Raw genomic sequence first — 104534 nt, forward strand, 5'->3', positions numbered from 1 at the left:
TAATATCCCCCAAAGTAAACAAAATCCACATTCTCTTTTTTCAATTTTGCGACTAAAGCAGAGAAGTCTTTGTCACCCGCTGTTACCCCTTCAAACATCACTTCTTTAACGCCGGCTTTATTGAGGCTTTCACGTACAGAGCGTGCTAAACCTTCCCCATATTGTTGTTTGTCGTGAACAACAGCAATACGGGTTGGTTTGATATCTTCCATAATAAATTTAGCGGCTGTTGGTCCTTGGTCTGAATCCAAACCTGTTGTACGCAACACCATCTGGTAACCACGCGTGGTTAAATCCGCATTGGTTGCTGCCGGGGTGATCATAATGACGCCTTCATCTTCATAAATATCGGATGCAGGCTGTGTTGAAGAGGAACATAAATGCCCAATAACATGGCGGATACCATCGTTAATGACTTTGTTTGCTACCGCAACCGCTTGTTTTGGGTCGCAAGCATCATCATATTCGACTGCCACTAATGTGTTTCCATTAATGCCACCTTTAGCATTAATATCTGCAATCGCTTGGCGCGCACCTGTAAATTCCATATCACCATATTGAGCCACAGGCCCCGACATCGCGCCAACAACCGCTATTTTAATTTCCTTTGCCCATCCCGCTGAACTGAATGCCATCGCAATACAGCCCGCTAATAATGCTTTATTCATATTCTTCATTTTATCGTCCCCGTCTTCATGGTTCTGAGTGTTTGTGTTTGATTTGTAGTAGATTATTATGGTTGACAGGTACAATGCCTGATATTTCAAAATACAGCGAATAAGGCTATATATTTCATAACATTAAACAAGATAATTATGCTAAATAGCAAATGGATATGGCAGGTTTTTACATTAGAAGCAGAATAAAAAACTGATGTGTTAAAGTAGGTTTTTTGTAAATACTAGTGTTATATTCGGGTTAAATTTAAATTAATCCGAGTGAAATTCGGAAAATTCAGTATCACCAAATTTTTCTCTCTAAAATCAAAAAATCGGTTGTAGATCACTCTGGCAGGATGAGTGACTGCAACTCTTACAGGGAAACAAACAAAATATCATGAGACTCACTATTATCCCGCTGGTCAATCCTACTGAGCAACAATATCTGGACTTACATAAAATCTGGCCTGACCAGAGCCCTTTTGAGCTAGCCAAAATGTGTAAAGCAGGTGAGCAATTTTATGCAGCTCGCTTTAATGACCGCCTTCTTGGCGCAGCAAAAATTACTGTGGATCATAACACCGCCACTTTGCAGGATTTTTGCGTACGAGAGGTCACTCGCCGACGAGGTGTAGGCTCATATTTATTAGAAGAAATTTGCCAAGCAATCCCTGATATTTCACTATGGAAATTTGACATTAGTGGGGTTGCCCTGCAAGAAAAAGAAGCAATGCAGCTCTTCTTGTCAGCAAATGGCTTTAATGCCACCGCACAACCTGATATATGGGAAAAACAGCATGAAGTTAAATAAAATTCACCATGTTGCTATTATCGCATCCAATTTTGACGTCAGTAAGGATTTTTATTGCCGTATTTTGGGCTTAAATTTACTTGAAGAACATTACCGTCCAGCAAATAATTCGTGGAAAGCAGACTTAGCTTTTGGTGAGCATTACCAAATTGAGTTATTCAGTTTTGTTAATCCTCCAGCGAGACTAAGTTACCCCGAAGCCACAGGGCTACGTCATTTAGCCTTCGGTGTCGATGATTTAGATAAATGGGTCGCTTATTTAACTGAACAAGGTGTGGCTTGTGAAGCAATACGGGTTGACCCCTACACGCAAAAGCGTTTTACATTTTTCACAGATCCAGATGGCTTACCACTAGAGTTATACAGTGATTAATTGAACAATCAAAAATGTAAAAATAGAAATGATTATCTGCATTTATCCACCTCTTAACAGGCAATAAATGCAGATAATTTTAGTGAGCAACGAATTGGCCAGTAATAAATTACATTTCGCTATCTTCGTCTTCTTCCATCGCCAAACGTAACTTCTTCATGGCGTTCTTTTCAAGCTGACGAACGCGTTCTGCAGAAACGCCGTATTTATCAGCAAGTTCTTGCAACGTTGTTTTGTTGTCATCGTCTAACCAACGAGCTCGGATGATATCCTGACTGCGCTCGTCCAAAGAGTCTAGTGCATCTGCTAAGCGATCAGTTGCATGGCTTTCCCAATTATCATCTTCAATTGAGCCGGCAAAGTCTGATGCTTTGTCTTGTAAGTATAAGACTGGGGCTACTGGACCACCAAAATCACTGCTGTCATCGTCATCTGACATATCAAATGCCATATCTTGTGCAGCCATACGTGATTCCATTTCACGCACATCTTTAGTACTTACCCCTAACTCTTGGGCAACCATATCGACTTCGTCCTGGTTAAACCAACCAAGACGTTTTTTATTCTTTCTTAAATTAAAGAATAACTTACGCTGCGATTTTGTCGTCGCGACTTTCACAATACGCCAGTTACGTAAAACGTATTCATGAATTTCAGCTTTGATCCAGTGAACCGCAAAGGAAACAAGGCGAACGCCAACTTCAGGATTGAAACGACGCACCGCTTTCATCAGGCCGATATTACCTTCCTGAATTAAATCAGCTTGCGGTAAACCATACCCTGCATAACTACGAGCAACATGAATAACAAAGCGCAAATGCGATAAGATCAGTTGCTTTGCAGCATCCAGATCACCATGGTAATGCAGCCGTTCAGCAAGTTCCTTTTCTTCCTCAGCGGTAAGCATCGGGTAAGAGTTAGCCGCCCGAACGTAGGCTTCAATACTCCCCTGTGGAACAAGAGCTAATGATTGCATGTCTTTGGTCATTCAGATCCTCAATAAAATAATAGAAAACAGATTAGTTTGTATTGATAACCGCATTGGTTAACCATGAGGCAAACACTTCTAGTCTACCAGTTTAACCGCGTTAAATAAATTATATACAAAATTTGTTAACAGTAGGTCAATGTAGGACAAAACAATTCAGACTAAGTTCATTTTTAACGCAAATTTGCAATGGAATCAAAGAGTCATGATATAATTAAATCATGACTCTTTAATAAAAATGACGAGAAAACAACTCGTTACTCAGGTGTAAAGTGTCGTAAATGTTGAAGTGTTGCCAACCATGCTGCTATCCAACCAACCATAGCGGATAACAATAGAATCAATAAAGACTCTTCCCATAACAACCCTTCAATCTGAAATTGTGTACCAAACACACTGGCTACTTTTGCAACACCGTCTGCTAACTGCCAAACAAGTAAAAAGGTCATAATCAAGGAAATAATGGCACCTAATGCGCCCAAGACAAGGCCACCATTTAAAAATGGCCTCATGATAAACCCATCGGTAGCACCAATTAACTTCATCACATTAATTGTATCACGGCGAGCAAAAATATTGAGCCGTACGCTATTTCCTATCACAAGGAACAGCGACACAATCATTAAAATCCCAATGACAGAAGCAACTTTCCCCACCAAACCTGTTAGTGCGGCTAACCGTGCAAACCAGCTATCATCCATGCGAACTTCTTCAATGCCATCGACTTGGCTAACCCTATCACGCAGTGTTGTTAATACATCAGAACCTTCAAAATCAATTTTAGGCGTAATTATAGCTACTGCAGGCAGTGGGTTCTCCTCTAGCATGTCGAGCGCAGTACTAAAACCAGACCAACTGCGAAACTCACTCATAGCTTGGTCACGTGAAAGATAATTCACATGGTCAACCCCATCAAGCGCTTGCAACTGCGTTACCACATTTTGCCCACCTTGTTCATCAAGAGACTTATCCAAATAAACAGTGAGTTGTGGTGTTGGGTACCATTGCTCCGCGGCTTGCGAAACATTTTTCCACACAATATAGCAAAGGCTCGGTAACGTGAGTGAAATAGCAATAACCATGATAGTCAAAAAGGTGGCTAAAGGCTGTCTAAGCATATCAGCGAGCGCATTCAACCACGAATAACGCCACTGCTCTTTCCAACCGCCTTTTAATGCTTTACTTTTCGATTGCTTGGCTCGTTCCGGCTTACTTTTTCGGACATTCTTAGCCATGTTGACCTCCAAGCATACGGCCTTCACTTAATGTAAGAACACGGTAGTTACGGCGCTCAATCAATGCAATATCATGGGTTGCCATTAAAACGGTCACCCCTACACGGTTGAACTCTTCGAATAAACGCATTATCCCTTCTGACAATTCACCATCAAGGTTACCTGTTGGTTCATCCGCTAATAACATCGTTGGCTTATTTACCACCGCTCGGGCAATACCGACACGCTGTTGCTCCCCACCAGATAACTGAATAGGAAAGTTTTTAGCTTTGTCCAATAACCCGACTTTATCTAATGCCGCAGAAACTCGGCGACGAATGTCTTCGGTACTGGCACCAGAAATGATTAGCGGCATTGCGACATTATCATATACCGTTCGATCAAAAAGCAGGTGGTGATCCTGAAAAATCATCCCGATCTGCCGACGCAGAAACGGGATCTCTCGATTTTTCAAGCGGCTGATATCATGACCATTGAATAAAATATGACCCGCACTTGGGCGTTCAATACCACAAATCAGTTTAAGTAATGTACTTTTACCTGCGCCTGAATGGCCTGTTAGAAATGCCATTTCTCCAGGTTGAAGATGAAAATCAACCCCTTGGAGTGCTTGGCGGCCACCGCGATAAGCTTTACTAACGTGTTCAAAGCGAATCATCGAAAATTATTCCTCTCGGGCAAATAGAGCCTCGATAAAGTCATCTGCTTTAAATGGACGTAAATCTTCAATACCCTCACCAATACCAATATAACGAATTGGAATACCAAATTGGTCGGCAATAGAGAAAATTACGCCACCTTTTGCTGTGCCATCGAGTTTAGTCAATGTGATACCTGTTAGACCGACCGCATCATCAAAAAGTTTTGCCTGACTTACCGCATTTTGTCCAGTACTTGCATCTAGCGTTAACATAATTTCATGGGGAGCATTTTCATCGAGTTTTTTCATTACCCGAACAATTTTTTTCAACTCTTCCATCAAGTGCGATTTATTTTGTAAACGTCCAGCGGTATCTGCAATTAAAACATCAACCCCTTTCGCTTGTGCTGATTGAATTGCATCAAAAATAACAGATGCAGGGTCTGCACCAGTATGTTGGGCTACCACAGGGATCTTATTACGCTCACCCCATACTTGAAGTTGCTCAACGGCTGCTGCACGGAAAGTGTCCCCCGCGGCTAACATGACGCTTTTTCCTTCCGACTGATATTGACGTGCTAATTTACCAATTGTAGTCGTTTTCCCGACCCCATTAACACCAACCATAAGAATAACATAGGTTTTTTTATCTTCAATCACGAGTGGTTTATCCACTTTCGCTAAAATATCAGACATTTCCTCACGCAATTTGCCATATAACGCTTCTGCATCCTTGAGTTCTTTACGGCTTGCATGTGCCGTTAAGTTATCAATGATTTTACGAGTGGTATCAACCCCGACATCGGCAATCAATAGCTGTTCTTCTAGCTCTTCAAATAAGTCATCATCAATTTTTTTACCTGAAAACAGCCCAAAAAAACCTGAACCTAAATTCTGGCGAGTTTTTAATAACCCTTTCTTTAGCCTAGCAAAGAAACCTTCTTTTTTAGGTTTTTCTTGCTCTGTTGGTGAATTATTTTTTTCTTCTTCTAAACGTAAGCGCTCAGCTTCAGCTTCTTCCTCTGCAATTCTCGCTTCTTCTGCTGCTTGGTGCTCACGTTCCGCTTGTTCTTCGGCTAAACGGGCTTCTTCGGCTGCTTGACGTTCGCGTTCGGCTTGTTCTTCCGCTAAACGTGCTGCTTCTGCTGCTTGGCGCTCGCATTCGGCCTGTTCTTCGGCTAAGCGTGCCGCTTCTGCTGCTTGGCGCTCGCGTTCAGCCTGTTCTTCGGCTAAGCGTGCCGCTTCTGCTGCTTGGCGTTCGAGTTCTGCTTGTTCTTCGGCTAAACGTGCCGCTTCTGCTGCTTGGCGTTCACGTTCCGCTTGTTCTTCGGCTAAACGTGCGACTTCTGCTGCTTGGCGCTCACGTTCCGCGTGTTCTTCGGCTGCTTGAATGACAGCTAACTCCGCCTGACGGCGTTGCTCTTCGGCCTCCTCTGCCGCTTGAATCGCAGCTAGCTCAAGTTGACGCTGACGTTCCATTTCTTCTTCAGCAAGACGCATTGCTTCCGCTTCTTGGCGTTCACGCTCAGCTTTTTCTTCCGCTAGTTTTTTCTCTTGGGCTTCCTGACGCGCTTGTTCCGCTTGCTCTTGGGCGGCTTGGAGTTCTGCTAGTTTCGCTTCCCGCTCACGTTCTGCTTGCTCTGTTGCTGCCTCAATCTCAGCTTGCTGTGCTTCATACTGTCGCTCCGCTTCGTCTTCAGCGGCTTTAATCGCGGCTTGCTCTGCTTGATGTTGGCGTTCTACTTCGGCTGTTGCGGCATCAACTGCAGCCTCATGGGTTGATTGGTTTTCGACGTCGTTAACTACATCATTCTGTTGAACTTCTTGTTGCTGGGTTTCTTCTTCATTTTTACGCCCAAACCCTAACCATGAAAAAAAACCTTTTTTCTTGTCTTTAGCCATTTGCCACTACACTCCTCGCGGTAAAAATATGGCACTCGATAATCAAATCGCAATAAAATTATATGCAGTCTACCATTTCATCGCTCAGCAACACATATCTGAAAGAAAAATCCTGCCAATTTAATCTGAATTTTCGTGTTAAAACTGTGAAAATGAAGCACTATAATTGAAATACGGCCAATCAGAGATAACAACACTGCAACTTATCGCCTGACAGGTATACAATAGTAACAATCAAATTTAAGTACATAAACCCGTTAAGCAACAATAAACATTATGGCAAAAAAACCACAATCTCCCTCTTTAGGGCAAATTCGTATTATCGGTGGGAAATGGCGCGGAAGAAAGCTGCCAGTTCGTGATAGTGAGGGCTTACGCCCAACCACAGACAGAATTAAAGAAACGTTATTTAACTGGTTGATGCCAATTATTCGGGATGCGCGTTGCTTAGATTGCTTCGCAGGCAGTGGTTCTCTGGGCTTTGAAGCACTTTCTCGTTTTGCAGAAACGGTCACCTTTATTGAGCTCGATAAACAAAACGCACAATTGCTGGCTGAAAATAAAACTCGCTTACAAGCCGATAACGCAACCATAGAGAATCACAATAGCCTAAATTTTTTAAGCCAAACCGGTACACCTTTTGATGTCGTTTTCATTGACCCACCATTTCGCAAAGGGCTGCTCAATGAAACCATTCAATTGTTAGAAAAAAACCAATGGTTAGCTGAAGAAAGCTGGATATACGTTGAGTCAGAAGCGGAGTCACCACTTACTGACATCCCAGCTAATTGGCAACTTCATCGCGAAAAAATAGCAGGGCAAGTCGCATATCGCCTTTTTATTCGAACTTCACTTTAGGGACAAAAACATGTTTATCAATATTGGACGCCTGCTCATGATTTGCGTTTGGGGCTTTATGGTCTTTAATCTCGTCCACCCATTCCCTAAACCATTGAAATATTTTATGGATATTGCAATGGTTTTTATGATTTTCATGCACGCACTACAAACTATTTTCCTAAAAGCAACGCTGCCAAAAGGAGAGAAAATCTCTGGTTTAGTTCAATTACGCATTTTCTTTTTTGGCGTATTCGAAATGCTAGCCATGCAGAAAAAAAATAAAGCCGATTTAGAAGAAGCAAAGAAAAAACAATCAGGTGAATAACTTATTCTACGCTGGCTCAAAACAAATAAACCGAGTACCTTGCATAATGAGCTTGCCTTCATGGCCAAGCTCAACGCCTTGATACTGTTCTTCCGTTACAATAGTTTTAATAATTTCGCCGCTTGATAGCGTTTTAAAGTGAATCTCATAGCGAAAAGTTTCAGGTGAAACAACATCCCGCTCTCGAGAACGCATGTTAGGATAAGGGTAGTCTTTTTTGCTATCAACCTTTACTAAGTAGCTTACAGGCAAAGCGTTATCATTAAGTTCATTTTGCTTGCGTTGGTCAAAAAAACGCTTAGTGGCGAGCACCGCAATGATCGCTAAAACGATAATCAGTAATATTGGCTTATTCATAATGTGTGCATTTTGCTTAAAAAGTCCGTCGTGATAGTTTATCTTATTTAACTAAACAGGACACGTTTCTAAGTTACCGGATCCCTGCCGTGTCATTCATTGAACATATAAGGATGTGTATATGATTAGTTGGCCATTCCTCGCTGTACTCTTTTCCGGTTGGTTATATGTCGATGCCGCCTATCGAGGACCCGGGTGGCAACGTTGGTTATTTCGCCCAATCACACTGCTACTTTTATTACTTTGGGGTTGGAGTTCCGACGACCTTAACCTGCAAAATTATCTTATTCTTGCGGGGCTGCTAGTTTCTCTCGTTGCAGATCTTTCTCGCATGCTTTCAAGTGAGCACTTACTAGCTTCCGTCGCGTTGATGTTCCTGAGTTATTTGATTTATACCATCAGCTTCGGAATGCAATTTAATTTCGGACTCTATCTACCTTGGCTTGCCGCACCTCTGATTGTCGCTGCCATTACTTTAGTTTTCATTTGGGGCAAGCTTGAAGGCCTACAAGCTATTGTTTTTGCATCATTAATAATGTGCATGATTATGGCATGGGTTGCTGGTGATCAATATTTTGGTCTCGGTCGTGAATACAATTTCTCAATCATGATTGGTGCATCACTGCTATTTCTTTCTAACTGTATTTGGCTAATTGCTCGATTCCGTATTCCCTTTAAAGCCTCAAAAGCCGTTGTTGCAGCACTATACTTCCTTGGGCAGTTTTTCATTGTGCGAGCGATTTACTTATAATCACACCTTTTAGTCATACCATGCCAATTGATAAAAAGTGCTATTTGAGAATTTTATCAATTGGCCGCCCTATTTTTGTTTGACTCTGGAGTAGACTCCAGAGTGTAAACTTATCCGCAATGATAGAACACATTGTTTGATAAGGGGGCGCTTATGCACTCACATTCCCATAAAGAAACACATAATCACACAAGTAGCTGCTGCTCTAGCAACAGTTGCTGTTCATCTACTGTAGCGGGCAATAGCCAAAAAGTTAGTGATGACTCACATACTCATGAACATGGCAGTGTGAAGAAACATCCTGACGACGATGAAGGCACTCACCGGCACAGTGGTGAATGTCATTCAACTCATGATCACGCCGCCAATGACCATTCTGGTCATGATCACAAACATGGCAATAGCTGCGGGTTAACTGCGGATATCAGCAATGAAGTTGAGCCTACCCAAGCGGCAGGCCAGCGCTTTAGCTGGATCATCCGTGGTATGGATTGCCCAAGCTGTGCAAACAAAATTGAAACTGCAGTTAGGCAAATAAGTGAAGTAAAACAAGCCAAAGTGTTATTTGCTACGGAAAAACTGGTGGTTGATGCTAACACCGATATTAGTGTAGCGGTTCGTTCTACCGTTGAAACTGCGGGTTATGAATTACTTGAAGTCGGTGGCAACAGTGCGGCAACTATCGCACCACCACAAAGCTTACTCAATGAAGCTAAGCCCGTTATTATATTAGCGATTTTAATGGCGATTAGTTGGGGAATTGAGTTTATCAATCCACAGTTGGGTAATATCGCCTTTATTTTAACCACTCTATTTGGGTTATACCCGATCGCACGTAAATCATTGCGCTTAATGCGAACGGGTTCCCCTTTTGCTATCGAAACTTTGATGTCCGTTGCCGCAATAGGCGCAATCTTTATTCAAGCAACAGAAGAAGCCGCGATGGTTATCTTACTGTTTATGTTAGGCGAAATGTTGGAATCCTATTCTGCCGGAAGGGCCCGACGAGGGGTTAGCGCCTTAATGGCACTGGTACCAGAAGACGCCATTTTAATCAAAGATGGGCAAAAAACAACGATTCCTGTTGCGCAATTACGACCAGGAGACATTATTGAGATTGCACCGGGTGGGCGTTTACCTACCGATGCGGTGTTAGTGTCAGGTTTTGCCAGCTTTGATGAAAGTGCGTTAACAGGTGAGTCCGTTCCTGTAGAGCGTAATGTCGGTGAAAAGGTGGCTGCAGGCTGCTTATCTGTTGATAGAGCCGTTCAAATGCAGGTGGTATCAGAGCAAGGTCAAAATGCGATTGACCGCATTTTACAGCTAATTGAGGAAGCGGAAGAACGCCGTGCGCCGATAGAACGTTTTATTGACAGCTTTAGCCGGGTTTATACCCCAATCATTATGCTTATTTCAGCACTAGTGATTATTATTCCACCAATATTCTTCAGTGCACCATGGGAGACTTGGATTTACCGAGGTTTAACACTGTTATTAATCGGTTGTCCTTGTGCATTAGTGATTTCAACCCCTGCGGCGATAACGTCTGCACTGGCAACAGCAACACGCCGAGGTGCATTAATTAAAGGCGGTGCGGCACTTGAACAACTGGGCACTATCACGACAATTGCTTTAGATAAAACAGGCACACTCACGGAAGGTAAACCTCATGTCACTGACCTTATTCCTGTAGAAGGCATGACCGAAAGTGAATTAGTCCAAATTACCGCCTCCGTTGAAGTGGGTTCACATCATCCTCTGGCAAAAGCGGTGGTGAATAAAGCAGAGGTGTTATCGTTAGGCATCGTTGAAGCACAAGATCGTAAAGCATTAGCTGGAAAAGGAGTTGAGGGTGTACTTGATGGTAAACGTATACTAGTGAGTGTGCCAAACCGCCTTGATATTCCACTCGATAGTGAATGGCAAAATAAGGTCGAAACATTAGAAGCTGAAGGGAAAACGGTTGTTGTCACACTCGAAAATGACCGCGTAATTGGTTTAACTGCACTGCAAGATACATTGCGCAGCGATGCAGTAGATACGATGAGCATGCTGAAAGCACTCAATGTGAATGCTGTAATGCTAACAGGCGATAACCCTCGTGCTGCAAGCGCTATCGCGGGCCAATTAGGCATGGAGTACCGCGCAGGGTTATTACCAGAAGATAAAGTGACAGCAGTTATGGCCCTTAATCGTAACCACAGCACAATGATGGTCGGTGATGGTATTAACGATGCTCCTGCAATGAAAGCGTCTAGTATCGGTGTTGCCATGGGTAGTGGTACTGATGTGGCATTAGAGACCGCCGATGCTGCATTAACCCATAACCGTTTGACTGGACTTGCAGAGATTATTGCATTATCTCGTGCGACTCGGAAAATTATTCGTGAAAATATAGCGATTGCCTTGGGGCTAAAAGCAATATTTCTGGTGACCAGTTTATTGGGAATTACAGGGCTTTGGGTCGCCGTACTTGCTGATTCAGGTGCAACAGCACTCGTCACTGCGAACGCTGTACGTTTACTACGAGTCAAGTTACCTCAAGTGAAAAAATAATTTATACCAATTGATTTAAACGCCACACTTAGTGGCGTTTTTATTTACAACCATTCCAATATTTTGTTGTATTACAATATGTTAAATACAACCTTAATTAGAGAATTAGGACTAACTTTTTCTCCATCAGTCTCAATCTTCGCTAAAATACGTTTTGTAAATAGATTATTTCGGCATGACGTTTAGCAGGTACTTGGCATGGTAACAAATCACAGTTCAACACCACATGATGCTGCATTTAAAGGGTTTATGTCTAAAATTGATAATGCACGTGATTTTTTTGATATCCATTTACCCGGCCATATTAAGCAATTATGTGATTTCAAAACATTAGCGATAACAAACTCTTCTTTCATTGATAACCAGCTACGCACTCGTCTTTCAGATGTTCTCTACACTGTCGAGACACAGCAAGGTGAAGGGTATATTTATATGTTAGTTGAGCACCAATCAACACCAGATAAACTAATGGGTTGGAGAATGATGCATTATGCATTCCTTGCCATGAACCAACATTTACAACAAGGTCATCGTGATCTACCGCTGGTTGTGCCTGTTTTATTTTATCATGGGAAGATAACGCCTTATCCATATGCTAAACCATGGACACACTGTTTCCCATGGCCAGAAATTGCATCAAACTTATATAGTCAGCCATTTCCGCTCGTTGATATTACTGTTATTGATGATAACGAACTCGTAAATCATCGCAAAGTTGCCGTCATGGAACTCGCAATGAAGCACAGAGACTTAAGAGATAACATAGAAAAAGTCACGCAGTTACTAGCTGAAGCGATGAATCAAAATTATCATCATAGTGATGACATCATCACTATTTTCAACTATTTATTTATTACTATGGATTCACCTCATTTTGAGACAGTGGTTAATCAACTTATATACCAATTAGAAAATAACCAAGAGGCTATTATGAACATCGCGCAACGATTAAAAAATCAAGGGTTACAAGAGGGAATTGATATTGGTGTAAATAGAGGCATTGATATTGGCGTAAATAGAGGCATTGATATTGGTGTAAATAGAGGCATTGATATTGGAGCAAACAAAAAACAACATGAAGTTGCACTTAAAGGTTTGCAACTTGGTACAAGTATTGAACTTATCTGCCAACTTACTGGGTTAAGCTATCAGGAAGTATTAAGCCTACAATAATATCCCTACCTCTTGGCAGGGATTAACATACAAAAAGAAATTAGCTAGTAACAACTAGCTCGATTTTTTACGCAACAAATAACGATATGGTGCGTTGTCAGCCTCTACTGCTAATAAATCATGCTCCATAAAGCGGCAAAAACCTGGGATATCACGTGTGGTTGCTGGGTCATCAGCAATAATTAACAACGTTTCACCATCGGCCATGTTACGAACCGTTTTACGCACTAACATCACAGGCTCAGGGCAACGCAGCCCTAGTGTATCAAGGGTTTTCGTTGGGTTAGCAAATAAATCAGACATTAAAAAACACTTCTAAAAGGGATCAATAGACTGATTATATAATAAAATATCCATTGATAAATGAACAGTTTTGCATTTGTTGCGCAACAAGAGTATGATGCGCTGCTCCCAAGTGTTGGGATGTATTTCATGGGTTCCCTCACCCCATTGTGACTAAAAAGGTACAATATGTTTGATTTTACTGCGCAGCAAAAAGCCACTGCGTTAATTTGGCTTTCGTTATTTCATATTTTAATCATTACTTCTAGTAACTACCTCGTGCAGTTGCCAATTAATATTTTTGGCTTCCATACCACTTGGGGTGCATTTACTTTTCCATTTATTTTCTTAGCTACTGATTTAACCGTTCGTATTTATGGCGCGCCGCTTGCACGCAGAATTATCACTGCAGTTATGCTGCCCGCATTACTGATTTCATACGTTATTTCAGCTTTATATTTCCAAGGTGAATGGCAAGGTTTTACCTCATTATCTGAATTTAACTTATTTGTAGCACGTATTGCCGCAGCGAGTTTTATGGCTTATGTACTGGGTCAAATATTAGATGTCAGTGTTTTCAATCGATTACGCCAAAATGCACGTTGGTATGTAGCACCTGCCTGTGCAATGTTCTTTGGTAACTTGATTGACACTATCGCCTTTTTCTTTATTGCTTTTTTCCGTAGTAGCGATTCATTTATGGCTGCAAATTGGGTAGAGATTGCTTTAGTTGACTATGTCTTTAAGCTACTTATTTGCATGCTATTTTTCTTGCCTGCTTATGGTGTGCTTTTGAACTTTATCTTGAAGTCTTTCTTTGCAAACTCAGATAAAAAACAGTTAGCCAATCAACACTAAAAACAAAAAAAGGAGATAGTTATATGCTATCTCCAAATAAGTTTAACTGAGCTAAAACAAAAAATAACAACCCTACAATTCGATAAGTAACAGATCACAAAGCTTTTGCTAGAAGTGAAATCGGGTGCTCACACTTCTTACTCGTCGACATCTCAATCTGCCACTTACAAGTTTCGCAGTCTGTAATCACCATATCCGCACCACTTTCTTCAATTTGACGGAACAGCCCTGCCCCTATTCCTTGAGAAACCTCATAGTTTTCTTTTTTGAAACCATAGGTTCCTGCGATACCACAACATTGTGAATCCAACACAATTAGCTCAACCCCTGGTACACGTTTAATTAACTCTAACGTATAGGAAGTCCACCCCATTTTTTCCATATGGCATGGTGTGTGATAAGCCACTTTTAAAGGCGTATGTTTCAGTTTGAGTTCACGCCCTTCTTCAAGTAAACGATAAATATAACGCGTTGCGAGCTCGATGTTATCCCTCATTGCAGAAGTATCAACATCAAGTACATGCGTATATTCATCACGGATGGTAAACGTACAGGTTGATGAAGTTGCAACAACAGGTACATGTTTTTCAAGGATAGTTTCTTGCAATGACTCTAAATTAACATTGGCTTGGCGCTTAGCCTGTTTCATAAAGCCATTGGCTATTAATGCCACACCACAACATTTTTCACGTTTAAGTAGCTGAACACCAATATTCATGCCGTTAAAGACTTTAATTAAGTCTTTACCTAATTGAGGGTGGTTATAATTCACATAACAGCCATGGAAGAACGCAACTTGCTCTTCAAATTTAGCTTGTTCAGCGGCTTGTTTTGCATACCAACGGCGGAAAGTCCCAAACGAATATTTAGGTAATTCACGGCGGTGGTCTATTTTCAATGCTTTATCAAGGATTTGACGTACAGGTTTTAACCCTGTAATAGTATTGACAACTGGTGCAAATGGCGTCGATAACGACCCCATTAAATCCGTATGGCTGAGAATAGCATCACGAATTTTAGGTTTCTGTTGGCTGTAAGTATTACGCGCACGAGCAATAATATCGCCAATCTTCACATCTGATGGACAAGCGACTTCGCAACGCTTGCAGTTAGTACAATATTTCAACGCTTCGTCATACAGCATCGGATCTTTTAAGCGTAAACGCTCACCGTCTGGCCCTGCTTGCTTAGGGCCAGGATACAGAGGATTAACCTTTGCAACAGGGCAATAAGTGGTACACACAGTGCATTTAATACAGCTTTCAAAGCTTGCATCTTGAATACTCATTGTGCCACCTCCACCTGCATAGTTTTATTCTTACTCAGTTCATTAATAATTTCATTAGCGGCATATAATGCGCTAATTATCGATACGCCCGCACCACAACCTTGAGTGAGAGGGTCAAAACCGCCTAAAACAGCGCCGGCTACATAAAGATTAGAAATGGCTTTCCCCTCTTTTTGTGCGCGTAGTTTTTCATCGGTTTTCACACCAAAAGCCATATAGGGCTGGGAAGCGAAAAACTCTTTGTTAGTCCATTTTGCACGTTCTGAAATTTCACACAGGTCCAATTGCATCAAAGGCTCATAGACACGGTCAAACTCTGCCACCAAACCATTATTAAAAAAGCTTCCCGTCGCCAGAACAAAATGCTTAGCTTTTAAAGAGATATCGCCATGATTACGAGTCTGGACAGATTCAATTCGGCCATCAACACAATTCACAGCGGTAACTTTATCACCAGGCATCACAATTCCACCTTGGCGACGGAACTGACGCAGTAACATTTCATGCAAACGAATCCCCAATAGCGAAGGAGGAAGAGTCGGTAGTAAAAATAATGGCTTACCTAAGCTCATTTGTAATTCATGTAAAGGTTCATCGCTATCGAGTCCGATACAGGCTGGCATAAAAATCGCCTCTGCATCTGTGACCAACGGAGAAATTTCAGCAACCATTTGTGCCATATTTTCTGGTCTATCAAGCCAACGAGCAACATTAACCGCTCTAAACTCACTCGGGTTTTCTCTTAATCGGTCTAATAATGGTAAATGCACATAATGCGATGTTGCTTGTAACCCCTCACGTTGTAGCTCATCAGCCACCATCTGAGGTTGAAAATCCAAGAAACCTTCGATACCAACCACAGCAATCTTGCTAACATCCATTTTATGGTGCAAACCGACAGTCGGAACAGACTCAGGACTAAGCCAAGTCATCCGTTTATGGCCCAGAGGTGTAATACGATAATGGTTTTCTTCACAAGAGCCTTTTAAATGAACTCCTGCTTGCTGCAATATTGACTGAGCCATATGCACTAGCTCAGTAACTTGCGTCTTTCCGATTAAACTATAAGGGTGTGCTGGCGCCTGTTCCTTTAGCGCATCAAGCATTTCTAGTGGTTTTTCAGCCACTTGTCCATTTGGTAAATGGGTTAATAAATCCAAGGAGCCTGATGAAAAATGTAATGCATTTTGCCCTGCACTAACAATTGCACAAGATAGACCAGACTGGGTCAAACGGATACCGCTCATTAATCCAGCTAAACCGCCGCCCATTACCACTACATCATATTTCATTGTCCGCCTCCTTCTGTGCATCCTTGCCAAGTGTCGCTTCATTCATGCCACATAACCCGTGATATACCCAGCTGGTAAATTCACTTTCACGCAATGCGTCACCCCAAGCAATTGGACGTACACCTTTCCAACGTTCATTAAGGAAGTGACTCAGTTGTTGCTCTGTTTCATGAGGCGTTGTGACATTAAAACGATTGAGTAACCCCGCAGCACGGCAAGCACATAATTCACCTTGGCAAGTTCCCATCCCCACACGAGTACGACGCCTTAAATCAAGTAAATTATTCACCGTTAATGAATTAACGGCATAGCGTACTTCACCAGCAGTAACGGCTTCACACTCACAAACTAAACTTTTATCGAGCCTATCCGTACTGAGAATTGCAGAAGCCCTGTCACCATGACGGTAAACCGCTGAGCCACGAATAGGGGCTGGTATAGAAACAACATTGCGTAAGGCTTCTTCTGCACTATGTTGCGAGCCCGGTAGTGGCGCTTCTGCTGTTGTACACTTGGCACTGTGGCCTAATTTTTCACAAACTTTATCAGTAGCCCACTCAGCCATCAGACGATATGTCATTAACTTACCACCAGTGATAGTGATAAACCCTTCTAAGCCATCGCGTTTAGCATGGTCTAACAGCACAATACCGCGGCTGACATTACGCCCTGATGGGTCATCATCACTGGCAACTAATGGCCGAACACCTGCATATGCACGTAAAATACGTGTTGTTGCAAGTGCTGGCGATAGCATTGAACCTTCACGAATAAGAATATCCACCTCTTCAGGGGTGACATACATATTATCAATTTGGTCATATTCAATATGAGTCGATGTGGTCCCAATCAGGGAAATCGTATCGCCGGGAACTAAAATATCGGCATCTGCAGGTTTGCGGCAACGGTTTATCACCATGTTGTTCAAGCGATGGCCTAAAATTAATAGCGCCCCTTTCGCAGGGAACATTTTAATTTTTAATTCGCCATACTCTGCGATTTTTTGCCCCCAGATCCCGCCTGCATTGACGACAATTTCCGCGTAAATATCATATTGCTTCTTGGCGTGGTGATCATAAACCGTCACGCCACGTACGGTGTCGCCATCACGAATCAAACCAATAACTTCATGATAAGTTAACACTTTCGCGCCATGCTCTCTGGCATCTAACATATTTGCCGCAGTCAAACGGAATGGGTCAACCGTGCCATCAGGAACACGAACCGCACCTATTAGATGTGGGTTAACAGAAGGTTCAAGGCGAATAGCCTCTTTGGGGTCAATTGCAGTCGCATCAATACCCGCAGCTTGGCAAGCCGTAATGAATTGTTGCTGATACTCTAAGCTGTCTTCAGGTAAAGTAATAAACAAACCATCAGTTCGCTCTATACAGTGATGCGCGATACGTTTTAAAATCTTGTTCTCTTCTATACATTCTCTGGCGGATTCACCATCTGTGACTGCATAACGCGCGCCACTATGAAGTAACCCATGGTTACGCCCTGTCGCGCCAGTCGCAATATCATGCCTTTCGAGTAAAACAGTTCTTAGACCTCGGCGAGCGCAGTCACGAGCGACTCCTGCACCTGTTGCGCCACCACCAATAATGATGACATCCGTCTCAGTCACAGATGAGCCATTCATGTCGCATTCCTCACATTAATAAACATTTCTATAATCGATAAGTATAGATTCTATTTTTATAATCTATTATTAAATATAGCCCAGAAACGCGATCAATGTTTGATAGGGAACAAAAACGAAAGCAATTGATGCATATTCAGTGTTCAAAAGAACAAAATCGTGATGAGAATCACAAAATAATTAACATTTCTAGTTCCATTCTATTCACAAATGTCATTTACTATGCAACTTCATAAACAAAATCAATAATTGTGCGTTGGATTACAGATAAATTGTTTTTTAACGACTACAATTTAGAGCAATTAAGAAAATAAAGACTCTTAAATTACTCGATTACTTTCGTTTTTGTTACTTCACCAATAATAAACACTCAATATTTCTCTGAAATAGAGAAATGGAAGTGTAAATAAAAATTAGCATGCCATCGGAGGCGTATATGTTAAGCATTTTTAAACCAGCACCTCATATAGAGAGGCTGCCAGCGGATAAGATAGATCCTGTCTATCGTAAGCTTCGCTGGCAGATCTTCATGGGTATTTTCTTTGGTTACGCAGCGTATTATCTAGTCCGAAAGAACTTTGCGTTAGCGATGCCATATCTTGTTGAACAAGGTTTCTCTAAAGGTGACCTTGGTTTTGCATTATCAGGGATCTCAATTGCTTACGGATTTTCTAAATTTATCATGGGGTCGTTTTCCGACCGTGCAAACCCGCGTTATTTCTTACCAGCAGGTTTGATTCTCGCCTCCGCAGTGATGTTAATTATGGGCTTCGTACCATGGGCAACATCAAGCATCATGGTAATGTTCGTATTACTGTTCCTTTGTGGTTGGTTCCAAGGTATGGGTTGGCCTCCTTGTGGGCGTACCATGGTTCACTGGTGGTCACAAAAAGAACGTGGCGGTATCGTTTCGGTTTGGAACTGTGCACACAACGTCGGTGGTGGTATCCCTCCATTACTGTTCATGTTAGGTATGGCATGGTTTAACGACTGGAAAGCTGCGCTGTATATGCCTGCATTGGCTGCTATCCTTGTTGCAATCATTGCATTTGCGTTAATGCGCGACACCCCGCAATCTTGTGGTCTTCCTCCAATTGAAGAGTACAAAAACGACTATCCAACTGACTATAAAGCATCAGATGAGCAAGAGTTAACTGCAAAAGAAATCTTCATGAAGTATGTTTTCCCTAACAAACTATTATGGATGATTGCGATTGCGAACGTGTTCGTTTACTTACTGCGTTATGGTGTTTTGGACTGGTCTCCAACTTACCTGCGTGAAGTTAAACACTTCGCAATGGACAAATCTTCATGGGCTTACTTCTTATATGAATACGCAGGTATCCCAGGTACGTTACTGTGTGGTTGGATGTCGGATAAAGTCTTCCGTGGTAACCGTGGAGCCACTGGTGTGTTCTTCATGGTTCTGGTAACCATTGCAACTATCGTGTTCTGGATGAACCCAGCTGGTAACCCAAATGTTGATATGGCATGTATGTTGATCATCGGTTTCCTAATCTATGGTCCTGTTATGTTGATTGGTTTGCACGCCCTTGAACTTGCACCGAAAAAAGCAGCAGGTACAGCCGCAGGATTCACAGGCTTGTTCGGCTACCTCGGTGGTTCTGTAGCAGCAAGTGCTATCGTTGGTTATACCGTAGACTACTTCGGTTGGGACGGTGGCTTCGCAGTCATGATCGGTGGTTCAGCACTGGCCGTTGTTCTACTGTTTATCGTGATGTTGAGCGAAAGCAAACATAAACGCGAATTAGCAAACTCACAATAAACATTCATCAAATGTTCATTGTTAATCGCTAGACTCGTGGGCTATATCAAAAAATGATGTAGCCCATTTTTTTACCCAAATAAAGTGCCAAGGAGATATAATCATGAGCTTTCCATTAAAAACATTGGTGGCTAGTATGGTTTTAGTGATGTCAGTGTCTGCTGTAGCTCAAGCTTCAAGTAAAGTTGTCATTGCACATCGTGGTGCAAGTGGTTACTTACCGGAACATACCCTACCTGCAAAAGCAATGGCTTACGCACAAGGTGCTGATTTTCTTGAGCAAGATTTAGTTATGACGAAAGATAACGAGCTCGTGGTCTTACATGACCATTATCTCGATCGCGTGACAGATGTTGCTGAACGTTTCCCTGACCGCGCTCGTAAAGATGGCCGTTACTATGCGATTGACTTTACCCTTGATGAAATCAAATCACTCAATTTTACAGAAGGATTTGATATTGTTGATGGTAAAAAAGTGCAAAGCTATCCGAACCGCTTCCCAATGGGCAAATCAGACTTCCGCGTTCATACTTTCCAAGAAGAGATTGAATTTGTTCAGGGATTAAACAAGTCAACGGGTAAGAATATTGGTATCTACCCAGAAATTAAAGCCCCTTGGTTCCACTTACAAGAAGGCAAAGATATCACCAAAAAAACACTCGAAGTCCTTAAAGAGTATGGCTATACCACCAAGGATTCCAACGTTTATCTACAGTCATTTGACCCTAATGACCTAAAACGTATCAAAAATACCTTGATGCCAGAAATGGGAATGGATCTTAAATTAATTCAATTGATTGCTTACACCGATTGGAATGAAACTCAAGAGCAAAAACCTGACGGAACTTGGGTTAATTACAATTATGATTGGATGATGAAACCCGGCGCCATGAAAGAAATTGCGACCTATGCAGATGGTATTGGCCCTGACTATCATATGCTAATTAGTGAAGAATCCACGCCAACTAATATCAAAGTGAATGGCATGGTTAAAGAAGCTCATGATAACAAAATGGCAGTTCATCCGTTCACTATCCGTGTTGATAAGCTGCCAAAATACGCCAAAGATGGGCAACAGCTTTATGATATTATTTATAACCAAGCCGATGTCGATGGCGCCTTCACAGACTTCCCTGACTTAGGGGTTAAGTTCTTAGAACAGCAGAAGCAAAAATAGTTTTCTGAACCAAAAACAAGAATGCAGCCATTTCATTTGGCTGCGTTCTCTTCAAGTTAACCGTCTTAGTTAAGCAATAGTGACAGGGAATGCGATCACATCACTGATTTTGTCTGCATTTAATGCAATCATTATCAGCCTATCAACCCCAACTGCTACACCAGAACAATCGGGTAAACCATGCTCTAAAGCCGCCAATAAGTGCTCATCAATAGGCGCAGTAGGGAGCCCCATTGCCGCACGCTTACGGTTGTCTTGTTCAAATCGCTGGCGTTGTTCGCTTGCATCGGTGAGTTCATGGAAACCATTCGCCAGTTCCATCCCTTTATAATACACCTCAAAACGCTCAGCTACGCGGTGGTCTTCCGTGCTAATCACCGCAAGAGAAGCTTGAGTCGCAGGGAAATGATACACGACTGCAGGCTTTTCTTTACCAATATGAGGCTCAACGCCCATGGTAAATAGCAGTTGAAGTAAGGTATCTTTATCTTCTTCCTGATCCGCGATATTGCTCAAATCTAAACGGGCTGCAACCTCACGTAATTCGCTTTTTTCAGCGGACAGCGGGTCAATATCCAAATAACGTAAAAACGCTTGTTGGTAAGAAAGTAGCTCTGCACTCTCACATTCTAAAACTTGTTGCAGTAAATCATCCACTTCATTAATCAAACGATACATATCAAAATGCGGACGATACCACTCTAACATGGTAAATTCAGGGTTATGATGTCGCCCTGCTTCTTCATTTCTAAAACTACGACATAACTGATAGATAGGGCCACTACCTGCCGCTAATAAGCGTTTCATGTGGTATTCAGGGCTAGTCATTAAATATAAATTAATGCCTTGTGCCGCACCAGGACCCACAAAACGCGTTTCAAATGGAACAAGATGAATGTCAGTGACTGTTGCCTGACTCATTGCGGGGGTTTCGACTTCAAGTACACAGCGATCAGTAAAAAAACGTCTGACTTCCGCAATTATTTTTGCGCGCTGTAACAGGTTAGCGATGGGGGCGGTTGGCTGCCAATTCGCTATATCACTCATTAAGATAACTCCAAAATAAACTTAGTCGTGCAGTGTACCCACCTCACTTGCAACACACAATGCATTTACACTGATAATGCACATTTATCTGGGCGTAAGTACTTGTAACTGTCGGCATGATGAGTAAGTAGAGATAACCAGATTATCTCTTGCTTTATACGATTAGGCAAAGCCTTTACTTTGAGCTATACATCGAGTTAATGAGGAAAGATAAAGAAAATAGTCAGAAACATGATTATTTCTTATGTTATGTGACATAACTGTTACTAAAAAAGCGAAACGATTCGCTTTCTCAATCTATTTTAAAATTTTCTCTTCGAAATTGAACTTCTTCTAAAAATAAATAGTGAGACTCCTCGCAAATTAGCATTCAATATGAATGAAACTCTTCAGCTATAATAATAGTATTATTCACTTATTATTGGTAAAACCTGACTAATTTCCTTGGTTTTATACACTAAAATTTTATGTAAATTTAATGATAATTATTTGAAATTTCTTTTTATTCGATGTTAACAGCCTAGAAAATCGAGCAATGTAAAAACAATTTATAAAAAGAAGATCTACCTCACACTTTATCGCTAAATTTGGCCAAAACCCCCCTCTATATCAAATTTATCTTGAGTACTATTCGCTATAATTCACAGCATGATAAGTCATTATTAGCTATTATATTATTTACTATTAAAAAACAGATATTTCGTAGTTTAGCTTTAAGTTGAACTGAAAATGACGTAGCTAATTATCAAAAGTATTTAAAAGAATTTATCAATTTTACACTTGAACAATGGAGAAGCGCAGTGCAAACCTTCAATGCCGATTTAGCGATTATCGGGGCCGGGGGCGCAGGCTTACGTGCAGCAATTGCTGCCGCTGAAGCAAATCCCAATATCAAGATTGCTCTGGTCTCAAAAGTATACCCAATGCGTAGTCACACTGTGGCCGCAGAGGGGGGATCAGCAGCAGTTACTCAGGCTCATGACTCCTATGACTATCATTTTAATGATACTGTAGCTGGTGGGGACTGGCTGTGTGAGCAAGATGTTGTCGACTATTTTGTCGAACACTGCCCAACAGAAATGACCCAACTAGAGCTATGGGGCTGCCCGTGGAGCCGTAAACCAGATGGTTCAGTTAACGTTCGCCGTTTCGGTGGAATGAAAATTGAGCGTACGTGGTTTGCTGCTGATAAAACTGGCTTCCACATGCTCCATACCCTGTTCCAAACTTCATTAAAATATCCACAAATTCAACGTTTTGACGAACATTTTGTTCTCGATATCATTGTTGATGAAGGCCAAGTCCGTGGTCTTGTCGCGTTAAATATGATGGAAGGAACAAAAGTCCAGATCCGTGCTAATGCCATCGTGATGGCAACTGGCGGTGCTGGACGCGTTTATCGCTACAATACCAATGGCGGTATTGTAACCGGTGATGGTATGGGTATCGCATTCCGCCATGGCGTGCCGCTGCGTGATATGGAATTTGTTCAATATCACCCAACTGGGTTACCGGGTTCTGGTATCTTAATGACCGAAGGTTGTCGTGGTGAGGGGGGGATCCTTGTCAATAAAGACGGCTATCGCTATCTGCAAGACTACGGAATGGGGCCTGAAACTCCACTGGGTAAACCTGAAAATAAATATATGGAACTGGGTCCACGTGACAAAGTTTCCCAAGCGTTCTGGCACGAATGGCGTGCAGGTCGCACCATCAGTACCCACCGCGGTGATGTTGTTTACTTAGATCTTCGCCACCTTGGCGCAGAAAAACTGCATGAGCGTTTACCATTTATTTGTGAATTGGCGAAAGCCTACGTGGGTGTTGACCCAGTAACAGACCCAATTCCTGTTCGCCCAACCGCTCACTACACCATGGGTGGTATCGAAACGGATCAACGCACAGAAACACGCATCAAAGGCCTATTTGCTGTCGGTGAGTGTTCTTCTGTTGGCTTGCACGGTGCAAATCGTTTAGGTTCTAACTCATTAGCTGAATTAGTCGTATTTGGTCGTCTGGCAGGTGAAGAAGCCGCTCGCCATGCTGCTGAAGCAACACCAGCCAATGCAAATGCTATCGAAGCCCGTACTCGTGATATCGAAGCTGACCTCAGCAAGCTCATGAACCAAAAAGGGAAAGAGAGCTGGTCGAAAATCCGCGACGAAATGGGTATTTCAATGGAAGAAGGCTGCGGTATCTACCGTACCCCTGAATTAATGCAAAAAACCGTTGATAAAATTGCTGAGCTGAAAGAACGCTTCAAACATGTCGAAATTACCGACCATAGCAGCGTATTTAATACTGACCTACTGTACACCATTGAATTAGGCTTTGGCCTTGATGTGGCGGAATGTATGGCTCACTCTGCAATCAACCGTAAAGAATCACGTGGTGCACACCAACGTCTCGATGAAGGCTGTACTGAGCGTGATGATGTTAATTTCCTTAAACATACTTTGGCATTCTATAACCCAGAGGGCTCCCCTCGTTTAGAATACAGTGACGTGAAAATCACGAAATCTCAGCCAGCTAAACGTGTTTACGGTGCCGAAGCTGAAGCTCAAGATAAGGCGAAGAAGGAGCAAGCTAATGGATGATATGAAACACCTAAAAATGGAGATCATGCGTTACAATCCGGAAACGGATAGTGAGCCCCATTTGGTGACGTATGATGTCCCTTACGACGAGCAAACTTCTTTGTTAGATGCGTTAGGCTATATCAAAGATAATCTCGCTCCAGACCTGTCTTACCGCTGGTCCTGTCGTATGGCGATTTGTGGTTCTTGTGGCATGATGGTGGACAAAGTGCCTAAACTGGCTTGTAAAACATTCCTGCGTGAATACCCGCAAGGCATGAAAGTTGAGCCATTAGGTAACTTCCCAATCGAGCGCGACCTTGTTGTTGATATGACTCACTTTATTGAGCGTTTAGAGGCGATCAAACCGTACATTATCGGTAATGACCGTAAACCTTCTGAAGGCCCAAATAAGCAAACGCCTGCCCAGATGGCGAAATACCATCAATTCTCAGGCTGTATCAACTGTGGTCTGTGCTATGCAGCTTGCCCACAATTTGGACTGAACCCAGAGTTCATCGGTCCAGCCGCGATTACATTGGCAGAGCGCTACAATTTAGATAACCGAGACCATGGTGCGAAAGAACGCATGACCTTGTTAAACGGTGACAATGGTGTCTGGAGTTGTACGTTTGTAGGCTACTGCTCTGAAGTCTGTCCTAAGCATGTCGACCCTGCGGGTGCGATCCAACAAGGTAAAGTAGCCAGTGCGCAAGACTTTGTTATCGCCATGCTGAAGCCACGATAAGGAGAATTGAAGTCATGACAACAAAACGTAAACCCTATGTAAGGGAAATGAAGGGCGATTGGTGGCAAAAGCTAGGTTTTTACCGCTTTTATATCATGCGTGAAAGTACTTCAGTCCTTCAAGTCTGGTTTAGTATCTTAGTCCTATATGGGGTATTTGCACTCAAGAGTGGCCCTGAATCATGGGCTGGCTTTGTTGGGTTCTTAAGTAACCCAATCATTCTTATCATTAACATTATTACTTTGGCAGCAACATTATTACACACCACCACGTGGTTCAATCTTGCACCAAAAGCCGTCAGTATTATTGTGAAAGATAAGAAAATGTCTGATGAGCCTATCGTTAAAGGCTTCTGGGCTCTCACGATTGTTGTTACGGCAGCAATCTTAGCTATCGCATTATTATTTTAATCTAAGGAGAATCTGATGAATCTAACGCCTAAACGTTCCGATGAGCCGATTTTCTGGGGATTATTTGGTGCCGGAGGTATGTGGAGCGCCGTCATTGGCCCTGCAATCATCATTCTGTTAGGGATTTTAATTCCTCTCGGCGTTGCACCAGAAATGCTTAGCTATGAGCGTATTATGGCATTTAGCCAAAGCTTTATCGGCCGCGTATTCTTATTACTGATGATTATTTTGCCAGTTTGGTGTGGTATGCACCGTATCCACCATACGCTGCACGACTTTAAAATCCATGTCCCTGCGACAAAATGGGTTTTCTATGGCGGCTCAGCAATCATTAGTGTTATTGCAATTATTGGTGTATTCACACTGTAATTGCAAAATAAAATAAATCTAAATACCCCATTGTCATTGGCACTGGCACTGGGGTATTTTTTTATCGAGCAAAACCATTTTATATGACGAATAAATATATCTAATCATTAAATAAAACAAAAATAACTGTTTTTATTACTCTATTTGGCACATTTAAAACAGTTTAAAGGTGAATATTCGACATACAAAACACATTCAGATTAACCTGAGACTTCACTGATATTGCTCTTGTTATGATTATCTTCGATTAATAATAAATTATTTCATAAATATCAACATATTAAATTAATTTTTATTGATATTTTTCATGGTAAGAGAAAATTAAAATGAAACTTAAAACCTTTATTTTTTCACTCGTTATGTCTAGCGCTTTTATATTACCCTCTCAAGCAGATTCATTTACGGTTAAGGAAGAACAAGCTAAATTACAAGGGATTTTAGTCAGTTTAACCAATGCCACTGGGGTTATTGGTCCATTATTATTTAGTTTTATTTTTGGTCAAACACTCGCAACATGGGATGGCTGGGTATGGCTGATTGGTGCGATGATGTATGTTTTATTGATCGCATTTATTTTATCTTTTCATAGAAGTAGCAGCCAGATAGTTAAAATAACGAAACTGCCGGAGAGCTAAGTTTTAGCATGTCAATATCAAGTGCTATGATGGCCTTATCAGATTTGCTTTTGGAACATGACGTTAAGAGATATTTCGATGACAATACAACCTAAAAAGCCGAGAACGAAACCTGCAAAAGAAAGGCTAGATAACCTGATAAACGCATCATCTGAACTTAAATCATGGTATGAAAATAGCGTCAAATACTATGTCGAAAAGCAAAATATTTATATAGTTAATAAGGTAACTATCTGATTTTTCGTTACTGTAACCCTATGATGTATTGATATTTAACCCCCCTTAAGGGGGATTAAATCATGACTAACACTAAACAGGATTTGGTTTTGGCAACCAAGTAGATATAAAGTAGAAAAGCCCACAAACCGCAACAAATAGCCCAACATAACCTAAGTTAAAGTGACCTAAATAACCGACGACTAAAGGCGTTATCCCCCCGATAGAGGCAGAGGCGCCATTGTACCCTACGCCTAGTATTGTTGCTTGCCCATTAGACTTATCCATCAGTACGGCCGATAAATTACACAATATCATCGCTGAATATGCGGACATAACGACTTGAGCGAAAAAGACTAGAAGTAAATTATCTAGCTGCAATGAAAAATAGAGTGGTACTGAAAGCAATACCATCCCAATGACTCCCATATTAAAAACAGATTTAACTGAGCTATATTTATCGGTTAACCAACCACATATCAGCATAAAAATTAACAATAGACCGGACGAAAATATTTCATAAAAACTCTTTATCTCGTCTATCATTAATTTTTCAATAATTAATGAAGTTGATAAATTTTGAGAGTAGAAAGTGACAGTACCAGGAATGGTAAATAAGAAAACCCAAAATACATGGAGCCAACTGAATATTGGTTTTTCATCTAATTCACTTTTATAATCCGGTAATTTTGCTCTAAACCAAAAACTAATTAAAATATTAATTAAACCAATTAATAGTGGGAGCCTCCAGCCAATTGACTGCATCGCTTCTTCAGAAAATGTGTTCTTTAACATGAAAACGACAGCTAATGATGCGATTACTCCACATAAAGAACTACCAACAATAATTGATGAAACTCTAGATTGAATATTCCCATCTAAATCCTTAAATAAATAAGTGATTAAAGAAGGAAATTCCCCAGCAAAACTAAAAGAAAGTGCTAATTGTAAAATTAATATTACTAATGGCGTATAGTTCCCTAATAATTCAATGGGTAACAGTGCCATCATTAATGTTGCCGTACCGGTTATCATACTTGTTAATACTAGAGCTGATTTTTCCCCTACCGTATCAGCATATCGGCCTATAACATACCCACCTAGTGGGCGGATTAAAAAACGTAATGCAAAAATCCCCCATACCATTTCCGTTGCTTGTGTATAACCTAAATTAGTTAATTCCGTACTTAAATAAGTGGATATAGCCGCAAACACAGCAATATCATAATACTTTAAAGCATTACCTGCGACGGCGCCAAACATGAATCTCCATTTCATTATTTATCCCTTTTCTATTAATCAATTTCCTTGTAGAAAAATATTCTCATATTTAAGGGTAACTCACCAAAGATTCCAAACACGCAAGAGTAATGCCATTTTCTTTTAAAGCCTGAAATAAACCACTAGGTGAAGTATAAGAGCAACCTAGTTTTTCTTTAATGCGTAGAATACGTTTATTTTCTGTCGCTTCCGAACAACCTTGAATATAACTAATTTCCTTTACTCGGCAATGTGATAATAATAAACGAATAGTTATCATTTCTTTACGGGTAAAACGAATGTTACCAAAACGCATATAATGATGAAAATCTAAAATATCTCGGTTATTATCTTCAATTTGTTGAGATAAGCTTATGTCCGCCCTAAGTGGTAAAATAATATTTTCATTATCTTTCCAGACATGCTGGGAGTAATCAGAAATAACAGCTCTTAATTTATAGAGCTCTAATAACTCATTAGATGAGAATTTCTTTCTTGAATTTATTGATGTAATTTCATATACACCGCCATATTGAGTACAAAAATCCACTTTCATTTCTTTCTTATCTGTTTTAGATAATGTTTTTTGAAATTCGGCAGAGTAATTATTCCAATATTGAATACCAGGGATTAATCGCTCCTTTACTTTCTTATCTAAATCATCATCCCAAACCATAAGAACCCAATTATAATTACTAGAAATAGTCCTTACAGAATGATTAATCAAATCTACTCTACTATAAGTAACATCTATATCATTCCAATCGAAATACTTCAAAAACTTATCACCAAAACCAGAACAAGAAAGTTCTAGGTGTTTATTTTCTATATTCATATGTCACCCTTACATTTAAATAGTTAATAACCTTTGTTTTTTACTCAATAACAATGAAACAAATAGAGTTAACGAACTCAACGAAACAAAAACACCAACCAAGGAAACATCAATGATGACTAAATAGTTGATAATTAAAGGCGTTAACCCGCCTATAATCGTCGATGCAAGATTGTATCCCATACTTAAAGTCGTAACTTGTCCATTGGCTGGTTTTGCCATGGCATAATTCCAATTACATAAAACCATTGCTGAAATAATAATAATTGACGATTGGGAGATAAGTACTAATGATAAAACCTTAGTCGACATTAGGTAATAAATAGGAATTGATAGTATGGCAGCAAGCTTTACCCCTAAGTTAAAAACCCGTTCAGCGTAACTGTATTTATCTGTTAACCAGCCAACTATTGCCATTAAAATCAATAATAAAGTTGATGATATCATTGAATATATACTTTTAAATTCTTCTAGCTCTAACTCCTTAAGTAAAAAAGAAGATGAAAAATTTAAGGTATAAAAAATAACCGAACCAGGAATAACAACCAGTAAAATATTAAATGCCTTAAGCCAATCTATTTTTTGGCACCCATCATACTCAATGGGTTGGTCTGGTAAGCGATAGCGAAACCAAAAACAAATCAGTATATTACCTAGACCTAATAGTAGTGGTATCCTCCACCCCACCCTTTGCATGGTTTCAGGGTCTAATATATTTTCGAGAATTAACACGATTCCTAACGAGCCAATAACACCAACAACCGCACTTCCGGTTAACAACGCCGAAATTCTACCTCGTTCTTGGGGCTTAGAGTCTTTATATAAATAGGTAGACAGTGATGGGCTTTCACCCGCAAAACTAAAAGATAGCAACATTTGAAGAAATAATATGGCTAAAGGCGTATATACCCCTAAGAGTTCAATTGGCAAAAATGCCATACATAATGTTGCACTACCGGTGAGAATACTTACCAAAATCATTGCTGGTTTTTTACCAACTTTATCTGCATAACGGCCAATCACATACCCACCTAGTGGCCGTATAAGAAAGCGTAAAGCAAAAATCCCCCACACAAGTTCCGTTGCTTGCTGATAACCTAGCCGAGTTAATTCTGCACTTAAATATGATGAAATCGCTGCAAAAATTGCAACATCATAAAATTCTAAGGTATGCCCTGCTACAGCGCCAAAACGTAATTTCCATTTCATAAAATGATCCCATATCCCTATATGAAACAAATAGTTAAATTAATTAATAGGCATTAATTTTTCTAAGCTTGCTAATGTAATCCCGTGATCTTTCATTACCGAAAAACATTCCTTTTGAGATACCATTTCACAGTTTAATTTTTTCTTGATATTGTTAACCCTTATATATTCGTCCTCCTCCGAACAGCCTTGAATACGGCTAATTTCATTTATATTTCGGTGGGAAAGCAACAAACGGATGGTTAATACTTCTTTATTTGAAAATGACAACTGCCCAAAACGTATATAATTAGAGATTTCATTACCCCTGTAAATAATAGGTGCGGTTTCGTCTAATTCAATTTTTTGGCGTAACGGTAATGCAACCGTTTTATTTTCAGACCATTTTTCATATGCATATTCAGAAACTATTGAACGCCATCGATACAATGAAAGTAAATGATCATATGGGACTTTATGATTCGCATTGAGTGAAAATATCTCAAATAAATTATTGTATCTATTGCAAAAATCAATTTTTTTATTTCCTTTATCTAATTTGGTTAAAATTTTCTGGTATGCTTCCGAATAATTACTCCAATATTGAACACCCGCAAATAACCGTTCTTTTAATGATAAATCCATATCATGATGCCAATAAATTAATTGCCATTCATAGTCGCTTGACAATGCATATATCTTTTTTTCGTCAATATCAATAATATTATAATTAACATCAATATCATTCCAATTAAAATAATTACATAGGTCTAATTTCACACTAGCACTTATTTTTTCCATCCTATTGCTTTCTATATCCATAAAAATCACCTTTTAGTTATTTAAATAAAAATAAAGATAATAAAAACGTTGAATCTATATCTTTAACACATAAAAATAAATATTCAAAGGCCAAAATTTAAAGGTATTCAAAATTAAGAATTATTTTTTTATCTTTATATCTCAATTGAATTACAGTTCATTAAAATAATTTAAATTATATTTATATATTAACTATTGGAGATCATATGAAACAAGACTGGCACTCGGCTGATATTATTGCAGCAATAAAGAAAAAAGGTTCTTCTCTTTCACAAATATCACGTTCAGCAGGGTTAAACTCATCAACATTAAATAACGCCCTATCAAGACGCTGGCCAAAAGGAGAGCGCATTATTGCCGAGTTTTTGGGTGTTGCACCATCTGAAATTTGGCCATCGCGTTATAACGAAAAATAACATAAGAATTGTTTTCTCTATGTCCCCAAAAATATCAAAAAAAGCGGGTAACTTTCTCTGTCACCCGCTTATTATTCATTTTTAATTAAAAAATGCTTAATTTGAAAGCTAACTTGATACTTTTAAACCAATTAGCCCTGTAATAATCAAGGCAAGGCTTAATAAGCGAAACATATTCGCTGATTCCCCAAGAAAAATAATCCCAACAATTGCCGTACCCACTGCACCAATACCGGTCCAAATTGCATAAGCCGTGCCGACAGGTAAGTCACGCATTGCGTAAGCTAACAGACCCATACTCGCAATAATCGCAATAATGGTAATGATACTCGGTGTTAAACGTGTAAAACCGTGGGTATATTTTAAGCCAACAGCCCATACAACTTCTAATAAACCCGCAAATAAAAGGACGATCCAAGCCATAGCTGGTTGCTCCCGTTAAATACTCGGGGTCGTCCCCATATTTAAATGACGTTAATTCAGGTCGTCCTGAATACGTATGAAGTGAAAATTCATTATAAACATTCATGTAACAAGACTCAAGCAACGAAAAATAACAAATAAGCGCAAATCAGCAATAATATTTAACCTTTTTATACTGTTTTTTATGATTAAGCATCATAACCATCGCACTCAAAATTATACACAGGTAAAGTAGGTGTCTTATCTGGCAAGTTCATCGAGAAAACAGCATGAGTCTCAGAGACATCTTACTCGCCCTTTGTGTGGTGATTATTTGGGGAGTTAACTTCGTTATCATTAAGCTCGGGGTAACTGCACTTCCACCGTTATTATTAGGTGCCTTACGCTTCATGTTTGTGGCCTTTCCCGCTATTTTTATTTTTAAACGCCCTAAAATTCCATTCAAATTATTACTTCTCTATGGGCTAACAATTAGCTTTGGTCAATTCGCCTTCTTATTTTGTGCTATTCAAGTTGGTATGCCTGCGGGTATAACCTCTGTCATATTGCAATCCCAAGCTTTCTTTACCCTATTACTTGGCGCAATGATTTTAAAGGAATCATTACAGCCAACCCACTTTATTGGTATGTTTATCGCGATTGCAGGGCTGACGGTGTTAGCCAATGGTGCCACTGCCGGTGGGCTTGATGATATCCCATTACTCGGATTAGCATTCACTTTAATTGCTGGATTATCATGGGCTTGTGGTAATATCACTAATAGAATTATTATGAAACAGGAAGGCGCAGAGAAATGCAGCGCCCTATCTTTAGTCAGTTGGAGTGCTCTGATCCCAATTATTCCGTTTTTAATTAGTTCATGGATTTTAGAAGGTGAAGAAGCAATTATTGAAGGGCTATCTGGTTTTAATTGGTCGGTCTTTGGTGTCATTATCTATTTAGCTTATTTATCAACATTTGTTGGCTATGGGATCTGGGGTGTCTTACTCGGTCGCTATGAAGCGTGGCGTGTTGCTCCTTTTTCATTGTTAGTTCCCGTCTTCGGTTTAAGCAGTAGTGCATTATTTCTTGATGAGCACATTAATGGCGTACAAGTTGCTGGCCTTGTTTTAATCATGTTTGGCCTAATTACTACACTTTTTGGCAAAAAAATAATTCAAAAATTAAGACATACCTAGTTAACCAATTAATAATCGGAGGTTTTTTAACTTCCGATTATTTGCCCTACCTTTACCCATCCCCTCATCGGTAAAAACACATCAACAGTCATTAATTTCAAAATAAATAATAAATCAAGATAAAAAACCAATTCAATAGACAACCACTAGTTCAAAACCAAATAAAATCCAATAAATAATCCTAAATTAGTGATACTGGCTACAATTATGAAATTTATCTCAAATTTCAATTGGGTGTATCGGTTTAGCTACTTTTTCTTTGACTTAAGTATGGTTATACCTTTCTCAGTTTTACTTAAACAAATAACAAAAAGTAATCAACTGAACAGATGGGGATGGCTATGGGTAAACAATTAATATGGATTGTGCTCGCATTACTTGGTGCTTTTTCACTGGGTTACATCGCCTTAAATCGAGGTGAACAGATTAATGCCCTGTGGATCGTTGTTGCAGCCGTGTGTATTTATCTGATTGCATACCGATATTATGGGCTTTTTATTGCTAAAAAAGTACTCCAAGTTGATGCAACTCGTATGACACCAGCAATTCGTCATAACGATGGCTTAGACTACGTACCAACAGATAAAAAAGTATTATTTGGCCACCACTTTGCCGCTATCGCAGGTGCTGGCCCACTTGTCGGCCCTGTACTTGCGGCACAGATGGGGTATTTACCAGGCATGCTTTGGCTACTTGCCGGGGTTGTGCTAGCAGGGGCCGTACAAGACTTTATGGTGTTGTTTGTTTCAACACGTCGAGACGGCCGTTCACTGGGTGAATTAGTTAAAGAAGAAATGGGTAATACGGCAGGGGTTCTGGCTTTAATTGCTTGTTTTATGATTATGGTGATTATCTTAGCCGTACTCGCTATGATTGTCGTAAAAGCCCTCACTCATAGCCCATGGGGAACTTACACCGTTGCCTTTACTATTCCATTGGCGATTTTTATGGGTATTTATACCCGTTATATACGGCCAGGACGCATTGGTGAAGTCTCTATTATAGGGTTAGTTTTCCTCGTATTTGCAATTATCTCTGGGGGTTGGGTCGCTGAAAGCGAAACTTGGGCACCTTATTTTGACTATACTGGTGTTCAACTCACTTGGATGCTAGTGGGATATGGCTTTGTTGCCGCTGTACTTCCTGTTTGGCTGCTACTTGCCCCACGAGACTACCTATCAACCTTCTTAAAAATCGGTACTATTATTGGTTTGGCAATTGGTATTTTAATCCTCAATCCAAATCTACAAATGCCATCGCTGACCAAATATATTGATGGTACAGGCCCGGTTTGGGCAGGTGACTTGTTTCCATTCTTATTTATTACCATTGCTTGCGGTGCCGTTTCTGGCTTCCACGCACTGATATCATCGGGCACCACACCCAAAATGTTGGCGAATGAAAACCAAGCTTGCTTTATCGGCTATGGTGGCATGTTGATGGAATCTTTTGTAGCTATCATGGCGTTAGTCGCCGCTTGTGTGATTGACCCAGGTGTTTATTTCGCCATGAATAGCCCCATGGCAATGTTAGCTCCCGCAGGTACACAAGATGTAGTCGCTTCTGCTGCCCAAGTCGTCAGTAGCTGGGGCTTCCAGATCACCCCTGAACAGCTTAACAGCATTGCTAATGATGTGGGTGAAACCAGTATTATTTCACGTGCCGGAGGTGCTCCAACACTGGCTGTTGGGATGGCGTATATTCTCCACGGTGCCCTTGGCGGTCTAATGAATGTCGCCTTCTGGTATCACTTTGCCATCCTATTTGAAGCGTTGTTCATTTTAACCGCGGTGGATGCAGGAACTCGAGCGGCACGCTTTATGCTGCAAGATTTACTGGGTGTGGTTTCTCCATCCTTGAAACGTACCGATTCGTTACCCGCAAACTTGATAGCAACCGCGCTATGTGTGCTTGCTTGGGGTTATTTTCTTCACCAAGGTGTTGTCGACCCACTTGGCGGTATTAACACCTTATGGCCATTGTTTGGTATCGCGAACCAAATGTTAGCGGGTATGGCATTAATGCTGTGTGCTGTGGTACTGTTTAAAATGAAGCGCCAAAGATATGCATGGGTCGCTTTAGTCCCAACTGCATGGTTGTTAATCTGTACGATGACTGCAGGCTGGGAGAAAACTTTCAGTGAAGATGCCCGTGTTGGTTTCTTAGCTGTCGCAAATAAATTCCAAGCAATGATTGATAGCGGTAATATTCCAGTTCAATATACGGAATCTCAATTAACTCAGTTAATTTTCAATAACCGCTTAGATGCAGGATTAACTATTTTCTTTATGATTGTTGTGGTATTGCTAGCTCTATTCTCCATCCGCACTGCGTTGAAGGCATTAAAATCCGACCAACCAACAGCGAATGAAGTACCATACGAAGCCATGCCAGCCAACTATGAAGAAATCGTGGCAAATACACGCCATCATTGATTTTCGCGGAAAAGCTTGTCACTGTTTAGGGCATATACTCTTTCTCCAAAATAATTCACGTTGGAGCAAGGCGGCAAAGAAGATAATCCCTAGGAGCATACTCCAGTATGTGACTAGGGTTAGCGAATAAAGCCAACGCAGCAATAGCGTGAAGTATGAAGGAGAAACTAGGAGCATACATAACAGTATGTGACTTGGGTAGCCGAGAGCAGCCAACACCGCTACAACACAAAGTATGACGAGGATTTATGTTTGGAGAACTGGGAAAAGCAGCCCGCTACCTAGGCCAAGCGGCAAAAATGATGGTCGGCGTCCCCGATTACGACAACTACGTCGCTCATATGCAAAAAACGCACCCTGACCAAACTCCCATGACCTATGAAGAGTTTTTTAAAGAGCGCCAAGATGCACGTTACGGTGGTAAAGGTGGGTTTAAGTGCTGTTAGGCCTTAAAAAATAGACAAAAAAAGCCGTGGCATTCGACCACGGCTTTTTATTTTTAACGATTCAGTATAGGATCAACCGTTATTTTACGCGTGAAACATACTCGCCAGAACGAGTATCAACACGGATCACTTCACCGATCTGAACAAACAGAGGAACCTTAACCACTGCGCCAGTGCTCAGTGTTGCAGGTTTACCACCTGTACCTGCGGTATCACCTTTCAGGCCAGGGTCAGTATCAGTAATTTCTAACTCAACAAAGTTAGGTGGAGTGACCGCGATAGGACGGCCGTCCCACAGTGTTAAAATACATTCTGCTTGGTCAACTAACCATTTCGCGTTATCGCCAACGGTTTTTTCGTCCGCTGCTAACTGTTCGAAAGTTTCGTTGTTCATGAAATGCCAGAACTCACCGTCGTTGTACAGGTAAGTTAAGTTCATATCCATGACATCTGCACCTTCAACAGAGTCAGTAGACTTAAATGTTTTTTCCAACAGTTTGTTAGAAATCAGTTTACGGATACGCACACGTGCGAACGCTTGACCTTTACCCGGTTTGACGAATTCACTTTCTAAAACGACACAAGGCTCGCCATCTAACATGATTTTAAGACCTGAGCGGAATTCATTGGTACTATAAGTAGCCATGGTGATCCTCTAATTTATAAACTAAAAATGGCATAGCCAAAAAATGGTCGATATTGTAACTCAAAATACCTCATCCAGAGAAGTCTGGATACAACAACTTGCAGAAGCAATCACTAATCCAGATGAATTGCTGCAAATACTTAACCTAGAAAATCACCTTTTATCAAAAGAAGGCAGTGAGGCACGTAAACTATTTCCTTTACGCGTTCCAATGCCCTTTATTTCACGTATGAAGAAAGGCGATCCACTAGATCCTCTGTTATTGCAGGTATTAACCGCAAAAGCAGAGTTTGATATACATCCAGGTTTTTCTACTGACCCACTAGAAGAGCAGGATAATGAAATTCCAAGTTTACTGCATAAATACCACAACCGCGCATTACTGCTGGTAAAAGGTGGCTGTGCAGTCAACTGTCGCTACTGTTTTCGCCGGCATTTTCCTTATGAAGACAACAAAGGAAATAAAAATAACTGGTTGATGGCTGTGGATTATATAAAAAACCACACCGAACTCAATGAAATCATCTTCTCAGGTGGTGATCCATTGATGGCAAAAGACCATGAACTCGATTGGCTTATCAGCCAATTAGAGGCGATCCCACATATAAAACGCCTTAGAATTCATACTCGTTTGCCTGTAGTGATACCTGAACGTATCACTGAAACTCTCTGTAAACGCCTTGCTAGCTCAAGGTTACAAGTAATTATGGTGACACACGTTAACCACGCTAACGAAATCGACGAGTCATTCACCAATGCTATGCAAAAACTAAAGTTATCAGGTGTGACATTATTAAACCAAAGCGTATTACTGCGCCAAGTTAATGACAACGTGACAGCTCTGATGAATTTAAGTAATGCTCTGTTTGATGCGGGTATTTTACCTTATTACTTACATGTATTAGATAAAGTCCAAGGTGCCGCTCACTTTTTAGTGAGTGATACTGAAGCTAGACAATTAATACAGCAATTATTGAGTAAAGTCTCAGGGTACCTTGTACCTAAGCTCGCTCGGGAAATTGGGGGAGAGCCAAGTAAAACACTGCTTGACCTTAATTTAAGGCAGAACTAGAAAGCAAAACGCCCAAATCATCATTTGGGCGCTATGAATTCATTTTAGGGGCACTTATAAACTTGGCCAACCATTTTGCTATCTAATGGAATGAAGCTAGATAACACAGTTTCACTTGGACTTGATGCACCAAAAATCACGTTACCGCCCATTGCCGCGGCTTTATTACGTAAATCATTTGCTGCGCTGCGCATTGAGCTAGATTCATTATTCACACCACTCAACCAGTTGCTTTGAGTCCCTGCAACCTGACCGAGAAGTTGGCAATCACTTCCTGGTTGATTCTCAACAAAACGAACTTGTGAGCCTGCCGCAGTCAAATTAGTTGTTGTTGAACAACCTGCTAAAAGCAATAATGCAGCAGCACCAAGCAAGACTTTAATTCGCATGTTTTCCCTCATTTTTTCATTGTGTTTTTGCAGCTGGTTTGAAAATCGCTTTAGTTTCAATAATCTATTAATTGAAATATCTAGGAGGTGATTAACATACAGCGCCATAATTGCCGCACATCACCAGCCGAATAGAGTTTACCACAAATTAACCAAGAACCTGCTCTATTCTTTACTAATTCAAACCATTTACCTTACGTTAAATATAACCTGTGAAGCAACATTGACGCAAAAATAAATCGTATAACGCATTAATTGTACATCGTTTCGAGGTATTACATTCATCAATAATTAATGGTTATATATTTATTAAAAACCAATAAAAAACCGGCACCGCTAGGAACACTAACGATACCGGTTTTGTGGTGGGTAGCCCTAACTGAGTTAGTGACTACTTAAGCTTGATGTCGCCAGCTGGCTTACATCATACCGCCCATTCCACCCATGCCGCCCATACCAGCAGCACCTAAGTCAGGTGCGTCTGATTTTGGCAGTTCAGTGATCATCGCTTCAGTGGTAATCATCAGACCTGCGATAGACGCTGCGAATTGCAGAGCAGAACGCGTTACTTTAGTTGGGTCTAAGATACCCATGTCAATCATGTCGCCGTAAGTATCAGTCGCCGCGTTGTAACCTTCGTTACCTTTTGCTGCTTTCACGTTGTTAACAACAACAGAGGCTTCTTCACCTGCGTTAGTAACGATTTGACGCATTGGCGCTTCCATCGCACGCAGAGCAACACGAATACCTACGTTTTGTTCTTCGTTTTCACCAGTCAGTGCTTCCAGTTTCGCTGCAACGCGAACCAGTGCAGTACCACCACCAGCAACAACACCTTCTTCAACCGCTGCGCGAGTTGCATGCAGAGCATCGTCAACACGAGCACGTTTTTCTTTCATTTCAACTTCAGTTGCTGCGCCCACTTTAATAACAGCAACACCGCCTGCTAATTTAGCAACGCGCTCTTGCAGTTTTTCACGGTCGTAGTCAGAAGAAGATTCTTCGATTTGTTGACGAATTTGTGCAACACGGCCCGCAATCGCAGATTCTTCACCCACACCATCAATGATAGTGGTAGTGTCTTTGTTAATAACAATACGTTTTGCTTGACCTAAATCTTCTAATGTCGCTTTTTCTAACTCCATACCGATCTCTTCAGAGATAACAGTACCGTTAGTCAGAATTGCGATATCTTGCAGCATGGCTTTACGGCGGTCACCGAAGCCCGGTGCTTTAACCGCTGCAACTTTAACAATACCACGCATGGTGTTAACAACCAGAGTTGCCAGTGCTTCACCTTCAACATCTTCAGCGATGATTAACAGTGGTTTGCTTGCTTTAGCAACGCCTTCTAATACTGGCAGTAATTCACGGATGTTAGAGACTTTTTTGTCAACTAACAGGATGAATGGGTTTTCTAACTCAACAGCACCTGTTTCTGGTTTATTGATGAAGTAAGGAGACAAGTAACCGCGGTCAAATTGCATACCTTCAACCACATCCAGCTCGTCTTCCAGACCAGTACCTTCTTCAACCGTGATAACGCCTTCTTTACCGACTTTATCCATAGCTTCTGCAATTAATTTACCCACGGTTTCGTCGGAGTTTGCAGAAATAGTACCAACCTGTGCGATTGATTTAGTGTCTGAACAAGGAACAGACAAGGCTTTCAGTTCTTCAACTGCAGCAACAACTGCTTTATCGATACCGCGTTTCAGGTCCATTGGGTTCATACCCGCAGCAACCGCTTTTAAGCCTTCAGTAATGATAGCTTGAGCCAGTACAGTTGCAGTTGTTGTACCGTCACCTGCAGCGTCGTTAGCTTTAGAAGCAACTTCTTTCACCATTTGAGCGCCCATGTTTTCGAATTTGTCTTCTAATTCGATTTCACGTGCAACTGAAACACCATCTTTGGTGATAACTGGTGAACCAAAAGATTTATCTAAAACTACGTTACGGCCTTTAGGACCTAAAGTAACTTTTACTGCGTCTGCCAGAACATTCACACCACGAAGCATTTTCGTACGTGCATCACTACCAAATTTAACGTCTTTAGCTGCCATTATCTCTTTCCTTCAAATTCTTTTCGTTCGTTGAGAAGTTTTAAGTGAAAATTACGCTTCAACAATTGCCAGAATGTCACTTTCGGACATAATCAGAACTTCTTCATTGTCGATTTTTTCAGCTTTCACGCCATAACCATCGTTAAAAATTACGATATCGCCAACTTTCACATCCAGTGCTTTGATTTCACCATTTTCGAGGATGCGGCCGTTGCCAACAGCAAGAACTTCACCACGAGTTGATTTGCTTGCAGCAGTACCCGTCAGAACGATCCCGCCGGCAGATTTTGATTCAACTTCTTTACGCTTAACGATAACACGGTCATGCAATGGACGAATTTTCATTAATAGTTCTCCTATAAATAAAGTCCATACTAGGTAAAAGGACGATACCAGCATGTCTTAAATAAACTAGTACCATGTTTGAGCAGATTGGGGCGAAGAAGAGGGACTTCAAGGGGGGAGATAAAAAATTTTTCATTTTTATCTCCCCATAAATAGGGTGGTTTTATGGTTTAGGGCGTTCGTCTTTATCCGATGAATCTGTTTTATCTGAACTATCGATTGTAAAAGAAGGATCATCTTGCTTACGTTGGAATTCCCCCTCAAAAGTATCGCCACGTTGAAAGCCGCTATTTCCTGTTTGATTAAAACCTGAACCCGGCTGGTAGAAACGAATATGAGGAATTAAGCGCATTACAATAAGCTTTTGAATTGGCGGAAGTAACAATAGTAAGCCAATAAAATCTGTAAAGAACCCCGGCACAATCAACAAGAAGCCCGCTAAAACCAATGCAACGCTCTTGATCATTTCAGCTGCTGGGCTTTCACCCGATGCTAACTTTTGTTGGATTTGTAGTACATTTTTCATACCTTGATTTTTAACGAGTGACACACCTAAACAGGATGTCAAAACGACCAAAATTAGCGTCATTAAAACACCAACTTCGGATGCAACCCGCACAAAAATCACGGATTCAATGTAAACGAGAATACATATCAGAATGAGTGGTAACCAGCGCACAAGTTCTCCTTTATTTCAATAAGCTATCGATTATTTTACGCCCCTAGGGAAACCTTTGTGAACTGCATCTAAGAGACAACTATCAATATTCGCTTTTTTCTTTAGTATAGCCATAATAATTGGGGCAGAGATAACGCTTTTCAACTCACAGATTTTTTTCATTAATGATACTTATCTGTGATGAATGTCACACAACGTGAAATCTGTTGCATAAATCAAACTATATAGTGATCTAGGTTCAAGGCAATAGATGATTAAAAGCATATCATCTACCCATAAATCAGTAGATCATAATGCTGACAACGTAGTAGACGGTGTTAATTGCTTGTAAAGTTTTACTTTGCAATATTAATCACCTGTGAATTTTGTTTTACGAAGTATAGATTTTTAAAGCGCATAAACGGACAGTAACTGTAATCTAATTAAGAAGGTTCTCATGTCAAACAATACTCGTATCGAAGAAGACCTGTTAGGTAAAAAAGAAGTTCCAGCTGATGCCTATTATGGTGTTCATACTCTGCGTGCGATTGAAAACTTTTATATCAGCGACCGCACTATTAACGATGTCCCAGAATTTATCCGCGGCATGGTTATGGTAAAAAAAGCGGCAGCTTTAGCCAACAAAGAACTGAAAACTATTCCTCGTAATATCGCAGAGACTATTATCAAAGCCTGTGACGTTGTGTTGAATGAAGGCAAATGCATGGATCAGTTCCCTGTTGACGTATTCCAAGGTGGTGCGGGCACATCACTGAACATGAATACCAATGAAGTACTGGCGAATATCGGTTTAGAGCTGATGGGTCACAAAAAAGGGGAATATGAATTCCTCAACCCAAATGATCACCTGAACAAAAGTCAATCCACTAACGATGCTTACCCTACTGGGTTCCGTATCGCAGTGTATAACTCAGTACTGAAGTTAATTGAATCTGTTGAATACCTGAGAAAAGGCTTTGAAGCTAAAGCTGAAGAATACAAAGACATTCTGAAAATGGGCCGAACCCAGTTGCAGGATGCTGTTCCAATGACCGTCGGCCAAGAATTCCATGCTTTCGCTACTCTCTTAAAAGAAGAAGAGAAAAACTTAAAACGCAGCATCGAATTACTGCTCGAAGTTAACTTAGGCGCTACTGCTATCGGTACAGGCTTGAATACTGCACCTGGTTACTCAGAGCTTGCCGTTAAAAAATTAGCTGAAGTGACTGGTTTACCATGCGTTCCTGCAGAAGACTTAATCGAAGCAACCTCTGACTGCGGCGCTTACATCACAGTTCACGCGGGCTTAAAACGTCTGGCAATGAAACTGTCTAAAATTTGTAACGACTTACGTCTGTTATCTTCCGGTCCTCGTGCAGGTCTGAAAGAAATCAATTTACCTGAGTTACAAGCTGGTTCTTCTATCATGCCAGCAAAAGTTAACCCTGTAATTCCTGAAGTTGTTAACCAAGCTTGTTTCAAAGTTATTGGTAACGATATCTGCGTAACAATGGCTGCTGAAGCGGGTCAATTGCAATTAAACGTAATGGAACCAGCGATTGGCCAAGCGATGTTCGAATCCATCTCTTTAATGAGCAACGCATGTCGTAATCTGCAAGAAAAATGCATTAGCGGCATTACAGTAAACAAAGAAATCTGTGAAGCGTTTGTATTTAACTCCATCGGTATCGTCACTTACTTGAACCCATTTATTGGCCACCATAATGGTGACATCGTGGGTAAAATTTGTGCTGAAACTGGTAAGAGCGTCCGCGAAGTTGTTTTAGAACGCGGTTTGCTGACCGAAGCTGAACTGGATGATATTTTCTCTATTGAGAACTTAAAACACCCAGCTTATAAAGCAAAACGCTTTGATGACTAAAAAATTTATGTTTATCATAAATAACACTTAAAAATAAAGGCACGCCTCTCAATAGAAAGCGTGCCTTTTTTGATTGATACACACACAAATAATTAACATAACAGTTTCATAATTTTAATTTTCATTTTATCGAGGAGTAAACACTATGTTAGCCGTAGAATTTATTATTGTTCTGCTGGCCATCTTTTTGGGGGCCCGTTTAGGTGGGATAGGTATCGGCTTCGCCGGTGGCCTTGGGGTACTGGTACTCGCTGCTATTGGCGTAAAACCAGGAACCATTCCATTTGACGTTATCTCAATCATCATGGCTGTTATTGCCGCTATCTCTGCAATGCAAATTGCTGGGGGTCTGGACTATTTAGTTGCCCAAACCGAAAAATTACTGCGCCGCAATCCTAAATACATCACCATTCTTGCACCCATTGTTACCTACTTCCTGACACTTTTCGCAGGGACAGGTAATATCTCTTTAGCAACACTGCCTGTTATTGCAGAAGTTGCAAAAGAGCAAGGCGTAAAACCGTGCCGTCCATTATCAACTGCGGTTGTTGCTGCTCAGATAGGTATTACAGCATCACCAATTTCTGCTGCAGTGGTTTACATGGCATCCGTCATGGAAAACCCTGCAATGGTTGGTGCAGGTAACACAGTCAGTTACATCTCTCTCTTAAGTGTTCTATTACCTGCGACATTCCTTGCTATCATTTTGATGTCGTTCATCATCTCTTGGACTTTTAACTCTAAATTATCCGATGACCCTATCTACCAAAAACGTTTAGCTGAAGGTTTAGTTGAACTGCGTGGTAGCCAAGTAAAAGAAATCAAAGCCGGTGCTAAGTCTTCTGTACTGCTGTTCTTACTTGGGGTTGTTGGCGTTGTCTGTTATGCCATCATTAACAGCCCAAGCTTAGGGATTGTCGAAACCCCATTAATGAACACCACAAATGCTATTTTGATTATCATGCTGACTGTAGCGACATTAATCACTATTTTCTGTCGTGTTAATACTGATGCAATCTTGAACTCAAGTACCTTTAAAGCAGGTATGAGCGCATGTATTTGTATTTTAGGTGTTGCTTGGTTAGGTGATACTTTCGTACAGCATAACATTGACTGGATCAAAGAAACTGCCGGTGATTTAATCCATGAGCACTCTTGGATGTTAGCGGTAATTTTCTTCTTCTGTTCTGCTTTACTATACTCACAAGCTGCAACAGCAAAAGCATTGATGCCTATGGCATTAGCGCTGAATGTAAGCCCACTAACGGCTATCGCATCATTCTCTGCGGTTTCTGGTCTATTTATTCTGCCTACTTACCCAACACTGGTTGCAGCAGTACAAATGGATGATACAGGGACAACACGTATTGGCCGATTTGTCTTTAACCATCCATTCTTTATTCCAGGTACCATCGCTGTCGCATTAGCTGTTTCATTCGGCTTCTTATTCGGCGGTATGATCCTATAGTTTATATTAGTATCAATTAATATTATAAAGACCCGTGCAAATCGCACGGGTTTTCTATGCCTACATATAACATATTATTTTTGTTATTCTATACAAAGTCACGGAGGAAATTATAAAAATATAATAATCATTCAGATAAAAAACTAAGCCATTTATTAAAAATATATTTAAAATATATTGAACTCGGTTGTTAATAATTAAATTAAAATCAGAAATAAGTATTTTTCTAACAATATATCTATATTAATACTCTACATATAAGTGTAACAAACAATGACTATAATCATATAATGACAAGCTGCTTCATTCATTTCTTCAAAATCACAAGTAGAAATATAAATTCAAAAATAAAGTAAAAATAAATAACCATCAAAATAAATCACTAATAAAACAAAAACAAACAAACAATAACACTAAAAAGCCTCTCATCACACACGAATTGAGAGTACCAAAGATAGAAATCATCTATCAAAAATTTAAAATCAATCCGCCATAAATATTGGTAATAATTAACTTACCCTTGTTTAATAATATCCGAAAAGTCTGATAATTATCTTTTAATCACTCTGAGTGACACAAATTAAACATCACGAAACTTTAATAGAAAAATAACTTATTTGTTCAATATTTATATATTTGGAGGAGTAATGCTAAATACTCAAAGAAATGAAAATACAAATGTAACCGTTTATATTGGAAGCTTTTTAAAACACCGTAGAAAAGTGGTGGGCTTAACTGGCTCACAATTAGCTTCTCGCTTAAAAATCAGCCAACAGCAAGTTTCTCGTTATGAAAGAGGTAAAAATGCGATTACGATCCAAGGTCTTTTAGATATTTTACAAGCTCTCGAATTACGAACACATGATATTGATGATTTTATGAAAAAAGTCTTTCAGTTTTATTATATCGATGCTGCATTAGAAGCTAAGTTGATCAACTAAGACCGATATAAATCCATGAAGTTCGTTTCAGGGGGGTTCTTCCCCCTCCTGTTTGCTTTAAACTCCCCCTCTTAATTTCCTATTTGATTTCGTTCTCCTTCGAAAACGACGACTCATAATAGCACTGCAAACCGCTATAATTCACAATTGAACATTGTTATGATGGATAAAAATCAGACATTATTGTGATGGAGTTAACAATGCCTATCCAACGCGAAATTATTTTGAGCCATGCGTTAAATCAATTGGAAATTCAAGGCTTATCCGCATCTACAGAGAATTTACTCAGTGAAATTGAATCTGATTTCTCTACTATTCGCCAGTTCTGGCCAGACGATGAGGCGCTTATTTATGATTGCTTACGCTATCATAGCCAGCAAATCGAAGTATGGCAGCGACAGACTTTGCTAGATGAGTCCCTAAGCCCACAGCAAAAATTAATGGCTCGCTACCAACAATTATCAGAAAAAGTCAGCCAAGGGCGTTTCCCTGGCTGTTTATTTATTTCTGCATGTAATTATTACCCAGATGCAGAGCACCCTATCCACCAATTAAGTCGCTTGCAAAAAGACAATTCGTTTCACTTCACTAAAAACCTATTAGAAGAGCTAGATATTGAAGACTCTGTATTGGTTGCTAACCAAATGGAACTAGTACTTGAAGGCTGTTTAAACCGTTTATTAGTACAAAGAGACATTCAAGATGTCGAGATTGCACAACACCTTTCTGAGGATATCCTAACAATCGCACTATGCCGTAAAAAAGGAGCGTTAAGTTAAAAAAACAACTAACGCATACTAAACACACACATTTTGCTGAAAAAGAAAACACTCAGTAAAAAAAAGTGGTTTTTTATTAAAAATGCATTGACGCAAACGGCTGAATACGGTTTAATGCGCCCCGTTGCCCGGATAGCTCAGTCGGTAGAGCAGGGGATTGAAAATCCCCGTGTCCTTGGTTCGATTCCGAGTCCGGGCACCACCTTATTATCAACAGACGTCAACCGACGTCTGTTTTTGTTTGTAAAGCCCGCTAAAATCAACACTCTCCCAAAGTTTCAACTCAACTGAATTCTACTCGATTCTACCCACATCAACCCCATTGCGTGGGTACAATTGCGGGTATACACTAGTTCGATAGAATTTTGTACCCACTTTATCTCTCAGGAAGCTCACTATGGCACTGACTGACGCTAAAATTCGGGCGGCTAAACCCGATGTGAAATCCTATAAATTAACCGATGGTGCAGGTCTGCACTTATTGGTTCACTCTAATGGTTCTAAGTACTGGCGATTACGCTACCGCCATTTAGGTAAAGAGAAAACCTTAGCATTGGGTTTATACCCTGATGTCTCTTTATCAGAGGCGCGTTTAAAACGTGATGAAGCAAGAAAATTGATTGCTGACGGTATTGACCCGTGCGAACAAAAACGTGTGGCTAAAGCAGCTTCTGATGCTAATCTCTCTTTTGAAACCATCGCAAGACAATGGCATGCCAGCAATAAAAAATGGTCTGAATCACACAGTGAAAAGGTTTTAAAGAGTTTGGAGTCGCATGTATTCCCATACATTGGTCTACGTGATATCACTACCCTCAAAACACCTGATCTACTGATCCCTATCCGTGCAGCAGAAAGTAAAGAGATTTATGAGATAGCTGCGCGTTTACAGCAACGTATCGCTGCTGTCATGCGTTATGCGGTGCAATCAGGTATTATTGGCTATAACCCTGCTATTGATACCGCAGGGGCTGTAACGACTGTACAACGCCAACACCGTCCAGCTCTTAACCTTGACCGTCTACCGGAACTCATTACCCGTATCGATGCTTATAAAGGGCAACCCGTCACTCGCCTAGCCGTGATGTTAAATTTATTAGTATTTATTAGATCAAGCGAACTTCGCTATGCGCGTTGGTCTGAAATTGACTTCGATAAAGCCTTATGGACGATTCCTGCTCAGCGAAAGCCTATACCCGGCGTTAAATTCTCACACAGAGGCGCTAAAATGCGCACTCCGCATTTAGTTCCCCTTAGCCACCAAGCCATCACTATACTGAAAGAAATTTGGGCATGGACGGGTGAACATGAATTGATCCTAACGGGCGCTCATAATCCCTTTAAACCCATGAGTGAAAATACAGTCAATAAAGCCTTACGTGTGATGGGCTATGATACCAAAACTGAAATTTGTGGACACGGTTTTAGAACGATGGCGTGTAGTTCATTAGTTGAATCAGGTTTATGGTCGAAGGATGCAGTAGAAAGGCAAATGAGCCACCAAGAACGTAACTCAGTGAGGGCTGCTTATATTCATAAGGCAGAACATATAGATCAACGCCGATTAATGGTGCAGTGGTGGGCGGATTATTTGGATGCTAATCGTGAACAAACGATTTCGCCATTCGACTTTGCAAAGTTGAATAATCCAATGAATCACTAAAACTTTAGCCATGTCATATAGGAGATCCATTTTCAATACGAGGAGTCGAATACTACGGTAGTATGCCGACTATATCGATTCATTGCGAAATGGTGGCAATATTGTTCATGGGAATTTTCATCGTCAAAACGCATGATAACTAACCACTATTTATCGTAATACATCTCATTCAATAAAGAAGCTTTATCACTGAAAGCCTCTGTCCTCACGGACAGGGGCTTTTTTGCTTTTAAATCAACCTAAAAGGAAATTATCATGGAAAATTACATTCGTTGCCCGGCCTGCGATTCAACTCGCATTCGTGAACGTCATATCGGGAAAAAGACAGGAGCTGTTGCTGGTGGCGTATCAGGCGCACTAGCTGGAGCGTCTATCGGCTCTCTGCTGTTCCTGTTGTAGGGACGATTGCTGGTGCTGCGGTAGGCGCTCTATTTGGACGTTTAGTCGCTGGAGCTACTGCTGGGGCTGTGAGTGGTTCAGCTTTAGATGGCGTGGTATTTGATCGTTATGAATGTATCGAGTGTGAATACACGTTTGATTGATAGCCATAAGTTAACGGAAACCCCTGATGGGGTTTCATCTCTTAGGAGTCTGTAAGTCTGAACTGCCCCTAGTTTATTGGACAGGGGCTTTTTTCGTTTTAACCCACGCAAATTGAGATCATGATAGAAAGCATAACATCTTATCGGGATTGTAAGGCAACTCATTATCCTGCTCTAAAACGTCATTAATCATTTTAAAGCGAGTTGTCTGTTTTTCAGCTGATTGGCTTTTTATATCAATATCATCTTCTAAAGGGAAATAGCTCCCTTTATCAAAATATCGCCATTAATTAAATCACAATACATCAATAATAGGACACGAATATGCGTATAACTGCGACGGCTTCCCTATGCCTAAAATCGGGGATGATTTCTGTTTTTATTACGAATTTAGGTAAATATAACGAAGGTGAACTGGTTGGTGAGTGGCTTGAGCTTCCAGCAACCTCAAAAGAGATCGAACACTGTTTAATGCGGATTGGCATTGATGGCATTCACTATGAAGAGTATTTCTTGACCGACTATGAATCCTCCATTGATGGCCTTTCTTCCCACATTTCAGAATACAGCCTTTTAGATGAGTTGAACGAGTTAGCCACGCAATTAGCCATGTTATCGCCAGATGAAATTAACCTTTATCAGGCAGCCATTGAAATCGGTTCTTCAACGAGTTCAATCCATGATTTAATTCATTTAGCGGATAATTTAGATTCTTTCCAGCAATTAGCGGGGGTCAATAATGAATATGATTTAGGTTATTACTGGATAGAAGAAAGTGGTTGTTATGATTTAGCCCAACTGGGTCATTTATCCCATTACTTTGACTATGAACGCTATGGACGTGATGTTTGTCTTGAACAAGGCGGCATTTTTCACAGTGGAGGATATGTTTATCATACGGGTGGGTAGATAGGACAACAACATGAGAGTCAAACCGCTTTCATCTCTTAAGGCGGGAAATAAAGAATGTCGTGGTACCCCAATGACATCCATAAGCTAGAACATTAATCAAACTAAACTCTATTTTAAGCCATCTTTACGGATATACATAAAGATGGCTATTTTTGATATTCTTTTTTTATTTAATGCAAACCATTAAATGGATATTTATCTTACTGATATGACAAATGCACTAGTAGAAGCAAGATAGCCACATATTGGCTTTCAACATAACACCCTTCAAGTATGCCACCATCCGTTGATGTTGCATCACCTTTCTGGATCACTTTATGATTAACGATTGTGCAGCACATAATATTTTCTTACGATTAATCATCTAGAGCGTGTTTATCTTTGTAGTGCATATTTCATATCGACCCACATTGGGAGCCACATGATTGAAAATGCTAAAGCAACAACACTTTCATAATTTCGGGCTAATTTGTCATACCGAGTCGCCACTGCTCGATATTTCTTTATTTTTAGGAAGGCATTTTCAACTAAATGACGATATCGATATAAGCACCAATCAATATCTTTATTCCCTTGTTTACTATTCCCTTTTCTTGGGATGACATGCTGACCCCGACGGCTTTTTATCAACTGTCGTAAGGCTTCACAGTCATAGCCTTTATCTGCAATAACAACTTCGGCTTCCGGTGAAGAGGTAACCAATGTTTCTGCATAACTCACATCATGGGCTTGCCCACCTGACAACTCAAAATGAACCGGAAGACCACTGCTATCTACCGCTAAATGTATTTTAGTTGAGTTGCCGCCTCGACTTTTGCCTATAGCCTGCTTTGAAGCATCTTTAACGTTGGCTCCATCTTGATGCGTTTTCACGATACTGGCATCAATAAATAGCCACTGAGGATCATTGAAGCGAGATAGAAATTGGAAAATTTCCATCATCACGCCTTTCTTTGACCAAAGGTTAAAACGTCTAAATACCGTAGGGGCTGTCCTAGATAACTAAGATCGTCTAGGATAGTTTCATGAGAAAAAGCAGACTCAGTCAGTACAAACAGGAACGGTTACTTGAGCTGTTTATTGCAGGCTCTACAGCCCGTATTGCCGCAGAGCTGGTTGGTGTCCACAGGAACACTGCCGCATACTATTTTCATCGGCTCAGAGTGCTGATAGCAGAGCATGTTGATAAGCACTCCTGGTTTGATGGCGAAATTGAATTGAACGAAAGTTATTTTGGTGGTCGTCGTAAAGGTCTTCGTGGCAGAGGTGCTGCTGGCAAAGTGCCTGTTTTCGGGCTTCTTAAGCGTGGTGGCAAGGTTTATACCAAGGTCATACCCGATGCTAAATCGAGGACATTACTGCCAATAATTGAGTCAAAAATTTACCCTGACAGCATCGTCTACACAGATAATTTTGCCAGTTATGACGTACTGGATGTGAGTGATTTTAAGCATTACAGAATCAACCACAGCACTCAGTTTGTCGACAAAAAAGACCGGCAAAATCACATCAATGGCATTGAGAATTTTTGGAACCAGGCGAAGCGTCACATGCGTAAATTTAACGGTATTCCGAAGGCTCATTTTGAGCTGTATTTAAAAGAGTGTGAATGGCGATTTAACACACCTAGTGCAAAACAACAATTAACTATGCTAAAACAGATAGTTAAAGGTAAAATTTAAACCTTATCTAGGACAGCCCCATACCGTATTCCATTCACCAAATTGACGAGGTAAATCGCGCCATGGAATGCCTGTTCTTATTCGGAATAAAATACCTTCAAGGGTCATTCTATGTTCTGGTTTGTTATAAATACGTCCGGTTAGGTGCATGATCTTTGATAGTAACTTCCAGCTATCATCTGTTAACATAAGTCTCGGCATTTGGGGGTGTTTTTTGATTTTTGGCGAAACCATTATAGCCCCATTTGCTGTCTGCTTTTTATACCGAAAAGATCAACACGCTCTAGTTTGCCTTCACGTACTAAATGCCAAAGCTTGGTGCCTTCTGGGTTATTGTTCACATCAGAAGCAATAGCCCTCGTTGAAAATACGCCTCTTTTAAGCGCTCTTTTTCAATGTTGTAATAACCTGCCACCAAAGCTGGCTCATCTACAACTATTGGCGTGATTTTTAAAAGGGCGCTATCTAAACGAGAATACCAAGCTTTGGTCGCGAGAATATCGAAATGACCGTAGCCTCGGCTATGTAAACTGTCAATTGGTGGCTATTCATTATAGTGTGGATTTAAGTGCCGAGTTTCAGTAAAGCTTCGTTAAGATTTGGGACTGTCCTAGATAAGGTTTAAATTTTATTTTTAATTATTTTAGCATGGTTCATTGGTGTTTGTGTTAAAACGGCACTCGCATTCCTTCTGACACAGCTCAAAATGTGCCTTCGGGATGCCGTTAAATTTATGCATATAGAACTTCGCTTCGTTCCAAAAATTTTCAGTCATGTATTCAATCCGGTGATTAACCTGTAATACAGGGTAATTTATCGGAGAATATTCATGGCTAAAGTCGATGTAAGGTGCCCATTTTGTCAACAAACGCCCACAGTGAAAAAACATGGATTAGGTAGCACTGGTCATCAACGTTATCGTTGCCAAGATTGCTGCCGAAGCTTCCAACTCGATTATAAATATCGTGCTTGCCAACCCGGAACTAAAGATAAAATTATCGACCTCACGATGAATAATGCCGGTATTCGTGATACTGCTAGGGCCCTTCATATCAGCATTAATGCGGTTGTTCGTACTTTAAAAAACTCTCGCCGAAGCAGGTAACTCCTTTACCACTTAATAGTTTGCATATTGAACTCCTTTGCGAAGTTGATGAACAGTGGTCTTTTGTGGCTAATAAGAAACAACAACGCTGGCTTTGGTATGCCTGGGAACCTCGCCTAAAACGGATTATTGCGCATACATTTGGTCGTCGAAACAAGAGAACCCTTCGCCAGTTACTGGCTTTACTGTCTCGGTTTAATGTGGCTTTTTGGTGCACGGATAAGTTCAGTGCTTATGAGATATTACCTAAACAAAAACACGTAGCAAGTAAGTTTTATACCCAACGAATAGAAAGAGAGAATTTGAATTTAAGAAATCACTTAAAGCGTCTTAACCGTAAGACGTTAGGTTACTCTAAGTCGCCTGAAATGCATGACAAAATCATCGGCACATTCATCGAGCGGGAGCATTACCTATTGTGATGATCTCTATATTGAATACACGCCCCAATTATCGGTAGCAATATGTGAGATTTGGCATCTGGTATAATCTTAGTATAAACCTTGTCACTACACTTCAATAGCTGGAATACAGTCACTTTACCGACTGTGCCTCTACCTAAAGAACCTTTACGGCTTCCACCAAAATAACTTTCGTCGATTTATATCTCTCCATCAAACCAAGAATGCTTATCAACGTGCTCAGCGATTAGCACTCTGAGGCGATTGGAACAATAAGCCGCGGTGTTGGACACCAACTAATTCGGCAGCAATACTAGCTGTAGAGCCTGTAACGAACAGCTCAATTAACCATTCCTATTTGTACTGACTGAGTCCGCTTTTTCTCGTAGAACTATCCTAGATGATCTTAATTATCTAGGACAGTCCCCCTTTATTTTTATCTTCAACGTGTTGTTTAAAAATCAAAACCTCACTCATTTTTACCTTACCATGCCTATTTCTTTTCGGTAATGGTAATCCTTCTAATTCGCATGTGGTTCTATATAACATAGCTAAATACTCTGCCTTAACGCCAATATATAAAGCAAAAGAATCTATATCAATATTCATATCTTAACCTAAATCAAATAAATCTATTTATAGCCATTAGGATTCTGCGATTGCCAGCGCCAGCTATCATTAACCATATCTTGTACTGAATATTGAGCTTTCCATCCCAAATCGTTAAATGCTTTTTTAGGGCTAGACCAACATTCAGCGATATCACCAGGGCGGCGCTCAACAATTTTATACGGGATAGATTTACCTGATGCTTTTTCAAAAGCAGCAATCATCTCTAATACACTCGTTCCTTTACCCGTACCTAGATTATAGATATGTAGGCCTGCTTGATGGCTGACATTGTTTAATGCTGCAATATGACCGCTAGCTAAATCCATAACATGGATATAATCACGTACGCCAGTACCATCTGGAGTTGGGTAATCAGTGCCAAATACCATGACTTCTTTATGACGACCAACAGCAACTTGAGCAATATAAGGGGTCAAATTATTTGGAATACCCAGAGGGTCTTCCCCCATTAAACCTGAAGTATGGGCTCCGACAGGGTTAAAATAACGTAATAAAGTCAGTGACCATTCATCATGCGCAATATGTAAGTCGGTAAGAATGCGTTCAACCATATATTTGCTGGTACCATATGGATTGGTTGTACCACCTACTTTCGATTCTTCAGTTAACGGTACTTCTTCAGGATCACCATACACCGTAGCCGAAGAACTAAAAATGAAGCTTTTTACACCCGCTTTTTGCATTGATGTTATTAAAACTAAAGTTCCATTAACATTATTGTCATAGTACTCAATCGGTTTTTGAACTGACTCACCCACGGCTTTTAGTCCTGCAAAGTGAATCACCGATGCAATTTTATGTTCGGCAAAAATGGTATCTAAAATTTTGCTATCACGTACATCACCGACGTAGAAAATAGGTTTGGTGCCAGTAATGGTTTCAATGCGATTGAGTACTTCAGGATTAGCATTGCAGAGATTATCTAAAATAATTGGCTGCATGCCTTGTTCAATCATTTGTACACAGGTATGGCTACCAATGTAGCCAAGACCACCAGTGACTAATACTTTTGCGTTTTTCATTGTACTTTCCTAGTACTCATAAACATAATTATAATCGTCTGACTTGGCATCGATACCATTTAAGATCACACCCGTAATTTCGATATCGTTTTGCTTAAAGCGTTTGAGCGATAGCTCAATATCTTTCACCGTGTTCACACCATAATAGGCGATAAGCAATGAGGTCCCAACGTACTTACCAATAATAGCTGAGTCGGTAATTGCCAGTATTGGCGCAGTATCAATCACGACGATATCGTATTGACCTTTCACCGTATCAAGTAAACGTTTAAAACGCTCGCTCATCAGCAATTCAGAAGAGTGCGTGACATTCTTACCGCGACAAATCACATCGAGGTTTTCAATAACACTACTATGAATATTCGGCTGGCTAGTATCTGATTGCGAGAGATAATCGGATAGGCCTAATTTATTACTTAATCCAAAGGCTTTATGGATACGGCCTTTACGCAAGTCAGTATCGATTAACAACACTTTTTTGCCTGCATTTGCTAGCACCACCGCCATATTGGAGGTAACAAAGCTTTTACCTACACCCGGTGAAGCACTGGTGACCATAACCAGATTATTACCTTGGTTCATTACCGAGAAGTAAACACTAGTACGCAAAGAACGAATGGCTTCAACCGCCGTATCGGCAGGGTTTTCTAATGCGAGTGGGTGCTTGTTACCTTCTGCAATCAATTTCTTCTCATGGGTAGAGAAAGGAATAGTGGCATAGACGTTGATGCCCAGTGCATCAATATCCTCAGTGCCTTTAATTTTATTATTAAAGAACTCACGAGCAATCACATATGCACAACCCACAATAAAGCCCAGTATTGCAGCTAATACTAAGATTAATGCTTTCTTAGGTGCTACGGCATTCGGTTGAGACTCAGCAGAGTCAATAATACGCACATCAGCGGTGATCCCTGAGTTTAATACACTCAGTTCCTGCTGTTTTGCCACTAATTGATTGTAAATAGCTTGCTCAGACTCTACATCACGGGTTAAACGAACAATTTGTTGTTGAGTATTCGGCAGTTTTTGAATCGCTTTACTGATTTTCTCTTTCTCACGTAACAGCTGCTGGCGCTTATCAAGCAGTGATTGGTAAGCTGGGTGGTTACGTGTATATAATTGCTGAATTTCAACTTCTTTAAAAGTGAGTTCATTTAACTTTTCTTCGACTTGCAAAGCACTATCAAGGGCGGCTTTGGCTTCTAATGATAAGTCGATAGATTCATTCTTTTTACGGAAAGTGTTTAACTGATTTTCATAGTTATCCAGCTTGGTTTTAATCTTAGGCAGATATTCATCTAAGAATAATAAGGTATTATTTGTGACTTCTTTTTTACGCTCGGTATTTTGATCGACGTAATTTTGAATAATACTGTTTAATATTTGCACGTTTTCGGTTTTATCAGCACCTTTAATGGCCATATTGATAATACCGGTTCCTTTACCCACTTCGGCAATAGTTAAAGTGTTACGTAGATTTTCAATGGTTGAATAACGCGCATTTTTAACTAAGGTAAATTCTTGACCAACCTCTGCAACTAAGGATGAAATCAATAAACTAATATCGTCTTGTTTTAAGAGAATACCAACGGTGCCTTCAAGAACTTGACCTTCAATATTGAGAGAATATTTGTTATCGCCCAAATAGGTCAACGTCGCAGGCTTTCCAATAAAGTCTTCAGGAACTAAATAGAGAGCCACGACAGCATCGGTTTTATCACCCCACAGCTTATCAAAAAAGCCTGCCGGTGCGATTTGAGTATCTAAATTCAGGTTAGTCACGGTTTTGCCCAGCACCATTCGTGACTTAATGACTTCAATTTCGGAATCGACTTGGCCACCACTGCTGGCTAATGGCATCATTTCACTCATTTGGTCAACAAGAGAAACTTGGCTGGCTTTGTCATATTGCAGTGTCGCATTAGCTTGATAAATAGGAGTCGCTAAAAAACTGTAAGCTGCTGCAAGCAAAATAAAAAACAGAGTAAAAAAGCCGATTTTAAGATAACTGGACTTTAATACTTTAAAAAGCGCCAGCAGATCGATCTCATCCGAGGCAGAGGAGCTATTTTTTGTCGTGTTCATAATCAGTTAAATGCTAAGCCTTCCAAAATTAAAATTAAATTTTCCCTTGCCACTGTATAACGGCTTTTTCCATCAGTTGATAAACATGTTCAAACATTTCATCACTGCGTTTATGTGGATCTGGGATCTCGGTTTTATTAAGCCACTGGCCGAATAACATGACTTTTCCACGAGTTTCGGGAAACTGTTGATGGATCCTATCAATATGATCGTTTTCCATCACTAGGATTAAGTCTGCTTCTTTACATAATTCGCTGGTTAAACGTCGTGATTGATGATTGTCTAAACAGAGATCATGTTGCTGTGCGATACGGATGGCACTGTCATAAGCGGGGCGATCGTCTTTGGCAATAATGCCAGCAGAGTGTACTTTTTTATTGGGGAAATGGGCCTGTAATAAACGCTCCCCTGTGGGGGAGCGACAAATATTACCCATACAAACAACTAGGATATTGTTAAACATGACGATTACCAGTCGTGAATACGTTTTGTACCTTCAGTTAACTGATTATAGGTCGCGATGGTTGGTAGTAATTGAGTGATCAGACGGTTCCAACGTACCACAGGCGCGGCAGTAACATAGACCAGATCGTATGGTTGTAGTTTAAACTCTGTACCCATCACCATTGCCGTGGCATCCGATAAATCTAACTGATATACCGCTGCCATTTTTTTCGGTAGCAACGCATCAAGTTCTTTATCACCAGAGGTTTGGTTTTTAATTGGACGGATAACAAACACACCGGTTGCATTAGCGGTTGTTTGATCGGTACCCCCGGCTTTACTGAGTGCTTCAGTGATACTCATACCTGCTCGGTCAATAGTTAGGGTATTTGGCTGGCCGACTTCACCCATCACAAATACTTTTTGCCCGTCGTTGCGTGGTACATAAAGTGTATCGCCTGGGATCATTAGGTAGTTTTGGGTCATATCGCCATACTGTACCAATGATTGCAATGAGAGTTTAATTTCTTTGCCATTACGGGTCAGCACGACGTTATCCCAATCGGCTTTTTCGGTGAGACCGCCCGCGTTATTAAAGGCTTCCAGAACGGTCAGAGGGATATTGGTAATTGGCAATGTACCTGGTTTTGCGACCTCACCAGAAACATACATTTTTTGTGAGCGGAATGCCGCAATACTGACATCCACTTGCGGGGATTCAATATAGGTAGCCAGTTTACTGCTAACTAAATTACGGATCTCCGACAGCGTTTTGCCAACAACTTTCACGTTACCGATATAAGGGTAGTAAATGGTGCCATTGGAATGAACCCAGTTACCTGAGTCGGCAGCGCTACGATAAGAACCCGCTGGAATAGTTAATTCAGGGTGATCCCATACAGTGATGGTTAACACATCACCCACCCCCACACGATATTCATAAGTTGAAAGTTGCTTTTCAAGTGTCGGGTTTGGCTTGGCGATCACTGGAGCCACGTACATCTCATCTAACAGTTTTGGTGAAATCGGATAGATATCCACAAATTTAGAGATATCACGATCGCCAGTGTCGACGACATTTTTGCCTGATGTAGACATATAGACACCAGGGGTAACGGTACAGCCGGTGAGCAAAATGCTGGCTGCGAGTAGTGTCAGTGGGAGACGCTTACTAAGCACAAGACCATCCTATGATAAAAAATGTTTAGATAAGGTATAAGTGATGGGTTGCTATCATCATCCCACTTATACGTGTACGTGTTTAATATAATTTTTTAGGTAGTTTATAGCGAAGGTAAATTTTTGGCAAAAGCAGAACGATAAATTTAGCCTATCGCTTAATCATTGCCAAACAGATCACGTGTATACACTTTCTCTGCGACATCTTCGAGTTCAGGCACCATCCGGTTGGCTAAAATAATATCGCTATCGGCTTTGAACGCTTCAAGGTCACGGTACACTTTTGAACGGAAAAATTCGTCCTCTTTAAGCACTGGCTCATAGACAATCACTTCAATGCCTTTCGCTTTGATGCGTTTCATCACACCTTGTACCGCCGAGGCGCGGAAGTTATCCGAACCCGCTTTCATCACTAAACGATATACCCCGACTTTACGTGGCGCTTTGGCAATAATCGCATCCGAAATAAAGTCTTTACGGGTACGGTTAGATTCCACAATCGCATTAATGAGGTTATTCGGTACATCGTCATAGTTAGCCAGTAGCTGCTTGGTGTCTTTCGGTAAGCAATAACCGCCATAACCAAATGAAGGGTTGTTATAATGGCTGCCAATACGTGGGTCTAAAGACACCCCTTCGATGATTTGACGTGCGTTCAAGCCACGGCTCTCTGCATAGGTATCTAATTCATTGAAATAGGCCACACGCATCGCTAAGTAAGTATTGGCGAATAATTTAATCGCTTCCGCTTCAGTGCCATCGGTAAACAGCACAGGGACATCTTTTTTGATAGCGCCTTCGAGCAGCAAATCCGCAAAGATTTCCGCTCGCTCAGAGCGTTCACCAACGACAATGCGTGATGGGTACAAGTTATCCCACAGCGCGCGGCCTTCACGTAAAAATTCAGGGGAGAAAATCACATTGGTGTAGCCAAACTCTTCACGCAGGCGCTCAGTAAAGCCAACAGGGATGGTGGATTTAACAATAATGGTGGCTGTAGGGTTGATTTTCTGCACATCATGAATGACTGATTCAACTGACTTGGTATTGAAGTAGTTGCTTTTCGGGTCATAGTCAGTCGGTGTGGCAACAATCACATACTGTGCGCCCGTATAGGCTTCAACAATATCTTGGGTGGCACGGAAATTGAGTGTTTTTTCACGCAGAAACTGTTCAATTTCGGTATCGATAATCGGCGATTGCTTATTGTTCAGCATCGCCACTTTTTCAGGCACGATGTCGACGGCCACCACTTCGTGGTTTTGTGACAGTAACATGGCGTTAGACAGACCTACATAGCCTGTACCTGCAATTGCTATTTTCATATGATAACCAAATGGATTAAAAGCCAGAGAAAGTTTGAATGTTTTTTAGAGATCGATAAACAATAGCTTGTGCTGTTTCATGATCATTAGCTTCTGCATAACATCTTAGTTCAGGAGCATTACCAGATGGCCTTAGATGAATAATATTGCCATTCGACAATGTCATTCTTAGTCCATCAATGGTATTTAAGTCGAGTAATTGCTCGTCACCAAAACCTAAATGTTGTAATAAATGCTGTGGGTTCTCTTTTGCTTTTTCGAGAATAGATTTGCTTTTTTCAGTAGCAAAATTTTGCACTCTATCACTAAAAGTTATGCGCTGTGGTAATGCTGTGACTAATTTGGCAATACCTTTCTCTTTTGCGGCGGATAGTAACATCAAGAAAGGCAAGACAGCATCTCTTGTAGGCAACGCTGATAGTTGCTTGCCATTTATTTCAATATTAGATCCTAAAAGGAAGCCACCATTAGCTTCAAAACCAGCTATTTTTCTGTAGTCTTTCGCTAAGTCAGAGAAGGCTTCAATAACATATGGAGAGCCAATTTTGGTTTGTTTCACACACTTAAAAGCATCATGAGAAGAAATAACGGTATTACAGCTAACAGGGATCGCTAGTGCTTCTATCTTCATTTCTAATGCACATAACAAACCTAATATATCGCCACGTAACCATTCACCGTTTTCATCAGCAACAAGGGGTCGATCGCCATCACCGTCGGTCGAGAATATGGCATCTAACTTGTATTGTTCAGACCACAATTTAGCTTTGTTTTTATCTTCTTCGGATACTGCTTCGGTATCAATCGGTACAAAGTGGTTACTACGTTCTAGGCAAACAACATCAGCGCCAAGTTTTTTGAATAAAATAGAGTAAATATCACGCCCTGCGCTGGAATGTTCATAAATACCAATTCTCTTTCCAGCTAGCAATTTTTCATCAAAAATAGAAACGTAACGGTTAATATATTCATCAGTCGCTAATGAGTTTACTAACAAAGTAGATGATAGTTCATTAGATATTTGAAATTGAGAATTATTATTTAATATTTCTATTTCATCAATTTTGGTAATTTCTCCATCAGGGCGATAAAATTTTAATCCGTTTCTATCGAACGGAATGTGACTGCCAGTGATCATAATACAAGGAATGTTGTTTCTCATTGCAGTATATGCAAGAGCGGGAGTTGGAATGACACCGTAATATAGTGGTTCCATTCCTTGTTGCCTAATCGCATCAATACATGCAGTTGCGATAAATTCACTACTCGGGCGATTATCGATTGCAATGGCTACTTTATCAAATTCAAATTTATTTTTGATGCTATTAATAAAGGCATGAGTAAAAGCTGCACAGGACTCATTTGTAAATTGAGTTACTAAACCGCGAGCGCCGCTTGTGCCAAATTGTATGCCCGAGATTTTTATTATATCTAGACTAGATAGCATATTCATTATTTCTTAATAAATTGAGGTAATTTGGATAGGTTTTTCATGAGCAAAGGGTATATCCAAAAGATATTGTTTTTTTTAAGTACTAAAATGTCTTCTTTAGTCTTTTTTAATATATTTAAAAAACTACGATTACTTTCACCGCCGACTCGCATTTTAGTGACTACTTTTGGAAGATATGATACGGAAATATTGTTTAACCATAAATAACGTAATAAGGAGTCATAATCAGCTGATATTTTGAAATTAAGGTCGAAACTACCATATTGTTTATAGAGATTTCTTTTCATAAAAAAGGTTGGATGTGGTGGCATCCAGCCTTTTTTAAGGTTTGAATGCTTATAATTACCGGAGACCCATCGTCTAACTACATTAGATGTATTTTCTTTTGAAACATATTCTAAATCTGCATAAATGGCATGGGACTGTTCGTTAATTAAGGTATTAACTAAATCTTCAATAGCATTTGAATATGCAAAAATATCATCGGAATGAAGAAAACCAATAATATCACCTGTAGAAGCGTCGATACCTTTATTTAGAGCATCATATATTCCCTTATCGGGCTCAGATATAATTTTAGAAATTTTTGTACTGTATTTCTTGACTATTTCCAGCGTGTTATCTTTTGATGCCCCGTCAACAACAATATATTCAATATTCGGATATGATTGATTCTCAAGGGATTTTAGTGTGTCAATTATGGTGTTACTGCTATTATATGTAGCAGTAATAATGGAAACTTTCATTATTTATTTCCGCCATATTCTTCTAACCTAATAATATCATCTTCTTGTAAATAATTACCTGACCGTACTTCAATTAAATGTAAATCAATTTTACCAGGATTTTCAATTCGATGGTGAGCACCAATAGGAATATAAGTGGATTCATTTTCACTTAAAATAAAGCTTTTATCGCCGTTAGTAACTTTTGCTGTTCCTTGTACAACAACCCAATGCTCAGCACGATGATAATGCAATTGTAATGCCGTTTTTTCGCCTGGTTTTACTTTGAGATGCTTGACATGAAAGCGTTCTCCCTCCGCAATATCATCGTGAGTACCCCATGGGCGGTATGCTTCACGATGTTGTTCACATTCAGGGCGGCCTGCTTTTTTTAGCTGATTAACAATGCTTTTTACATCTTGCACATTATTTTTATTTGCTACTAACACAGCATCTTTGGTTTCCACTATGACTAAATTATCAACACCTACAGTAGAAACTAATTTGTTTTGTGAGTAGATATAGCTATTTGTTGTATTTTCGATAAGAACATCGCCGATAATGACATTAGATTCATTATCTTTAGGTGAAACTTCCCAAAGAGAACTGAATGAGCCAACATCACTCCAGCCTGCATCCATAGGTACCACTAATACATTATTAGCATGCTCCATAACTGCATAATCAATAGAATTATCAGGGCAGGTGCTAAAGATTTCAGATTTTATACGAATAAAGTCTAAATCATGAAGAGAGTTATTCATTGCTAATTCGCATGAGCTTAAAATATCAGGGCAATGTTTTCTCAGCTCGTTGAGGTAACACGAGGCTTTAAATAGGAACATACCGCTATTCCAAAGATATTCTTTGCTAGCAAAGTAGTTATTTGCTGTATCTAAATCAGGCTTTTCAACAAAACTATCAACGGTATAAATGTTATTATTGGTAGCATAGCCCTTTTTAATATAACCATAACCCGTTTCAGGGCATGTAGGTACTATACCAAAAGTAATCAAATTTCCTTGCTCAGCAGCATTTATCGACTGCTCAATTGCTTGAGCGAAAGCTTGGTGATCTTGAATAACATGGTCAGCGGCTAGGATTAATAGTAAAGGATCATCTCCAGACTGCAGGGCCTTAATTGCTGCTAGAGCAATTGCGGGAGCAGTATTGCGGCCTACGGGTTCTAAAATTATGCCACTATGCTTATAGTTTTCTTGTCTTAACTGTTCAGCAACGATAAATCGGTGTTCTTCATTGCAGATAAACATTGGAGGTTTATGTTTGAGTGCATCTAACCGCCCTACAGTTTCCTGTAGCATCGTTTTCTTACTGGTCAAACTAATGAATTGTTTAGGATATAGGCTACGAGATAATGGCCATAGTCGACTACCTGAGCCTCCTGCCATAATTACTGGTAATAACATAATTTACTTACCATGAATGATATGGGTTATTGATAAAATAAGCTTTTGTGTTCTCATGAACGTCGGTGGAAGATAATAGTTTGTTAATATCCCACCATTTATAGTTATTATGTTGCTCTACTGGTAATTTGCTGAGTTTAATGTCTTGCTTTATTAAATAACCTAATACAACGTAATGAGTTGTAAATATTTCATCAGAAAAATTATCTTGATAAAGGTGCTGGTATGAACCAATAAATGTTGCGTCCTTTATATGGTGAATAATACCCAGCTCATTAGCAGTTAAACGTTGAAAAGCAACCTCAAATGTTTCATCTTTGCAAATACGCCCTCCAGGTACAAACCAATAGCCTTGTGCAGGCCTATTATTTCGTAACCCTAGTAACACTTGATTTTCTGAATTACAAATAATTAGGTCAATAGATACTAAAGGGGTAGATGCAACGATAGTTTTAAAAGTCTCTATATCTAATCGTTGCGTCATATTTATATGTCTATTTTTTATTACATGCGGAATTTTTGTTGATTTTTCAAGAACCACTGATAGGTTTGGGTAAGCCCTGATTCTAAGTCAACGGAATATGACCATCCAAGATCTTTTAATCTAGATACATTCATTAATTTACGTGGAGTACCATCAGGCTTACTACTATCAAAGGTAATATTTCCTGTGAATCCAACTACTTTCGCCATTGTTTCTGCCATTTCACGTATCGTACAATCGACACCTGTTCCAACATTAATGTGTGACAGCATTGGCTGGGTATTTTCTTGATAGGTTTCTTTATCTAGTTCCATCACATACACTGAAGCTGCAGCCATATCATCAACATAAAGAAACTCACGCATTGGTGTTCCGGTTCCCCAAACAATGACTTCTTTATCATTATTCAGTTTCGCTTCATGGAAGCGGCGCATTAATGCCGGAATAACATGTGAATTTTCCGCGTGAAAGTTATCATTTTCACCATATAAATTGGTTGGCATGACACTTCGGTAATCACGACCATACTGTCGATTATAAGATTCACAAAGTTTGATCCCTGCAATTTTTGCAATCGCGTAGGGCTCATTAGTGGCTTCAAGTCTACCTGTTAAAAGTTCGCTTTCTGACATTGGTTGTTCGGCTAATTTAGGATAAATACATGAAGAACCTAAAAATAATAAGTTTTGAACATTATTTTTATGTGCGGAATGAATAATATTGCATTCAATAATTAAATTTTCATAAATAAAGTCTGCAGGATAGGTATTATTAGCATGAATTCCACCAACTTTTGCAGCTGCCAAATAAACTTCATCAATTTTATTTTTTTTAAAAAATAAATCGACAGCAGCTTGGTTTGTTAAATCTAATTCACTACGGGATTGGGTGATCAGCTCAATATCACTACGATTTTGTAACTGTCTTACGATTGCAGAGCCAACCATACCATTATGGCCAGCAACAAAAACTGTTTTTCTCACGTATTATCCCTTAATTTTCTAAAGAAATAGATACATCAAAGCCATTGGCTTTAAGTAAAGCGTGTTGTTTTGCTTTCTCAATATCGGAAGCAACCATTTCTTTACACATATCTTCTACTGTAATTTCAGGTACCCAACCTAGTTTTTCTTTAGCTTTAGTTGGGTCGCCTAATAAAGTTTCGACTTCAGCAGGACGGAAGAATTTAGGGCTAACGCGGACAATCACATCACCTACACTAACATGTGGTGCAATATCATGATTTACAGAAGATACAGTTGCTATTTCATCGACACCAGTACCACTGAAAGTTAGCTCAATACCCGCTTCTTTTGCAGACATACGAACAAATTCACGAACTGAAATTTGTTTACCTGTTGCAATAACAAAATCATCCGCTTGCTTTTGCTGTAACATCATCCATTGCATACGCACATAGTCTTTAGCATGACCCCAGTCACGGAGTGCATCCATATTACCTAAATATAAACACTGTTCTAACCCTTGAGAAATATTTGCAATAGTTCGTGTTATCTTTCGAGTTACAAAAGTTTCACCACGTCTGGGAGATTCATGGTTAAATAAAGTACCATTACAAGCATACATACCATATGATTCTCTGTAGTTTACTGTGATCCAATAAGCATACAATTTGGCAACAGCGTAGGGGGAACGAGGATGAAATGGTGTCGTTTCTCGTTGTGGGATTTCTTGTACTTCGCCATAAAGTTCAGATGTTGAAGCTTGGTAAAAGCGAGTTTTCTTTTCTAATCCATTAATACGAATGGCTTCTAAAAGTCTTAGCGTTCCAATCGCATCAACATCAGCAGTATATTCTGGCGATTCAAAAGAGACGGCAACATGGGACATAGCACCTAAGTTATAAATCTCATCTGGCTGTATTTCTTTAACAAGACGAATTAAATTAGATGTATCCGTTAAATCGCCGTAGTGTAATTTGATTTGTTCATTGTTATTAACTACAGAATCGATACGCTCAGTATTAAACGATGAAGCTCTACGTATTAAACCATGAACTTCATATCCTTTCTCAAGAAGAAATTCTGCTAAATAAGAACCATCTTGACCTGTGATACCAGTAATTAAAGCTATTTTCATTGTAAATCTCCCGCAATACTATATGGTTGTCTCAATTTTTAGTTATTTAAAAATAAAATTAATAAATGGTAAATAGAATATGCTTTTTACGATTTTAGATGTTATCTTTTTATCATTTATTATCTTAAATAATGTTACATTTGGCTTTTTAGTATATTTATTGAAGATATCGATCATTATCTGAAAGTGTTTTTCAAAGTGAACTGAAGATAAACCAGAAGAATGTCTTCTATATTTTACACCTTTTGAACCACTAAAGAAAAATTTATATTTTTCAGCTAATCTTAATTTAAAATCCCAATCCTCATATAAAGACATTGATTCATTAAAACCACCCACAGACATGAATTGTTCCTTTCTCATTAGCATATCTCTAGGTACTGGAATAACCATATAGCAAAGTTTTTTGTGTATCCAACCATTCGCTGAGTTAAATTTAGTTAATTTTGTTTTAAATGGAATTGGATTTGAATTTTCATCTACACTGTTAAAGCCTGAATATACGATAATATCTTTATCAGAGCTAGAAATTATCTTTTTTACTTCTAATTCAATTTTATCTGAATAATATTCATCATCAGGATCTAGAGTAGAAAAGTATTCACCATTAGATTGTCTTATTCCAAAGTTTCTTGAAAAAGAAACTCCTTTATTTATTTTATTCTGATAAATGTGAATATTGCTGTACTTTTTTTCCATGTCTTTCAATACTAACATTGAATCATCAGTAGAACAGTCATCCACGATGATAATTTCTATGTTATTATACGTTTGATTTTGAATGCTTTTTATGCATTTTTCTAAATAAATGGCATTGTTATAATTCGGTATAATTATAGATACTAATGGGTTATCAGTGGTCATAACTATCTCATTTTAATCTTTCGTTTTATCTTATTTTTGATCCAATAAAATAAACTGTTGTATACTCCTAAAAATCCGTAGTATTTATACACTATTTTATATTTATCATATCGTTTTTGTTTTGATATTTTATCTGAAACACCTCCACCTTCATAAATTGAAACAGGAATTTTTATATGAGTAGTCGTATATTTATTTTTTTCTGTAATTTTAACTACTAATTCATAGTCTGCATAGATAGGGTAGGATAAATTATATTTTAAATCTTGGCCTATAAGCTCTTTATTAAAGAACATGGATTGATGACAAGCCATAATAACTCCAGATTTTAATATACTTATATTTTCAGCAGGAACTATTTTTCCATTATAAAACATATCACCATAAACTATAGCTTTTTTCTTATCTAAAGAAGGTATGATTTTTTCTAAAGTATCGTGTGCATAAAAGGTATCTCCTGCATTCATAAATATAAGCCAAGTGCCTGACGCCATAGCTATGCCTTTATTCATAGCATCATATATACCATTATCTGGCTCACTAACCCAAATGATAGTTTTATCCTGATTATGGTGAAATATGTTATTTAGGTAGTCTATGGTTTCATCTGTAGAACCTCCATCTATGATAACGTATTCAACATCATCAGATATAGAGTCAACGATGGAATCAAATGTTTTTTTTAGCCCCAAGTAGTTATTAAAACACACGGTTATTATACTTATATTTTTTCTTTTAATTTTCATTATAGTCTCTTATTAATGGTTTTTCTGTATTATATATAATAATCCAGTAGCATTCTGTGAGCCGAATAAACCCCCATTAGTAATAGATAGGTTTAGATAATAATAAAATAAATCATAAAAACTAAGTAATACTTTCATTGATGTGTGATTAAGTAATCCGTCAAACCCAGAGTCATTAAGTACGCGAAAATACATTAACCCATTTATTTTTAGTTCAATTGCAAGGTAGTAGATTATAGAGTAACAAAATACTGCGATTATTGCTATCGTTGTAATCAATTTTATGATTGATTTGATATCTAATCTAACATAATTACCAATTAATAATAGAAATGAAAATATAAAAAAGATTAAAAAACCACTTTTTCCAACTAGCATTGATGCGCATAAATAAAATAAAGTAATAATAGTTAATTTCAAACTCGATATTTTTTTACTCCAAATAGATTCAATTACATAGTGTAATAAGAAAAATAAACCTATTATAGTGGAACCCATTGTTCCTGTTTGTTCTAATATTCCACTATATCTCATTCCTAAAGAAGAAAATTCATCTATTCTATAGGAATTGTAATTGATAATTATTTTATATATTGAGAAAACTTCGGGTTTTAACCATTGTAAATATATTGATAATGGTATTGTAATAATACAAATATTGAATGCTAGTTTTATTACCTATTATTTCTATAAATGCATTCTTTTTTTTCAGAAAGGATAATTAACAAATCCATTATTAAAAATAAAATAATTGCATATGCAGATGCTACATTCAATATTGGATGCCTAAAGTAAGAAACAAACAATATTAAATATAAAGTGTATAATGTTAAAAATCTAAATTTAGATTTCAGTAAAAATATAAGTACAATAAGAGTAAAAATAGATTTTATTAATATCCCGAATATTCCGAATGCTCCATAGAACCAAGACCACCAAGGATAAAGAACATTTCCATCATAAGCATTATTAGGACCTAGTCTATGAAATTCAGATATAAAGTCGGCATCATACACAGAAATAGGGTTAGAAATTGGTTCGATTATAATTAAAAATCGCTCAATAAAAAAACCAAAAAAAGGATACAAAATTTGCTCAATATCGTTGCTTATTTTTTCAATGGAAAACTCAGCTAAATAAAAGGAGAATGCTTTATATTTAAAAAATGCATTTAAGATACCAGTAATCGAGCTATTAATAGTATCTGCTCGTCCTTGGTAAATTGTAAGGATTCCAGCTATTATTACAACTAATATTGAAAAAATAATGAGTTTCAATATTACCTTGAAAGATAGACCTTTTAAAGATAAGCATAATATTATTAAAGATATTAAGTTGGCAAATTCTGAGCGAGATAAATTATAAGCACTAACTAAAAAAACGCCTAATAAACAAGCAATTATGATTTTAAAGTTATATTGATAAGATATTGAGATTGCACACATTACAACAAAAAATGGAGATGCTAACATCATAAATCTACTTGAGTCTTCATCAAATACAAGTTGTTCTCTTGTTGCACCATCAAGAATCAAGTTTAATCTAAAATAAAAGTATAGGAATGCTATTAATACTATTATATAAAGGTAATGCTTTTTTCTTTCTAATGATTTTCTGACATTGATTGAAAAAAAGTTATTTAATGATTCTACTCTTTTTTTATATATGTGCATTATAATTATAAATACTAATGTGGTTAAAAACCAATCTAGTATAGAGGATGCTAAGATTTCGAAGGGCAATGGGTATTTAAAATCCAAAATATAAGTTGTAGATAATGCTCCCCAAAAAAATATAGAACTTAATATTATAACCAAGTATTTACTTAAATTCATATGAGCCTTTTCTTTGATAAAAATCATCTTGACACAATTGGTATAAAGCTAAATATTGATTAGCTACAATACGTTGAGAGTAAAATGTAGTAGCTCTAGTTCTAGCATTTAATGAAAACTGAATATTTTCTTCATTTAAAATGAATTTAATTCCTGATGCTAGATCTCTGGAATCAAATGCATTTGCCAGATATCCTGTTTTTAGATGCTCAATAATATCTTTTAGCCCTGTAGTATTAAATGCAACAACGGGGGTTCCACATGAATGTGCTTCAGTTGCTGCTTGTGGTAAATTTTCAGTTCTAGATGGAACTATCATTATATCTGCTGCATTATATATTGAACATAATGTCGTATCATCATGTACATGTCCTAACCATCTTGTCTCAAAAGGTAAATTGGTAAATTCTTGAGGTTTACTTTGTCCGAAAATCAAACACATAATTTTTTTATTATCAATTGTCTGTGACAAATAATTCAGTGATGCTATTAAAAGATCAAATCCTTTGTTTGGATCTTTTCCTCCACCCATAGCACCAAATAAAATAATTGTTTTATTTAGCGGTAAATTTAATAAATTACGACAAAAGAATTTATCTAAAGGTTTATAGATATCAGTATCTAGTGCATTAGGAATTATTATGATTGGGTAATCTTTAAATAAAATGCTATTTTTTGCACATTCAGCCATCCAATTACTTGGGGCAACTATGTGCATATACTGTTTTTTCCATGCTTTTTTTTTCCGTAACCAAACCAACTTATCTAAATCTAGCCCCTTATCTAAATTATTTCTATTACTGGAGGAATAGCCTATTTTCCAACGTGCATTTTCATCATAATTTGTCACATGTTCAGTACCACAAAATGGCCACATATCATGTAATGTCCATACAATAGGTTTTTTTATTCTACCAATATCTTCAATAGACATAGTTTCACCAGCCACCCAATGTAAGTGGACTATATCAATATTGCTAGAATTAATTTTTTTTGCCCAACGTGATGGTAACCAATCACCAGAGTGAAAGTTAACGTTATGGGAACGTTGTAATTTATTAATGTAATGACCAATGGGGGAGCGAAATAAATTACAAGATTTTTCAAATCTGGTAGATGGACCAGATATAGACCAATGGTCAGATAATTTGTTTCTAACAAGCATTTGAGAGTCAATGCCTAAATCTAGTTGAGCCATGTGGAGCCTATAAGCTGCTCTTGCTGCACCACCGATTAAATCTGAGTGAGAAATATGAAGGATTTTCATGATAAAAATATTCTTTTTAATTTTCTAATTATACGAGGAAGTATATTTGGCCCAGTTGAATAGTAAAATTTCTTAATTTTATTAACAATAATTTTATTTTCATTGAAAGTATCTGGCCAACTAATATCATTTTTATTATTTAATGACGTTTTATAAATATCTATTTTTCCACAGTTTTCACCACTACCATCATTACCGATATTAGAAACATAACTTTGTGTTGGGTTTAAGCACAATCCATTATGTTCAAAAATTGTGGCATACCAAAATATTGCCCATGTATTTAGAGTTCTATTTTCATTTCCAATTACTTGTGACCAAAAATCATATGTATTATCAAGATTAAATGATTTTATTTTGGTTTCAGACCATGTATCAATTAGTTGCTTCGGATTTTTATTAAAATAGGCCCAACGATCAGACCAAGTTGCCCATCCCCAACAATTCATAACACGCCAGAAAAATGCATCTGGGAGCTGTTCTGCATTTTTTAATGGATAATTCCAACCACTAATATGCCAAATATGTTTATTATTTTCATATTTATCTAGCGCGGTATTCATAAAATTTAAAAAATATGGTGATGTAATTATATCATCTTCCAGTACTATAGCTTTTTTATATTTTTTTAAAACCTCACTAACTCCATCAATAATATTTTTTGCTAGTCCATTGTTTTGTATTCGCTCAATTAATTTAACTGATTTAAATCCATTTAAGTTTTTTATAATATTACGAACTTGGTTTACTGCATTTTCATCAGTTTCAGTCTTTGGACCATCGGAGTAAACAATTAAATCAGATAATAAAGCTTCTGAATTTAATAACAATGCATCTATTGTACGTTGTGTATGTATAGGTCTTGCATATACAAATAATATGATTGGCGCTAAATTTGTATTTTTCATGTTTTTTTATTTTAAAAGTAATAAACTTTTTATTTGAAGTATTAGTATCTTGCGTGATAGAAATATATTGGCAAATACGGCAGAGAAGAACTGGGCTAATACTGCGCTGATAGCTGCCCCAATAATCCCATATAATGGAATGAGAATTATATTTGATACAATACAAACTACAGCTCCTATTATTGTTTTGTATAAGCTCAATTTAGATTTTCTTTCATTTACAATCCATAAACTTTGAGCTACTCCCATATTAATAAATATATTTGTAAATACTATTATGGTTAAAACAGGTGCTCCAGTTATGTATGCATCACCATAAAGAACTTGAACGATAAAGTGAGAAAGTATTGCAATAGGTATGCAAACTAACCAACCTAACATTGCAAAAATACGAAAAATTTGTTTTAAAGTTTTATAGAATGAATCATCTCCTTTAGCTTTACTTTGTGCTACTAGCGGAGCTACGCTTACTGATAAAGTCATTGGAATAAATTGCCATATCACAGCTAAAGGTAACACTGCTGCATAAATACCTAACTCTTTATCGCCTAAATAATTTTTAATCATCAGTTGATCCACTCTCATATATAAAATGATTGAAAGCCCACTAATTATAAACGGCCATGATTCTTTTAAAAGTATTTGTGCACGTTGTTTTATTTTTACCCATTGATTTGGGCACGGATATTTTTTGTATGCATATAAAAGGCCACAGGCGACAGCACATGTTTCAAATGTAATGACTGCCGAAAAAGCAAGAATAGAGGCACTACTGAGAATTAAGACAATTTTAATACCATTTGAAATTATATATGCGGTAAGTTTTACGATTACTGTACGACGATTTTGACTTTGACTTTGAAACCATAAGTCGATGGTATCAGCGGCTTGAAATACTAATGTTGCCCCCGCAAGAGCTGTGATATATACACTTTGACTATTCCATCCATTCAAAAGAACCATACCGCCAACGGCACAAAACCAGCAGATTAAGCCAATAATAATTCTTAGTGTAAATACTGTCCCTAGAATTTCCCCTGCATTGTTTTTATTTTTAGCGATATCTCTGACTATTAAACCATCCATACCTAATGTACATACAGCTTGAAAAAAAGCTAAATACGCTAAAACATAAGCTAATTCACCATATTGTGTCGGTCCTAAATAACGAGCCACCCATGCGCTAACAGCTAACCCTAACCCCATCCTGACAAATTTATCAAGTAATAACCAACTACTATTACTCACTATTTTTTGTATATTGGGATTGCTTTTTATTTTTGCATTTATCTTAGTGATAAAGTTAATTTTAGTGAGCACAAATATAATTTCTCAAAATGTTATGTTGTAAAAAATAATTTAGAAATATGCTAAGAGCCTATCATCAATAGGAGCTAAATTCATGAACTTACCCAGCCATATCAATGCTTAAAAGTCAGGTTGTATAAGGTTTTTGTTATATCGATAATATATTTTCTATGCAGTAATTAACCCCTATTGAGATAGGCTCTAAATAGCTATTACCATGAAAGAGATTATTAACAATATGACGAACAACAGCAGAACCAATAAAGCTACCAGTAGCTGTAGCTAATATTTTTATCTTGAAGTGACTAGTTGTATTTTTAACCTCAAAAAAAGAGCATCAGAAGTGGTTATATCATTATTTGGGTACGCTACCGCCCCGGGCTTACAGCTACCTGTTCACTGATAATTCTTAATTTGTACAAATAGTTTTGGGTATTATACCCAAATAAACTCGTGTAAAATAGTCTTTAATTAAACTATCTATAAACATTCTGGGCAGGAATACACCAAATCCCCTCATGGCACTTCGGGCAACATTTTTGATTACTTGTAAAATACTCACGACACTGCACGCAAAACCAATCCGTGATCTTTAAAATAGGGGACACTGACCTAACCTGTGTGCTCAGTCGTGCCTTGTCTTCTAAGTTCTTGATCTTACTGATGACCCGCGGACAGTGCTCTGCACTCTGAGGATCAGAATGGGTAAACCATGACTCCGTTGGCGTCTTGTGCAGTGTGACGGGCTCACCGCAGTGAGCACAGTAATAGTTTTCTCGTGAATAACTCGGTTCTTGGGTGGCTCCCGCGAAACGATTGTTCTGCGTTAAGGCTAGCGACATTTTGACTTCATGTAATTTAAGCATGGGTGTGCTCCTTCTGTAAAATTTAAACTAAACGTTCTGAGTACCCAACATTCAGGATTCACACTCGGCAACCCACCTTGAAACTTAGAAGACCACTGAGCTGTGCCTGCATGCGTATCGAGCCAGGTTCGTATGTTTAGGGCGTCGCTTTGCCTAGAGCGCATTCAATCGCACCAGGTGTGGTTGAAATTGAGTTGGTGGGTAATGGGTGGGTATGCTATGAAAAATGCTCGGCGACTCGCGCTAGTGCCTTAGGATCCAAGGGCGGAGTTGCCCTCTCTCGATTCATCAATGCGCGCTTGTAGCCACTGTTCAACCTCGCTTTTCAGCCATCTTGAGCTGCGTCCCAGTTTAATCGGTTTGGGAAACTCACCGTCCTGTATGAGCTTGTAGAACCATTTATCCGTAAGCCCGGTAAACTGAGTGATAAATTTCATATCAACGAACTGGTCATTCAGCAGGCTGGTGGTTGGGGTTGTTTGAATCATCGTCATTGTCTTGTCTCCTGAGTATGAAAAGGAGAAGGCGACTGAGGTGGGGAATGCGTGGTGTCAGTCGTCCTTCAGACAATAACGGACTGCTGTATTTTTTTATTGCGCCTCATCGATAACATTCGGTTCAGTGAGGTCCGTCAACCGCAGCAATGGGGTGCGTACCAACGATTCAATACCCTGATTATTCAGCGCGTAATGAAAATAGCTGTGGTTTTCGGTGACCTGAGAAGCAGGTATGCTGTAAATCCCCTCTCTGCACTTCGGGCAGCACTTTCTGACTGGTCGCTGCTGGCTGGTGTAAAACCGTCGACACCAGACGCAATACCATTCCGTGATGGGCTTTATGGGATGAAGCTCGGAGAACTGTTCAGCTTGTTGAGATTGTCGCGTCAGATAACTGATAGCCGCGTTTACCTCAGGATAATCGAGGTATTTCTTATCAACGGGGTGTGCAAAGAAAAAATGCCGTTTACGGCGGTCCAGATACACCGGTAAGTGACAGTGTGGACAGTAAAAGGGAATGGGTAGTGCCGGTTGCCAGCGCTCCTGCTCTTTAAAGGCATTTGTCAGGCGGCCATCAGGTAATTCAGCGATACCGAGCTCCAGTTCATTCAGATTGTAAATGTTCATTGTTTCTCTCCGGTGTGTTGTGTGTTTGAGCAGGACAGTAATAATGGGGCTGAAACCCGTTATGGCGAAGCGGAATATGACGGTATCGGGTATTACCATACGTCGGAGGATGGACGGGTTAATCTGCGTCAGGAAGTCGATCCCAGTAACAACAGTCCAATTGTCATTGCCTATGTTGTCGGCACCGACCACGCTACGGTCTACAGCAACTGCAAAGTGACGGCTGAAGAGGAGTAATGGGTGTGAATAACGCGCTCAGCGCCATTCTGAGCGTTTTATTAAGGCAAGGGTTAAACTTGCACGGTGTCCCACAATAAACGGCTATAAGGGCCATAGAGATCATCATACAGCCCCTTGCTGCTACAGCATTCCCTATGGCTGACTTAACGATGACGGGAACGAGGACGACCTATCGGCTTATCATTCACATCAGGTAGACGGGAGATATGGTAAATCGGGTCAAAGGGTTTCTGCTCGGCTTTGGCTAAATAGTTCACCACGTAACGCATTGCCTTACAACCAGCATAATCATCAAAGTGTACCGGACGGCGTATAGCGTATCGATAATCGCTTTTATCAGGACAGTGGTAGATATCCCCTTCTCCGTCAGTCACGGCTCTCCACAGGCGTTCTGTTACATCCTGAAAGCCCCATTTCTTACAATGCCGCTGGCCATTGACGTAGATGGCTGCATGAGCATGTAATTTACCACCAGGGCTTTCTTCCAATACCCAGGCATAACCTATTACTCCGGGATATTCTGAGAGACTTAACATCAGGATACTCATATCCCGACTGAATTGATGTTCATCTTCGCAATGGGAACGGTCGGTATTATCAGACCAATGGAAGTCCGTCCGTATCATCAATATTTTGGAATACACTCAAATAACGCTGACTGGTGACGATGTAATTAATTCTGTAATTGAGTTGTAAAAAATCGCTGTAACTGACTAAATTAATAATACTTAACCTCTAGAAGCGGTGATACGTTCATTCAACCAGTGTTCAACCTCACTTTTCAGCCAGCGAGAACTACGACCTAGTTTGATTGGTTTGGGAAACTCACCGTCTTGAATGAGTTTATAAAACCACTTATCCGTTAAGCCTGTGAGCTTTGTAATGAATTTCATATCGATAAATTGGTCATTCAGTAAAGAAGATGATGGCGCTGTGGTCGTTGATGTTTCAATTGGATTTGTCATGAGAAAGGACTCCTGTCTTTAAAGTTAAAAGGCAGAAGGGATATCGATAAATGTTTAGGGATATCTCTCTTGCAAAAGATATCCCCCTCATGTTTTTTATTGGTAGATTAACGGCTGCACCCAAAAGAACGCTCACCATCACCATAATATTTTGTATGTTCTTTGGCTAAGTAGCGACAGCGCTGGTTTAATTCGAATATCGTGCTTTCATTATTGGGTTTATTATTATCTAGCCACGTTATGGAATTATCTGGAATATGAATTAAATAACGCTCCGCAGGGTAGTTCACACCAATAGCACTACACCATGCTTGCTGTATTAATGCATAAAGCGTCCCTTCAGTTTTAACAAAGTCACCTAACCCCCAATAAACATCTTTATTTAACAGCAAAAGAACATGATAGTGTTTTTTGTTGTTTATCTCACCGAACTCTCTGACCCAGACATAAGATAACGGGCATATGTGGTTACGCTTCCATATTTTATTCTTACGTTTTAGGTCAGCATTTATTTTGGCTTTTAACGATTCAAAGAATCGAGTGATGACCTTTGAATCGTTAAAGTGAAATATATTTTCAGATGGGAAACGTAAGTCAACTCGAACAGCAGTAACACGATTGTGAATTAAAAGTGCTTTACGGATAGTGTGGTTTATCTTTTGAATGTAATGATCATTGTAGGTGTAACTAGACATGATTAATACCTGTGGTTGGTTTTATTTCATATCTAGAAGTGATGTTGTTAAAAATAGGCATTCATCATTTAACCAAGATGATGAATATATGGATAGGTGAGTCAGTGACAGGGTAATGTTTAATCTTTTAAGTGTGGTAGTGATGCTAGTTATCTTTATAAAAATAATACTATACCAACACGATAAAGCCTTTCTTTATCTTATCATCAATGCCCGTGACAGCGCGTTTTTGAACCACAATGAGCCGCTTCTTTTTGAGGAGAGCCAACTCTGATATTAACTTATCTAAAGATTAGCCTTTACTCTAATAATAATTAGTGCAGTTATCGTGAGTTTTAGCACATAAATAGGGGTTTTCATGTAGTACAATGACACCTTAAACACTACGTAAAATACTATGTAAATATATGCAAAAAATACTACGTGGAGAATAAATGATAAATATAAATGTCAATGATAATTATTTGGAGTGCAGACAATATTATGCTGTTCTGTTCTATATGTTTTCAGAAAAAACACTGTCGCCTAATGAGCTTTATAAAATGATATCTGAGGCAAAGAATAAGAATGTGTGTACATTACTTAGTGAGTTAAATCAGCATGTCGGGAATAGATTTAAAAATGTTGATTATTATCTCAGAACGATAGAGAAAAAGATTATCCCAATAGAACAATTATCTTTTTTAACGGATGAAAGAATATCATTTGTTATCTTAAACTTTCTCATGAAATCGTATAATAAACACCTTATAGAAAATGATTATAAATCAATTATGACTGGAGTGTATAATTATTCACCTTTAAATTTTATTCCAATAATGGGTAAAAATACACCTTTTCATTATATTGTTTGCTTTTTGGATTTTATAGTTTTAGTTATGACTCCTAAAGATTTTAATGCAATAGTTTTTCAAATGAGAGATAAAGCTTTATCTATTACTAAAGAGTATCCAGATCCTTTTTCATTTTTGTCAAAAAAAACTGAAGCGTTAAAATGGATATCCGAGAGGTTGATCCGCGCCAATATTGCTGTTGATGATGATGTTAATGTTCTTATTCAAAATGAAAAATGGAAATTGATTATTTCCTGTTTTGATTATTGGGCTATTTTTTCAAGTGTGGAAGCTGTCAAGCTTTTTCTATCTCAAACAAGAAAAGCTTGGAGCCAAAAAAAATATCGTGATGGTGTTAAAGATAAGGCTGTACTGAATACGTATATTTCCAAATCATCAATGGTAAAATTAAAAAAAATAGCCAAAAATCATAATAAAAATATTAACGAAATTATCGAGGCGATGATTGATCAGATTGATCTACCACGGGATCCGCTCGAAGAACTCATACTGTTAGTTGAAAAGAAAAATTTAAAATAATTTCAAATATATATTATTACCTTGAATAATGATAAATTTATTTTCAAGGAGTTTGTATGAATCAACATATTGAACTGGAGAAGGCTCTCGCAGCCTTTCCCTTTTCATTTAAAACGTTATTTTTTAACCAACTCAGTCAGCTCATCAATTACTCCCCCACCATCGGTTTGATGGGCAAAACGGGAGCGGGAAAATCCAGTCTTATCAACGCACTATTCCAATCGTCATTATCACCTGTGAGTAATGTTTCAGGCTGCACACGGCAGGCTCAGCGCTTCAGTATGACGATGAACAACCATGTGCTCACCTTTGTTGATTTACCCGGTGTGGGAGAAAGCCTTGAGCGAGATAGAGAGTACCACCAGCTATACCGTAACTTATTACCGGAACTGGATTTAATCATCTGGGTACTCAAGGCCGATGATAGAGCATGGTCCTCAGATGAACAGTGTTATCGCTTTCTCTCGGAGCAATGTGGTTATCAACCAAACCGCTTTCTATTTGTGTTGAACCAAGCCGACAAAATAGAGCCCTGTCGCCAGTGGGATGAACACAACCACCAGCCATCCTCAGAACAAATGGTTAACTTGGAACTGAAGCAACAAGCCGTAGTAACCGCCTTTAAGCCACATCATCCTGTGATGACGGTTTCTGCGGCAGAAGGTTACCAACTCACTGAGTTAGCAAAGCAATTAATACAGGCGTTACCGGCGAAAGCCAGTAGCGGTGTAGCTAGGCAACTGAACAGCGCTTACCGGACGCAATCGGTGGAGAACGCCGCACGTAACGATTTTGGTCAATGTGTCAGTGATATTGTGGATACCTTAATCAATATCATTCCCTTGCCACCATTGATAAGAAGTACGATTAGCACCGTTAAAAACAGTATCGTATCCGTCGCTAAATCCCTGTGGAGAATGTTCTTTTAACCTCTTACATTACCCCATTAATTATCACTCTCAGCGTCAGTCCTTAACAGGATTGGCGCTTTTTTATCTCTTTTTCTTGGAGTATCAACTGATGAATAATTCAACTGAACGTGCAATTACAATGACACTCGTTCCCGATGAGCAACGCCTGGATTTTTGGATCAACCACTTCGGAAGCGTGAAAGGCTGAACCACCTTTGAAGTGGTCATCTTTACCACTATGGGGCAGTTTTGTGATGACTATCTGGGTGGGTATTGGGAATATTGCACCTTATCTAATGGTGGCGCCTTTATTTATCCCGATTTACCTCAAGAGACACTGACGCTGTTCAACCCACATAACGGTAACGAAGCCAACGTCAGTTGTGAAGCCGCAGGCATTGCCGTGTGTTTGATGATGTACAGTTTATGGTCATTTCAAACGGAAAGTGACATCCTCGTCGATCGCTTTTATCAATTGCATGATTATGCGGCGCAACACCCAGAACGTTCCGCCATATTCCATCTAATCGATTAACCACGTCCTTATTTACGCCTTCGTATTATCTGATTCATTATAAAAGCATCATCAGACTAACCCATTAATTAACTTACATTTATTTTTATATCTATATTATTTTAGTGAATCAATCATCAGAATGAGTCACTAAAAATGATACTCAATATACCTATCATTTCTAGAAAGCTCTGTACCGCAAGGTGTAGGGCTTTTTTGCTTATTACTGTCTATCAATATCGACTGAATTGGAGTTCTATTATGTTTACCTTACAAGAGCAAGAATCAACGGTTATCAAAACCAACCTCGTCAATTCCCGTGGTCGTAGTACCTTCTGGCGTTTCTATTTCAGCACAGTACCTGATTGGCAGCGTTTAGAAGGCGATATCTTTAATCTGATGGATAAGATGTGTGAGGTCTATCATGGAGCCTTCTGGGAGTTCAGTATGCTGTCTAATGGCGGCGCATTTATCTGGCCTGATATGCTCGAACCCTCCCTGCAAATGTTTAACCCGCATAACGGAAATGAAGCCGAGTTAAGCCCGGAGGCAGCCGGTATTGCAGTCTGTCTAATGGTGTATAGCATCTGGTCGTTTAAAACCGAGAGTTCTGTGCTGGTAGAGTATTTTTACCAACTTCGTGACTATGCGATGCAACATCCCGAGCAAGCACAAATCTTTCGCCTTATAGACTGATTTATCAGTCACGGTTTTATCTTTCCCTCACCAGCAATCTTCATTTAATCCATTTATCGAATGATTTATCAGTTTAATTATTGAGGAGAACCCCTATGTCTCGTTTAGCTTCCCGTTTTGGCAATGCTTGCTCTATTCGTCGTGACCGCCCGCTAACTACCGAAGAGTTATTTCGCACAGTACCTAGCGTATTTTCAGAAGAAAAACACGAATCCAGAAGTGAACGTTATACTTACATCCCGACCATTACCTTATTGGATAGTCTTCAAAAAGAAGGCTTCTATCCGTTCTTTGCTTGCCAAACGCGTGTGCGAGATGACAGCCGTCGTGATCATACTAAGCATCTGTTACGGCTGAGACGCCATGACCAAATTACGGGCAGCCTAGTGCCTGAAATCATCTTACTCAATAGTCATGATGGCTCATCGAGTTATCAGATGTTACCGGGGATGTTCCGATTCGTTTGTCAGAATGGCTTAATTTGCGGACAAACCTTTGGTGAGGTGCGTGTACCGCACAAGGGCGATGTGGTGGAAAAAGTGATTGAAGGGGCTTATGAAGTGTTAGGGCTATTTGAACGCATGGATGAGCAACGTGATGCCATGCAATCCCTATTATTACCGCCACCAGCCCAACACATCTTTGCTCAATCTGCTCTCACATATCGTTATGGTGAAGCGCATCAACCTGTGACCGAAGCGCAAGTATTACAGCCACGCCGTGTAGAAGATAAGAAGGACGATCTTTGGACGGTGTACCAACGTTTGCAGGAAAATTTAATTAAAGGGGGATTATCAGGCAGAAATGCGAAAGGTAAACGCGCTCGCACACGTTCAGTGAATGGGATTGATGGTGATGTGAAGCTTAACCGAGCCTTGTGGGTGATGGCTGAAAATATGCTTCAACTAGCCTCGTAATGATGGAGATATTAACGATGGAGAGTATCAATACTTATACGAATACCTTAACACTGCTTCCTAATGAACAACGTACTATCAAACGTGCGTTGACCATACTGGATAAGTATCTGCGTGAACCGGGTATTGCTTTTACATCAACGCAAAATGTGAGGGATTGGTTACGGCTAAAAATGTCAGCATTAGAGCGTGAAGCGTTTATTGTGCTCTACTTGAATCAACAAAATCAGTTGATAAGCAGTGAAACCCTGTTTGCTGGCTCGATTAGCAGCACACAGGTTTATCCTCGTGAAGTCGTCAAACGAGCACTTCATTTTAATGCTGCTGCCGTTATCTTTGCACACAACCATCCGTCAGGCGATATCACGCCAAGCCAAGCGGATAAATCTATCACGCAACAATTAATAAAAGCATTGCAGCTAATTGAAGTACGAGTACTTGACCATCTGATCATCGGTGGTCAGCAAATCTTCTCTTTCGCTGAGCATGGCTTAGTATGAGGTGAACCATGAATATTATCCGTAAATCCGCAGCAATGAAGATCCATCAGCAACATTTAGGCTCTCGCCTTGCTCGTTATTGTAGGGGAAAGTATAAATGGGTTGGTAATAGCGAGCATTATATTGGTAAGGAGGTGCCAGATTGTCGTGGCGTGTTAGCTGTTTATGTTGAACGTCGCCAAGACAGAGATGGCCCTTATGCGTGTGTCATGTGTGTGACATTGAATTGAATAAGTACTGATCACTTTGAGTTTATCCTATATTGGATGGATAAATTAAGCCTACTTCCACTTTGATTAGTATTCAATGGCACATATCAAACCGTTGGATCTTAACTGAATTAGACATTGAGGAATTAAACAAAAATGACACAATAAGACATCATTAAACATGTCAAATTGGCAATACCATGATTCATACTAGAAACAATTAACATGAACATGATCCCCATTAAATGTATACTTAAAAAGGATTCGAATACGTTATAATTACACCTGTCATCTGTGCAAAAAAACAATCTATTTGCTGCGCTCTATCGCCCCAACCGTGCTCAACAAAACCCACCAAACGGACCGAGGGTACAAAAGAGGGTATAAATAAAATCAAATTCAATTAATATTTTTAAATACAACCAGTTATAATGAAAAGTCGATTCCGAGTCCGGCACCACTTATTTAAAGAACCCGCCCAAAAGGCGGGTTTTTGCTTTTCTAGCTACGGTAGATTTCAGGTCGTTGCAACACGTTATTTATTTACTGGATTTCATGCCATTTTTGCAGATGTTCTTTGCTGTTAAAGACACCTATACCCCCTCATAAACCTATCTCTTATTTTCTTGTGTAAGTATTCCATAAAAACAAATCATTAACTTTAACAGATATGTCAATTTCAGCTTTTCATTCACACTAGACTATCAGATTGAATTGTGTTCTATCTACGAAACCTGTCAGCTTAAATCTGAGCTGATACAGTCATGCTACGCTTTAATGTGTCTGGCAGATATACATAAAATAATAGGTGTAGCAATATGCTGCGCTATTTAATGAGTTTTATCTGGAGTATGGAAAGAAACCCGGAGCGGCATATTCAACTATGTCGGGATGTTTTATAGCAGTAAGCGTTAGCATGGCTTGCGTGTTCTTATATCACCAACGTAATATAAATATTATCAATTAGTAACACATGTTTACATAGCTCGTATTAATTCAAAATTAAATTAAGACTAACCTTCAGGTAAGGAAAAAATATAGAGTTTAAAAAGATAACTTGACCATCTTCACATTTTATAAAACATTAATTTGAAGTTATGTTTCATTTGATGTTTTATGTTGGAGTTTAATTCTAAATAGAAATCTCACTTATAACCACTACAAGAGTGAACGCGTATGAAAATAATAAAGAAAATATCTTATCTCTTTTTCACAATAATACTGTCTTCACCAATATTCTCATCGACCAGTTTTGCTGAGAAACTCCCCGCCCTTCCTGTGACATTAAAAAATGGAACCGGAGTAATTAACCAAAATATTATTTACATAGGTTTAGGTAGTACAGGAAACTCATGGTATAAACTTGATCTTAATGAAAATAAAAAAAAATGGGAAAAAATAGCTGATTTTCCGGGTACGCCAAGAGACCAAGCTATAGCAATTAAGTTAAATAATAATATTTATATATTTGGCGGAGCGGGAAAAGAAAATATTGAGAGTGAAACAATAAGCTCATTAACAGATGTTTATCGTTATTCACCAAGTGAAGACAAATGGGAAAAAATAGATACTAGTTCACCTTATGGCTTGGTTGGTCATGCAGGAGTTAGTATCAGCACCAATAAAGCTATCATTCTTGGAGGAGTAAACAAGCAAATATTTGATAAATATTTCATTAATTTAAATCATGCTAAAAACAATTCATCTATTAAAAATAAAGTTATTAATGATTACTTTAATAAACCCATAGAAGGCTATTTTTTTAATCGAATCATACTAACTTATAATGCAGATAATAATCAATGGGGTTCATTAGGCACTATTCCTTTTAATGGAACTGCGGGTTCTTCATTAGTAAATGATAACAATTCAATAACCTTGATTAACGGTGAATTAAAGCCTGGATTACGTACTAGTGAAATACAAACGGCTATATTAGAAAATAATCAACTACAGTGGAATACTACTGTACAGAAACTTCCTCCACCATCACCTGAGCAGCAGCAAGATGGCTTGGCTGGTGCATTTGCAGGTTATAGTGCTCATACCTTACTTGTTGCTGGGGGAGCTAACTTCCCTGGGTCTCAGGCTAAGTATTCACAGAAACATTATTTTGCACATCAGGATTTAGACAAAAAATGGCATAAAGAAATTTATGGGTTGATTGATAATCAATGGAAAGTAATTGGTGAATTACCGATCCCTCTTGGTTATGGAATCACTATTGAGCATGGTAATTCACTATATTTAATCGGAGGTGAAACTACAAAAGGTGAGGCAGTTAATTCTGTAATCACTTTAACATTAAAAGATAAAGAGCTAATTATTAACTAAACCAGTCAAACTTATAAATTATAATAACCAACCAAGAACTCCATATTAAATTTATGGAGTCTTATCCACTCAGGTAAAAACTATGTTTAATAATAAAATTTTATTGGCATGTTGTACTTTTTTTATATCATTTCAATTAAATGCGACTACACTAGACTTTCGTCATGAATATTCAGATTCATCCAGAATAAATAAAGATCGCATTGCCTTTATTCATTCATTTTCAAATGGTATCGGATTTTATATTGATGCCAGTATAAAGTCAGGTGGTGTTGACGGCGAAAAAGATAAAGTATTTAGTGATGTTGTTAATAATGCTATCGAAATGGGGCTAAGTTACAACCATAAGATAAATAAAAGTATAACGTTACAACCGGGATTAATTTTTGAAACAGTTACAGACACATCAATTTATAAACCTTATTTAAAGGCGCAATATAATTTTGATAACGGTTTATATATTGCAGGCCGTTATCGTTTTGATTATGCCAGAAAAACAAAAAAAGCTGTTGATGACGAAAAAACAAATCGCTTTGATGCGTTTATTGGCTATAAATATAATAAATACAAAATTGAATATGACTACACACAAATGTATAGCGATGGCATAAAATATGATAATAAGAAACGTAATTATGAACATAATGTCTCTTTCTCTTACCAATTGAGTGACACATTCACTCCTTATATTGAAGTTGGAAATGTTGCGGTAAGCCCGACCAGTGACGCCCGTCAAACTAGGTATCGTTTAGGATTACAATTCCACTTTTAAATCTTGTGTAAAAAGATGCCAAAAATTATAGTGAGTAATTACTCCATTACTCACTATATTATTTTTTCATATTTATCAATAAATTAAGAAAAATATTTTATTATTTGATCTTCTTCACAAATTACGACTTTCGTAATTGAGGAATTTAGCTTCATAAAATAACATTAATTGGAGTTATACTTCAAAATAAAATGGTGAGTTCAAAATGGCATTGATTGAAAAGATGACTACGGATATTCAACAAAAAGGAGGGCTGATCGTTTCTTGCCAGCCTGTCGATAATAGCCCTATGGATAAGCCAGAAATTGTTGCTGCAATGGCTCAAGCTGCAGTTAATGCAGGTGCAGTAGCAGTACGAATTGAGGGAATAGATAATTTAAAAGCAACTCGCCCTCTTATTGATGTGCCAATTATTGGTATTGTCAAACGCGATTTACTGGATAGTCCTGTCAGGATCACACCTTGGTTAAGTGATGTAGAAGCACTAGCAACAGAAGGTGCCGATATTATCGCTTTTGATGGTACGGATCGTGTACGCCCAGTTCCAGTCAATGAGTTATTGGCTTGCATACACCACTTCAATAGGTTGGCAATGGCAGATTGTTCCACATTTAATGAGGGAATGTATTGCCAGGAATTAGGAACAGAATTTATTGGTTCAACTATGTCTGGCTATACCGGTGGTGAAATACCAAAATTACCTGATTTACAATTAGTGGCAGCACTCGCTGAAAATGGATGTCGTGTAATAGCCGAAGGCCGCTATAACACACCTATGATTGCAGCAAGAGCTATACAAGCTGGAGCTTGGGCTGTCACAGTTGGTTCCGCATTAACCCGACTAGAACATGTCTGTGATTGGTTTACCCATGCCCTCAAGTTACAGCAGGAATTAGTTAAATGAATATATTAGCAATTGATATTGGAGGAACAAAGATTTCGGCTGCATTAATCAGTCGAGACAATCAACTTACGCACCATACTCAAATTACAACCCCTGCAAGTGCATCACCAACTCAACTCTATGAAGCTTTGGTGGCGATAACTACACCACTAAAAGCGTATGCAGATGGTGTCGCCGTAGCCTCTACAGGGATTATCTGTGATGGCGTATTAACTGCATTAAATCCTAATAATTTGGGAGGATTAAAAAATTTCCCGTTAAAAAAAACACTTTCTACAATAACCGGTTTGCCTTGCTGGTTACTCAATGATGCTCAAGCTGCTGCATGGGCTGAATATGATTACCGCCATGAAAATATCTCTGATATGGCATTTATTACAGTATCGACAGGGGTTGGGGGCGGCCTAATTCAACAAGGACAATTACAGCTAGGAAAACGAGGTATTGCAGGCCATCTAGGCCACACTATAGCTGATCCTCATGGCCCTCTTTGCGGCTGTGGTCGTTACGGATGTGTCGAAGCTATCGCTTCCGGCCGTGCCATTGCTTCACAAGCTGTAAATGAACTTGCAGGTAAAGATGCTAAAGCTATTTTTACTGCCTATCACCAGGGAAGCCTTCAAGCGAAAACAATAATTGAAAACTCAGCAAGTACTATAGCTAATTTAGTTGCTGATATTAAAGCAATAATAGATGCCGACTGTGTTGTTCTTGGTGGAAGTGTTGGATTAGCAAATGGATATATCGAGCTTGTTCAAGCAGCTATCAGACAACAGCCCAAGGCGTTACAAGTCCCTATTTTAGCTGCTCACTATCATCATAATGCTGGACTTTGGGGAGCCGTTCTTTGGGCTAGGAAACACTAAAAAACTGTCGTACTTCTTACCTTTTACCTTACATATGGCAGGACTAAAAAAATGCAATTACATGATTTTGGTTTCGTTAATTATGCAGTGCTATTTGGATATTTAGCCGCAATGTTACTCGTTGGTGTTTATTTCTCTAAACGCCAAAAAACAGCGGATGATTATTTTCGTGCCGGGGGGCGGGTTCCCGGTTGGGCTGCCGGCGTTTCTGTCTTTGCAACAACATTAAGCTCAATTACCTTTATGTCAATTCCAGCGAAAGCTTATACTTCTGATTGGACTTTTATTATTGGCCAATATTTAGCGATCGCCATTTTGCCATTAGTATTTTATTTCTATATTCCTTTCTTTAGAAAATTAAAAATCACTTCAGCCTATGAGTATTTAGAAGCCCGTTTTGATATACGAAGTCGTTTATTTGCCAGCCTGTCATTTATGTTATTTCATATTGGTCGTATTGCAATTATCACTTATTTGACCGTACTCGCACTACGTCCTTTCATAGGGATAGACCCTATTATATTAGTTGTACTGATTAGTCTATTATGTATTATTTATACATGGATGGGAGGGATTGAAGGCGTTATTTGGACAGATGTTATTCAGGGATTGTTACTTTCAGGTGGTGCTGTTTTAATCTTTATCATGATTTGTTTTAAAGTTGATGGAGGTATTAGTGAGATTTTTACCACAACAGCACAGGCTGATAAATTTTTCCCGGATGCACAGTTACGCTGGAGTTGGACTGACAGTACTATTCCTGTATTAATGATTGGTTTTTTATTTGCCAATATTCAACAATTTACTGCAAGCCAAGATGTTGTCCAGCGCTACATTGTGACTGATTCTATCGAACAAACTAAACGTACTTTAATCACAAATGCTAAATTAGTTGCCATTATTCCTATTTTCTTTTTTGCCATTGGTTCAGCCCTATTTGTGTATTACAAACAAAATCCAAGTTTGTTACCTGAAGGTTTTAATACCGGAGGTATCTTACCCTTATTTATTGTTACAGAAATGCCAGTGGGTATTTCTGGGCTAATCATTGCAGCTATCTTTGCCGCTGCTCAATCGAGCATATCTAGTAGCTTAAATAGTATTTCTAGTTGCTTTAATTCTGATATCTATATTCGCTTAAGTAAAGTTGAACGGTGCTCAGAACAAAAAATGAAAGTCGCCAGATTAGTTATAATTATTGCTGGAGTATTCAGCAGTTTAGCAACAATTTGGCTAGTTTTATCTGACGAGTCTGAAATATGGGATGCTTTTAACAGTTTAATCGGTTTAATGGGTGGCCCTATGACCGGACTATTTATGTTAGGTATTTTTGTTAAACGTGCTAATGCAGGTAGTGCGGTCGCAGGCATTATAGTAAGTATCATTGCTGTATTAGCAGCCCGTTATGGCAGTGACCTTAACTTTTTCTTCTATGGTGTAATAGGTGCTATGTCAGTAGTCATTATTGGTACAATTACTGCGCCATTTTTCTCGGCAGCAAAACAAATTTCATTGGATGATAGTGAAATATCAAGGAACTCATAGGAGGTATCTATGTTATTTGGTCATATATCTGACGCGGCAGTAATGCCTGAAATGAATTTGGTATTACGTAATATAATTAAAAAGGCAATCGCACTCGACCCATTCTCTTTAGAACCGGGAAGCTACCCTATTGATGATAATGATGTATTCATGAATGTGATGTCATTTGAAACACAATCTCGAGAACAAAAATGTGCAGAATTACATCATCGCTATATTGATATACAAATTTTACTATCCGGTGAGGAAGTTATAGATTACGGCGTTCGAAATTCGGCTAAAAATGCCACTGTTTACAGTGAAGCGGATGACTACCAACTCACAGATGTCATTGAAAATTGTCAAACATTGTCATTAACACCCTCTATGTTTGCTATTTTTATGCCTTATGAACCCCATAAACCAGGTATAGCAGCAGAGAAAGGAAACAGTATATTAAAAAAAGCAGTAATTAAGGTAAACCTTAATTTGCTGACTAGTTAATTTTCATCAGTTCCAATTAAACGCTTTATTTCTAATGCATCAATAAATTGTATATTGATGCAAATGGAATAAAGCGTTTTGTTATTATCACATAATTATAAGAGCAAGGCTTTTTTTAACCCGCCAGAATTGATACTCTTGTTAGCAGAATTCCATTCCCTTTGAACTTCGGCAAACAAGGATAATTTTCATGACAAAACAGTCAGTTACCAGACTGAAGCCAGGTAAAATACTCGACACACTAGGGGCAATGAAAAATAGCCTGACGCGAGTATCACAGCGTATTGCTGAATATATCCTGTTTCATCCTGTTGAAGTCACTCAGCTTTCCATCGCACAACTTTCCCAAGCGACTAAGGCGGGTGAGGCAACTGTAGTGCGTTTTTGCCGCACTTTAGGCTATAAGGGCTTTCAAGACTTTAAAATGGATTTAGCCATTGAAATGGCGACATCGGATAGTGAAGAATCACCAATCCTTGATGCTGAAGTTAGCCATCAGGATGATATCCATACTATAGGTTTAAAATTACAAGCAACCATCAATAATGTGTTATCAGAAACATTAAATTTACTTGATATGACGCAAGTTCAAGATGCTGTAAATGCGTTGCTATCATCGAATTATGTTTTTATCTGCGGTGTGGGTTCCTCAGGGATCACAGCAGAGGATCTAAAAAATAAACTGATGCGTATTGGATATCGAGTGGATGCTGTTACCAATAACCATTTTATGTATATGCAGGCTTCCTTATTGAAACCGGGTGATATCGCGATTGGTATCAGCCATTCCGGAAACTCACCGGAAACAGTTCATGCACTGAAACTTGCAAAAGAAGCAGGGGCTACCACAATTGCGCTAACGCATAATTTAGGTTCACACATTATGGAATATGCCAATTATTATCTGATTAATGGTAATCGACAGGGGAAATTACAAGGTGATTCTATTGGTACAAAAACAGCACAACTGTTCGTTTTAGACTTACTATATACCCTACTTGTCCAAGCTCAACCTGAAATGGTCAAAGAGCAAAAACTGCGTACACTAAATGCATTAAAAAATACCAATTCAGCATGAGTTTATAATCAGTGTTATGTGGTCTTGAACAAAAACCAGCTAAAGATCACACTTTCATTTTTCTCTTTCTTTAACGCTAATTTCATTATTGCGTTCTGAACGATTGAGCCTTAATATAGAGCAAAACTCCATATTATAATAAATAAAGAAATCAACCTCCAAAAAGGAATGATAATGAAAAAACTCTCTGGATTAATCGCTGCACCTCATACACCTTTTGCTTCCGATGGAAGTATTAATTATCCTGTCATTGATAAAATTGCAGAACATCTTATTGCAAGTGGTGTCACGGGTGCTTACGTATTAGGAACAACAGGAGAAGGCATCCATTGTTCTGTCGAAGAACGCAAAAAAGTCGCTGAACGCTGGGCTGCTGCCAGTCAAGGACAACTAGATATCATTGTTCATACAGGTGCACTCAGTATTGCAGACACTATAGAGCTATCCCGTCATGCTGAAACGTTAGATATTCAAGCTACATCAGTGATTGGTCCTTGTTTCTTTAAACCAAGCAATGTAGATGACTTAGTTGAATATTGTCGTTTAGCAGCGATGAATTCGCCTTCTAAAGGCTTTTATTACTACCACTCTACTATGTCAGGTCTAAACATTGACATGGAAAAATTTTTACAAGCGGCAGGAAAAACAATTCCGAATTTATCCGGAATGAAATTTAATTCTCCTGATATGTATGAATTTCAACGTTGTTTACGTGTTGATGGCGGTAAATACGACATTCCATTTGGTGTAGATGAATTTATACCGGCAGGGTTAGCTTGTGGGGCGTTAAGCGCTGTAGGAAGCACCTATAACTATGCGGCTCCTTTATATCTTGAAATAATTGAGAAATTTAACACTGGTGATTACGATGGTATCGCTGCATGTATGGATAAAGTAATTGCAATTATTCGTGTGCTGGTAGAATACGGTGGTGTTGCTGCAGGTAAAGTTGCAATGCAATTACATGGTATTGATGTTGGTGACCCCCGCCGTCCACTACGCCCATTAACTGCAGCACAAAAAACGGATGCATTAGCAAAATTTAAAGCAGCCGGTTTTCTATAATTAACTTTACTCTTGTTGAGTATTAACAACACAAGCTTGTTTTTTTACATCTCCCCCATTTGATGATGACAGTGGCCTTCGAAGTGAAAGCCACTTTTTATTTCTTAAAATATTACCCCAATCAGTTATCCGATTAAGCTGAATAACATCATGTGTAAAATCAAAAAAAGAATATATTGTCACCTATATAAGCAAATCATTTTTTATTACAGATAATTATATTTTACTACACTTGATTTTTTTATTTTTAGCAGTGAATAATGCAACCGCCCCCTGAATATTAACAGAAACATCTTCAAACAAAGAAGCAAGTGTCGTTTCAAGTGAATCCGCAGAGTCATAAACATTGCTAAAAATTCCTTTTTTATTATAGACTGACATTAGCTTACTTCCAAAACGATTATGCTGAACCCCCTTTCCAAGAATAGTCGCACCATATAAAGTGCCATCATCCTTAAGTGTTTCACTGATATTTATTATCGCTTGTTTCTTATCACTCATTTTCCCTGGCAAGCAATGTAATAAATAAAATATGGATACTGAATCAAATGCCCCTCTCAACTCACCAGTAAATCTGTTAAAAATATCATGACAGAAACAAGAGTTTAATTTCTCATCAGAAATATATTTTTTAGCATATTCTAAACTGTGAATATTAAGATCGGAAAGTGATATTTTATTAATTTCATCTGCAGCTTTTTTTAAATAAAAACCAGTCCCAACACCAATATCCATATGGTTGTTACCAAGATGAGATTTAAAGTGAGGAATTAAAAATTCATCAGTATTACAATGCCATGCATAGTTATTAGATATATTTAGTACCCACCAGTCATATAGAGCCAAAGAGAGAGGTGTATATACTTTAGAACCATCATTTGTGTTCAATGACATAAAATCTCCATAATGGAAAAAATATATATTATTTTTTTATTATTTATTTTAATAGTCGAAAATAATGAGTGATAAGTCAGGTTATCATATGCTATAAGTGTAGGATTATATACTTGGTATTATTCAGAGTTATTTATATCACATCCCATCTTTAATCGGAAAAAACTCTGACAATTTCACACATGCGCCATTAAAATCATCTAAAGATATATCTCCATCTATTCACCCCATTCACACCATAGCCTAACAAAACAAATCAAAAAACTAATAAATATGCATATCATCTTTGGTATGCTTCATCTGTGATAACCATAAACCATATGCCTTTCTAAATAATTTATCAGAAACCATTTACACAGATACTGGATAAAACCCACAAGGTCATGAAATACAAAATAACGAAATTTAATCATAACGATTAAAACGAACATAATTCACGCAAGTAAATTAACAAGTTATATTTTTATTGTCAGTTTACCTCTTTCGAGGTATTTTCATTGAGCTAATGCTGTGTGGAAAATCATCTGTATATCCCTTTCCTGAAGAGCGGGTATAATAGTCACCCTGAAGGTTTTTTTGAAAAACCGCATTGTCCATCCGAAATATCAAACAACATGATCTTGTTACCAAGATTATATGTACTAAAATCATCAATACTTTCATTTACCAGCAAATACTGACCTGTTTGATCAAATCCATGAAATAATGCAATGGCAGAGAGCCTCTGGTGACAACTATCTCCATTACTCAGTGTCACAGTTGCTGTAATCTTTTGGTGTACAAAAATACTCTTACTGCCCTCTTTATTTTGACAAGATTGACTGGCATTGAATTGTGCTTGTATTTTTTACATCAACACTGGCATACATCTCGTTAAATGGGGTTAATACACGCCCGATTATCAGGGTAAGAGTACATAGAGGAATTCACCGTCACGTGAATATTATCAGCTATTGCAACCAAAGGTAGTCCTATCAATAAAAACAAACCTATAACTCGTTTTTTCATATTAAATTCCAAATCTATTTTCACCTCTGCGGATCAAGGGGACCTGTATCTGGGCTATACCGAATCAGATGTCTTCCCCATATGCTTTACAGCTTTCAATTGATCATCATTCTGAATTAATCTGCCCTTTTTCAGATAGTTAATTTTTCAGCCATCAATTGTGCTTCATCTTCGCTGTGAGTCACTAACAGTGCTGTTTGCCTGAGAGGGTAGATTTCATAGACCACCCCACCCGAGCTGAATTATTTACCGTGGTGGGGTGTCAGCTCAGAACATGGCAATCAATGTAGAAAAAAGAGGCATATTATGGGTCTTGACAAAAAGATAAAATAGATTTACTTTGAAAATCAATTCATTAAATAGCTGAATGTTCACGAGTCTGGGCACCACATATTTAAAGAACCCGCCCCAAAAGGCGGTTTTTTGCTTTTATATTTCTAAGCTCAAGTTGAGTACTCGGCTAAAGAATCTGAAATCTATAATCTTTTTTTTATCTAACCTAAACACTTATTTCTATACCCTTTCGGTCTACTAGACATGGTTAGTCCGCCACTATACAGAATATTGATATACAATCAGCTATAATATAAAGTCAATTAACTTGACTTATACCAAATAACCAGGAATTACCTAAAAAAAACCAAACACTAAAGTTTATAATTAGATTATTATTCTCACCCTTTTCTCATTTCATCCATTATACAGCCAAGCTTAACTCATATTACGTGTTTTTATTAGCCTATTGTCTTATCTAAGAACCTAAAAATAAGTTTTTATATTAATAGTTATGAAAATAAATCATTAAAAAACCACAATATCATTTTTTATTCCTAGCTATTGAGCTAAAAAAATAATCAAATACAATATTAATCAATAAGTGCTAATAATAATTTGTAATAAAAAGGTAACTAAGCTTTAATGTAATAAAACCTACTCAACCTTACCGAACAACTCACAATTTCTGCTTAACATATTGTTAAGTAATAAAAATAACCCCATAAAACAAAGTGCAAATAACTATAATGTTTAGAATAAGACTCTGCATATGAACCTAAAATAAATGACTTAATCTTATTTAAAACTTTCAATTAAGGAATACCTTATATTCTAAAATTTTCTTTTCGTCATAATTTACTCTTAGCTATAAAAATAGTTTTATGAATCAATGATACTAGGGTCAAGTTTCCTCATGAAAAAGAAAAAAGATACAACTTATTATATCAGCCAACTAGTTGGTAAATGCTTACAAGAATACCGGCAAGAATTAGGAATTAGTGGTGAGAACATTGCGAAAGAGTTAGGCATTAGCCAACAGCAATTATCGCGCTATGAACGAGGAGAGAATGCGTTAACCGTAGATGTATTGTTTAAATTTATTCTTATACTCGGTATTAATTTCCCAGATTTTTACCATAGGCTATTCTATGTCGTGAGTCATCATCCTAAACTTTCACACTATATCACTAATTTAAATGGTTTTGGCTGGGAATTAGATGATTTGAAAGACTATTATAATTCAGCAATTGTATAACCTTTAGCGTAAAGAAATATTGTTTAATTTCTTTATTTTATATTATTATGAAAATCATGGAGTTTGCCTATAATCGATGAGAACAGCGCTATGTCTACCCCTTCTCCGACTGCATTTTCAAGGATAACTCGCACATCAGGACGCACGAATAGCATACTTACCATTGCTTTTCCTTTGTTATTTATTCTAATAACAACATTGATTTGGAGTGCAGAGCGAATTGTTCAACAAGAAACTAAACGCCTAGAAGTCGATTTTAGGTCACTAATAGGCTATATCAATGAACAAGAAAAGTTTTTACGATCTTTAAATAAGCAAAATCAAGATTTAATAGAGTTAGTTGAAAGCCGAACCTATGCAATACAAGAACAGTTCTTACCAACAAGGTCGCCATTATATCTACTCGAAGGTAAAGAATCTTTAGTTGCAATGCCATTTACCCTAGCTTGTGACAAGAGTTTAGAGTGTTCCAACGTTCCCAGTATATTATTTTCTTTAGGGGCCTATTTAGCTGATTACTATTCTACTTTTTGGGGAGGCTCATATTTTCCAGCTGCTGCAGTATTTTTTGTCAACGAACACGACCAAATTAGCATCAGCGTTCCTTCCGTTGGAACAGTTTTAGGAAATGAATCTATTTCTCCAAATTTGTATTACTCCGTCATTGATAGTATTAGAAAAAATTTACCTACTATTCATGCTCAATTTTTAGGATCACAAGAAAGCGATTCAAAAGACATTATCTGGTTACGTCCTGAGCCATTTGATCATATTCTCATTGGGATCATCCCTGCTGGTTTTGATGAACATTTATGGCAGAATGCTCACATTTCTCCTAAAAATATTTATGCAGTTAGTATGTTAAGCCAAGCAAGGCTTAGCGTGCTGGAGCGAATGTTAAACCCCACACTCACACATCAATTTTGGCTGATTCATGCAAAATATGGTCAGCTACTTGGAACAACCCAAGCACCTGAAGAAGAAGCATTAGAAGGTATTTTCTATACCAGAGATGGCCTAGTTCTTAAACTTTCATCTAAAACTGATGAATGGACTGGATATTATAGAATTAGTTATGCGGCTTTTTTTGAAGACAACCTGTGGCTTCCTATCAGTTTAGTTATTGCACTTTTCTTTAGTTTATTTTGTGGATGGGGATATCACCGCTGGTACCAACGAAAAATATTACAACCCGCAATAGACTCCCAGCAAGCTATCTTAGAAAATGAATCTTTTAACCAAACACTTATTGCGACAACCCCTATCGGCTTATGTGTAATAGATAAAGAAACCCAGCAGTTACGCTTTGCGAATGAGTTAGCTCGTTATTGGCTAAAAATAACCAATATATCTACTCCCCACGACTCAAATGAATATAATGAATTACTTATCAAGGTTCTTTCTGACACAGAACAGGTTAAAACTAATTTAAAGTCTGGGGAACATGTTCTTTATGTCGTAAGCACAGCAACTTATTACCAGCAGCGCCCTGTTATTTTATGCGCATTTACTGATATTACGATCCAAGCAGAAACTGAAAAACAACTTGATGATGCTAAGCGACTTGCAGAAGAAGCCAACCGAGCTAAATCCACATTTTTAGCAACAATGAGCCATGAAATACGAACCCCACTTTATGGTCTAATAGGTACATTAGAATTACTGGCAAATACCTCTCTTTCATCTCAACAAGCTCACTTTATTGATCGAATATCAACAACATCCCAATTACTTATGCAGTTAATTGGTGATATTTTAGATATTAGCAAAATAGAAGCTAATCAAATTCAAATTCATAATCAACCATTTGATTTATTAGAATTAGTGCAACAAACTGTTCAGTTATATCAAGGAATTGCTCAGCAAAAAGGGTTGCTCCTATTTGCTATTATTGACCCAAATGTACAAGCAAATAGAGTTGGTGACTCTGCCCGACTGCAACAAATTTTAGGTAATTTACTCAGTAATGCGATTAAATTTACCCACAGAGGTACTGTTACTATTGAACTTAAAAGAAGTAATAAAAATAATATATTACTACGTGTCAGTGATACAGGTGTTGGAATTAGCCCTGAACAACAAATAAAATTATTTGAGCCATTTTATCAAGCTCATTCAGAAATTCATGCTTATGGTGGTACTGGCTTAGGTCTATTTATTTGCTCTAAGCTTATCAAATTGATGGATGGGCAAATAAGTTTACAAAGCGAAACTGGAGTTGGTAGCTCGTTTCTCGTGACACTACCTTTAGCACTCGATATACAGCAAACACACTGGCTATCACTCAAAAACACCAATATTTGGTTGCAAACCCCAAACCCATTATTGACTGAAAATATAACGCAATGGCTAAAACGTTGGGGGGCCAATGTATATTTCACAGAAAATAGCCTCCCCATAGATACCTCATCCGTTATTGCCGTCGGCATCTTAATTCCATCGTTTCCTCTGCCAACTAATTGGGATGGGCAACTATGGGTAAGCACTGAAATGAATTTCAGACTATCCGAGTTAAATCAGCAGTTATTCTTACTACAAAATAATAAAGAACCGATACCCCTTATTTGTCCAACATCTCGTATACAAACTCATATGCATAAATACCCGCTTCGCGTTTTAATTGCTGAAGATAACCCCATTAACCAAGTTGTTCTACAAGAGCAACTTGAACTACTTGGTTGTAAGGTATTTATTGCCAATGATGGTGAAGAAGCGTTGGTGATCTGGGATAACGAAATTGTTGATATCATCCTTACAGACGTTAATATGCCTTATCGTAATGGTTATGAGCTTGCACAGCAGCTGCGCAGTGAAGGCGAAACATGCCCGATTGTTGGTGTTACTGCTAATGGATTAAAAGAAGAAGAAGAGCGATGCCTAGAATCTGGAATGGATTCATGGCTTGTAAAACCTATAGAGCTAGAAACCTTAGTTCAATTGTTCAACCGTTTATTCCCGATTTACTCCTCCTCAGCTTCAGAAATGGGGCCAATAAAAGTGATTAACCCGCTAAATGGGGAAGATAGAGAAAAAATTATTCGTCATTTTGTGAGCGATATTACTCGATTTTGCCAAGCGGTTGAAAATAACAACACAGAAGAATTAAAACAGTTATCCCATCGTATCCGTGGTGCATTAATTAGTGTTGAACAACGTGAGTTAGCTAATCAGCTTCGTGAGTTTGAAACAGCATTAGATTCACGGACATCAACATACATTGATACCCAGATTAGTCAGAATATCTGCAACCAATTAGCTAATTGGATAAAAAAAATTAGTCAAACAAATGATGTGTGAGGCAATAACTAATTAACGCTTGATTATTATCAACACCCAATTTACGCATTGCAGCATTTTTCTGTAGGCTGATAGTTTTATCACTGCGGTTTAATTGCTTAGCAATATCAACAATAGGCTTACCTTGAACAAAAAGGCGCAGTACCTCAAGTTCACGAGGTGATAATGTCTTTACCCTATCATTTAATGTTACTGCATTACGGCTTTTTAATGTCGTTGTCATATCTGCAACAGGAACACGATATTGGCGACCTTGCCCCGCTAATGTGATAGCTTTCATCAGGTCACCTAATGGTGCCTCTTTTGACACCACCGCACTCACCCCAGAATCATATAACATTTGTACAATCATTGGGTTAGAAACCATCGTTAATACAATCACTGCAATATTTGGATATTGGCGACGTAAAAATTGAATATAATTCTGTCCATCGCTAGATTGGGTATTATTAGGCATCATATAATCAGTTACGATCACATCAACCTCATTTTTTTTCAAAAAAGCAAATAGTTCAGCATCCTGAGTGTAAGCACCTAAAATGTCTAAATTCATTGATTGAGAAAGTGTATCTTTCAAACCTGAAAGCACAATGGGATGATCATCAACTAATACTAATTTGAGTTTTTTCATTTAATAATACTCAGCATCAGAATATGTATATTCAATATAACACCATAGAAAAAATGTCAATTAACACTCTTAATATGAAACAACAACTCGAACTGTTTTAGAAAACGGACCAGAAGCGATAGTGCTGCCCGCTATCTTGCTTAATGTCGCAGTAAAAGGGACATTAATCGGTGATTGTGGCATGATTTCACCAATACTGTAGCTTTCATTATAGTTAATATCAGTTGAATTACGGGTTAATAGTGTTTGTAACCCATTGCCCATATCAAGATATTTTCCACCTAGCACCGTATTATTATTGGGTTCAAAACGTACTGATATATTTAGCCCTGTTTCGCAGTCTTGTGGCACTGACATACCTAAATTAAAAGTTCGGCTAACCACTTCTCCCGCATTCATTTGTTTAGGTGAAATTGAGTCAAAGTTTACACTTCCCCCATTAGAAGCCGTGATATTCACCGCAGGTGCAGGGCAGAGCAAGGTTAAGTTACCTTTAATGCGCACATAAGTTGGCCCGCCTAAATCCTTACCTAAATAATCCACATGGGTTCCTAATAAAAATAGCCCTGTATCAAAAGGTTTAAGAGCGTTTGCCCCCTTATAAACATAAAAGTTATACATGAAAGCGATATTGCGTGTAATTCCTGTTTCTGGTTGACTCCAATACCCCAAATAAATATTTGGAACAGTTGGGTTGGTTATCGTTACTGGACTAGGAGATGAAATTGCATTTTGTTGCGTCACACTGACACCACTATTAATCAATAATGTTTTAATTGCAGTTGGCATTGTATTTTTAAAGTAAACGGCATTAGTTGTACTTGATGAGCCAGTAAACTCACATCTCACTGATATATATGAGCTCAATGCTGATGTCAATAAGGTACCATTTGGAATTGAAGTACTACTATTTGTAATATCAAAGGTTAATTCTTGTTCTATAGTTGTAGCTCCTGAACTCGGTATACAATTATTAACCGCAGCTACTGATTGAAAACTTAGCAAAAATAAAAATAATATAGCGAATGAATTTATTTTATTAAAAATTAACATAATTTATCTCTTATCCTTTTCATTTGATAAGGAGCAAGTTGTATTACATGTATATTTCAATAAGTTTGGTGTTCCATAATCATCAATATAAGTAATAACCATTTTCGGCGATTTCACTTGTTTATCTGATAGAAAATATGTTGAATTGCTATTTGGCTTTATGACAATTTCTTTAAAATCAGGAACTTTAGATTCATTATCATTAACATTAATCACAACAATGTGATAGGGTGTCTGGTTAGTTAATTTTAACGAGTTTCCCATTTTTTCCACTTTCAATTCTTTCTGCCAGTCATTGTTAGGGTATTTTTTCAATTCACTTGGACGATAAAATAATTTAAAGCGTGATTGAATAACAATTTCAACAGCATTTTCTAGTTTAGTTTTCGGTGGAATACCCAAGACATTAAAGTAAAATAAAGACTCTTGGTTGTTCGGTATTTTCACGTCATTTTTTGATAAACTAATTCTAACCTGTTTCTTTTGATTCGCTTCAACACGTTGCAGTAAAGGCAAAGCAATTAGTGGCTCTGAAATTTTTTCACCATTTTCATTCTCGACCCATGACTGAACTAAATAAGGGTCTTTTTTATCAATATTCTCAATCACAACGCTAACACCTTTACTTGCTTCATCATAAATAACGCGAGTACGGTCAACAGAAATTGATGCATGTGTGTATGTGCTAATCAAGATTAAAACACTTATTATTAATTTAAATTTTTTCATGATTTTCTATTCTTTATTACAGGTTATATTCTTACTGGCTAAATGGCTTTGTTTTCCTAACATAATTCGACATGACTGGTCACCACTCCATTTAACTGTTAATTTTTGATCTGGTTGAAATCCCGTTAAATAAACTTGCCCTTCCTCTGCAATCATTCCCAATACACTATTATTATCAGAGCCATAAACTAAAGCACCAAATGGAGGCGTATTTCCGTCAGGGAATTTAATTGTAACTAACGCTTTTTCCCCCACTAATGTATTGAGTTTTGAATAACCAACCGCACCATCAGTTAAATTTGATTCAATCACGCTGTCATCAATGCTGACATTATCTGGTACATTATTAAGGTCTACATACTGGGTCGACCTATAATAGGTTGGAACATTACTAATTGCGGCTAAACCAAACCCATTCGTAACTGATTCATTTTTATTAATTGATACCCCTTTCGCTTTATCTGTATCAATAACCATACGAGCTTGGTTATCATAAACTCGTCGGTGTAAGACTGGGCCTTGGTTGGTAATCGTCAAGGAGCCATCTAGTGACCCACTTAATGTATGGTAATCTTCACCATACGATCCCGTTAGTTGTGCAGTACCATATTGTGTATCACGATAAACGGATGCATTCATTGCCGCATTTTCAAAAAAGTCTTTACTTGATAAACCTAAGCTAACGTTATTATCATTAATTTTAGAATTGTAATTAATATTACTATTATATTTCTTATCAATATCATTATAAGAACTAAAGTATTGAATCCGTGAGTTTCTTTCACCACCAAATGGGACGCTTAACGAAAGATATGCTTGCTTAGAGCGTTTACCTTTTACGTAGCTACTTTTACCAATTGATAATGATAAAATCGCATTATTTATAAAACTTGTATTTATGGTTTTATTAAACGATAAATTGAGAGTATTGTTATTTTTTGATTCTTTCCAATAACTTTCCCGTGAGTAACTTAAACTTATATCTGCCTGTAAATCAGGGAGTTGTTGTGTAAAAGAAGTCGTAAATACATTTTTCTGCCGATAATGTGGCGTTAACGGAGTTTCTTTTAAGCTAATATAATCATTCACTGACATAAAGCCTTCATTAGAAAACTGGTACCCTGTTAAATCCAATCGACTTGAATTCGAAAAACGTTTTGCATAATTAATACGGTAACTTTCACCAGTACGTAAAGCGATATCCTGTAGTTGATTCTTCGACTGTGTAATATCAAAAGATATTGCACCAAAGCGTTCCATATTTACCCCAACACCTGCATTATAGGCATGATATTCATCATTAGAGGTTGCAAAAATACCACCAAAAATAGATAAATTGTTGAGGATCCCCCAAGAAGCTTCAGTTGATATAAAGTCATCATTGATGTTTTTATATCCCATTGGGTCTAACCGGCCTGCATTCAGTTTATATTGCACCATGCCTGGGCGTGTTAAAAAAGGAATATTGGTCGAGGAAACTTGGTACTCACGTATAGAGCCATCTTCTTCTGTAATTTTAACATCAAGAGTCCCTGATAAAGAGGAGCTCAAATTATCAATTGAAAAAGGCCCTGGTGCCACTTTCATTTGATTCAAGATACGTCCATTTTGTGAGATAGTGACTGTCGCATTACTTGTCGCGGTTCCTGTGACACTCGGTGCATACCCTCTTAGAGAAGCCGGTAGCATGTTCTCATCCGTAAAGACACTAACGCCGTTAAAGCGTACAGAATCAAATACATTACTTACTGTATAATACTTACCCGCAAAAAATTTTGCGGATAAACTAGGTAAATCTGTAAATAAATAAGTTTGCACCCATTTAAAATTATCATTTTTATTATCATTAAAATCTTTTTGATATTGATAATTACTGCGAACACGCCAACGCCCTACATTCGCACCAATAGAACCGAATGAGCTAAAATTATTAATATCTCGAGTATTCTTATACTTAATATAGTTTTCAACAAAGTTGTAATCCAATACGAGTGCATTAACTCCAACTTCCCGCTGCATGGGCGGAACCCAATTGTCATCAGAATACTGAAAATAAGCTTGAGGTATTGAAAGCATTAACTCTTGCTTTTCATCATCGAATCTTGCCTGAATATTTTTATCCTGTGATGCAAGATCATAACACTGACCATTTTCCCATGTTGGTACTTCTTTAATAAATTCTTCTTTTAACCCAATAACTTCTACTAAGTTTCTAGAAATACAAGGTTGTATATTTTCGTCTTTATTTAAAAAATTTATTTGATCAAAATAATTGATTCTTCGACCATTTACCGATACATTAGAAAAATAAGAACCTTCACTAATTTTATTTTTCTCAAATGCACTTAAATCTATATTAGTATTACCCAAAATAGATAATGCGTCTTCATTAAATTGAACAGAATCCGCATTAACATAGTAAGTGTAAAATAATAAACTAGATACTAAACTAGTCACTATGTTTTTATTAAAATTGTTCTTTTTCATTAGCCGCAATATTCTATAATGGATTTATTGAATGAACTCATATAACTGAAAATGCTGTGAAGCAATTGCTATACACAGCATAATCAGCAAATATAAGATTTATTATTTTTTTAATGTTTTTATATTAATACTTATTGGTAATCTAAAACGTAAGCGACTGTAGATTTAACAGAACCGGCTGTAGCTGCACCTAATGCCTGCATACGAGCAGATAAATTAATAACATTTGTCCCTGCGTTTAAGCTTTGCTCAACAGTATCATTTGTTTTTAAATTTGTTCCACTTGCATTTTGGAATAACACACCAACATTGGTAGCAGTACCAGTACTTGCCCATAAGGTGCCAGCTGCATCCATTTGGCCCGTAAATTTAACTGTTACTTTAGAATAATCAGTACCACTTGCGGTAGGGTCCAAAATACAATCCGTTAATTCTAATGTGAAATCAACATTTGGACCTTGTGAACCAGCTGTTTGTAATGATGCAGCTGGAACAGAACCTAATTGAACTTCTTTGTTAACAGAAGAAGGAGCAATGGTACAAGCACCAGTATTCACAGTACCATTGAATTCAATAGTACCGCTTCCTACATCCGCAGCAAATGAAGTTGATGCAGCAGTGAATGTTAATGCGATAATTGAAGATGCTAATAGCGTCTTTTTCATTTTAAACCCTTATTCATGATATTATTAATATATACTAAGGCAATACCTTAGTTGGTACACAGCCATATCAATAGTTTTATTGATATAACTAGAATTTAGTTAACTTTATTCTTATCATTATTTTAATGACTTGAGATGTTCGATAACATGTGAAGTAATATAACCACTAATATGAACCGTAAATATAAGGAGATCCTTAAAACAAATACTAACCTTCATTTTTTTTATTATTTGAATAAAAACCATGACTTAATAATGAGTTATATTCAGAGGTCCAGCTATTTGATTGTTCTAAATCTATATCTTCAAGGAAATAATGAACACTGACTTTAAGGAAGTCTGCAATCATAACTAAAGAATCGATATCTATTCTGTTAATACCTCGTTCATAGCGAGAAAACTGCTGTTGACTAACATTCAAAGCCATTGCCACTTCAGTTCCTGTTAATCCATACTCCCTTCTAAGCTTTTTTATTCTGCTCCCTACTATTTTGGCAATAGGATATCTAGCTGCCATTTTTATTTCCTTTCTGAAAAATACAAAGTAGATACTGAATAACGTAAGAATAACTAACTGCGAGCAATACTAATTAAATAAAATAAAAATAACAAACTCACATACGAGTAATAAATAAAACCAAACATTAATTTTATTTATTGAAAATGCTGATTATTAACTATTAATATCTGGTTACCCTTAATATAAGTAAGGTTTATGAAACAATGTCTAACGAACTCGTCATTTTTCGGGTAAACACCATCACTAAATATAGTTACTTATCTCATATATTTAAAAAAAACAGTTTTTTTATCCAACAAGTCTTAAACGCTACATGTTATCAATTAACAAGATGTTAACATTTCCTTTTTAATGGAATTTTATATCACCAAAACTTGGTGATACCCGTACCTAAAAAAATAATAAACTTTAAGACTATAAACTTTCTTGAGGCTTTATTAAGCCCTTAACTAAATGCCCTATCTATTGAAGTTATTAAGATTATTCATTCCTACATTCTTTAAATATTTCGTTATTATCCATATCATTTTTATTAGTTAACCATAATAGAATAAAAAAATGGAATAAAAACAATATTCTCAAGAATCGTAGAAATGTTTTAAATTCTTAAACATGGTGCGCCAAGTACACCTGAATTTAAGGCAGCACTAAAAGCAGAGTCTTTTGGTCGGCGCCTCCTAGTTAGTATGAATTTTTTACCTTCGTTTTTGGCATCTTCAACTAATTTTCTCACTAGCTCTAGATTACTCGGTTTTATCAGAAAGTACTCCATTTTCAATATTCCATTAATTCGTTCTGCTAAAGCATTTTGGCAACAATCGTAGCTATCTATCATAGAATATTGAATATTATGTTCTTTATGTATTTCCTGATACTCCGAAGAACAAGATTGTATCCCCCGACCTTAATGATGGATCAGCTTTCTTTCGCTCCTCAATCCTATCCAGTATTTTGTAATAGGCCTGTCGACTGATTTGCATAAAGTGACAAGCTATTGTTACGTTGAGGTTGTAATCCTTTTTTCTTTAATAGTAGAAAACCCTCATTTTCATCCCATATTCGCCCTAGAAATGCATGGGATAAATAAGACCATAATAGATTTAGAAGACATAACAAATGCTAACTAATTGTTTTATAATATATTTTGTTTTATCTGCTTTACCGGATAAAAATAAGTGAAAAACATCAGAATATCGCCTTCATTTAATCCCATCAAAAATAACATTAAAAAACAAATGATTAGACTTGTTTTTTATGCGAATGAATTAATCTAACGCGATAAAGTCATTTCAAACTCATAAACGGATGCAAATAAATATCTCAATAACTCGGTTTTTGATTATTTAAGATATATTTCACTGCTC

General features: G+C 38.3%; 98 protein-coding genes, 1 tRNA gene and 6 pseudogenes (1 of these 105 cut by a window edge). 48 read left to right on the forward strand and 57 right to left on the reverse strand.

Annotated features, from left to right (window positions below; all coding sequences use genetic code 11):
• Window positions 1–677, reverse strand: the 5' portion of a protein-coding gene (locus PR834_RS07470; protein ID WP_004908157.1) for a branched-chain amino acid ABC transporter substrate-binding protein. The gene continues 433 nt to the left of window position 1, outside the view; 677 of the gene's 1110 nt are visible here — the first part of the coding sequence; its start codon is at window positions 675–677; its stop codon lies beyond the left edge, outside the window.
• Window positions 678–1056: 379 nt separating this feature from the next.
• Between PR834_RS07470 and panM the strand changes: the two genes are divergently transcribed.
• On the forward strand, window positions 1057–1470 hold the full coding sequence (gene panM / locus PR834_RS07475; protein ID WP_196725325.1) for an aspartate 1-decarboxylase autocleavage activator PanM: 414 nt from the start codon (window positions 1057–1059) through the stop codon (window positions 1468–1470).
• Window positions 1457–1843 carry an SMU1112c/YaeR family gloxylase I-like metalloprotein gene (gene gloA2 / locus PR834_RS07480; RefSeq protein ID WP_004258531.1) on the forward strand — a complete coding sequence of 129 codons (387 nt, stop codon included), beginning with the start codon at window positions 1457–1459 and terminating at the stop codon, window positions 1841–1843. Before panM ends, gloA2 begins: the two co-directional genes overlap by 14 nt.
• Window positions 1844–1952: 109 nt before the next feature.
• Here the strand turns inward: gloA2 and rpoH are convergent, their stop codons facing one another.
• The 4 genes from rpoH to ftsY form a co-directional block, all read right to left on the reverse strand.
• On the reverse strand, window positions 1953–2831 hold the full coding sequence (gene rpoH, locus PR834_RS07485) for an RNA polymerase sigma factor RpoH (protein ID WP_004258535.1): 879 nt from the start codon (window positions 2829–2831) through the stop codon (window positions 1953–1955).
• Window positions 2832–3088: 257 nt separating this feature from the next.
• Window positions 3089–4066 (reverse strand): permease-like cell division protein FtsX, encoded by a 978-nt coding sequence (gene ftsX, locus PR834_RS07490; protein ID WP_004258540.1) that lies wholly within the window; start codon window positions 4064–4066, stop codon window positions 3089–3091.
• Entirely contained in the window at window positions 4059–4724 is a 666-nt protein-coding gene (gene ftsE, locus PR834_RS07495) for a cell division ATP-binding protein FtsE (protein WP_004258545.1), read from the reverse strand. Before ftsE ends, ftsX begins: the two co-directional genes overlap by 8 nt.
• A gap of 6 nt (window positions 4725–4730) precedes the next feature.
• Window positions 4731–6608: a signal recognition particle-docking protein FtsY gene (gene ftsY, locus PR834_RS07500; RefSeq protein WP_272536558.1), complete on the reverse strand. Its 1878-nt coding sequence runs from the start codon at window positions 6606–6608 to the stop codon at window positions 4731–4733.
• A gap of 276 nt (window positions 6609–6884) precedes the next feature.
• Between ftsY and rsmD the strand changes: the two genes are divergently transcribed.
• Window positions 6885–7466: a 16S rRNA (guanine(966)-N(2))-methyltransferase gene (gene rsmD, locus PR834_RS07505; protein WP_272525421.1), complete on the forward strand. Its 582-nt coding sequence runs from the start codon at window positions 6885–6887 to the stop codon at window positions 7464–7466.
• Between the two features lie 10 nt (window positions 7467–7476).
• Entirely contained in the window at window positions 7477–7773 is a 297-nt protein-coding gene (locus PR834_RS07510; protein ID WP_004258582.1) for a DUF1145 family protein, read from the forward strand.
• A 6-nt stretch (window positions 7774–7779) separates the two neighbouring features.
• Here the strand turns inward: PR834_RS07510 and PR834_RS07515 are convergent, their stop codons facing one another.
• On the reverse strand, window positions 7780–8130 hold the full coding sequence (locus PR834_RS07515) for a DUF2500 family protein (protein WP_112307614.1): 351 nt from the start codon (window positions 8128–8130) through the stop codon (window positions 7780–7782).
• A gap of 121 nt (window positions 8131–8251) precedes the next feature.
• On the opposite strand from PR834_RS07515, the gene PR834_RS07520 reads away from it, so the two are divergent.
• The 3 genes from PR834_RS07520 to PR834_RS07530 all read left to right on the forward strand — a co-directional run bounded on the left by PR834_RS07520 (window position 8252) and on the right by PR834_RS07530 (window position 12610).
• Window positions 8252–8881, forward strand: coding sequence for a lysoplasmalogenase (locus PR834_RS07520; protein WP_110591195.1), 630 nt, complete (start codon window positions 8252–8254; stop codon window positions 8879–8881).
• A gap of 153 nt (window positions 8882–9034) precedes the next feature.
• Window positions 9035–11437 (forward strand): zinc/cadmium/mercury/lead-transporting ATPase, encoded by a 2403-nt coding sequence (locus PR834_RS07525; RefSeq protein ID WP_272536559.1) that lies wholly within the window; start codon window positions 9035–9037, stop codon window positions 11435–11437.
• A 198-nt stretch (window positions 11438–11635) separates the two neighbouring features.
• Window positions 11636–12610, forward strand: a complete 975-nt coding sequence (locus tag PR834_RS07530; protein ID WP_272536560.1) for an Rpn family recombination-promoting nuclease/putative transposase — start codon at window positions 11636–11638, stop codon at window positions 12608–12610.
• 54 nt (window positions 12611–12664) lie between these two features.
• Here the strand turns inward: PR834_RS07530 and tusA are convergent, their stop codons facing one another.
• Window positions 12665–12913 (reverse strand): sulfurtransferase TusA, encoded by a 249-nt coding sequence (gene tusA, locus PR834_RS07535; RefSeq protein WP_004258596.1) that lies wholly within the window; start codon window positions 12911–12913, stop codon window positions 12665–12667.
• Between the two features lie 168 nt (window positions 12914–13081).
• On the opposite strand from tusA, the gene PR834_RS07540 reads away from it, so the two are divergent.
• A complete protein-coding gene (locus tag PR834_RS07540) occupies window positions 13082–13750 on the forward strand; it encodes a 7-cyano-7-deazaguanine/7-aminomethyl-7-deazaguanine transporter (RefSeq protein ID WP_272536561.1) in 669 nt (222 codons plus the stop codon).
• A gap of 94 nt (window positions 13751–13844) precedes the next feature.
• Here the strand turns inward: PR834_RS07540 and glpC are convergent, their stop codons facing one another.
• The 3 genes from glpC to glpA are packed head-to-tail and all read right to left on the reverse strand — an operon-like array spanning window position 13845 to window position 17975.
• Window positions 13845–15038 carry an anaerobic glycerol-3-phosphate dehydrogenase subunit GlpC gene (glpC, locus tag PR834_RS07545; RefSeq protein WP_004258601.1) on the reverse strand — a complete coding sequence of 398 codons (1194 nt, stop codon included), beginning with the start codon at window positions 15036–15038 and terminating at the stop codon, window positions 13845–13847.
• Complete coding sequence (gene glpB, locus PR834_RS07550; RefSeq protein ID WP_153673848.1) at window positions 15035–16330, reverse strand: glycerol-3-phosphate dehydrogenase subunit GlpB; 1296 nt, start codon at window positions 16328–16330, stop codon at window positions 15035–15037. The genes glpC and glpB overlap by 4 nt, the downstream gene beginning before the upstream one ends.
• On the reverse strand, window positions 16320–17975 hold the full coding sequence (gene glpA, locus PR834_RS07555) for an anaerobic glycerol-3-phosphate dehydrogenase subunit A (RefSeq protein WP_004258606.1): 1656 nt from the start codon (window positions 17973–17975) through the stop codon (window positions 16320–16322). The genes glpB and glpA overlap by 11 nt, the downstream gene beginning before the upstream one ends.
• Window positions 17976–18411: 436 nt before the next feature.
• Between glpA and glpT the strand changes: the two genes are divergently transcribed.
• A complete protein-coding gene (gene glpT, locus PR834_RS07560) occupies window positions 18412–19761 on the forward strand; it encodes a glycerol-3-phosphate transporter (protein ID WP_036958039.1) in 1350 nt (449 codons plus the stop codon).
• Between the two features lie 103 nt (window positions 19762–19864).
• Window positions 19865–20938 carry a glycerophosphodiester phosphodiesterase gene (gene glpQ, locus PR834_RS07565; RefSeq protein WP_004258611.1) on the forward strand — a complete coding sequence of 358 codons (1074 nt, stop codon included), beginning with the start codon at window positions 19865–19867 and terminating at the stop codon, window positions 20936–20938.
• A 69-nt stretch (window positions 20939–21007) separates the two neighbouring features.
• Here glpQ and epmA read toward each other — a convergent pair whose 3' ends face one another.
• Window positions 21008–21985, reverse strand: coding sequence for an elongation factor P--(R)-beta-lysine ligase (gene epmA, locus PR834_RS07570; protein WP_110591188.1), 978 nt, complete (start codon window positions 21983–21985; stop codon window positions 21008–21010).
• A gap of 800 nt (window positions 21986–22785) precedes the next feature.
• On the opposite strand from epmA, the gene frdA reads away from it, so the two are divergent.
• The 5 genes and pseudogenes from frdA to PR834_RS07595 all read left to right on the forward strand — a co-directional run.
• The gene (gene frdA, locus PR834_RS07575; RefSeq protein ID WP_004258614.1) at window positions 22786–24582 is read left to right on the forward strand and encodes a fumarate reductase (quinol) flavoprotein subunit; all 1797 of its coding nucleotides are present in this window, start codon (window positions 22786–22788) and stop codon (window positions 24580–24582) included.
• On the forward strand, window positions 24575–25309 hold the full coding sequence (locus PR834_RS07580; RefSeq protein ID WP_004258616.1) for a succinate dehydrogenase/fumarate reductase iron-sulfur subunit: 735 nt from the start codon (window positions 24575–24577) through the stop codon (window positions 25307–25309). Before frdA ends, PR834_RS07580 begins: the two co-directional genes overlap by 8 nt.
• Window positions 25310–25323: 14 nt before the next feature.
• Window positions 25324–25719 (forward strand): fumarate reductase subunit FrdC, encoded by a 396-nt coding sequence (frdC, locus tag PR834_RS07585; RefSeq protein WP_004258617.1) that lies wholly within the window; start codon window positions 25324–25326, stop codon window positions 25717–25719.
• A 15-nt stretch (window positions 25720–25734) separates the two neighbouring features.
• On the forward strand, window positions 25735–26088 hold the full coding sequence (gene frdD / locus PR834_RS07590; protein ID WP_004258620.1) for a fumarate reductase subunit FrdD: 354 nt from the start codon (window positions 25735–25737) through the stop codon (window positions 26086–26088).
• 416 nt (window positions 26089–26504) lie between these two features.
• Window positions 26505–26723, forward strand: a pseudogene (locus tag PR834_RS07595) (tetracycline resistance MFS efflux pump); the annotation flags it as partial.
• Window positions 26724–27032: 309 nt separating this feature from the next.
• On the opposite strand, the gene PR834_RS07600 reads toward PR834_RS07595, so the two are convergent.
• Genes PR834_RS07600 through PR834_RS07615 form a run of 4 tightly spaced genes read right to left on the reverse strand, consistent with a single transcriptional unit; the run spans window position 27033 to window position 31044 of the window.
• The gene (locus tag PR834_RS07600; RefSeq protein ID WP_262960780.1) at window positions 27033–28217 is read right to left on the reverse strand and encodes an MFS transporter; all 1185 of its coding nucleotides are present in this window, start codon (window positions 28215–28217) and stop codon (window positions 27033–27035) included.
• 52 nt (window positions 28218–28269) lie between these two features.
• The gene (locus PR834_RS07605; protein ID WP_004258635.1) at window positions 28270–29034 is read right to left on the reverse strand and encodes a helix-turn-helix transcriptional regulator; all 765 of its coding nucleotides are present in this window, start codon (window positions 29032–29034) and stop codon (window positions 28270–28272) included.
• 15 nt (window positions 29035–29049) lie between these two features.
• A complete protein-coding gene (locus PR834_RS07610) occupies window positions 29050–30243 on the reverse strand; it encodes an MFS transporter (protein WP_096864378.1) in 1194 nt (397 codons plus the stop codon).
• 39 nt (window positions 30244–30282) lie between these two features.
• On the reverse strand, window positions 30283–31044 hold the full coding sequence (locus PR834_RS07615) for a hypothetical protein (protein ID WP_196725459.1): 762 nt from the start codon (window positions 31042–31044) through the stop codon (window positions 30283–30285).
• A gap of 206 nt (window positions 31045–31250) precedes the next feature.
• Here PR834_RS07615 and PR834_RS07620 point away from each other — a divergent pair, with 206 nt between their 5' ends.
• Complete coding sequence (locus PR834_RS07620; RefSeq protein ID WP_004908101.1) at window positions 31251–31460, forward strand: helix-turn-helix domain-containing protein; 210 nt, start codon at window positions 31251–31253, stop codon at window positions 31458–31460.
• Window positions 31461–31568: 108 nt separating this feature from the next.
• On the opposite strand, the gene sugE is transcribed toward PR834_RS07620, so the two are convergent.
• Window positions 31569–31883 carry a quaternary ammonium compound efflux SMR transporter SugE gene (gene sugE / locus PR834_RS07625; protein ID WP_004258648.1) on the reverse strand — a complete coding sequence of 105 codons (315 nt, stop codon included), beginning with the start codon at window positions 31881–31883 and terminating at the stop codon, window positions 31569–31571.
• A 269-nt stretch (window positions 31884–32152) separates the two neighbouring features.
• Between sugE and PR834_RS07630 the strand changes: the two genes are divergently transcribed.
• From PR834_RS07630 to PR834_RS07640, 3 genes are all read left to right on the forward strand, one after another.
• Window positions 32153–33061 (forward strand): EamA family transporter, encoded by a 909-nt coding sequence (locus PR834_RS07630; protein ID WP_004258651.1) that lies wholly within the window; start codon window positions 32153–32155, stop codon window positions 33059–33061.
• A 341-nt stretch (window positions 33062–33402) separates the two neighbouring features.
• Window positions 33403–35496 carry a pyruvate/proton symporter CstA gene (cstA, locus tag PR834_RS07635; protein ID WP_094961461.1) on the forward strand — a complete coding sequence of 698 codons (2094 nt, stop codon included), beginning with the start codon at window positions 33403–33405 and terminating at the stop codon, window positions 35494–35496.
• 248 nt (window positions 35497–35744) lie between these two features.
• Window positions 35745–35942, forward strand: coding sequence for a YbdD/YjiX family protein (locus PR834_RS07640; RefSeq protein ID WP_004258665.1), 198 nt, complete (start codon window positions 35745–35747; stop codon window positions 35940–35942).
• A gap of 79 nt (window positions 35943–36021) precedes the next feature.
• Here PR834_RS07640 and efp read toward each other — a convergent pair whose 3' ends face one another.
• Window positions 36022–36588, reverse strand: coding sequence for an elongation factor P (efp, locus tag PR834_RS07645; RefSeq protein ID WP_004258667.1), 567 nt, complete (start codon window positions 36586–36588; stop codon window positions 36022–36024).
• A 43-nt stretch (window positions 36589–36631) separates the two neighbouring features.
• On the opposite strand from efp, the gene epmB reads away from it, so the two are divergent.
• The gene (epmB, locus tag PR834_RS07650; RefSeq protein WP_110591180.1) at window positions 36632–37660 is read left to right on the forward strand and encodes an EF-P beta-lysylation protein EpmB; all 1029 of its coding nucleotides are present in this window, start codon (window positions 36632–36634) and stop codon (window positions 37658–37660) included.
• A 44-nt stretch (window positions 37661–37704) separates the two neighbouring features.
• Here epmB and PR834_RS07655 read toward each other — a convergent pair whose 3' ends face one another.
• The 4 genes from PR834_RS07655 to PR834_RS07670 form a co-directional block, all read right to left on the reverse strand.
• A complete protein-coding gene (locus PR834_RS07655) occupies window positions 37705–38049 on the reverse strand; it encodes a DUF4156 domain-containing protein (RefSeq protein WP_004908089.1) in 345 nt (114 codons plus the stop codon).
• 419 nt (window positions 38050–38468) lie between these two features.
• Window positions 38469–40112, reverse strand: coding sequence for a chaperonin GroEL (groL, locus tag PR834_RS07660; RefSeq protein ID WP_004258673.1), 1644 nt, complete (start codon window positions 40110–40112; stop codon window positions 38469–38471).
• Window positions 40113–40163: 51 nt separating this feature from the next.
• Window positions 40164–40457, reverse strand: a complete 294-nt coding sequence (locus tag PR834_RS07665) for a co-chaperone GroES (protein WP_004908085.1) — start codon at window positions 40455–40457, stop codon at window positions 40164–40166.
• 163 nt (window positions 40458–40620) lie between these two features.
• The gene (locus tag PR834_RS07670) at window positions 40621–41136 is read right to left on the reverse strand and encodes an FxsA family protein (RefSeq protein WP_272536562.1); all 516 of its coding nucleotides are present in this window, start codon (window positions 41134–41136) and stop codon (window positions 40621–40623) included.
• Window positions 41137–41572: 436 nt separating this feature from the next.
• On the opposite strand from PR834_RS07670, the gene aspA reads away from it, so the two are divergent.
• The 8 genes from aspA (at window position 41573) to PR834_RS07710 (ending at window position 49299) form a co-directional block, all read left to right on the forward strand.
• The gene (gene aspA / locus PR834_RS07675) at window positions 41573–42997 is read left to right on the forward strand and encodes an aspartate ammonia-lyase (protein ID WP_004258700.1); all 1425 of its coding nucleotides are present in this window, start codon (window positions 41573–41575) and stop codon (window positions 42995–42997) included.
• 145 nt (window positions 42998–43142) lie between these two features.
• Window positions 43143–44465, forward strand: a complete 1323-nt coding sequence (locus PR834_RS07680) for an anaerobic C4-dicarboxylate transporter (RefSeq protein ID WP_004258703.1) — start codon at window positions 43143–43145, stop codon at window positions 44463–44465.
• A gap of 647 nt (window positions 44466–45112) precedes the next feature.
• A complete protein-coding gene (locus tag PR834_RS07685) occupies window positions 45113–45406 on the forward strand; it encodes a helix-turn-helix domain-containing protein (protein ID WP_004258707.1) in 294 nt (97 codons plus the stop codon).
• 206 nt (window positions 45407–45612) lie between these two features.
• On the forward strand, window positions 45613–46185 hold the full coding sequence (dicD, locus tag PR834_RS07690; RefSeq protein WP_409201109.1) for a division control transcriptional repressor DicD: 573 nt from the start codon (window positions 45613–45615) through the stop codon (window positions 46183–46185).
• Between the two features lie 126 nt (window positions 46186–46311).
• A tRNA-Phe gene (locus tag PR834_RS07695) sits at window positions 46312–46387 on the forward strand.
• Window positions 46388–46582: 195 nt separating this feature from the next.
• Window positions 46583–47848: a tyrosine-type recombinase/integrase gene (locus tag PR834_RS07700; RefSeq protein ID WP_014656686.1), complete on the forward strand. Its 1266-nt coding sequence runs from the start codon at window positions 46583–46585 to the stop codon at window positions 47846–47848.
• Between the two features lie 255 nt (window positions 47849–48103).
• The gene (locus PR834_RS07705; RefSeq protein WP_272536563.1) at window positions 48104–48247 is read left to right on the forward strand and encodes a hypothetical protein; all 144 of its coding nucleotides are present in this window, start codon (window positions 48104–48106) and stop codon (window positions 48245–48247) included.
• Between the two features lie 467 nt (window positions 48248–48714).
• Window positions 48715–49299: an antirestriction protein ArdA gene (locus PR834_RS07710; protein ID WP_014656688.1), complete on the forward strand. Its 585-nt coding sequence runs from the start codon at window positions 48715–48717 to the stop codon at window positions 49297–49299.
• Between the two features lie 203 nt (window positions 49300–49502).
• Here the strand turns inward: PR834_RS07710 and PR834_RS07715 are convergent, their stop codons facing one another.
• Window positions 49503–49643 (reverse strand): hypothetical protein, encoded by a 141-nt coding sequence (locus tag PR834_RS07715; RefSeq protein WP_158309809.1) that lies wholly within the window; start codon window positions 49641–49643, stop codon window positions 49503–49505.
• 34 nt (window positions 49644–49677) lie between these two features.
• Window positions 49678–50286 (reverse strand): annotated as a pseudogene (locus PR834_RS07720) (IS5 family transposase); the annotation flags it as partial.
• A gap of 41 nt (window positions 50287–50327) precedes the next feature.
• Here PR834_RS07720 and PR834_RS07725 point away from each other — a divergent pair.
• Entirely contained in the window at window positions 50328–50984 is a 657-nt protein-coding gene (locus tag PR834_RS07725) for an IS1595-like element ISEc75 family transposase (protein WP_014656690.1), read from the forward strand.
• A gap of 18 nt (window positions 50985–51002) precedes the next feature.
• Here the strand turns inward: PR834_RS07725 and PR834_RS07730 are convergent.
• Window positions 51003–51185, reverse strand: a pseudogene (locus tag PR834_RS07730) (transposase); the annotation flags it as partial.
• Window positions 51186–51813: 628 nt separating this feature from the next.
• Here PR834_RS07730 and PR834_RS07740 point away from each other — a divergent pair.
• Window positions 51814–52511, forward strand: a protein-coding gene (locus tag PR834_RS07740; RefSeq protein ID WP_148271190.1) for an IS1 family transposase whose coding sequence is annotated in 2 segments (ribosomal slippage) — window positions 51814–52063 and window positions 52063–52511 — 699 coding nt in all. Because the reading frame shifts where the segments join, the coding sequence is not laid out codon by codon here.
• A 26-nt stretch (window positions 52512–52537) separates the two neighbouring features.
• Here PR834_RS07740 and PR834_RS07745 read toward each other — a convergent pair.
• The 22 genes and pseudogenes from PR834_RS07745 to PR834_RS07845 all read right to left on the reverse strand — a co-directional run.
• A pseudogene (locus PR834_RS07745) lies at window positions 52538–52835 on the reverse strand (IS1595 family transposase); the annotation flags it as partial.
• Between the two features lie 69 nt (window positions 52836–52904).
• Window positions 52905–53099 (reverse strand): hypothetical protein, encoded by a 195-nt coding sequence (locus PR834_RS07750; protein ID WP_014656694.1) that lies wholly within the window; start codon window positions 53097–53099, stop codon window positions 52905–52907.
• A gap of 23 nt (window positions 53100–53122) precedes the next feature.
• Window positions 53123–54145, reverse strand: a complete 1023-nt coding sequence (galE, locus tag PR834_RS07755; RefSeq protein ID WP_272536564.1) for a UDP-glucose 4-epimerase GalE — start codon at window positions 54143–54145, stop codon at window positions 53123–53125.
• A gap of 9 nt (window positions 54146–54154) precedes the next feature.
• Window positions 54155–56233 carry a polysaccharide biosynthesis tyrosine autokinase gene (locus PR834_RS07760; RefSeq protein ID WP_014656696.1) on the reverse strand — a complete coding sequence of 693 codons (2079 nt, stop codon included), beginning with the start codon at window positions 56231–56233 and terminating at the stop codon, window positions 54155–54157.
• Window positions 56234–56267: 34 nt separating this feature from the next.
• The gene (locus tag PR834_RS07765) at window positions 56268–56696 is read right to left on the reverse strand and encodes an arsenate reductase/protein-tyrosine-phosphatase family protein (RefSeq protein ID WP_014656697.1); all 429 of its coding nucleotides are present in this window, start codon (window positions 56694–56696) and stop codon (window positions 56268–56270) included.
• 5 nt (window positions 56697–56701) lie between these two features.
• Complete coding sequence (locus PR834_RS07770; RefSeq protein WP_014656698.1) at window positions 56702–57856, reverse strand: polysaccharide export protein; 1155 nt, start codon at window positions 57854–57856, stop codon at window positions 56702–56704.
• 158 nt (window positions 57857–58014) lie between these two features.
• A complete protein-coding gene (locus PR834_RS07775) occupies window positions 58015–59181 on the reverse strand; it encodes a nucleotide sugar dehydrogenase (protein WP_014656699.1) in 1167 nt (388 codons plus the stop codon).
• A gap of 16 nt (window positions 59182–59197) precedes the next feature.
• Window positions 59198–60628, reverse strand: coding sequence for a phosphomannomutase (locus PR834_RS07780; protein WP_014656700.1), 1431 nt, complete (start codon window positions 60626–60628; stop codon window positions 59198–59200).
• A 5-nt stretch (window positions 60629–60633) separates the two neighbouring features.
• A complete protein-coding gene (locus PR834_RS07785; protein WP_272536565.1) occupies window positions 60634–61380 on the reverse strand; it encodes a glycosyltransferase family 2 protein in 747 nt (248 codons plus the stop codon).
• Window positions 61380–62786: a mannose-1-phosphate guanylyltransferase/mannose-6-phosphate isomerase gene (locus PR834_RS07790; RefSeq protein ID WP_014656702.1), complete on the reverse strand. Its 1407-nt coding sequence runs from the start codon at window positions 62784–62786 to the stop codon at window positions 61380–61382. Before PR834_RS07790 ends, PR834_RS07785 begins: the two co-directional genes overlap by 1 nt.
• A 7-nt stretch (window positions 62787–62793) precedes the next feature.
• The gene (locus PR834_RS07795; RefSeq protein ID WP_014656703.1) at window positions 62794–63270 is read right to left on the reverse strand and encodes a GDP-mannose mannosyl hydrolase; all 477 of its coding nucleotides are present in this window, start codon (window positions 63268–63270) and stop codon (window positions 62794–62796) included.
• A 20-nt stretch (window positions 63271–63290) separates the two neighbouring features.
• A complete protein-coding gene (gene fcl, locus PR834_RS07800) occupies window positions 63291–64253 on the reverse strand; it encodes a GDP-L-fucose synthase (RefSeq protein ID WP_041705062.1) in 963 nt (320 codons plus the stop codon).
• A 10-nt stretch (window positions 64254–64263) separates the two neighbouring features.
• On the reverse strand, window positions 64264–65370 hold the full coding sequence (gmd, locus tag PR834_RS07805; protein WP_014656705.1) for a GDP-mannose 4,6-dehydratase: 1107 nt from the start codon (window positions 65368–65370) through the stop codon (window positions 64264–64266).
• A 42-nt stretch (window positions 65371–65412) separates the two neighbouring features.
• Window positions 65413–66234 (reverse strand): glycosyltransferase family 2 protein, encoded by an 822-nt coding sequence (locus tag PR834_RS07810; RefSeq protein ID WP_014656706.1) that lies wholly within the window; start codon window positions 66232–66234, stop codon window positions 65413–65415.
• Window positions 66235–66236: 2 nt separating this feature from the next.
• Window positions 66237–66980: a glycosyltransferase family 2 protein gene (locus tag PR834_RS07815; RefSeq protein ID WP_272536567.1), complete on the reverse strand. Its 744-nt coding sequence runs from the start codon at window positions 66978–66980 to the stop codon at window positions 66237–66239.
• 674 nt (window positions 66981–67654) lie between these two features.
• Window positions 67655–68815 carry an O-antigen polymerase gene (locus tag PR834_RS07820; RefSeq protein WP_014656709.1) on the reverse strand — a complete coding sequence of 387 codons (1161 nt, stop codon included), beginning with the start codon at window positions 68813–68815 and terminating at the stop codon, window positions 67655–67657.
• Window positions 68802–70082, reverse strand: coding sequence for a glycosyltransferase family 4 protein (locus PR834_RS07825; protein WP_014656710.1), 1281 nt, complete (start codon window positions 70080–70082; stop codon window positions 68802–68804). Before PR834_RS07825 ends, PR834_RS07820 begins: the two co-directional genes overlap by 14 nt.
• Window positions 70079–70990, reverse strand: coding sequence for a hypothetical protein (locus PR834_RS07830; protein ID WP_272536569.1), 912 nt, complete (start codon window positions 70988–70990; stop codon window positions 70079–70081). The genes PR834_RS07825 and PR834_RS07830 overlap by 4 nt, the downstream gene beginning before the upstream one ends.
• Window positions 70991–70996: 6 nt before the next feature.
• Window positions 70997–72310 (reverse strand): flippase, encoded by a 1314-nt coding sequence (locus PR834_RS07835; RefSeq protein WP_272536570.1) that lies wholly within the window; start codon window positions 72308–72310, stop codon window positions 70997–70999.
• A gap of 464 nt (window positions 72311–72774) precedes the next feature.
• Entirely contained in the window at window positions 72775–73164 is a 390-nt protein-coding gene (locus PR834_RS20415) for a putative zinc ribbon protein (protein ID WP_014656714.1), read from the reverse strand.
• A gap of 251 nt (window positions 73165–73415) precedes the next feature.
• Entirely contained in the window at window positions 73416–73658 is a 243-nt protein-coding gene (locus tag PR834_RS07840; RefSeq protein ID WP_014656715.1) for a helix-turn-helix transcriptional regulator, read from the reverse strand.
• Window positions 73659–73754: 96 nt separating this feature from the next.
• Complete coding sequence (locus tag PR834_RS07845) at window positions 73755–74288, reverse strand: putative zinc ribbon protein (protein WP_041705068.1); 534 nt, start codon at window positions 74286–74288, stop codon at window positions 73755–73757.
• Window positions 74289–74309: 21 nt separating this feature from the next.
• Here PR834_RS07845 and PR834_RS07850 point away from each other — a divergent pair, with 21 nt between their 5' ends.
• The gene (locus PR834_RS07850) at window positions 74310–74525 is read left to right on the forward strand and encodes a hypothetical protein (protein WP_014656717.1); all 216 of its coding nucleotides are present in this window, start codon (window positions 74310–74312) and stop codon (window positions 74523–74525) included.
• A 146-nt stretch (window positions 74526–74671) separates the two neighbouring features.
• Here the strand turns inward: PR834_RS07850 and PR834_RS20385 are convergent, their stop codons facing one another.
• From PR834_RS20385 to PR834_RS07865, 3 genes are all read right to left on the reverse strand, one after another.
• The gene (locus PR834_RS20385; RefSeq protein ID WP_324187617.1) at window positions 74672–74902 is read right to left on the reverse strand and encodes a hypothetical protein; all 231 of its coding nucleotides are present in this window, start codon (window positions 74900–74902) and stop codon (window positions 74672–74674) included.
• 354 nt (window positions 74903–75256) lie between these two features.
• Entirely contained in the window at window positions 75257–75493 is a 237-nt protein-coding gene (locus PR834_RS07860) for a helix-turn-helix transcriptional regulator (RefSeq protein ID WP_014656719.1), read from the reverse strand.
• 107 nt (window positions 75494–75600) lie between these two features.
• Entirely contained in the window at window positions 75601–76188 is a 588-nt protein-coding gene (locus PR834_RS07865; protein WP_014656720.1) for an inovirus Gp2 family protein, read from the reverse strand.
• Between the two features lie 434 nt (window positions 76189–76622).
• On the opposite strand from PR834_RS07865, the gene PR834_RS07870 reads away from it, so the two are divergent.
• The 15 genes and pseudogenes from PR834_RS07870 (at window position 76623) to PR834_RS07940 (ending at window position 90355) form a co-directional block, all read left to right on the forward strand.
• Window positions 76623–77561, forward strand: coding sequence for a hypothetical protein (locus PR834_RS07870; RefSeq protein ID WP_060561596.1), 939 nt, complete (start codon window positions 76623–76625; stop codon window positions 77559–77561).
• A 56-nt stretch (window positions 77562–77617) separates the two neighbouring features.
• Window positions 77618–78490, forward strand: coding sequence for a GTPase family protein (locus PR834_RS07875; protein ID WP_014656722.1), 873 nt, complete (start codon window positions 77618–77620; stop codon window positions 78488–78490).
• 91 nt (window positions 78491–78581) lie between these two features.
• Window positions 78582–79007: pseudogene (locus PR834_RS07880) on the forward strand (antirestriction protein).
• A gap of 240 nt (window positions 79008–79247) precedes the next feature.
• Window positions 79248–79682 (forward strand): antirestriction protein, encoded by a 435-nt coding sequence (locus PR834_RS07885; RefSeq protein ID WP_014656724.1) that lies wholly within the window; start codon window positions 79248–79250, stop codon window positions 79680–79682.
• 95 nt (window positions 79683–79777) lie between these two features.
• Window positions 79778–80599: a DUF932 domain-containing protein gene (locus PR834_RS07890; protein WP_014656725.1), complete on the forward strand. Its 822-nt coding sequence runs from the start codon at window positions 79778–79780 to the stop codon at window positions 80597–80599.
• 17 nt (window positions 80600–80616) lie between these two features.
• Entirely contained in the window at window positions 80617–81099 is a 483-nt protein-coding gene (locus PR834_RS07895) for a JAB domain-containing protein (protein ID WP_014656726.1), read from the forward strand.
• A gap of 8 nt (window positions 81100–81107) precedes the next feature.
• The gene (locus tag PR834_RS07900; RefSeq protein ID WP_004917300.1) at window positions 81108–81329 is read left to right on the forward strand and encodes a DUF987 family protein; all 222 of its coding nucleotides are present in this window, start codon (window positions 81108–81110) and stop codon (window positions 81327–81329) included.
• A 1155-nt stretch (window positions 81330–82484) separates the two neighbouring features.
• Window positions 82485–83642 (forward strand): N-acetylneuraminate epimerase, encoded by a 1158-nt coding sequence (locus PR834_RS07905; RefSeq protein WP_196725457.1) that lies wholly within the window; start codon window positions 82485–82487, stop codon window positions 83640–83642.
• Between the two features lie 82 nt (window positions 83643–83724).
• Window positions 83725–84414, forward strand: a complete 690-nt coding sequence (locus PR834_RS07910) for an oligogalacturonate-specific porin KdgM family protein (RefSeq protein ID WP_144395987.1) — start codon at window positions 83725–83727, stop codon at window positions 84412–84414.
• Between the two features lie 205 nt (window positions 84415–84619).
• A complete protein-coding gene (locus tag PR834_RS07915; protein WP_004258889.1) occupies window positions 84620–85318 on the forward strand; it encodes an N-acetylmannosamine-6-phosphate 2-epimerase in 699 nt (232 codons plus the stop codon).
• The gene (gene nanK / locus PR834_RS07920; protein ID WP_136135358.1) at window positions 85315–86184 is read left to right on the forward strand and encodes an N-acetylmannosamine kinase; all 870 of its coding nucleotides are present in this window, start codon (window positions 85315–85317) and stop codon (window positions 86182–86184) included. The genes PR834_RS07915 and nanK overlap by 4 nt, the downstream gene beginning before the upstream one ends.
• A 51-nt stretch (window positions 86185–86235) precedes the next feature.
• On the forward strand, window positions 86236–87729 hold the full coding sequence (locus tag PR834_RS07925; RefSeq protein WP_136135357.1) for a sodium:solute symporter: 1494 nt from the start codon (window positions 86236–86238) through the stop codon (window positions 87727–87729).
• Window positions 87730–87738: 9 nt separating this feature from the next.
• On the forward strand, window positions 87739–88212 hold the full coding sequence (gene nanQ, locus PR834_RS07930; RefSeq protein ID WP_136135356.1) for an N-acetylneuraminate anomerase: 474 nt from the start codon (window positions 87739–87741) through the stop codon (window positions 88210–88212).
• Window positions 88213–88402: 190 nt separating this feature from the next.
• On the forward strand, window positions 88403–89290 hold the full coding sequence (locus PR834_RS07935; RefSeq protein WP_004258907.1) for a MurR/RpiR family transcriptional regulator: 888 nt from the start codon (window positions 88403–88405) through the stop codon (window positions 89288–89290).
• A gap of 174 nt (window positions 89291–89464) precedes the next feature.
• The gene (locus tag PR834_RS07940; protein WP_262960784.1) at window positions 89465–90355 is read left to right on the forward strand and encodes a dihydrodipicolinate synthase family protein; all 891 of its coding nucleotides are present in this window, start codon (window positions 89465–89467) and stop codon (window positions 90353–90355) included.
• A gap of 216 nt (window positions 90356–90571) precedes the next feature.
• Here PR834_RS07940 and PR834_RS07945 read toward each other — a convergent pair whose 3' ends face one another.
• Entirely contained in the window at window positions 90572–91249 is a 678-nt protein-coding gene (locus tag PR834_RS07945) for a class I SAM-dependent methyltransferase (protein ID WP_196725454.1), read from the reverse strand.
• 2197 nt (window positions 91250–93446) lie between these two features.
• Between PR834_RS07945 and PR834_RS07950 the strand changes: the two genes are divergently transcribed.
• Together PR834_RS07950 and PR834_RS07955 are read left to right on the forward strand one after the other, a co-directional pair.
• Window positions 93447–93788, forward strand: coding sequence for a helix-turn-helix domain-containing protein (locus tag PR834_RS07950; protein WP_036958050.1), 342 nt, complete (start codon window positions 93447–93449; stop codon window positions 93786–93788).
• 90 nt (window positions 93789–93878) lie between these two features.
• The gene (locus PR834_RS07955) at window positions 93879–97085 is read left to right on the forward strand and encodes an ATP-binding protein (protein ID WP_231136075.1); all 3207 of its coding nucleotides are present in this window, start codon (window positions 93879–93881) and stop codon (window positions 97083–97085) included.
• On the opposite strand, the gene PR834_RS07960 is transcribed toward PR834_RS07955, so the two are convergent.
• From PR834_RS07960 to PR834_RS20420, 7 genes and pseudogenes are all read right to left on the reverse strand, one after another.
• Complete coding sequence (locus tag PR834_RS07960) at window positions 97063–97716, reverse strand: response regulator transcription factor (RefSeq protein WP_004258940.1); 654 nt, start codon at window positions 97714–97716, stop codon at window positions 97063–97065. The two genes, PR834_RS07955 and PR834_RS07960, sit on opposite strands and share 23 nt — an antisense overlap.
• 69 nt (window positions 97717–97785) lie before the next feature.
• A complete protein-coding gene (locus PR834_RS07965; protein ID WP_096864370.1) occupies window positions 97786–98769 on the reverse strand; it encodes a fimbrial protein in 984 nt (327 codons plus the stop codon).
• Window positions 98770–98772: 3 nt separating this feature from the next.
• On the reverse strand, window positions 98773–99498 hold the full coding sequence (locus PR834_RS07970) for a fimbrial biogenesis chaperone (protein WP_187710051.1): 726 nt from the start codon (window positions 99496–99498) through the stop codon (window positions 98773–98775).
• A gap of 6 nt (window positions 99499–99504) precedes the next feature.
• Complete coding sequence (locus PR834_RS07975) at window positions 99505–101985, reverse strand: fimbria/pilus outer membrane usher protein (protein WP_272525429.1); 2481 nt, start codon at window positions 101983–101985, stop codon at window positions 99505–99507.
• Window positions 101986–102116: 131 nt separating this feature from the next.
• The gene (locus tag PR834_RS07980) at window positions 102117–102650 is read right to left on the reverse strand and encodes a fimbrial protein (RefSeq protein ID WP_004258955.1); all 534 of its coding nucleotides are present in this window, start codon (window positions 102648–102650) and stop codon (window positions 102117–102119) included.
• A 208-nt stretch (window positions 102651–102858) separates the two neighbouring features.
• Window positions 102859–103167, reverse strand: coding sequence for a helix-turn-helix domain-containing protein (locus tag PR834_RS07985; protein WP_004258958.1), 309 nt, complete (start codon window positions 103165–103167; stop codon window positions 102859–102861).
• 712 nt (window positions 103168–103879) lie between these two features.
• Window positions 103880–104071, reverse strand: a pseudogene (locus PR834_RS20420) (IS3 family transposase); the annotation flags it as partial.
• Between the last annotated feature and the right edge of the window lie 463 nt (window positions 104072–104534).

It is taken from the genome of Providencia sp. PROV182, assembly GCF_028480325.1.
Lineage (GTDB): Bacteria > Pseudomonadota > Gammaproteobacteria > Enterobacterales > Enterobacteriaceae > Providencia > Providencia hangzhouensis.

Coding starts and splice junctions, on each gene's coding strand:
- PR834_RS07945 (WP_196725454.1), bottom strand. CDS start 91,249: ATGTCATTGAACACAAATGATGGTTCTAAAGTATATACACCTCTCTCT.
- PR834_RS07765 (WP_014656697.1), bottom strand. CDS start 56,696: ATGTTTAACAATATCCTAGTTGTTTGTATGGGTAATATTTGTCGCTCC.
- PR834_RS07965 (WP_096864370.1), bottom strand. CDS start 98,769: ATGTTAATTTTTAATAAAATAAATTCATTCGCTATATTATTTTTATTT.
- glpT (WP_036958039.1), top strand. CDS start 18,412: ATGTTAAGCATTTTTAAACCAGCACCTCATATAGAGAGGCTGCCAGCG.
- PR834_RS07915 (WP_004258889.1), top strand. CDS start 84,620: ATGGCATTGATTGAAAAGATGACTACGGATATTCAACAAAAAGGAGGG.
- PR834_RS07520 (WP_110591195.1), top strand. CDS start 8,252: ATGATTAGTTGGCCATTCCTCGCTGTACTCTTTTCCGGTTGGTTATAT.
- PR834_RS07870 (WP_060561596.1), top strand. CDS start 76,623: ATGATAAATATAAATGTCAATGATAATTATTTGGAGTGCAGACAATAT.
- glpC (WP_004258601.1), bottom strand. CDS start 15,038: ATGAGTATTCAAGATGCAAGCTTTGAAAGCTGTATTAAATGCACTGTG.
- PR834_RS07760 (WP_014656696.1), bottom strand. CDS start 56,233: ATGAACACGACAAAAAATAGCTCCTCTGCCTCGGATGAGATCGATCTG.
- glpB (WP_153673848.1), bottom strand. CDS start 16,330: ATGAAATATGATGTAGTGGTAATGGGCGGCGGTTTAGCTGGATTAATG.
- gloA2 (WP_004258531.1), top strand. CDS start 1,457: ATGAAGTTAAATAAAATTCACCATGTTGCTATTATCGCATCCAATTTT.
- PR834_RS07830 (WP_272536569.1), bottom strand. CDS start 70,990: ATGAAAAATACAAATTTAGCGCCAATCATATTATTTGTATATGCAAGA.
- PR834_RS07620 (WP_004908101.1), top strand. CDS start 31,251: ATGAAACAAGACTGGCACTCGGCTGATATTATTGCAGCAATAAAGAAA.
- PR834_RS07820 (WP_014656709.1), bottom strand. CDS start 68,815: ATGAATTTAAGTAAATACTTGGTTATAATATTAAGTTCTATATTTTTT.
- PR834_RS07700 (WP_014656686.1), top strand. CDS start 46,583: ATGGCACTGACTGACGCTAAAATTCGGGCGGCTAAACCCGATGTGAAA.
- PR834_RS07705 (WP_272536563.1), top strand. CDS start 48,104: ATGGAAAATTACATTCGTTGCCCGGCCTGCGATTCAACTCGCATTCGT.
- PR834_RS07865 (WP_014656720.1), bottom strand. CDS start 76,188: ATGTCTAGTTACACCTACAATGATCATTACATTCAAAAGATAAACCAC.
- PR834_RS07665 (WP_004908085.1), bottom strand. CDS start 40,457: ATGAAAATTCGTCCATTGCATGACCGTGTTATCGTTAAGCGTAAAGAA.
- PR834_RS07810 (WP_014656706.1), bottom strand. CDS start 66,234: ATGACCACTGATAACCCATTAGTATCTATAATTATACCGAATTATAAC.
- frdD (WP_004258620.1), top strand. CDS start 25,735: ATGAATCTAACGCCTAAACGTTCCGATGAGCCGATTTTCTGGGGATTA.
- PR834_RS07680 (WP_004258703.1), top strand. CDS start 43,143: ATGTTAGCCGTAGAATTTATTATTGTTCTGCTGGCCATCTTTTTGGGG.
- PR834_RS07980 (WP_004258955.1), bottom strand. CDS start 102,650: ATGAAAAAGACGCTATTAGCATCTTCAATTATCGCATTAACATTCACT.
- PR834_RS07610 (WP_096864378.1), bottom strand. CDS start 30,243: ATGAAATGGAAATTACGTTTTGGCGCTGTAGCAGGGCATACCTTAGAA.
- PR834_RS07725 (WP_014656690.1), top strand. CDS start 50,328: ATGAGAAAAAGCAGACTCAGTCAGTACAAACAGGAACGGTTACTTGAG.
- nanQ (WP_136135356.1), top strand. CDS start 87,739: ATGTTATTTGGTCATATATCTGACGCGGCAGTAATGCCTGAAATGAAT.
- PR834_RS07825 (WP_014656710.1), bottom strand. CDS start 70,082: ATGAAAATCCTTCATATTTCTCACTCAGATTTAATCGGTGGTGCAGCA.
- ftsY (WP_272536558.1), bottom strand. CDS start 6,608: ATGGCTAAAGACAAGAAAAAAGGTTTTTTTTCATGGTTAGGGTTTGGG.
- PR834_RS07905 (WP_196725457.1), top strand. CDS start 82,485: ATGAAAATAATAAAGAAAATATCTTATCTCTTTTTCACAATAATACTG.
- PR834_RS07580 (WP_004258616.1), top strand. CDS start 24,575: ATGGATGATATGAAACACCTAAAAATGGAGATCATGCGTTACAATCCG.
- sugE (WP_004258648.1), bottom strand. CDS start 31,883: ATGGCTTGGATCGTCCTTTTATTTGCGGGTTTATTAGAAGTTGTATGG.
- PR834_RS07890 (WP_014656725.1), top strand. CDS start 79,778: ATGTCTCGTTTAGCTTCCCGTTTTGGCAATGCTTGCTCTATTCGTCGT.
- PR834_RS07985 (WP_004258958.1), bottom strand. CDS start 103,167: ATGGCAGCTAGATATCCTATTGCCAAAATAGTAGGGAGCAGAATAAAA.
- PR834_RS07910 (WP_144395987.1), top strand. CDS start 83,725: ATGTTTAATAATAAAATTTTATTGGCATGTTGTACTTTTTTTATATCA.
- PR834_RS07845 (WP_041705068.1), bottom strand. CDS start 74,288: ATGAACATTTACAATCTGAATGAACTGGAGCTCGGTATCGCTGAATTA.
- PR834_RS07960 (WP_004258940.1), bottom strand. CDS start 97,716: ATGAAAAAACTCAAATTAGTATTAGTTGATGATCATCCCATTGTGCTT.
- PR834_RS07885 (WP_014656724.1), top strand. CDS start 79,248: ATGTTTACCTTACAAGAGCAAGAATCAACGGTTATCAAAACCAACCTC.
- PR834_RS07815 (WP_272536567.1), bottom strand. CDS start 66,980: ATGAAAATTAAAAGAAAAAATATAAGTATAATAACCGTGTGTTTTAAT.
- PR834_RS07510 (WP_004258582.1), top strand. CDS start 7,477: ATGTTTATCAATATTGGACGCCTGCTCATGATTTGCGTTTGGGGCTTT.
- epmB (WP_110591180.1), top strand. CDS start 36,632: ATGGTCGATATTGTAACTCAAAATACCTCATCCAGAGAAGTCTGGATA.
- PR834_RS07940 (WP_262960784.1), top strand. CDS start 89,465: ATGAAAAAACTCTCTGGATTAATCGCTGCACCTCATACACCTTTTGCT.
- PR834_RS07955 (WP_231136075.1), top strand. CDS start 93,879: ATGTCTACCCCTTCTCCGACTGCATTTTCAAGGATAACTCGCACATCA.
- PR834_RS07935 (WP_004258907.1), top strand. CDS start 88,403: ATGACAAAACAGTCAGTTACCAGACTGAAGCCAGGTAAAATACTCGAC.
- PR834_RS07785 (WP_272536565.1), bottom strand. CDS start 61,380: ATGAAAGTTTCCATTATTACTGCTACATATAATAGCAGTAACACCATA.
- PR834_RS07515 (WP_112307614.1), bottom strand. CDS start 8,130: ATGAATAAGCCAATATTACTGATTATCGTTTTAGCGATCATTGCGGTG.
- groL (WP_004258673.1), bottom strand. CDS start 40,112: ATGGCAGCTAAAGACGTTAAATTTGGTAGTGATGCACGTACGAAAATG.
- epmA (WP_110591188.1), bottom strand. CDS start 21,985: ATGAGTGATATAGCGAATTGGCAGCCAACCGCCCCCATCGCTAACCTG.
- rsmD (WP_272525421.1), top strand. CDS start 6,885: ATGGCAAAAAAACCACAATCTCCCTCTTTAGGGCAAATTCGTATTATC.
- PR834_RS07860 (WP_014656719.1), bottom strand. CDS start 75,493: ATGACAAATCCAATTGAAACATCAACGACCACAGCGCCATCATCTTCT.
- PR834_RS07975 (WP_272525429.1), bottom strand. CDS start 101,985: ATGAAAAAGAACAATTTTAATAAAAACATAGTGACTAGTTTAGTATCT.
- nanK (WP_136135358.1), top strand. CDS start 85,315: ATGAATATATTAGCAATTGATATTGGAGGAACAAAGATTTCGGCTGCA.
- efp (WP_004258667.1), bottom strand. CDS start 36,588: ATGGCTACTTATAGTACCAATGAATTCCGCTCAGGTCTTAAAATCATG.
- PR834_RS07525 (WP_272536559.1), top strand. CDS start 9,035: ATGCACTCACATTCCCATAAAGAAACACATAATCACACAAGTAGCTGC.
- PR834_RS07875 (WP_014656722.1), top strand. CDS start 77,618: ATGAATCAACATATTGAACTGGAGAAGGCTCTCGCAGCCTTTCCCTTT.
- PR834_RS07895 (WP_014656726.1), top strand. CDS start 80,617: ATGGAGAGTATCAATACTTATACGAATACCTTAACACTGCTTCCTAAT.
- PR834_RS07605 (WP_004258635.1), bottom strand. CDS start 29,034: ATGAATATAGAAAATAAACACCTAGAACTTTCTTGTTCTGGTTTTGGT.
- PR834_RS07540 (WP_272536561.1), top strand. CDS start 13,082: ATGTTTGATTTTACTGCGCAGCAAAAAGCCACTGCGTTAATTTGGCTT.
- ftsE (WP_004258545.1), bottom strand. CDS start 4,724: ATGATTCGCTTTGAACACGTTAGTAAAGCTTATCGCGGTGGCCGCCAA.
- PR834_RS20415 (WP_014656714.1), bottom strand. CDS start 73,164: ATGCTTAAATTACATGAAGTCAAAATGTCGCTAGCCTTAACGCAGAAC.
- panM (WP_196725325.1), top strand. CDS start 1,057: ATGAGACTCACTATTATCCCGCTGGTCAATCCTACTGAGCAACAATAT.
- aspA (WP_004258700.1), top strand. CDS start 41,573: ATGTCAAACAATACTCGTATCGAAGAAGACCTGTTAGGTAAAAAAGAA.
- cstA (WP_094961461.1), top strand. CDS start 33,403: ATGGGTAAACAATTAATATGGATTGTGCTCGCATTACTTGGTGCTTTT.
- PR834_RS07900 (WP_004917300.1), top strand. CDS start 81,108: ATGAATATTATCCGTAAATCCGCAGCAATGAAGATCCATCAGCAACAT.
- PR834_RS07840 (WP_014656715.1), bottom strand. CDS start 73,658: ATGACGATGATTCAAACAACCCCAACCACCAGCCTGCTGAATGACCAG.
- PR834_RS07615 (WP_196725459.1), bottom strand. CDS start 31,044: ATGGATATAGAAAGCAATAGGATGGAAAAAATAAGTGCTAGTGTGAAA.
- PR834_RS07710 (WP_014656688.1), top strand. CDS start 48,715: ATGCGTATAACTGCGACGGCTTCCCTATGCCTAAAATCGGGGATGATT.
- PR834_RS07950 (WP_036958050.1), top strand. CDS start 93,447: ATGAAAAAGAAAAAAGATACAACTTATTATATCAGCCAACTAGTTGGT.
- PR834_RS07655 (WP_004908089.1), bottom strand. CDS start 38,049: ATGCGAATTAAAGTCTTGCTTGGTGCTGCTGCATTATTGCTTTTAGCA.
- glpQ (WP_004258611.1), top strand. CDS start 19,865: ATGAGCTTTCCATTAAAAACATTGGTGGCTAGTATGGTTTTAGTGATG.
- PR834_RS07780 (WP_014656700.1), bottom strand. CDS start 60,628: ATGCTATCTAGTCTAGATATAATAAAAATCTCGGGCATACAATTTGGC.
- gmd (WP_014656705.1), bottom strand. CDS start 65,370: ATGAAAATAGCTTTAATTACTGGTATCACAGGTCAAGATGGTTCTTAT.
- PR834_RS07530 (WP_272536560.1), top strand. CDS start 11,636: ATGGTAACAAATCACAGTTCAACACCACATGATGCTGCATTTAAAGGG.
- galE (WP_272536564.1), bottom strand. CDS start 54,145: ATGAAAAACGCAAAAGTATTAGTCACTGGTGGTCTTGGCTACATTGGT.
- frdC (WP_004258617.1), top strand. CDS start 25,324: ATGACAACAAAACGTAAACCCTATGTAAGGGAAATGAAGGGCGATTGG.
- PR834_RS07970 (WP_187710051.1), bottom strand. CDS start 99,498: ATGAAAAAATTTAAATTAATAATAAGTGTTTTAATCTTGATTAGCACA.
- PR834_RS07630 (WP_004258651.1), top strand. CDS start 32,153: ATGAGTCTCAGAGACATCTTACTCGCCCTTTGTGTGGTGATTATTTGG.
- rpoH (WP_004258535.1), bottom strand. CDS start 2,831: ATGACCAAAGACATGCAATCATTAGCTCTTGTTCCACAGGGGAGTATT.
- PR834_RS07640 (WP_004258665.1), top strand. CDS start 35,745: ATGTTTGGAGAACTGGGAAAAGCAGCCCGCTACCTAGGCCAAGCGGCA.
- glpA (WP_004258606.1), bottom strand. CDS start 17,975: ATGAATGGCTCATCTGTGACTGAGACGGATGTCATCATTATTGGTGGT.
- PR834_RS07750 (WP_014656694.1), bottom strand. CDS start 53,099: ATGAATATTGATATAGATTCTTTTGCTTTATATATTGGCGTTAAGGCA.
- PR834_RS07795 (WP_014656703.1), bottom strand. CDS start 63,270: ATGACGCAACGATTAGATATAGAGACTTTTAAAACTATCGTTGCATCT.
- PR834_RS07790 (WP_014656702.1), bottom strand. CDS start 62,786: ATGTTATTACCAGTAATTATGGCAGGAGGCTCAGGTAGTCGACTATGG.
- ftsX (WP_004258540.1), bottom strand. CDS start 4,066: ATGGCTAAGAATGTCCGAAAAAGTAAGCCGGAACGAGCCAAGCAATCG.
- PR834_RS07715 (WP_158309809.1), bottom strand. CDS start 49,643: ATGTGCTGCACAATCGTTAATCATAAAGTGATCCAGAAAGGTGATGCA.
- PR834_RS07685 (WP_004258707.1), top strand. CDS start 45,113: ATGCTAAATACTCAAAGAAATGAAAATACAAATGTAACCGTTTATATT.
- PR834_RS07925 (WP_136135357.1), top strand. CDS start 86,236: ATGCAATTACATGATTTTGGTTTCGTTAATTATGCAGTGCTATTTGGA.
- PR834_RS07600 (WP_262960780.1), bottom strand. CDS start 28,217: ATGAAATGGAGATTCATGTTTGGCGCCGTCGCAGGTAATGCTTTAAAG.
- PR834_RS07775 (WP_014656699.1), bottom strand. CDS start 59,181: ATGAAAATAGCAATTGCAGGTACAGGCTATGTAGGTCTGTCTAACGCC.
- tusA (WP_004258596.1), bottom strand. CDS start 12,913: ATGTCTGATTTATTTGCTAACCCAACGAAAACCCTTGATACACTAGGG.